Below are 111809 nucleotides of genomic sequence, written 5' to 3' on the forward strand. Positions count from 1 at the left end.
TTTCTGCTGTATTACTTTTTACTCGACTGGCAGCGGTGGTCGCGCGGCGTGCGCGCGCTGGTGCCGCGCCGTTTTCTCGACAGTTATGTGCGCATCAGCGGCAATATGGATAAGGTGCTGGGCGAGTTTCTGCGCGGGCAGTTGATGGTGATGCTGATTATGGGCCTGATTTACGGCACCGGCCTGATGCTGGTAGGGCTGGATTCGGGCTTTGCCATCGGTATGATTGCCGGCATTTTGGTGTTTGTGCCCTATTTGGGCGCGTTTACCGGCCTGCTGCTGGCTTCGGTTGCCGCACTGTTGCAGTTCGGCTCGTGGCAGGGGCTGCTGATTGTGTGGGCGGTGTTTGCCGCCGGCCAGTTTTTAGAGAGTTTCTTCATCACGCCGAAAATTGTCGGCGACCGTATCGGCCTTTCGCCTTTTTGGGTGATTTTCTCATTGATGGCGTTTGGGCAGCTGATGGGCTTTGTGGGTATGCTGGTCGGCCTGCCGCTGGCGGCGGTTACGCTGGTGCTGCTGCGCGAAGGGGCGGATATGTATTTCAAAAGCTGGTTTTACAACCATAAATAGCACGCTGCCGGGTGCCGCCGCAACCGATGTGGGGTTTCGCACATTTTACATTTTTGACACTGGGCATGCTGCAGACGGCGCAGGATAGGGCCAAAGCGGCAAGGTTTCAAGCCGGGCAGATTCACGGCGCAGCAAATCTGCCCGTTACCGCGCTTTTGCACGGAGAGAATGGTTTTGAAAACCGCCGGGCGGCAGCAAAAAATAGCGGGATACGGTTGGTGCCGCCTGCGGCCTGCCGTTTGGCGGAAAATGTGCCGGCGCAGGAAGATGCCCCAAAGGCCGTCTGAAACCCAAAGGAAAGGCCGTCTGAAATTTTCAGACGGCCTTATATATTGCCCCCAAGAAAAGGGGTGTATTTTTACATTATACCCCTTGACAAATCGGAACAACAGAATTTTTCAGGGGTCTGAAATGTCATCAGCCTACTACACCGTAACACCCGAACCCGAACTTTTCCCCAAATCCTACATCGTCCGCATTTTTAAAGACGACAATCCGAGCCGTACTGTCTGTTTTCCTATCTGCAATCCTCTGAACCGTGTCAAAACCGTCAATCAGGCTTGCGAATACGGGCGTTTGGCCGTGCGCCAAATCATGGATAGGGAGTCTGCCGAATGATTAGCCAAGACAAAGCAAAAAAAGCGCGTGAAGCCGTATTTGGTGGCGGCGGCTTTGCGACGCGCCAAAGGCGGCTTCATGCGCCGGTATGGCGCCCCCCTTATCTAACAGGGGGGGGAGCAGAAACGGCAGCGGCCGTAAGCGCGGAGCAGGAAGCGTTTGAAAAATACACCCACTTTCTGACCGATTCCAAAGGCCGTCTGCTGGAAATTCCGTTAAGACGCGGTAAGGCAGATTCTGCCTTTATCGACCAAATCAGTTTTTCAATCCACGAAGATACTTTGTCGCTGCTGGCCGGTTATCCGCTCGTTTCCGATGATGAATATATTGTCCGTGCATCAATGGCGTTAAACGATATTTTCGGCTTCGGCATTACCGAAAAAGCCAAACATACGGGTGGGCGTTTCTATGATTCCTGCTGGCTGATGGGAACCGATAACGCCCAATACGGGCGCGTCCACTTCGGCGGCCAAAACAACACCATGCTGATAGAGCTTACCGCCACCGGCTGCAATGCCGCTTCAGACGGCTGGGAATCCCGCCTTTACCGGTTCATCACCCAAGCCGTTCGCCCGAAGATTACCCGCATCGATATTGCCAAAGACTTTTTCAACGGCGAATACACGCCCGAACAGGCCAAAGCCGACCGGCTGGCGGGCAAGTTCACCAATCACCGCATGATGCCCGATGGCGAATCGGTCGGTACCGATTGGGAATCCAACAACGGCAAGGGCAAAACCTACTATGTCGGCTCGCGCGAATCGTCCAAATACGTTCGCGTGTATGAAAAAGGCAAACAGTTGGGCGACAAACAAAGCCCGTGGGTGCGTTTTGAAATCGAATTCAAAGCCAAAGATATTGTTATTCCCTTTGAAGTGCTGACCGTGCCGGGCGAATACTTCGGCGGGGCCTATCCCATTTGTTCACAGTTTCAAGAGAAAGCCCAACGGATTGAAACCGTTAAAAAGGTACTCGATCTGACTTTCGAACGCTGTATTGAAGTCGCCCGAAACCAAGTCGGGCGCGCTATCAATGCCGCCAAATCCATGTTTCCGAACAAACAGCCTGCCGAAATACTGGCTATGTTCGAACCCGAACACGATTTATTGCCCAAGCGTTTGAGTATGGAAAACTACGCGGCCAAATTCAATCACGCACCCGCCGTTCATGAAGATGAAGGCCGTCTGAAACCGGGTGAATCCGCCCAAATGCTGGTTGAAATGGCATTGGAACAGAAACGCAAAATGACCAAGCTGATTTCAGACAAGCACGAAGAAGATTATTTGGCTTGGGCGTATCACCAATATTCCGGCAAGTTTTAAAAGGCAGAACGCTGCCGCCTGAAAGTGCAGTGTATTTATGAAAGGAAAACCATCATGCAGATGCAGATTCAAGGTCAAATTATGGGTGTAAAGCGCTTCAACGGCCAAATAGACGGCAAAACCTTTGATTACTGCCGCGTTATCGTCTCCACCCCGCTTGATGCGAGTCAGGGCAACGCTTTAGGCAGCTCGGCATCGGAATACGACTACGGCGGCTCTATTAACTTTGAACAGTTCAAAGGCGCATCATTTCCCTTTGAAGCCGATTTAAACGTTGAGCTGGTAACCAACGGCAAAAGCCAAAAACTGAAAATCATCGGTTTTCGGCCAAGAACACAAAGCAAAGGTTAAACCATGACGATAACCCGCGTTTATGTAGTGCAGTCTCGGGAAACAGGGGATTTCCTATACCCGTCTGATACGGGTGATGTGGGTCATACGCCGTTTATCAACCAAGCGGGCTTTTTCTTCGACAGAAACGAAGCCGTGGAAACCGCATTAGAAGAGATAGGCGACAACTTTATCGTCTTTGGTTTTATGACTGAAATGTAAGGTGTGCTATGAGTATGCAAAAAATGCCGTTATCAATGAAGCTGAGTTTGGGCGGGCTGGTTTTCTGCCTTGCCGTCTTAATTTTTGCCGCTTGGTATCTCTACGGCTGATTCAATAACAAGTTTCAGGCTCAGCGGGCGGTCTGATTATCTTCACACAGCCCGCATACTCACTTAATTTTCAACCTAAAAGGAAAAAAACATGAAAGTTATCAACGTATCGAAAAAATATGGCAATCGCGCCTTAGCCGGTGCTGCTTTGATGACCGCTTCCGCTGCCGCTTTGGCCGATGGCACGGATATTTCGGGCATCGGTACCCAAGTGGCAACCGAAATTGCCAAATTTGCCGTTATGGTTTCGGCAATCGGCGCTGCCGTTTTGTCGGTAATCGTTTTGATGCAGGGCTTCCGTATGGCTTTTAGCATGGTTAAAACCGCCAAATAACGGCTGAAAGGCGGCAATTGTGGCTTATCGTGTCGGAAACCAATGTTTGGAAACGTCTGAGCTTGCCCATGACTACGTTTTGTCGCAATTGCCGCCTGCCGTTACGGCAGACGGCCAATTAATCAGGCCGGTCAAAACAGGCCAGTATTGGTATTTGGGGGATAACCAGATTCAGTTGAGCTTTCCGGTTTGCGATATATCTTCGCAAATACAGTTTGGTGCTATGACGGCTGCTCCGTTGTTGGGTTTGGTTGTACTGATATTTGTATTCAGGGTGTTGAAAAACCTGATTGAACAATTGGACGCAGACAGGGGAAATGGGGAAGATGGTTGATTTTTGGTTTCTGTACGGCTTCGGGGCGGTGTGTCTTGTGATGCTGGTATTTTTTTAGATATGAAAACGTGTTAAATTCCTGCTTTCGCAAAACTGTAACTATGGTTAGAAAGTGGGGTTTAAATGTTTATTAGTGAATTTCATATTACTCAATTTCAGCAAAGTTCGCATATTTATCGCAATTTGCCGATGGCGTTGATTATGTATAAGGAACTGGCTAGAAAAAATATGTTTGTTAAAGGTATAGATGTAGAAATGTTCAAAAATTTCTATCAACGTTTTGATAGCGATTTTTTGGAGATTTTGTTTCCTGATTCGTCTGTATTAATGATTAAATTTGATAAGTATGTTTGCCATGTCTATCATCCGCGTTCGATGTATTTTAAGGAGTTTTCTATTCCTTAATGTTCTTTTTTCCTCAAGTTTTGCCTTTGCTGCTGAGCCGGAGATACTTGTTCAGGATTCTGGGGGCAGGGTTCGGATTCCTGTTTCCGGTTTTAATCAAAATGGAATCCGTAATTGGCAATATGTTACTGGTAAAGGGGATTTATTTTATAAAGAATATTCTTCGGCTCATGATATGTCTTTGAAAGTTCGCCATGCTTCATCAGGTATGGTTGCTTCCTCTTCCGTTTCCGCCCGTATAGTTTCCACCGTTCCCCGCCAAACCGTCCTAAGAAACCTGCTGGGCAAAGCCATTGCAGGCGGCCGCCTTGCTGCCGGTGTAGGCAGCGGCCCGGTCGGCTGGGGAATCACCGCAGCAACGGTTGCCAAAACCGCCTATGACTTGGTTGCCCCGACTTTGGAAGCAAACGATTACAGATGGGATGCCGAAAAGTCAAACTTCATAACCGACAAAGAATATAAATATTGCCTGTTGGCACCGCCGCCGCCAACATCGAACGAATGGAAAGAAGTAGAGTGTGTCGGTTTGGGCAAGATTTCAAGACAGTTGGATTTAAAATCTTGGGAACATTTACGCCCGATCCGTGATGCAATCTGCCGTAAGCACTGGCAATCACTTTTACCTGAATACAAGCCCGAAGACGGTTACCGTTTGGTTCCTACCCCAATGGGTAGGGGCTGTACCGCCGTTTCCGATACCGATTACGGCAGAAGCGCGGGTAACTGGCGGTGGTATGAAAACACCACCCAAACGATCACCCAATCCGAATTTGACCGCATCATAGGCCCTTTGGCCGACAACAACCCCACCCCTTATGTCAATGCAACCGCCGATGAAAAAGGCAATGTTCCCGGCGTACAGACCAGCCCCGATGTAACCGTACCCAACGGCACCATCGTAACCATCGGCCCCTATACCGATTCAGACGGCCAACCCAAGCAGATCACGGTAACATTCAATACCGCCAACGGCCAAACAAACGTAACGGTAAGGATAACGCCGCGCGCCGATTTAACCCCGAAGAGCCCGACCGCCCCCTCGTCAAGCCCGGGCAGTTCGGGCAAGCCGGGCAACGCTCCAAGCTCCGGCAGTTCGCCCAACTCAGGCAATTCCAACAGCCCGGGCATCAGCCCGGGCGGCTCGCCGCAAACAGACGGCAACACCCGCACCGAAACCCTGCCCAAGAAAGATACCGATAAGAAAGACAATCCTAGTGGGGATAAAAAAGACAAGCCCGACCCAAAATCAGACGAAAAACAGGATGAAAAACAAGATGGCGGCTTATTGTGCAATGTATTTCCCGATATTTTGGCGTGCGACAAACAGCCCGAAGCGGAAGAACCTGATTTGCCGATACCCGAGGAAACGGTCAATCTTAATTTCACACCTGATAATACTTTTGCAGACAACGGTCAATGTCCCGAACCGGTAACTTTTGCAGCATTAGGCGGCACTTATTCAATCAGTTTGCAGCCTGCTTGTGATTTGGCCGCATTAATGCGTCCGTTCATTATTGCCATGGCTTGGTTGGTCGCTTCGTTCTTTGTGGTCCGTGTCGTAAGAGAAAACGCATAAGGGGATAAAAAATGAAATTCTTGGCCGCATTGGCACCGTATTTAATTAATCATGTTGTCAGGTATATTTTTACCGCTCTCGGCGTTTCAATCGTTACCTATGTCGGTTTTGATTTGCTCTTGGATAATCTTAAAAACCGCTTTATATCCGAAATGGGCGCGATTCCCGCCGGTGCAATCCAGTTGTTTTATATCGCCGGCGGCGGTGTGGTTTTGAATATTATGTTTGGCCTGCTCGCCTTTGTCGTAACGTTCAAAACACTATCCAAAATCGGTTTCGGCAGAAAGGCATCATAATGGCGGCGATTACATTAATAACGGGCAAACCCCGTATCGGCAAAACCGCTTTTGCCGTTGAGTTGCTGATGTTTGATGATTTCTACAAAGGCAGAAAAATATTCTCCAACATCAACGGCCTTGAGATTGAGCATCACAAACCGCCTGAAGGCCACAGTTGGGAAGATATGCACGTATGGTTGAAATGGAAAGAAAATATCGGCTCGGTCGTGATTTATGACGAAGTCCAGTATCTTTACCCTACGCGCTCCAACGGTTCCAAGATGCCTGAAAACGTTGCCTTTCTCAACGTTCACGGCCATTACGGCATAGATATGATCCTGATTACCCAATCGCCCAAAATCATCGATATCAACCTGCGTGAAGTGGTAAACAAACATATCCATATCGCCGCAAACAAAATGGGCGGCTTAACCCGCTTGGAATGGAACGAAGTTGCAACCAACCCGACGGCGCAAAGCCGCAATGCTTTATCGTCCAGCCATAAAATCAGGCAGGAAGTATTCAACTACTATAAATCTGCCGAAGTACACACTAGACATAAACACATTAAAAGCCGATGGTATTACGTCATTATTGCCATGTTGCTGATATTGCCCTGTATTCTGGGTTTGGTTGGTTTTATGGGTTATAAAATGTACAAAGGCTATCAGGAAAAGGCGGGCGGGGTGGTTGAGAATGTAACCGAAAAGGCCGCATCGGATGTCATAACGGGTAACTTAATTCCCCAAAACGCACTGCCTCAAGTCCAGCAGGGGCGCAGCTTATCGCCGGATATGTTTGTTCCGACGTTGGCCGAAAAGCCCGAAAGCAAGCCCCTGTATGACGGAGTACGTCAGGTTAAAACCTATGAACGCATCGCGGCCTGTATTTCAGGCGGAAAAAGCGGCTGTACCTGTTATTCGGATCAGGCCACACAGTTAAAAGAGGTAACCGCTGAGATGTGCAAAGATTATGTAAAAAACGGCCTGCCGTTCAATCCCTACAAAGACACCGCAACCGTCCCATACACGTCGTCTGAAACCGCGCAAGGAGTCAGCCCCGCACCGGGCGGGGAAGTGCTGGTAATGGGCGGAAAAAGCCCGCCAAACCTGATGTATGACGGCTATGTCGAAGCAGGGGAACAGTTCAGGCCGTAAAACCGCAAAAAGGCCGTCTGAAAACAATTCAGACGGCCTTTATTTGGCGGGTTATTGACTGAACAGCATAATCAACGCTAAGATAACTCTAACGTCAATTTTGACTGTTAAAAGCAACTTTCCCATTCTCAAGGTTATTTGCATTTTAAAATCTCCTGCTGGATTAAAAATCGGCAGGAAAGTAAAATCCCCTAGTTCGCGCTTGGGGATTTTTGCTATCCCCGCCTGCTTGGTTCAAATTGTCAATCATTCAAAATCAAATCATACCGTTTCCTTTCTGTTTCAGTTGTTTAAATCGCGTGGCCGTTTGCCGGGCTACAATAACCATTAACATCTTTCCCCTCTGCTTGCTTCTCTGCTCTGCCCCCGCGCCTCTGGGTGGTTTCGGTTCGGGCGGGGGGAAAATGTCTAGTGAAGCTGTTTTTTTTAAGCTCTCTGTGCGGAACGGCTGCGGTATGGGGGTGCGATTGCCCAAAAACTGCCCTGTGAATCCTGCAATGGGGAAGGTTTGTAAAGACGCAGTCTTTATGAATACCCCTTGCAGGATTCACAGGGCAGTTTTTAAATCGCGCAAAACCCCCATGCCGTAGCCGTGAAGCGTAACGGAGAGATTAAAAAACAGCGCAACGGGTCGTTTCGGTAACGTTTGGCAGATGGAACAAACCCGATTAAAATTTCCTTGCGGCACGGATTAGCTGCCCGCGCCGCAAAGCCCCCGACTTCGCAAGTACGGCCGATGTTTAAAACATGTACCAAAGATTGAAGCGGGGGCTTACCGCATGAGCAAGTTTGAACACTATCTAAGGCGCAAAGCCTGTATTCATAAGGTAAAACACCATGTACTTGGGAATAGACGTGAGCAAAGCAACTATAGACTGCTGTCTGATAACAGACGGCTTTTTTTATGAACACCGGTTCAGTAACAGTCCCGCCGGTTATGTCAAGCTGAAAGCATGGCTAAACGGCCATAACGCCAACCCAAGCCTGCATTGCTGCTGCGAAGCAACAGGAACCTACTATGAACCGCTGGCAGAATATCTTAACGGCCATTACAAAATGAGTGTGGAAAACCCAAGAAAAATAAAAGGCTTCGCAAACGCTGTATTGCAAAGAAGCAAAACCGACAAACAAGACGCAAAACTCATCGCCCGCTACTGCAAGGCTATGAATCCCGAAGCATGGCAACGGCCAACACAGGCACAAAAACAGCTTCAGGAACTGACCCGCTATATAGCCCGCGTCAAAAAACAGAGGGCAGCAGAACTGACCAAGTATCAAACCGCCCCCGATTACCTGAAACGGCACATAAAGGCAACGATAGACTACTTGAGCAGCCATTTGCAGATGCTTAAAAAAGACTTGCAGAGCTTCTACAAAGCAAATCCCGATTACAACAGAAACCGCCAGCGGCTGAAAACCATCACAGGCATAGGTGAAAACGCCGCCGCCGTGCTGTTGGCCACGATAACGGCCAAGATGAAAACAGCCCGCCAACTGGCCGCCTATCTTGGTCTCGACCCCAAGCAGAACCAATCAGGCACCAGCATAAACGGCAGGCCGCGCATTTCCAAAACAGGCAAAAGCCAGGCACGGGCGGCTTTATATATGCCCGCATTGGTTGCCTACCGCCTGAACGCCTTTCCCGCCTTTATAGGCCGTCTGAAAGCCAAGAAAAAACCGCCGAAACTTATCATTGTTGCAATTATGCGAAAGCTCTTGACTATCGCTTTCCACATTTTGAAAAACCAAACGGAATACGATAAATCTCGTTACGGATTAACAACATAAATTAACAATGACAAACAGAAAAATGCCCTGCAAAAGCAGGGCAGGGCTTGGCTGTTGCCGAAAGAATACACTAACGGCATTGACACTTGCACACACTATCTTTGGTTGTTTGAAGATTCTATCCGAGGCTAATCCACCGCTTTATGCTTGTGTTTGCTGTGCAGTTTCCACTTTACCGCATAGCCCAGCACCACGGGCGCGGCGGCAAGAATGGTTTTAAAAGTCCAGCCCGCATACCAGGGCTTGTTGATGATAATGGCCGAAGACTCTGCGCCCGGCACCAGAATATCGCGCACCGCCATCCAATCGAGATAAGGCCACCAACAGGCGGTCAGCATTCCCAGAAAAAACGGCCAAACCGCCCGGCTCAGGTTGCGCTGCCACAGTATGAAGCACAGGGCGGTACAAATCAGCGTCAGCGCAGAAATCAGCAACTTGGTTTGCGCGGGGGCACCGAGATAATCGGCGGCCAGATAGGCCAACACCACCCACAAGGCGGCCAGCACAGCCACAATCAACTCTTCAGGGCGTTTAAACATCGCAGCTCCTCGGTAGGTTTTGGAAACGGTTTGCCACACAAGGCTTCCAAATATACCGCAAAACCCCTGTTTTGGATACCGCGCCCGTTTTCAGACGGCCTTAGCCAAACCGCCTGCAGAGCGTTAAAATAAGTTTTTCCACACCACCGGCAATTTGTTATGGACACCAAAACCATCATCACCGGCTACAGCAGCGGCTTGGGCAAAGCGCTGGCCGAACACTATCTTCAGGCCGGTTGCAGCGTATTGGGTTTGGCGCGGCGGCAAGTGTGTTTAAGGCCGTCTGAAAAACTGGTGCGGCAGCCAATCGATTTAGGCGACACCGCCGCGCTTTGCGCCTGGTTGGCGGGCGGTGCTTTGGAGCAGTTTGTTGCAGACGCAGCCGAAATCGTCTTAATCAACAACGCTGCAGCGGTTGCACCCAATGCGGTGGCGGGGCGGCAGCAGGCGGCAGAAATCGCCGCCGCCGTGCCGCTCAACATTACCGCACCGATGCTGCTGGCCAACCATCTGATTGCCTGCAAGCCCGGGCAGGCAGTTTTAAAAATCACCCATATCGGCAGCGGGGCAGGGCGCAATGCCTATCCGGGCTGGAGCGTGTATGGCGCCGCCAAAGCCGCGCTCGACCACCACGCCCGCTGCATTGCGGCCGAACGGCACCCGCGCGTGTATATCGCATCGGTTGCCCCGGGCGTGGTCGATACCGATATGCAGCGCGAAATCCGCCGGGCGCATGAAGCGGATTTCCCGATGGTGCAGCGTTTTCTCAACCTGAAATCCGAAGGCGGCCTGAGCAGCCCGCAGGCAGCCGCCGCCGAAATTGCGTCAATCATTGCCGACAGGCATTTCGGCGCAGAAATTATCGATGATGTGCGCCGCCTGCGTTAGGCGCGGGATACCATGTTTTCAGACGGCCTCGGAGCCGTCTGAAAACCCAAACACAGAAAGCAACCCTTATGAGCAACGATTTCCAATCGGTTTTGAAAAAATTGGGCAAACAGGCCAAGCAGGCCGCCGAAATGCAGGCCGAGGCAGAGGCGGCGGCAAGCAGGCAGGCAGCGCAGCAAGTGGATTTCGCCAAAGAAATGGCTGGCGTTACCCCGCTGAAAAACAGCGGCTGCTACACGCCGCCGCGCGACAAATCACCCATCAGGCCGCGCCAAGCCCAAGCAGACGCTTTGGCGGCGGAAGATTATTTTTATGTGGGTGGCGGCGGTACCGGCGAGCCGCCTGCAACCTTCAGCAAAAACGGGCAGGGTAAAAACGATATCCGCCGGTTGCAGAGCGGCCATTGGCCGGTGGTGGCAGATGTTGATCTGCACGGCTATACGCAGGAGCAGGCGCAGCAGGTGTTGAACGAATTTATCGTGTTTACCCAAAAACGCGGTGTGTGCGGCGAAATCGTGCACGGCAGCGGCTTGGGATCTTCGGGTTATCGGCCCGTGTTGAAAAATCTGGTGCGCCGATGGCTGATGGCCCATCCCGATGTGCTGGCTTATGCCGAGCCGCGCCCGGGCAACGATGGTGCGGTGAGGATTCTGCTGAAACGCAACCGCCCATGGGAGCAGGAAAGTTAGGGAGGGAGATTGCGCACACCTCTGCCGCTCCGAGCCCGCAGCCTAGCTGCGGCATTGCCGCGCACGAAGAGAGCGTTTATACCAATTGTTGAATCGGCGGAACCGGTTTGGGCTTGGTTGATTCGGTTGGGTTTGCTGCCCGGTATTGGGAAGCTTTTAGGCCGTCTGAAATGCTGAACAGTACCTTTGAAAGTTAAACACTTCCTCCAACTTTATATTGGGGCTGTACTAGATAACTAGGGAAATTTAACTTCAGGTTAGAATAATCCCTATGAGAAAAAGTCGTTTAAGTCAGTACAAGCAAAACAAACTGATTGAACTATTTGTTGCAGGTGTTACCGCTCGCACAGCGGCGCAATTAGTTAGCGTCAATAAAAATACCGCTGCCTATTACTTCCACGGTTTGCGCTTACTTATCTATCACAACAGCCCGCATCTGGAAATGCTTGATGGTGAAGTAGAAGTTGATGAAAGTTATTTTGGCGGACAACGCAAAGGCAAACGTGGTCGCGGTGCGGCTGGCAAAGTGGCTGTATTCGGGCTTTTGAAGCGTAATGGTAAGGTTTACACCGTTGCCGTACCCAATACACAAACTGCGACTTTATTGCCAATTATCCGCGAGCAAGTGAAGCCTGATAGCATTGTTTATACCGATTGTTACAAAAGTTATGACGTTCTTGATGTGAGCGAATTTTCACATTTTCGGATCAATCACAGCACACATTTTGCTGAGCGACAAAATCACATTAACGGAATTGAGAACTTTTGGAACCAAGCAAAACGCCATTTACGCAAGTTTAACGGCATTCCCAAAGAGCATTTTGAACTGTATTTGAAAGAGTGTGAATGGCGTTTTAACAACAGTGAGATAAAATTTCAAATTTCTATTTTAAAACAATTAGTAAAGCAGGATTTGTTCTAGTTATCTAGGACAGCCCCTTTATATTTATAAAGGTGCTGTTTTCTAGTCCAAATACACGCCCAACTTCAAGTACCAAGCCGCACCCTATTATCACCAAGTGCACAGCCAACAGCGCACCAAATGGTACTTCAACGTCTCACGCACACACCTGCACCGTTGGATAGCCGCTTATCGGCTGATTGAAGAATTGGGGTACATGATGGCGCAGAACGACTGCCTAAAACACATGAAAACCCTCAACGAAAAGGAGGGTACGCTGCCAAAGCTACCAAACCGTTTAAACAAGGCAATTGTTGGGACAATGCGCCGATGGAGGGTTTCACACTGAAACATGAATGGATTAGTTTAAACTTAAAAAAGCCAGGTTCTGTAGTCGACAGAATCCGACTTGAAAAGGCTGTTTGAGAAAGATTCTTAACTTGTCTAAGTATTGGGGGACAGCTCACAGCTTTCAGGCGGACTAAATGAATTTTGTAAAAGTTTCGGCATATACCTGATATGGCTGAACCGATAAAATCCGGCAAAGGAAGTGGATACGCGCAAGGTCGGCAGGTGATGTTGTGATTTTAAGAGAATGGGATTCTGGGTAGCGGGGCTTTTTATGATTTCCATTACGGTGTTGCCGTACCTCGGTTCAAAGGTTAAAGATAGCGGTTTTGCCGGCCGCCAAGCGGCAGCAGAACCGGTTTGGTACCCTTTGTGGCTGCCTTGTGCCGGTTGGGGCCTGCTGTTTTGCAGTGAAAAAATAAGGCAGTGCTGAGATATATCGGTTGTTGGTTGAATATACCGAAACCCGGCAATGAAATGTTGAGGCAGCAAAAAACACCCCCAAACAAGGGTGCTTTTGGCTTTAACGGTGCTCGGGCTTTTGCAGCAGGCTGGTTTCAGCTTGGAAGCATTGCCGTTATGTCGTACAAGGGTAAGCCCGGGCATGATGGTGCAAGTGCTTCGGAGTTGATGGGTTTGGTTGGCTGAGGCTTCTCGGCCGTATCAGGCTTTTTTATTCATCAGTGCGGCTCTGATGTAGGCGGTGAACAGCGGGTGGCCTTTGCGCGGGGTGGAGGTGAATTCGGGGTGAAACTGGCAGGCGAAAAACCACGGGTGGCCGGGCAACTCGATGGTTTCTACCAGGCGCTCGCTGCCTGCGGATACGCCGCCGACCACCAAGCCGGCCTGCTCCAGCGCGGGCACGAAGTTGTTGTTTACTTCGTAACGGTGGCGGTGGCGTTCTTTGATTTCGGTGCTGCCGTAGATTTTGGCGGCAAGGCTGTCGGGGTTTAATTCGACTTCTTGCGCGCCCAAGCGCATGGTGCCGCCGAAATCGGCATTTTCATCGCGTTTTTCCATGCTGCCGTCTGAGGTTTGCCATTCATCGATAAGTGCCACAACGGGATAAGGGGTTTTCAGATCGAACTCGGTGGAGTTTGCCCCTTGCAGGCAGGCCATGCTGCGGGCGTATTCTATCAGCGCGATCTGCATACCCAGGCAGATGCCCAAATAAGGAATATTGTTTTCGCGCGCATATTTAACGGCGGCAATTTTTCCCTCCACGCCGCGCGCGCCGAAGCCGCCGGGCACGAGAACGGCATCCATGCCGTGCAGGCAGGCGGTGCCTTCTTTTTCGATAGCCTCGCTGTCCACATAGGTAATCTGCACATCGGTTTCGGTGTGGATGCCGGCGTGTTTCAGGGCTTCGGTCAGCGATTTGTAGGATTCGGTCAAATCCACATATTTGCCGACCATGGCGATTTTAGCAGTGTGTTTGGGATTTTTGATGGCGTAAACAATCTTCTTCCACTCGGTTAAGTCGGCCTGCTGCACATTGAGCTGCAATTGCTCGCAGATAATGTTGTCGATGCCTTGGCTGTGCAGCATTTCCGGGATTTCATAGATACTGTCGGCATCATAACTGCCGGCCACCGCGCGTTCTTCCACATTGCAGAACAGGGCGATTTTTCGCCTTTCTTCTTCGGGCAGGGTGCGGTCCATGCGGCAGATCAACACATCGGGCTGGATGCCGATTTCACGCAATTCTTTCACTGAGTGCTGGGTGGGTTTGGTTTTGATTTCGCCGGCGGCAGCGATATAGGGCACATAGCTCAGGTGCACATATAAAGTATTGCTGCGGCCGAGCTGGCTGCGCATCTGGCGGATGGCTTCCAGAAACGGCAGCGATTCGATATCGCCCACCGTGCCGCCGATTTCGACAATGGCCACATCGCAGCCCCCCGCGCCTTCGTGGATTTTGCGTTTGATTTCATCGGTGATATGGGGGATAACCTGCACGGTGCCGCCAAGATAGTCGCCCCGACGCTCTTTGGCGATGACCTGCTCGTAAACCTGCCCGGTGCTGAAGCTGTTGCGGCGCAGCATGGTGGCATTGATAAAGCGCTCATAATGGCCCAAATCCAAATCGGTTTCAGCTCCATCATCGGTTACAAACACTTCGCCGTGCTGAAACGGGCTCATGGTGCCGGGATCGACATTGATATAGGGGTCGAGTTTGAGCATGGTAACGCTCAAGCCGCGTGATTCGAGAATGGTGGCAATAGAAGCGGCGGCGATACCTTTACCCAATGAAGATACAACGCCGCCGGTTACGAAAATAAACTTGGTCATGATTTTTACCGCTCGTTTTGAATGCGTGATTTTACATTGAAAGGGAGGAGGGTTTCAATAAGGACAGGCCGTTTGAAAACTCCTGCGCAGCCCCAGCGTGCATTCCAAACCATGCAGAATTTCCGGCCGCAGCAGTCAATCCGCAAGCCGTCCAACATTTTGAAACCGGCAAGAGCGTTTTCAGACGGCCTTAACTGCCCGCGCACCCCGCATCAGTGCAGGAGCTTGAACACACCATAAAGTTTCCAACCACCCGCGCTTGATAAAACACAGGTCGTCTGAACACAGCAGCTTGGGCTGCCTGCCGGGGAAGTGTTCACCTGCCCAGGGACGTGTTCAAAAGAGCAGTTTAAAAGGGGGGGCAAAGGGGAGTGATTGAAAGAGAGTATTCGAAAGTGAGTGTTCAAACGGCCTTTCCGTCCGCCCGCGCTTAAAATAAAAAACCAAGGCCGTCTGAAAACCGTCTGCCAAACTTTCAGACGGCCTGATATTGCCCTCAGGAAAAGGGGGTATTTTGAGCCGCAGCCGTACTGACAGGAATATTGATAACCTGATATTGCCCCAAGAAAAAGGGGCATTTCGACATTCCTCCCCTCAACAAACCCGATTCATTATAAACCGTTACCCGCCTCACTCTTGCATGCCTCACCCTTGCCCTCCTCCAGCCAAACACTCGCCGCCGCATCAGTGCGGTAAGCTCCAGCCTGCTTTCCCAAATCCTGCACCGTCCGCGTATTCCGTGAGTCGAACCATGATTGCGTTTGCCTGCAAACCGTCAATTTTCCTATACGAAACCCTGTCCTGCCTAATAAAACCCTGTCCGGAGCCGACACATTCGGGCGTATGGCCGTTAAGAAACTGATTGACTGTCATGATGGCAAAAGCGGGGTTTTAATTATAATAATTTTATTAATTTATTGATTATTTAAGGATTCGTGAGATGAGAAATATTTATGTGCGTATTGGTAACTCCGACCGTCCGACTTTGTGCGAAGTTGCTACCTATGACAAAGGCAGGCTGGCGGTTCGGAAAACCGGAAAAGATGGAATTTATAGCGAACTTCCGACCAGAACGGCCAAAAGCCTGAAAGATGCTGTTAAGCAGGAGCAGCGTATTTATACGATGATGTTTCAGCTTAAAACACATAGGCCGTATAGGGGTTTTGAGATGGCGTGCAGAACGTACGGAACCAAACCCGACCCCGCCCGTTTCGGCGGCGGTTGGAATCTGCAGCTAATCGAAGCCGGAAAAATCATGCTCACAAAAAACGAACCTGCAAACCCATGCCCGCATGGTTTTGGGTTTGCCGGCCAAATCCATCACGATTTGGCTTTGCCGGCCTGCAAATTAGGCGGCCAATCTTGGATTGAAGCGGGGGGTGTGTCCATGAGTACCCGCTGCTGCCCCGAATGCCGCCAGTACCGCCAAACGTCCGCTTTTTCGGGCGTTTTGGGCTGCGTCTGTGATGTATGCGCCGTAGCGGCGCAAAGCGCGAAGCGCGGCGCGCTTTCTTGTCTTAATAGTAACAACTGCATCGGGAATCATGCTGCAGGCATGAAAGGCAGTAAAAACAAGCAATTGCCAAAATTTCATGAAAGGTTTGAAAGCGAAGCGGCAAAAGAGAGCGCAAAACTGAATGTGTTTTCGACTTCGCACAAAAAATCTGCAACCGCATTGGAGCTGAACGTACACCAAGGATAATTTGCCGGGGGTGGTGCGATTTCTTCTGTTGCCAAGGGTATCGGGCGCGGTCTCGGTACGTTGCCGTCTGAAAACGGCAGCGGTTTGAGTTTATCTGATTTGGGTGTGGAATTGAGAAAATCTGCCTCAGCCGCCGCCGCTTTCTACCTGCCGGAAAACCAAACGGAATACGATAAATCCCGTTACGGTTTCACAATGTCAATAAATAATGCTGAAAATAAACAATACCAAATACGAAAGCGCCCCGCAAAAGCAGGGCACGGCTTGGTTGCCGGTTGGATACGCAAACGGCGTTGATGATTCGATATACTGTCGGTGTGATACAGAAATCGGCAGGCCGTCTGAAAACGCAACCCGTATTATAATAACTGCTTTTATAAGCAAAAGCCGTCTATGACTATTCAGCCGCATCCGCTACCAATACAAACCGTTACCTTGGCCTTCACCGGTGCATCGGGCATGCCTTACGGCATCCGCCTGCTCGAATGCCTGCTGCAAAGCGGTAAAACCGTGTGGTTGCTGTATTCCCAGGCTGCACAGGTGGTGGCACAGCAGGAGTCAGGCCTTTCTCTGCCCTCATCGCCTTCGGTCTGCCAAGCATTTTTATGTGGAAAATACGGCGTTTCGGAGCAGCAATTGCGGGTGTTCGGCAAAGACGAGTGGTTTGCGCCGCCTGCTTCAGGCACCAATCCCGCCGATGCCATGATTATCTGCCCGGCCAGCATGGGTGTGGTGGCGGCGGTGGCACACGGCACTTCCGACCATTTAATCGAACGTGCTGCCGATGTGTGTTTGAAAGAGCGCCGCCCGCTGGTGGTGGTGCCGCGTGAAGCCCCTTTGTCGGCGCTGCATCTCGAAAACCTTTTAACGCTTGCACGTTTGGGGGCGGTGGTTGTGCCGCCTGCCCCGGGTTTTTACCACCATCCGCAATCGGTTGGTGATTTGGTGGATTTTGTGGTGGCGCGTATTCTCGACCAACTGCGTATTCCGCATACCCTGATACCGAAATGGGGAGAAAATAAAATATAGTTATTACAAAAAAATTATCAAAATTATTGCAGTATTTTCACAATGGGTATTGACAATTTCCAACGCTTTGTTTTAAATTGACCGCATGAACACTTCAAACATTCGCTCCTTTGCTTATTTTTATTGGTACCCCACAAACGTGCGGTACTTTTTTGCGCTTGTCTGAAACAGATAAATTTTAAGCAAATGCGAAACAGAGCCGCCAGATTTCTCAGGCGGCTTTTTTGTTGGTTTTAACAAACCCCGCCGCCTGTAAACAGATAAAAAATACTGAACAGGAGCAAAATATGAAAACCGCCGTCGCCTGCACCGCACACACACAATCTGCCGTTTTACACCGCCTCCATTTGGTTGTGGACGGCAACGGTCACCGCAACGATTTATGCGCAGCCCCATTGCCGGAAACCGAGGGTATCCAAGTGAGTGAGGCGCTGCTGCCGCAAATCCGCACCGTTGCCGCGCTGATTGCCGCCATGCGTTATGATTTTGACAGCCGCAGCCCTGCTGTGTTTACCGAAGAAGCCGATTGGTTTGCCGCCCGAATCCTTGTTTTGGGGGTGCGCCGTTTCCATCTCGATGTTACCCTCATGCCTATGCTCAAATCGGCCAACCGCCGTGCCGCTGCTTTTGCCGCGTGCCGCAAACTGCCGTTTGTTCCTGCCGAAATCCGCATGAGCCTGCATGCAGGCCGCCCCGCTAATCTGCTGATTGCGGAAACTGAGTGCAGCATGCACGACTGCGGCAATATCGTTGCCAACAGCTTGGCCTTGAAAAAACAGTTGCCTGTTTTTGAGATTTAACCATCAACACATGATTGAAATGTTGGGCAGGGCAGCATAGCCGGGCAGGCGCAATCGGTATCTTGTTTGCAGGGATGGCGGATTCACACATTCTCAGTAAAGCAGGCTGCAAACATTACAGCCTGTGCGGCAAGGCACGGTCACGCCGAAACCAAAATAAAGCGGATTCACTGATTCAATATAACGCCGCATTGCCGCAACGGCGCGATGTACAGCTTTTTCAGACGGCCTACTAACCATCAAGCGATCAAGAAGCAGTAATGATGGGCATATAGATCCAAACAAAATGCCAACAAGAATGGCAAATGTCGGTTTTAATGGCATCCGGCAAGGCTGATTTCAACGGCAATGTCCACGGCAGCGATTTGCTCCAGTTGCCCAGCCAAACCTGCCTATACTTGCGCCGGCCGCTACAGCCATTACTGCGTTATGCTTTCGGCAGATAAAGTTACCTTTTCATAAAGTTACTTTTTAAAGAGCCGGTTTATGCGGGAAGGCCGGCTACTTTTTCAGCCGGCATCGATAACGAATACATCACCGCCGCCATGCAAGATACCCTGCAACGCAGCCGGCACAACCCGGCGGTCAGTCCCTCCGACTGCATCACCGATGATTTCCGCCAACAATACAATCACCGCGCACTCCAATATCCACTGCGGCTGCCAGGCTTGCGGCCATCAAACAAACAAGCAATGCTGAGTGCTTCATATCGTCATTTTTTACTTACTATAATGAAATACCGATTCCGCTGAAAAACATTATAAAAATAAAAGGATAAAACATGAAAAAACTCCTGATGTTTCTCGCGTTATCCCCGCTGGCGGCACTCGCGCAGAATACGCCCGCGCACGTTCTGCAAAGCTGGCAGGCCGCTTACCAGGAACAACAATTCCAACAGCGGCAGCTCATGGGGCAAATACAGCACAATCTCACACATTGCGGTGATATCCACGGTTATGGCTGTTGGCAAAACACCTCGCACTCGTCCGGCGGACAGGCGAAAGCACAATAAACCGCCGCGCAGGGAATTGTTCCGCAACACTTGCACCCGCAATGGCATCCTGCCGGCAACTTCGGCTTTATTTACATCGGCTTGAATTCTAACGCTTTTGCCGACAGCGGCTCCTCACCCGGCACGGTCGGCTACGACAGCCTCTCCGATGCCGGTGCCGCCGCCAAAAATGCTCAACGCTTGTGCTTTGACAGCGGTGCGCACGCTCACGAGAGCTGCCGACCGCTCTTTGCCTACCGCAACATGTGCGGTGCGGTAGCGGCCGGTAAATTGCGCAACGGACGCGGCAAGCGATTTTATCCCTCGGCGGCCGTTGTGCATACCAAAGAACAAGCCGAGGCGGCAGCGCTTGCCAACTGCCGCGCCGACAGCGCGGTAAACCCGCGAAGCCGTGAAACCAGAGGAAGCGCGGGCGAAAGTTGCGCCAATGCCACCAAAACCCTGCGATAAGGATAAAACCATGAACCTGAAACTGCTCGTTTGTTTTGCGCTGCTGCCCGGCGGCTGTGTTGCCGCTCCCTATCATGGCAGCGGTGCATCCAATACCAGCTCCACACGCGCCGCTCGGCAGCAAAACGCCGTCTCGCCGCCCGCCGCACTCTCTGCAACCGTGATCGAGTGTATCTATCAGCAAGGATGCCGTTCGGTTACGCCCTAAAATGCTAAAAATACACGGTATAAAGCGCTTTTCAATGACATTTTTTGCCATAAAAAGTGCTTTTTAATTTTTATAATAGAAAACAGCATCTTGCAGATATGCGGGCTGCACCCCGCCGGAAGCGGGCATAGGCGTAAAGGCACAGAATAGCCGCGAGAGCCCTTCGCCACACCAACAGCCGCTGTTTCACCAGCGGTAGCCATGGAAAACGGCCGACTTGTGCCCGCGCCACTGGATTTGAAAACCGAACAGCAGCGCTGCAGTTTCGAATCCGCCGAACAATGCAAAGCTCGTGGTAATATGCCCGGCAGCAATGCCTGAGGAGAAGCATGGCTCATTACTTCTGCGTCTTAGTGCAAAAATAATGGTTTTATACACCCTCAAAGCAGCAACAGAGCGGATCTGTATTCCTCTGTTGTCTGCAGCCCGCCGGAAACAGATTTTTCCCCATAAGCCGATCCACTTTCAAAATAATGGCGGCATCGTCCGCACCACCATGCTGATACGAACTACGGCTTGTTTTGGCTCATTTTAAAGCGGGGTAGCGGTTCTACAGCGTATAGGTTCACACTTATCTTAACATGCCTCTTAATTGTATTATGTGGCCGTCTGAAATCTTAAAAGCTTTCAGAAGGCCTGTGCGGAAGACGGTCCTGGGGACAGGGGCTCAAACTGGATTTGAAGCCTTTCAACGTGTCAAACGATGGCGCCAATGCCGAAATGCCCGCACCGGTGGGGATGTTTAAAGCAACCATTGGGCAAACGGCCTGCCGCTTCGGCCGGGGAACCCAAAGCCCGTTACCGCTGAAATCCTGCATACAACCAAGCCCGCGGCCGTCTGAAAACCATCGCGGGCACGGGCGGAAACGCCGCCGTACTTTCGCCGGCCATAACGGCTGACATCGAGAACAGTCCGCCAACCGGCAGCCCATCTCGGGTTTGACTCCAAGCAAAATCTATCAGGCACCGCCATAAACGGCAGACTGCACATTACCGGGCTCGATCCCAAACAAAGTCCCTCCAAGTAAACGCCGCCGTACTTTCGCCGGCCATAACGGCCAAAACAAAGATGCCCTGCCAATCGGCAGCTATTCCAGATTTGACCTCAAACAAAGTCCGTCAGGCACCGCCATAAACGGCAGGCCGCGCATTTCCAACTCAGACAGGAGTCGGGCACGGGGGCACCGTATGCCGGCATCGGCTGCGTATGCGTACCGTTTGAACGCCTTTCCCGGCCGTCTGAAAGCCGGGAAAACCAAACGGAATACGACAAACCCCGTTACGGTTTCACAATATCAACAAATAATGCTGAAAATAAACAACCCCGAATACAAAAGTGCCCGCAAAAGCAGGGCACGGCTTGGTTGCCGGTTGGATACGCAAACGGCGTTGATGATTCAATATATTGTTTGCGTTATGGTTATTCGGTATCCACCCGTTTTTCGATGTCTTTTAATTTGGAAAATTCTTCCAGCAGGCGCGGGCCGTCGTCTAATGCAACGGCAAATGTCCACAAATACGTCATCACCGCATAGATGTGCCCCGCGCTTACGGTGCGGCTGCCCAACTGTATAACCGCTGTGCCGAACACGACCGCCATGGCCACGCCTATCCATAAAAAGCCCAGTGCTTCCCGGTTAGACAGGCGGATACGCAAGCGTGCCGTGTATCGGTAATGCCTTTGCAGCTGCTCGCGGCCGGCGTTTTCAATCAGGCAGACTTCTTTTTCCAGGCGGTTGTTTAGGCGGGCGTAGAGGCTGTCGTTGGTTTGGGCGTAGCGCGGCAGCATCAGGCCGAATACCAGCAATACAGCCGCTGCGGCCGCGCCTGCCCAAAATTCTAAAAACAGCAGCATTATGCCCGCGCCGATCAAAGAGAAGCCGGACATAATCAATGTGGGCAAATGGATTTCAAAAAAATCCACCAATTCGTGCGACAACATCACCCGTGCGCTGATGGCTGAGGTGTCTGCACCTTGCGCACGTTGGCGCATAATCACGGGCACGGTTAAATCGGCATACATTCTGGCAAACACGCGCGTATCCACGCTGCGCCGCAGTGCGCCCAAGCTCCACGCGGCCAACACGAATACGCTGTATAACAATGCTTTGAATATTTCTCCGCGCACCATTGCATCGATGGCGAATGCGGAAAACAAGGGGTAGGTCAGATAGAGGATGTTTTCCGCCGCCACCAGGCCGAATGTGAACAGCAGGCGTTTTTGATTGTGGCGGGCAAGGTATTTGAGCGCCTGCCAATTATCGGTTGCTTTGATTGCCATGATTCCATTCTGCCTGTTGGGTGAAAACGAGCTGCAAATGTTGAAGCTGCTTGATTAATTGGTTTAATTTTTCCAAGCCGAACAGTTCGGCGGTTTGTGTTTCCAGCGCGTGAAGCGCGGCAACCATCGGCAGGGTGCGGCTTGCGCCCGCTTCGCTTAAAAACAGCCGCTTGCTGCGTTTGTCGTGCGGGTCGGCTTCCGTGCGCAGCCAGCCTTTTTCTGCCAACTGCCTGCAGACGAATGACACGGTTTGTTTGGGCAAATGCCATTCTTCGCCGATTTCTTTGGGCGTGGCCGAGCCGTGCCGACCGATTTGGTATAACACGAAAAATTCATTGGCGCTCAAGCCGCGCTGTTTTGCCCATCGGACGTAAACATCCAATAATGTGGCGCAGGTTTCGGCAAGGGCATCGAAAGGGGAAGGGTTCATGATGGTGCGTTGATAATGTACAATATAGTACTATTATAGTCTGATATTGTACTTTTAGAAAGACTGTTGGCCTAACCCGACAAAGTCTTATCAAACTAAAACGGCGGAAACAGGTTTTTGATTTGAATGGATACCGATAACAGGGAAACAACAGGCCGTCTGAAAATTTTCAGACGGCCTGGTTGCCGCGGTTGCTGCCGTATGTTGCAGGCTGATCAGCGGCGGATTTCTACATAAGCGTTTTCGTGCAGTTCTTTGAGCAGGTTGGCGGTGGCCTGCTCGGCTTTTTGGCGGGCGATATATTGGCGTACGGCTTCACGCTGCCGTTCTTCGTGAGTGCCTGCTTCGCGCACATCGTTCAGTTTGATGATGTGCCAGCCGAACTGGCTGCGCACGGGGCGGCTGATTTGGCCGGGTTTCAGGCTGTGTACGGCATTTTCAAACTCGGGCACCATTTGGCCGTCTGAAAACCAGCCCAAATCACCGCCGCCGGCTGCACTGCCGTCTTGCGAATATTGGCGGGCCAGGGCGGCAAAATCGTTACCGCTGCGTGCCTGGTTGTAGATTTTCCGGATACCGCTTTCAGCGGCTTTGGCGGCGTTGGCGTTTTCGGCTTTCAGCAGAATGTGCTGGGCGCGGTATTGGCGCAGAGGCTCGCCTTGCGGCAGGGCGGCGCCTTGCTGCTTGGCGTGGGCAATCATGCTGTCTATTTCGGCATCGCTCACGCGGCTTTGCTGCATCACGGCCTGCTGGCGCACTTTTTGGGTGATGATGCTGTCGGCAACGCTGCGGCGCACGGCGGCTTTGCTCACGCCTCTTTGGGCGGCTTGGGCATAAAGACCCTCGATAGTGGTTCTGCGGGATTGGGCGATATCGCTTAAGGCAGCATCGATTTCGGCATTGCCGGCGGTGATGTTGCGGCGTTTTCCGGCCTGAACGATCAGTGATTGGTTGATCAGCTGCTGCAACACCTGGGTACGCAGTTCGGCTTCATTAACATTTTTGCCCAAGCGGCTGCGGGCTTCGGCCATGCCTTGGCGCACATCGCGCTGGGTGATGACTTCGCTGCCGGCTACGGCGGCAATGCCGTCTACCTGCTTGATTTCGGCGGCTGGTGCAGTTTGCAGGGCAAAGCCGAGAGCGGCGGCCAGCATCAGGGGTTTGAAATTCATGGTTTGACTACCTCGTTGGTTTTGCTGTAGCCGGGAACGGCCAAGCGCAGTTTTTCGAAGGGGTTGTTGCCGATATTGCTCAAGTCTTTCAACTGCAGGTTGAAAAATACGGCGTTTTTGGTGCTGTTCAGGCCGGTTACGTAGCGTTGGCCGACAACGCTGGCACTCCAGCAGCCGCAGCCGCTTTTATATTCGAGGCCGGCGAGCATTTCAATCGGTTTTCTGCCCTGCATCTCATAATTATAGCGGGCAACGGCGTAAAGGTTTCGGGTAAGCGGCCATTGGGCGGCCAAGTCTATCTGGCGGATTTTGTCGTATAAATATACGCCGTTGTCTTGCAGGTAGATTCTTTCGTTGCGGCCGTATTTATAACGCGCACTTAATACTTTGCCGGGGCCGGGATGATAGAGCAGGGCGGCCGAATAGCTTTGGGCACGGCTTTCGTTTTGGTTGTAGTGGATATCGGTGTCGATGCGGATGCTGTCGGTGATTTGGCCGTTGGCAAATGCCACCCAGTCGGAACGGTTGCGCGGGTAGCGGCCGATGTTGCCGTCGGGCTGGACGTTATCGTTTTTCAGGTAAAATTTTTGGCCGATGCCGGCGCGAAACAGTTCGGCACCGCTGCGGGGGGTGAGCAGGCGGGTTTGCACAGCGGTGGAAACGCTGTTGGCCGAATTGACGCGGTCGTTGCCCGAATAGAGGTTTTCACGGAAGAGTTGGTCGTAGCTGAAACTGTTTTCAGAGGTGTCGAAGTTGGGCAGGTCGTTTTGCGATTTGGTGGGGATGTAGTTGTAAAACAGGCGCGGTTCCAGCGTTTGCAGATAACTGCTTCCTAAAAACGCAGTTTTGCGCTCGAAAGTCATGCCGCTGTCGATGTTGAACACCGGCAGGGTAAGGCCGGCGGTGCGGGAAGGTTTGCCGCCGAATGCTTCCAAATCGTAATATGCCGAATGTACGCCGATTTTCGGGCGGATATAACCCCATGAGTTGTGGAAGTTCCATTTCACGCTGGGTTTGACCACCACGCGTTTGCCCGATTGTTTGCTGTTGTGGTCAAAGCGTGTGAATTGGCCGAATACGTCTATTTGGGCATTGCCGATGTTTTTGTTCCAAGCGCCCTGCAGGCGCGGCATGATGGCGTAGGGTTCGTCTTTATAGCCGTAGATATTGGCCAGCGTTTGGTATTTCTGCACGGTGAAGTGGCCATCGAACGCGCCATTCCATAAAGTGTCGTTATAGTTCAGCCAAACTTGGCGGTTGAGATTGACATTGGCGGCGATGTCGTCTTGGCCGTAGAAATCGCGGTAGTAATTGTTGTCGGAAACGCGGTTATAGTCGATTCCGCCGCTGAGCTTGGAAGTGAACTGCTGGTTGTGGTTCAACTTAAACTGGTAGCGGTTGCTGTGTTCGCTTTTGCGGTCATCGGGCATCCAGGTGCCTTCGATTTGGCCGGCGTATTTCGGCTGCAGATAGCGGAACTGGCCGCCGAGGCGCGCGCCGCGGCTGCCGATAACGCCGGGGGTGATGGTGGCATCGTAATTGGGTGCGAGGTTCAGGTAATAGGGCAGATCCAGCTCCAGGCCGTCTGAACCGAGGCCGACAGTGGGAACCAACAGGCCGCTTTTGCGGTTGCCGTTGAGCGGAAAATCCGCCCACGGCGTGTAGAGAACGGGCACACCGCCGAACACCAGCGAAGCGCCTTTGGCCACGCCGATGCCGGTGTTTTGGTCGGCCTCGATGCTTTTGGCTTTGATATACCAGCCCGCGTCTCCGGGCGAGCAGGTATTGAATCGGGTGTTGGTCAGTTTGTAGCGGCCGTTGCCCTGCATTTCGGCGGTTTCGCTCACGCTTTGGAGGCGGCGGCCGTTTTGCTCGCTTTCCAAACGGGTGTTGTGCGCGGTGCCGGTGCCTTCGGCCAGATTGTATTGCACGCCTTCGCCGGTAACGGTGGTGCCGTTTTGGTAGAGCACGAAAGTTTCACCGGCGGTAACGGTTGCGGCTGCTTGGTCGTAATCCACCCATTGCGCGTTCAATATCTGGCCGTTGCGCTCGATTATCACACCGCCTTCGGCGCGCACTTTAACGTTGGTTTGACCCTCCACCGAATCGGCAGTTATGCGGGTGTAGTCGGCGGGCAGCGGTTGACCGCCGCTGCGTTCGATTTCCGGTATGGCATATGCCGCTGCCGCGTTTTTCAGTTTTTCGGGCGTACATGTCAGGCAGGTATCGCCCAGCGGCAGGCCGTCTGAAGCCTGAGCCGATGCCGCTGCGCCGAAACCCATGCCCAGGGCGAGCGCCACCGGTTTTAATGAAAATAAACGAACCAAAGTCTCACCTTAAATCGGTTTTGCCAGTTAGAATAGCGGCTATTCTAACCTGAAAAATCAAAAAAACCATCATGCAACGACAAACCGAACTGAAAAACTGGCTGGAAAAGGTTTATCCGAACCGGGCTTTTGAATTGAGTTTTGCCGCCGCCGATGCAGATTTCCGGCGTTATTTCCGCGCTGCTTTTTCAGACGGCGGCACGGTTGTCTGCATGGATGCGCCGCCCGATAAAATGAGTGTGGCGCCTTATCTGAAAGTGCAGAAATTATTCGATATGATAAATGTGCCGCAGGTTTTGCATGTGGATGAAACGCTTGGTTTTATGGTGTTAAACGATTTGGGCAACACCACTTTTTTGGCCGCCATGCAGCAGGCGGATAATGAGCCGGCCGATAAAGCACTGCTGCTTGAAGCCATTGACGAGCTGGTGGTTTTGCAGAAAAACAGCCGCCCCGGCCAACTGCCCGAATACAGCCGCGAAGTGATGCTGCGCGAAATCAACCTGTTTCCCGAATGGTTTGTGGCCAAAGAGCTGGGCAAAACCCTGAATTTCAAGCAGAGCGGATGGTGGAACCAAACCGTTGAAACGCTGCTGCCGCCCCTGTTGGCACAGCCGCAGGTGTATGTGCACCGCGACTATATCGTCCGCAACCTGATGCTGGCCGAAGGCCGCCCGGGCGTGCTCGATTTTCAAGACGCGCTTTACGGCCCGGTTTCCTATGATTTGGTGTCACTCTTGCGCGATGCCTTTATCGAATGGGAAGAAGAGTTTGTGTTGGATTTGGTTATCCGCTATTGGGAAAAAGCACGTGCCGCCAGCCTGCCCGTGCCGGAGCAGTTTGACGAATTTTACCGTTGGTTTGAGTGGATGGGCGTGCAGCGCCATCTGAAAGTGGCGGGCATTTTTGCGCGCCTCTATTACCGCGACGGCAAAGGCAAATACCGCCCCGAAATCCCGCGCTTTTTAAATTATCTGCGCCGCACCTCGCGCCGCTATCACGATTTGGCGCCGCTGTATGCGCTGCTGGTGGATTTGGTGGGCGATGAAGAGTTGGAAACGGGCTTTACTTTCTAGCGCCCTGCCTGCTCCGAAACTGTTTTTCAGACGGCCGGGGCATTCGGAACGGCCGTCTGAAAGGCTGGATGGACAACAAACACAGCATTGCTAAAACTGACTGCAAACCCACACCGGATTACAACAGCGCAGCGTAAAAAACACCCTGCCGCTTGCAACCGCTGCCTTTTGCCCCTATTCTGCACCCACCGGCGCGTACGCCGCGCCATTATCAAAGGAAAAACTTCCATGAACCAAACCAAATTCTTTGCCCTGTCGGCCGTTGCCGCGCTCGCTTTGAGTGCCAACGTTTATGCAGCCAAAGAAATCAAAGTGGCTTCCAACAACACATCCTACACTCAAGACAATGTGCAGAAACTCGCTGCCACTGCCGTAAGCATGGGGGTGAAAGAGCCGGTCAGCCTGAGTTTGGCGGGCGGCAGCCTCACCGTTTCCGGCAGCAGTGCCACCCGGTGCGTATTTAAAGTGGGCGATGGCGACACGCCGAAAATCCAGGGCGTAAACTGCAAATAACGGTTTTCGGGTTTCATTGCGCCCATTTGCAGAACCGGGCCGCAGCGTATTCCAACGCTGCGGCCTGCCGTTTTCAGACGGCCTCAATCTTGATAAGATGCCTGCATTTGCAAACCGTTATATCAAGAGAAGTGTGATGTGGCGTTATATTTTCCAACGCTTGCTGCTGCTGGTGCCCACGTTGTTGGGCATTTTGGCGGTAACGTTTGCCGTTATCCAGTTTGTGCCGGGCGGGCCGGTGGAGCAGATGGTAGAGCAGCTCACCCAAACCGGTGCGGGCGGTGAAACGGCGGCGGCAGCGGGCGGCATGTTTAAAAACGGCAACCGCCTGAGCGCGGAAGACATGGCCGCGCTCAATGCTTTATACGGTTTCGACAAGCCGCCGCTTACACGCTTTGCCGAAATGGTCGGCCGCTTTGTGCGTTTTGATTTGGGCGAGAGTTTTTTCCACCATCAAACCGTGTTCGAGCTGGTGAAAGAAAAGATGCCGGTGTCGATGAGCTTGGGTTTGTGGACGTTTTTTCTCACTTATTTGATTTGTATTCCGCTGGGTATTGCCAAAGCCGTGCACGATGGTTCGCGGTTTGACGCGGTATCGGGCGCGGTGGTGTTAATCGGCTATACCGTGCCGCCGTTTGTTTTGGGTTTGGTGCTGCTGGTGCTGTTTGGCGGCGGCAGCTTTTTTGCCTGGTTTCCGCAGGGCGGTTTGGTGGGCGACGACTGGGAAACGCTCGGCACGGCAGCCAAAATCAAAGATTACCTCTGGCACATGGCCTTGCCGGTAACGGCTTCGGTGGCCGGCAATCTGGCGGTGATGACGGTGCTTACCAAAAACGTGTTTCTCGAAGAAATCCGCCGCCAATATGTTTACACCGCCCGCGCCAAAGGCCTGCCCGAGCGGCAGATTTTGTGGAAACACGTGTTGCGCAATGCCATGATTCCGCTGGTTACGGGCTTTCCCGCCGCTTTTATCGGCGCGTTTTTTACCGGCAGCCTGCTGATCGAAACCCTGTTTTCGCTTGACGGCTTGGGGCTGCTTTCTTATGAAGCGGTGATGAAGCGCGATTATCCGGTGGTGATGGGCACGCTGTATGTGTTCACCCTGATGGGGCTGCTGGCCAAACTGCTGTCGGATATTTCATATTCCTGGGTGGATCCGCGCATTCATTTTGGTGGGCAGAAATAATTAACGGAGAATCAAATGGCTGTTTGGGCCGGCAGCATCTCTTCGATATGTTCGGCATACCTTGTGTGCTGAAACATCGAAACATAAAACCTGCCGGCAAATGAAAAAGAGGCCGTCTGAATGAAGGATGTTTCAGACGGCCTTTTAAGGAGATTTAAGGAGATGGAAATGAAAAAACTTCGGAAGCCTCAACCGGCTTCAGGCCGTTTTATTGTCGGCGCACAAACTCCGCATGAAGCGATACCGGAATCTGCTCGACAATAGAGCTCAAGCCCATCACTTCAACCAATTTTGCCACACCATCCGCCATATCCATACTTTTGGTGTCTAACACAACGGGGCTTAAGGTGTACACCATCATTTTATCGGCACTGACGCGTTGGGCGGACAAATCGGCTTCCAAGTTGATTTGTTTGCCGTGGATATTCAACACTAAAGGCTGTTTGAAATGAACGCTTTCGCCTACAGACAAATTATTGACGGCCTCTGCATCTACTTTTGCGCTGATTTCTGCTTTGGCAAACCGGGCGGTTTCAAAAACCCAGTCTTTTAAGCGTTGGTCGCGGATTTCAATGCCCGTTTTCACGCTGCCCAAATCAACATCCATTTTAAAATCCCCTTCTTTGCCCAGCGTGGCCTGAGCGCCGCCAAAGCCCGACTGCTCGGTGATGCTGTTGAGCTGTTTGTTGATTTTGCTGCTCAAGAAGCTGATATCGACACTGGAGGAATGCCATGCTGACGGCTCCTGAACCGAAGAAACAGCCGATTCGGCGGCGGCCTGCCCGGCCTGCATGCTATTTGATTGGGAAGGGGAGCAGGCAGCGAGGGTGAGTAAAAACGTTGATAAAATAAGTGTTTTTTTAAACATAAACATACCTTTCTTATATTTGGACTAAAATATCAAACTCAAAAATAAAGCCATCATCAAAAATATTCTTCAGAGCAGCTGCTCCCGCCGACCGGTATTTCAGATGGTCGGCAGGCATACGGAGCTGTTTTAGATTCCGAAAGAATTTTTTTCAATCACGAAACAATAGATGGAGATATGTAAAATTTCTTACAGATTTTGGAAAAAAATTGATAAAGATAAAACAGAGATGTCAAAAAAATTTTTAATATCAGACTGTTAATAAAAAAATGAACGGCATATCAATGAACGGCATATCAAAGAAAGGCCAACCGCGCAATGTTCCCGACACCCCGTTTCGGGCTGTTGGGAATGCCGGTAACAGGGCGTTTTATATTCAACCAAGCCGTCTGAACCGAAATAAAATAAGTTTTAGCTCTGCAGAAACTGGTTTCCTTTCGGAAACGGCGTTTTCATAACAACCAAACCTGCGGTCTTCGGCGTGTCTGCAGAGGCGGTATATTGTATGATTGTGCGTGGTAGTGTTTGAAAGATTCAGACGGCCTTTGGGTAAAAGATATGCAGAAAATATTTTCATCGCAGGCATGGCGGGCATTCAGGCGGCACAAGCGCGGCCGGCGTGCGCTGCTGCTGCTCTCGGTGCTGTTTGCGGCGGCGCTGCTGGCGCCGGTGTGGAGCAACGATAAGCCCTTATGGGTGAAATACAGCGGCCGCTATTATTTTCCGCTGGCCAACACCTATAACGAAACCGAGTTTGGCGGCGATTTCGACACGCCGGCCGATTATTCTGACCCGCTGGTGCGCCGCAATATCACCACCGGCGGCAATTATGCCGTGTATCCGCCCAATCCCTATGATGCCGATACCTTAAACGGAGCCGACACGCAGCCCGACCCGGCCCGGCCGTCTGAACATCATTGGCTCGGCACAGACGACCGCGGCCGCGATGTGCTGGCCAGGTTGGTATACGGCTTTCGCGATTCGCTGCTGTTTGCGCTCGCGCTAACCTTCATCACCACCGTTATCGGCGTGGCGGCAGGTGCGGTGCAGGGCTATTTCGGCGGACGGGTCGATTTGCTGATGCAGCGTTTTCTTGAAATTTGGGGCGGCCTGCCCGAGCTTTACCTGCTGATTATTTTGTCGTCTTTTTTCAACCCCGGCCTGTTGGTGTTGTTGGTGATTCTGTCGCTGTTCGGCTGGATGGGGCTTTCGGATTATGTGCGCGCTGAGTTTCTGAAAAACCGTCAGGCCGATTATGTGGCGGCGGCTAAAAGTATGGGCGTTTCAGACGGCCGAATCATGTGGCGGCACATCCTGCCCAACAGCCTCACGCCCGTGTTGGCATTTCTGCCGTTTCGTATTTCCGGCGCGGTGTTGGCGCTCACCGGTTTGGATTTTTTAGGCTTGGGGGTGCCGGATTCCCAGGCCAGCCTGGGCGAATTGCTTGCGCAGGGCAAAGACAACTTGGATGCGTGGTGGATAGGGTTGTCTGCCGTGGGCGCGCTCACGGTGATGCTGCTGCTGTTGGTGATGATAGGCGAAGGGCTGCGTCACGCGTTTGATGTGCGGGCGGAAAGCTGAGGCCGTCTGAAAGGCGGCGGGGCTTTTGCCGTTTAAAACGCTGTGCGCGCGCAAGCCCGCCGGGGCTGACGTTGCCGAAAAACGCGGCAAATCGATTCGGCTTGAGGCAGAATATACTGCAAACGGCACGGCTGCGTTTCAGACGGCCTCAGCGGCTCGGGGTTGATTGTTTAGGCGATCAAAAACTGATGTTGCCGACTGCCTGATTCTGTTTTTTCTGCATGGGGCAGCGCAGCGGCAGCCCCGCCCGAAACGCCCGTAACCTTCCGGCAGCCTTATTGCGAACGGCTCCGCTGCCGTTGCAGCGTGCAGCCCGGTGCCGGAACCAATCCAGCGTATAACGGCACAAACAGTATGTGCAGCAAAACACCGGCTTGCCCGGCTTTTCGAAAAAGGCATATATTTCACGGCTATTTCCAAATAATGCCCGGTTATTTCCGTTTTCACGGCGGTTGTCGGAAAATAGGCCGAAACAGGCTCAGGAGCAAAACCATGTCGCGCAAACACAGCAAACAAACCGCTTTAAACCGTTTTTTAAACACGGTTGAATGGCTCGGCAACATTCTGCCGCACCCGGTTATTTTGTTTATCGCCTTTATTGCGGCACTGCTGGTGTTTTCGGCAGCGGGTGCCTACTTCGATGTGAGTGCGGCCGACCCGCGCCCGGAAGGAGCGGCAGGGCGTTCGGCAGACGGCATCATCAGGGTGGTCAGCCTGCTCAATGGCGAAGGGCTGGCTAAAATCATTTCCAATCTGGTATCCAATTTCACCGGTTTTGCTCCGCTGGGCACGGCACTGGTGGCGCTGCTGGGCGTGGGCATTGCCGAAAAATCAGGCCTGATTGCGGCGGCAATGCGCACGATTGTGCTTAAAGCACCGCTGCATCTGGTTACGCTGGCGGTGGTGTTTGCCGGCGTGATGTCGAACATCGCCAGCGAGTTGGGCTATGTGGTGATTATTCCTTTGGCAGGCATGGTTTTTTATTCGCTCGGACGGCACCCGCTGGCCGGCATCACGGCCGCTTTTGCCGGCGTGTCGGGCGGCTACAGCGCCAACCTGCTGATCGGCACCGTTGATCCGATTCTGTCGGGCATCACCCAGCAGGCCGCGCAGCTGATTGCGCCGGATTATGTGGTGGGCGCTTATGCCAACTGGTATTTTATGGCGGCCAGCGCGGTATTGATTTCATTGCTGGGTTTTTGGGTTACCGATAAATTCATCGAGCCCAGGCTTGGCGTTTACGATCCTGCCGAAACAGGCGCAAACAGCGAAAGCATAAATATCGAGCAGCTTTCGGAGGCCGAGAAAAAAGGCTTGCGCGCGGCATTGGCGGCAGTGTTGCTGCTTGCCGCGCTGACTGCGTTGGCCGTGGTGCCGGAAAACGCGCCGCTGCGCAATCCGCAAACCGGCGGGTTGGATAATTCTCCCTTTCTGCAGGGCATTGTGGCTTTGATTTTCGTGTTTTTTGCTGTGGCGGGATTGGTATACGGCCGTGTGGCCGGCACGATGTCGGGCAGCGCCGAAGTAGTGGGCGGTATGGTCGATTCTATGCGTTCGATGGCGCTTTATCTGGTGCTGATGTTTTTTGTGTCGCAGTTTGTGGCCTATTTCAACTGGAGCAACCTCGGGCCGATTATGGCGGTGAAAGGGTCGGAATTTCTGAAAGAAACCGGCTTCACCGGCGGCATATTGCTGATCTGCTTTATCGTGATCTGCTGCCTGATTAACCTGATGATTGCTTCTGCTTCTGCGCAGTGGGCGGTTACGGCACCGATTTTTGTGCCGATGCTGATGCTGGCAGGTTACGCGCCCGAAACCATTCAGGCGGCCTACCGCATCGGCGATTCGGTAACCAACATCATCACGCCGATGATGCCGTTTTTCGGGTTGGTGCTGGCTGTGGCCATACGTTATAAAAAAGACACGGGCGTGGGCACGTTGGTTTCGCTGATGCTGCCTTATACTGTGGTGTTCATTACCGGCTGGAGCCTGTTGTTTTATGTATGGGTGTTCATACTCGGCTGGCCGCTCGGGCCGGGTTCGGCGCTGTTTTACCAGCCTTAAAAATACCGGGCCGATCGGATTTCGGGCTGTAAACGGTTTGTTTGAAGCCCGAACTGCTTATCATGCCGGTGCGGATTAAACATTTGAAACATAACGATCGATAAGGAATACAAATCATGCCGCAAACATTGTTGGAAGGCGTGAAATTCGATGCAGACGGTTTGGTGTGCGCCATTGCGCAAGACGTGCAGACCCTGCGCGTGCTGATGGTGGCGTGGATGAACGCCGAAGCCCTGCAAAAAACAGCCGAAACCGGCTATGCCCATTATTACAGCCGTTCGCGCCGAAAACAGTGGATGAAAGGCGAAGAATCGGGGCATACGCAAAAAGTTCACGAGTTGAGGTTGGACTGCGATGGTGATGCGGTGGTGATGTTAATCGGGCAGGCAGGCGGCATCGCCTGCCACTCCGGCCGCGAAAGCTGTTTTTACCGCGTGTGGCGCGGCGGCGCGTGGCAAACGGTGGATGCAGTGCTGAAAAGCGAAACGGAAATTTACGGGCAGACCAAAGATTAAGGCACCCCTTTCTTATTTTTCACTATTTTAAAGTATCAGAAATGAAACGGTATGTCTGCCTGTTTTGCCTGCTGTCGGCAGCAGGCTTGTATGCGGGGCAGGCAGGGGCTGAAGCGGTAATGCAGACGGCTGTGCAGCAGCCTGCCTGCAAGCAGGCGAGAGCAAATCCTTCTCCCAGTATCCCGGCGCAGCCCTTGAAAAAGGCCTTCAAGGCAGGGCGGTATGATTGGTAACGGTTTGCCGGAAATGAAATAATGAAGTGGAAGTTGCAGAATCGGGCGGACAACGCGGGTTGGACGAGGCAGCCGGAAAGACAGCATGGGCGGGAACATTCCCAACCTAGGGCAAGAATAGGCAATACAGACTGCCGGTTCAGTTCAGCATCAATGATAAGCAACCGCCAAGTACAGCAACAGTCGGGCGTGATAACAGAAAGTGATGAAAGATTAGATTATGACTTCAGATATTTTGGCGGAAATCCAAAACGTGATTGACTCCCGCAAGGGGCAGAACCCCGACACCTCTTATGTTGCCGGGCTTTTGCACAAAGGAGAAGACAAAATCCTGAAAAAAGTGATTGAAGAGGCCGGCGAAGTGCTGATGGCCTCGAAAGATGGCGGCGGCGGGCATTTGGTGTATGAAGTGGCCGATTTATGGTTTCACACGCAAGTGCTCCTGGCGCACCACGGGCTGCGGGTGGAAGATGTGATAAAAGAGCTTGCGCGCCGGCAAGGGCTGTCGGGGCTGGCGGAAAAAGCGGCACGGCAGGAAAACTGAAACGGCAGGGCGGCGGCGGTTGAAATTCAAATGAAACAAGGCCGCCGGCCACAAACAGTAAAAATCATACAAAACCGATGCTGCCGCCGCTTCGGCAGCATACAGAATCATTTTTCCAGGCCTTCGCAACATTCAAAAAATATCATAAGAAGTTTATATCCCGTTTGCCGATTCCAAAATACTGCCAACGCTGCCCTGCAACGCCGCCGATGTGTTCCGCCGCTTCCACGACCGAGAAGCCTGGCAGTTTGCGGGCGGTTGGAAGTTCTATAGATTTTATATTTTTCCTTATGGGAAAGCCGTCTGTTTCAAGCGGCCGTTTATCTGCCGCCGGCTTCGCAAGCCCCCCGCACAGTCGGGAATCCGAACGTGTGGCATCTCATTGTTTGTTTAACCGATACTCCAATATTATTTTTATCCGAATCCCCGTCCGCGCGGAAATGACGGTATTCAAGCCTTTCAGACGGCCTGAAAATATTTTTGCAAAGGCCGCGCTTTTTGAATCCGGCCGGGGCGGTGCCGCACCGGTTTGAATTTAAGCCGCCATAAAAATAGCCCCGTGTGTCGAACTGTATTACAATTCTTGTTCTTGTGAGGCAGGCCGTTTGAAAGCCTGTTTTCAGACGGCTTCCAAGCCTTTGTAAAAATCATTCGGAGTATCCCGATGACAGACTGTATTTTCTGCAAAATCGCCACCAAAGAAATCCCCGCAACGGTGGTGTATGAAGACGGCGAAATGCTGTGCTTCAAAGACATCAACCCCGCCGCCCCCGTGCATTTGCTGCTGGTTCCGAAAGAGCATTTCGATTCGCTGGCACACGCCCAGCCCGAGCATGAGCCGCTGCTGGGTAAAATGATGATGAAAGTGCCGAAAATTGCCGAAGCAGCAGGTTTGGCCGGCGGCTTCAAAACCCAAATCAACACAGGCAAAGGCGGCGGGCAGGAAGTGTTCCACCTGCATATCCATATTTTGGGGCGGCCTGTGTAAAGCGTTACCGCAAACCGGCCTTCGGATACGGCATTGCGGCGCCTGTGTCGGGAAAGCGTTAATCCGCCATAGGCCGTCTGAAACCGTTTGGGCCGTCTGAAACATTATCAAACTATTGCGATTGAAGGATTAAAAAATGGGCAGCTTTTCTATTTGGCACTGGGTGATTGTACTGGTGATTGTGGTTTTGGTGTTCGGCACCAAAAAACTGCGCAATGTCGGCAAAGATTTGGGCGGCGCGGTGCATGATTTCAAACAGGGTCTGAACGAAGGCAACGAAGCCGGCCAAGCCAAAAAAGACGATGTAATCGAACATCAAAAAGACGACAAATCGGCCTAAACCATGTTTGATTTCGGCTTTAGCGAGCTTTTACTGATCGGCGCGGTGGCGTTGGTGGTGCTCGGCCCCGAGCGGCTGCCGAAGGCTGCGCGCATGGCAGGCAGCCTGTTTGGCCGTGTGCAGCGCATGGTGGGCAGCGTGAAGCAGGAATTGAGCGCGCAGGTGGAAATGGAAGAGCTGCGCAAAGCCAAGCAGGAATTCGAAACGGCCGCAGAAAGCTTCCGCACCGAAATCGGCAGCGTAGGTGAAAGCGCGCAAAACAGCCTGAATGCGATTTCGAGCGGCCTCAAACCGTGGGAGCGCGTGCCCGAGCAGCACACGCCTGCCGATTTCGGTGTGGACGAATACGGCCGGCCGGCCGGTGCGGATTCAACTGAAACGGAGCAAGATGCAGCTTGGAAAGCTTATCTGAGGCCGTCTGAAAAAAAACCGCCCACCGGCGGCTTTCAGACGGCCTCTCTACATAAGCAGGCGATGCGGCGCAAACGCGATATGCGCCCACGCCACCGCCCCAAACCGCAGTTGCGTGTACGCAAAAAGTGAGCGAACGGTGTCTGAAATCGAACAACCTACCCAGCCGCTGATCGAGCATCTGATCGAGCTGCGCCGCCGCATGATGTGGATTGCCGCAATCATGCTGCTGTGCTTTTTCGGCCTGATGCCGTTTGCGCAGAAACTCTATACCTTTGTGGCACAACCGCTGATGGCCACGCTGCCGGCGAATACCAGTATGATTGCCACCGATGTGGTTGCACCGTTTTTCGTGCCGGTGAAAGTAACGCTGATGGCAGCGTTTCTGCTGACGCTGCCGCACACGCTTTATCAGGTGTGGGCGTTTGTGGCGCCTGCGCTTTACCGAAACGAAAAGCGGCTGGTGCTGCCGTTGGTGTTGTCCAGCGTGGTATTGTTTTTCGGCGGCATGGCGTTTGCCTATTTTCTGGTGTTTCCGGTGGTGTTCAAGTTTCTGGCGGGCGTAACGCCGCTGGGCGTGAGCATGGCCACCGATATCGACAAATATCTTTCTTTTGTGTTGGGAATGTTTGTGGCATTCGGCGCCACATTTGAAGTGCCGGTTGTGGTGGTTTTGCTCAACCGTATGGGAATCGTGCCGGTTGCGCAATTGCAGGCCGCGCGCCCGTATGTGATTGTCGGAGCGTTTGTGGTAGCCGCCGTGATTACGCCGCCTGATGTGATTTCACAAGTACTGCTGGCGGTGCCGCTGATTCTGCTTTATGAAGCAGGCCTGTGGCTCTGCCGTTTTATAAAGCCTGTGCCGTTGGGGTGGAAGAAGGAAAATAATGTAGGTTAATATATTTTATTCAGAGGCTTCAGCGCCCTTAAATTTTCATTTCAATTGAAATATTCATTAGAGATTAGATCTAGTTTAAGAATAAAACACTTGGCATTTCTCAGCCAAGTGTTTTTCTTTGCTGGTCCGGCACATCTGAATCTCACTCAAACCCCATCCTAACCCTGCGTATCTTCCAATGGTTGGTATTGTGCGAATCCGTTTGTTTGGGGAAGTATTGGTAGATAAATCCGCCGGCATCTTCATTGACCCTTCTCTCTACAAAAATGGCCGGGGCGGTAAAATAGGCTTCTGCCTCCAATGCAGTGGCGGTTTGGGTGCACGGTAAAACTCTTTGTCGTTATGAATGAAAAGGCCGTCTGAAAATGTTCAGACGGCCTGACTGCGTTGAATCCTGTGCGGTATTTTGATTTTCGAGCCTTCCCGTGCCTGACACGCGCATCTTTGTCTTGTAATACAGCGGATATTTTGAAGAATACTTCAAGGCCGTTTGAAAGTTTGGCAGACGGCTTGTTTGTTTTTTCATTATTTCAATATCTTTATATTTCAATATATTTAATATTTCAATATATTTATGCGCCATATCTGGGTTTGATTTGAGTATGACGGCATCGCTCAAGTTGAAGTTTTATCGGGTTTGGGCGGATAAAGTTCAAATCGATGCGGCCTCGGTTTGCCTTGGGCTGCCTGTGTTGTCTGCGGCGGCTGTTTTGTTTGAATCTGCTATGCACGGTTATAGGTTTCAGGTTTTTTGGGCTTCGCTGCGCAGTTGGCGGCGTAGGATTTTGCCTACATTGGATTTGGGCAGTTCATCGCGGAATTCGATGTCTTTGGGCACTTTATAGGCGGTCAGTTCGGTGCGGCAGAAGGCAATCAGCTCTTCAGCGGTGAGGGAGGGGTCTTTTTTCACCACAAACAGTTTCAGTGCTTCGCCGGTTTTTTCGCTGGATACGCCGATGCAGGCCGTTTCGAGTACTTTGTTGTGGTGTGCCACCACTTCTTCGATTTCGTTGGGGTAAACGTTGAAGCCGGAAACTACAATCAAATCTTTTTTGCGGTCAACCAGTTTGAACCAGCCTTTTTCGTCCATTACGGCGATGTCGCCGGTTTCGAGAAAGCCGCGCTCGTCAATGGTTTTGGCGGTTTCTTCGGGGCGGTTCCAATAGCCTTTCATCACTTGCGGGCCGCGTATCCATATTTCGCCGGGCTGCCCGATCGGCACTTCTTTACCATCGGCATCGCGCAGTTCGACTTCGGTAGAAGGCACGGGAAGGCCGATGCCGCCGCTGTAGGCGGAAATGTTCAGTGGGTTGCAGCACACGCCGGGGCTGGCTTCGGTGAGGCCGTAGGCTTCGACAATGGGGGTGCCGGTGATGTTTTTCCATTTTTCGGCCACGGCTTTCTGGGTGGCCATGCCGCCGCCGAGCGTGAGCTTGAGGGCGGAAAAATCGATTTCGGCGAACTCGGGGCGGTTTACCAGGGCGTTAAACAGGGTGTTTACGCCGATAAATACGCTGATTTTTTCTTTTTTCATGTCGCCGATAAAGGATTTCATGTCGCGCGGGTTGGTAATCAGCATGATTTTGGCGGCGGCTTGGGTGAAAATCATCAGATTTACAGTGAGGGCGAAAATATGGTAGAGCGGCAGCGCGGCAATCACCACTTCTTCGCCGGGGGTGAGTTTGTTTTTAATCCATTCGGCGGCCTGCTGCATATTGGCGCAGATGTTGCCGTGGGTGAGGACGGCGCCTTTGGCCACGCCGGTGGTGCCGCCGGTGTATTGCAGGAAGGCGGTGTCGTTGCGGGCGATTTCAACGGGGGTGAAGGGTTGCGATGCGCCTTGTTTCAAGGCCGTCTGAAAAGCAATGGTGTTGGCGATGCGGTGTTCGGGCACCATTTTTTTGATTTTGTGCAGCACGAAGTTAATCAGGTTTCCTTTGAAGAAACCAAACATATCGCCAACGGTGGCAACGATAACGTTTTTGATTCGGGTGCGCGGCAGCACCAGCTCGAGCGTGTTGGCGAAGTTTTCCAGCACGATGATGGTGGTGGCACCGCTGTCGTTGAGCTGGTGTTCGAGCTCGCGCGGGGTGTAGAGCGGGTTGGTGTTTACTACCGTGAGGCCGGCCTGAAGGGCGCCGAAAAGGGCAACGGGGTATTGCAGCAGGTTGGGCATCATAATCGCTACCCGTTCGCCGCGCGGCAGTTTGAGGGTGTTTTGCAGAAATGAGGCGAAGTGGTCGACAAGTTTGGCGGTTTCGGCATAAGTGATGGTTTTGCCGAGGTTTTGGAAGGCGGAGCGGCGGCCGTGTTTCTGCACGGTTTCCTGAAAAACCTGCACAATCGATTGGTAGCGCAGGGGGTCGATTTCGGCATTGATGCCGGCTTCGTAGCTTTGGAGCCAGATTTTTTCCATGACGTGTTTCCTATTATTATCGTGAATCCGCACGTTTCCGTTACGGCATTGCCTGCCGGTTTGCGGTTTGCCGCCTTATCGCGGAAACGAAACGGGTTTCGCTTTCTATCGGCCGTCTGAAAATGTTTCAGACGGCTTGGGTTGTGTGGCGGCACGGTTGGTTCCGCGCCGTGCCGGTATGGTTTGCGGTTTGCCGCTTTGCAACAGTAATGAAGTGGGTTTCATTGCTATCGTGCCGTCTGAAAGGGCGGAGCGGTTTCTGTGTTCAGACGGCCGGTTATCCGGTGATGATAACGGGTTTGTCGGTAGCGGTGATGATGCCGCCGCCCAAGCAGATGTCGCCATCGTACAACACGGCAGACTGGCCGGGGGTGGCTGCCCACTGGGGTTCGTCAAACCATAATTCGGCGGTTCCGCTGCCGATATAGCGCAATTCGCATGGGGCATCGGCCATACGGTAGCGGATTTTGCAGGTGTAGCGGCCTTCAGACGGCCTTTCGGGCAGGGTCCAGCTCAGGTCGCTGATGGTCAGGCTGCTGCTGTATAAGAGCGGGTGGTCGCGGCCTTGCACGACAATCAGTGTGTTGCTTGTTAAATCTTTGCCGGCTGCAAACCACGGTTCGCCCGCGCCGCCTATGCCCAGGCCTTTGCGCTGGCCGATGGTGTAAAACATCAGGCCCATGTGCCTGCCCACTTTTTTGCCCTCGGGGGTAACCATGTCGCCGTTGTCGGTGGGCAGGTATTGCTGCAAAAATTCGCGGAACGGCCGCTCACCGATAAAGCAGATGCCGGTACTGTCTTTTTTGGCGGCTGTGGGCAGCCCGGCTTCGGCGGCCAGCCGGCGCACTTGGGTTTTTTCCAAACCGCCGAGCGGGAAAATGGCGCGCTCGAGCTGGTGCGGTTGCAGGCGGTAGAGAAAATAGCTTTGGTCTTTGCCGGCATCCCGCCCTTTGAGCAGGCGGTGTATGCCGTTGCGTACTTCTTTGCGGGCGTAGTGACCGGTGGCAACGGCATCGGCACCTTGATTGACGGCATAGTCAAGAAAGCATTTGAATTTGATTTCGGCGTTGCACAATACATCGGGGTTGGGGGTGCGGCCGGCGGAATATTCTTTTAGAAAATAGGTAAATACGTTGTTTTTGTATTGGGCGGCAAAATTGATGATGTCGATGTCGATATTGAGAATGTCGGCAACGGCAACGGCATCGAGCGAATCCTGCTTGATGCTGCAATATTCATCGTTGTCATCGTCTTCCCAGTTTTGCATAAACACGCCGCGCACATGATGCCCCTGCTGTTTGAGCAGGGCGGCGGTTACGGAGGAATCAACGCCGCCGGACAGGCCGACCGTGATGTTTGCGGGGAGGTTGGTGTGCATGGCGCGGAATATTGGGTGGTGCAGGGGTTGCAAAAATGTTGATTTTAGCATTTTTAAGGAAAGGGCGGAAAGGATAAGGCCGTCTGAAAACCTGTTCAGACGGCCTGCGGCGGCGGGATTATTGCGGGCGCACTTCTTTGCCGTTGATTTTGATGCGCGTTAATTGCAGGTCGTAGGTTTTGCCGTCGTCGGTGTAGCTGATTTGGGCGGGAACGTTGCCCAGTTCGGGGGCGAAGGCATAGTTGATGATGCTGTCGCCGCGCTTGAGGCGGTATTTGTTGATGGCGGTGGTGCCGTTGCCGATTTTATATCTGCCGCTGCCGGCATGGTTGAGGCCGCCGACAGGGTAGATTTTTTTGCCGTTGGTAATGGTGAGGCCGGCGGGCAGTTTGCCGTTGCCGGCGGCAAGCTGCCAGGCAAGGGTGAACAGATCCATGACGGGGCCTGAAACGGCTTCGGTTTTTTGTTCGCCCGCTTTGCCGTAGCTGACTTTGCCGCCGCCGAATTTGGCTTCGGCATAGGTTTTTCCGCCGCGCACGTCTTTATAGTAAGACGGAATCAGGCGCGCGCCCGAAATGGTGCCGCCCGATTCGAAGCGTATGCTGTAGAGCGGCACTTTGATGTTTGACACCACTTTGTAGCGGTTGCCGCTGCGGGTGAAGGTCATGGTGGTGGGGATGCCGTAGCTGCCCGAATACTGCAATTCGGCCGACTGCGGCAGCGGGGCGGCCTGTGTGTGGGCGGCCAATGCGAGGGCCAATACGGTTATGCCGGATTTTTTCATAAGGTTTCCTTTCTCGGGCGGCTGTATTCAGGCCAGCAGGCGGGCATCGAGTTGCGCTCCGGTGTTGCGGATAACGCGGCTGCCCGATATTTTCAGACGGCCGCCAACAAAATCGGCCACGGCCTGCGGGAGAATCAGGTGCTCGGCTTCCAACACCCGCGCGGCAAGTGTGTCGGCGGTGTCGTGGTCGGACACCGGCACCGCGCCCTGTGCGATGATGGGGCCGCAATCCAGCTCGGGGGTAACGAAATGCACGGTGCAGCCTGCGATGCGGCAGCCTGCGTCGATGGCGCGCCGGTGGGTGTGCAGGCCGGTGAAGGCGGGCAGCAGCGAGGGGTGGATGTTGATCAGGCGGCCTTCGTAATGCCGGCAGAACTCGGGCGTGAGTATGCGCATAAAACCTGCCAACACCACCAAATCGGGTTGGTAGGCATCGATTTTCCGCATCATGGCTTCATCAAACGCCAGGCGGCTGTCGAAATTTTTATGGCTTAGGCTGTCGGTTGCGATATTGCGCTGCGCCGCCCATGCCAAACCGGCGGCGGTTTCGTTGTTGCTCAACACGGCGGCGATGCGGGCGTTGGGAATCTGCGCTTTTACAACGGCCTGCATATTGCTGCCCCTGCCGGAAATCAGGATAACGATGTTTTTCATGTTTCAGACGGCCTTTTATTGAAATGGGTCGGATAAAGATGGTGCCGCTGCGGCACACGGGCAAGCGGTTTAACGGCGTTTAAAACGGGATTATTGTAGCAAATGTGGGCAAAGGGGGCGATACCGTTGCGGCCGCGCCGGTTTCGGAAACCGCATGATGAAAGGGCTTGGGTGTTTTGCGACAATTTCAGACGGCCGAGGCGGGTTTTGCCAAGTTTTAAGCCGTCTGAAACGGCAGGCCGGCCTTGACGCTGTTTTTGCCAATCGTGAACAACGGGAAATGCAGCGGGTTGGGTGCGGCGCAGAACGGCGGAGTTGCTTTCAGCCCGTATATCGGGAACTTGGTTCAAATTTGCCATGAGAAGTGTCGGTACATTTACCGGCAATAACGATGGCCGGATATTTCAGACGGCCTGAATGAATTTTGCAAGGGCATCAGGTTTTTCTGCCATGTTCCGCTGTTTTTCCGGCATCTTGCGGCATGTTATGCCGCGCTGTATCCCATGCTTTAATTGCAATGCTAATCCGCCCATCTGCAAAGATAAACCCAACAGTAAACACACCCTATAGCAGATATTCAGCCAACCGGAATGCTGTTTCATCCTGCCTGCCCCAGGACGTTGCGCTGTTGCTGCGCCGCCGTATTGCCTGCGCGTTGCCCGCATCTCGGGCGCGGCATGGTGTAAAGGTTTGAGCGGCAGATAAGGGTAAAGGCTTGGCCGCATCAACCCTTGCTTTGTGCCTCCAGTTTTGCCAGCCGCGCTTCGAAGCGGGCGGTGTCGTCGCGCAGGGCGTCGATTTCACGCGCCCACGCCGACAGAGCGTGCCTGTCTGCCACGGGGGCTTCCGGCTCTTTGGCGAAGTCGCTGAGTTGCTCGAGTATGCTCAGGCCGATCTGTTTGACTGTGCGGGCGGCTTTTTCGGTGCGCACGGCGATACTGCCCGCCGCCGCATCACCGAGCAGGCGGCTTAAATCATCGTTGGCATGGTAGCGCAGGCCGCCGATAAGCGGCAGCAGGGCGGTGCCCAAGCCGGTGTCGCCGCTGATCGACACGTCGCCCACACCGGGCGTTTGCCCTTGCAGCACTTTTTCCACCGCACCGGGGAGAAAGCGGATTTCGGTGTCGGCCGCATCCGGGGTGTATTCCAAAAAGCCCTCTGCGTTAAACGTGCCGCGAATCTGCATTCCGGCGGCGTGCAGGCTGAGGGTTTGGCCCGCAAAGCCGCCCAAGAGGGCTTGGGTTTCGCGGTTTTGCCGGATTAAGTGGTTGATCACGGGAAGTAGGGCGCTCATGCGGAATGTTCTTTCTGACAGGGTAACAGGCCGTCTGAAAACGGTCGTGGTTTTACAGCGGGTTGGGTTAAAAGGATGGGGCAGCGGTTGCGGGCGGCGCCGTTATGGCGGGCATATCGCGATGGGTGCTGCTCCCGTTTGTGCCGGCGTGGCGGGAGGCGGGCGTGGCCTGCCTGATAATCCATGCCGGATATGGTGCAGCCGGCGTGTGTATTTTTTCAGACGGACTTGGGCCGCAGCAACAGGCAGTATATAGCCGATATGCGTTTTCCGATACCGGGCAGGCAGGTTTCGGGCGGTGGAACGGGTTGAATGCAGGCACGGGGCGGTTTTCTGTTTCCCCGCGCTCCGATGCCGTGCAGGAACCAAACGGGCGGTGTTTGGGCCGTCCGACTGAGAAAACGTCTTTCATCACGCCAACCGTGCGGCAGCAATCTGCACAACATCAGATTCGCTGCAATCCGGTTGCGGATATGTCAAATTTTCAATCTGTATCATTTGTTTAACCCATGCGGCATGGATTGGCAAATTGTTCACAGCCTGCGCGGGCTTTGCTAAAATTGCGCCGCCCGGTAATCGAATCCTGCCGCTCAGGCCGTCTGAAAAGTAAACAGCCACCTGCTGTTCAGACGGCCTCGGCCGTTTTTTCTGCACACAATCAAGCAAGGTTTTTTATGAAACACAAAATTTCCCGCCGCAGATTTATCGGCGGCTCCGCTGCCGTTACTTCCACCCTGATGCTCGGCAGCTGTGAAAGAATCTACCGCATTCTTTCTCCCGAATCTGCGTCAATAACAAACCGCGTGGTGAATGCCGCCTATTATCCGCCCGCCCTGACCGGCCTGCGCGGCGATTCTGAAGGCGTTCAGGCCGCTGCCCACAGCATTGCGCTGCAGGGCAAAACCTACACCCTGCCGGGCAAAGCTGAGGAATACTACGATTTGGTGGTGGTGGGGGGCGGCATCAGCGGGCTGGCCGCCGCCTATCTTTATCAGAAACAGCGCCCCGAAGCCAAAATTCTGATTATCGACAACCACGATGATTTCGGCGGCCATGCCCAACGCAACGAATTTACCGTTGGCGGCCGCCTCTTGATTTCTTATGCGGGCAGCGAATCCATCGATTCGCCCAAATCGGAATATTCCGAAGAATCGCTGGCATTGCTCAAAGATTTGGGCATCGACTACACCAAATTCGAAACCTATTTCCACCAAGATCTCTATCAGAAAAAGCGCGGGCTGAAAGAGGGGGTGTTTTTCAACCAAGCCTCTTTCGGCCGCGATGCGGTAGTGGTCGGGCTGCCGCAGGCAGGTGAAGAAAGTGCGGCAGAAATTATTGCCCGATTTCCGCTTGATGAAACCGACAAAGCCGCACTCGCCAAGCTCTACACCAACCCTGCCGACTATTTCAAAGGCCGCAGCAAACGCAAAAGGGCAGAGGCCGCCGCTGAAACCAGCTATTACGATTTTCTGAAAAATGATGTCAAACTGCCCGAAAACGCATTGAAATATCTGAAAAACCTCAGCTCCGAATATTGGGGGCACGCTATCAATGCCGTTTCGGTGCAGGAAGCCCTGGAGGCCGGCTATCCCGGGGTACAGAATCTGGGGCTCGAAGCCGAAGAGGGCGAAGAAGAGCCCTATATTTATCATTTTCCCGACGGTAACGCTTCCATCGCCCGCATATTGGTGCGCAAACTGATTCCCGGCATTGCCCCCGGCAACACGATGGAAGATATTGTGTTGGCCAAATTCGACTACAGCCGGCTCGATGTGCCTGCAAACAACATCAGAATCCGGCTCAACAGCACCGTGCTGCGGCTGGAAAACAATAGTGAAGGCGTGGCCGCAGCCTATATGCCCAAAGGCGGTGTTCTCAAACAGATACAGGCCGCCCGGGCCGTTTTTGCCGGCCACAGCGCACTGGCCGCCCGCATTATCCCGCAAATGCCCGAAGCCCAAAAAACAGCCGCCAAAACCAATGTGAAAGTGCCGATGATCTACGGCAAAGTGGCGGTAAAAAATTCATACGCATTCCAAAAGCTCGGCGTATATTCGCTCTATGCGCCCGATGCGCCCTATTGCCTGGTGAGTCTGGACGACCCCGTCAGCATGGGCGGCTATAGTGCCCCGCAAACCGCAAACGAACCGGTCGTTATCCATATGGTGCAGATTGCCACCGGCTTTAACGGCAAAAACGCAAGGGAAATGTATCGCCACGGCCGCCGCCGCTTGGCCGGAAAAAATTATGAAGCACTCGAAAAAGAAATGCTCGACCAATTGCGCAGCATTTATACCGCCGCAGGCGAGAATCTCGATGAAGTGCTGGCCGGCGTTACCCTCAACCGCTGGGCGCACGGCTACAGCTATGAGCAGGCAGAGCTTTACGATTCAGACCGGGCGGCCGAAAAAGCCACCGAAACCATGCAGCAAAAAATCGGCAACATCTTCATCGGCGGCTCCGATTCTGCCTGGATGCCGTATGTGCACGGCGCCATCGACCAGGCCTACCGTGCCGTTAAGGAAGCCTTGGAGGCCTGAGTGCCGCTGCGCGGCCGTGAAGGCAGGCTGAATACCGATTGTGCATGCTTCTACGGTGCGCAGCATCGGCCGGCATGATAATATTATGCTTTCAAACAGGCCGTCTGAAAGCCTTAGCGCACCCCGGGTTTTCAGACGGCCTCCCCAGCCCAGTCAGGATATATTATGGACGAATTAATCAAAGAAGCCGCCCTTCATTTTCACGAATACCCCAATCCGGGCAAAATCCAAGTTGCCCCCACCAAGCCGCTGGCCACCCAATATGATTTGTCGCTTGCCTACTCTCCGGGCGTGGCCGCGCCCTGTATGGAAATCTACAACGACCCGCTCGCTTCCTACAAATACACCGCCCGGGGCAATCTCGTGGCCGTGATTTCCAACGGCACTGCCGTTTTGGGCTTGGGCAACATCGGCGCGCTGGCCGGCAAGCCCGTGATGGAAGGCAAGGGCGTATTGTTTAAAAAATTCGCCGGTATCGATGTGTTCGACATCGAAGTAAACGAAACCGACCCGGACAAACTGGTTGACATCATCGCTTCGCTGGAGCCGACTTTCGGCGGCATCAATCTTGAAGACATCAAAGCCCCCGAGTGTTTCTATGTTGAGAAAAAACTGCGCGAACGCTGCAATATCCCCGTGTTTCACGATGACCAGCACGGCACCGCCATCATCACTGCCGCTGCCGTATTGAACGCCCTGCGCGTTACGGGCAAAAAAATCGAAGAAGTTTCCTTAGTGTGTTCCGGCGCGGGGGCGGCCGCGATTGCCTGCCTGGATTTACTGGTGGCACTCGGTATGAAACGTGAAAACATCACCGTGTGCGATTCGAAAGGCGTGATTTTTGCCACCCGCGAAGACCGCAGCCGCATGGATGAAAGCAAAATCCGTTATGCCGTTCAAGACAACGGCCAGCGCGTGCTTGCCGATGCGGTGCAGGGTAAAGACATTTTTCTCGGCCTCTCCGGCCCCAATGTTTTGAGTGCCGATATGCTCAAAACCATGAACGAAAACCCCATCGTGTTTGCGCTGGCCAACCCCACCCCCGAGATTTGGCCGCCTGAAGCCAGAGAAGCCCGCCCCGATGTGATTATCGGCACCGGCCGTTCCGACTTCCCCAACCAAGTCAACAACGTATTGTGTTTTCCTTTCATTTTCCGTGGCGCGCTTGATGTGGGCGCTACCGCCATCAATGAAGAAATGAAGCTCGCCTGCGTGCACGCCATTGCCGATTTGGCCATGGCCGAATCCAGCGCTGAAGTGGCCGGTGCCTACGGCGATGCCGATCTGACCTTCGGCCCGGAATACCTGATACCCAAACCTTTCGACCCGCGCCTGATTGCCAAAATCGCTCCGGCCGTGGCACAGGCCGCAATGGATTCCGGTGTGGCTACCCGCCCGATTTCCGATATGGAAGCCTATATCGAGAAACTCACCCAGTTTGTATATAAAACCAGCCTGTTTATGCGCCCGGTGTTTAACCAGGCGCGCAAACAAATCAAGCGCATTGTGCTTACCGAAGGCGAAGACGAGCGCATTCTGCACGCAGCCCAGCAGGTTGTATCGCAGAAACTGGCGTTTCCGATTTTGGTGGGGCACCGTCAAACCATTGAAGAGCGCATCCAGTCGCAAGGCTTGACGATTCAGCCGGGCAAAGATTTCGAGCTTGTAGATATCATTGAAAACCCGTATTTCGAAGAAAGCTGGAAAGAATACTACCAACTGCGCAAACGCCGGGGTGTTACCGAAGAAATGGCACGCCGCCGTATGCGCGCCAACAGCACCCTTATCGGCGCATTGATGGTCCGTCTCGGCCACGCAGACGGGATGCTTTGCGGCACCATGGGCCGTTTTTACGACCACTTCGGTATTTTTGAAGAAGTGATCGGCTACAACAACCCCGAAAAGCACGCTTGTGCCATGAACGCGCTGATTTCCAACAAAGGCAACTTCTTCATCACCGACACCTACATCAACGAAGACCCCGATGCAGAGCAACTGGCCAAAGGCACTTTGATGTGCGCCAACGAAATGAAACGCTTCGGCATCAAGCCCAAAGTCGCACTGGTTTCCAATTCCAATTACGGTTCCCGCCACGATAAAGATGCCGTTAAAATGCAGCGTGCACTTGAGCTGGTCCGCCAAGCCGATCCCGAATTGGAAATAGACGGTGAAATGCAGGCCGATGTGGCAATGGATGAAGAAATGCGCAAGAGCATCTTCCCGGAAACCACACTCACCGGCTCGGCCAACCTGCTGGTGATGCCTAACGTGGAAGCGGCCAACATCAGCTACAACCTGCTGCGCGTGAGTGCCACCAACGGCATCACAGTCGGCCCGATTCTGATGGGCATGAACAAACCGGTAAATATCGTTACACCGATTTCCACCGTGCGCCGTATCGTCAATATGATTGCGCTGACCGCCGTGGATGCCCAACGCCAATAAAACCGCCGCAATTGAATCAAAGGCCGTCTGAAAAATTTTCAGACGGCCTCTTTTAAATATAGCGGCCCCACTTTATTTTCGGCGCAAAGCAGCAGACAGTATAGAACCGATTCTGCTGCCGCTTTGGTGACTTGCAAAACCGTTCTCTTTGAGCTAAGGCGCTAAAGTGGATTTGCTATAGTTGTTTTTATTTAGGGGGCTGTTCTAGATAACCGGGGTTATTAACAAACATTTAAAACAACCCTTATGAAGAAAGCCGTTTAATTCGGCATAAGCAACACAAGCCGGTTGAATTGTTTGTTGTCGGCCTAACCGCTAGAGCAGCAACAGAATTAACAGGTTTCATAGAGATACTGCTTACTGCTTTCACCGTTTACGTTTGTTGATTTATCAAAACATCCCATATTTGGGAATGTTTGATGATGAAATCGAAGCAGACGAAAGCATTTTGATGGCAGTAGAAAAAGCAAACGGGATTAGTGGGAGAGGGAAAACCCAATCTCTAGACTGTTAAAGTGAAACGGTAGGGCTTATACTGCAGCCGTTCGGATACCGAAACGCTTACCTTACAGCCGATTATCCGAAAGCAGGGTGGGCATGGCAGTGTTGCTATATGTTGGAAAGATTGGATGGTTTAGCACTTTTTATGCTAAACAGTTTTATTTTTTACTGAAATGTAAGTATTCTCAAGAATGACATGGCTTTGTTATGTTTTTCGACATTCTTGGTACTCCTCAAAAATCCCAAAATGGGTCTTCAAGCGAAAAACGAAAAGTATAAAAAAACGCTGGGATTTTCTACAATATGCGGATTATTAAAAAAGTTATGGTGTATTGAATGTTAACGGATTTAATCATGGAGCTTAGAAAGCAATATCACCAAATATTAAAAATATTGATAAACTTTTGGTTCGGATCTGACCAATTCAGACACAGCCAAGCCGGTAGAAATCAATATTAGAAGCATCAACAGCCTGTACTTGGAATTGCATCAGCACTTGGTTCATGAACATTGCCGGCAGACATTTTTGGGCGGTGTCATAGAGTTTTTCGGTGCCAAGCGCGGATATGGCTTTGCAAAATATTTTAAGAGTGCACCGTGGCGATAATGAGTTTGCCCGCAATACACAGTATATCAACAGAACCGAATCTTTTCGGGGCTATGTCGAGCATTGCTTGGCGCGATTTAATTTACCGAAGCATAGGTTTTACCTGTATTTGGAAGAAACAGGATTCTGTTTCAAGTATAAGGCATGATGATTTGTATAAGTGCTGTTGAAGATTCTGGGGAAAAATCTTTTAAAATGAATTTTGATGCCTAAACCTCTCGCTTGATATATCTTTAGGAGCTATCCTAAATAACCAAGAAAATTCGAATTCAGTTTAGAATAATCCCCATGAGAAAAAGCCGTTTAAGCCACTACAGACCAAACAAACCCGTCAGTCAAGCTGTTTGCAGCAGGCGTTACAGCACGAGCAGTTGCCGAGCCGGTTGGTGTAAACAAAAACACTGCCGCCTATTATTTTCATCTCTGCGATTACTTAGCTTCCACAACAGCCCGCATTTAGAAAGGGGCTGTCCTAGATAACTAGAATAAATCCTGCTTTACTAATTGTTTTAAAATAGAAATTTGAAATTTTATCTCACTGTTGTTAAAACGCCATTCACACTCTTTCAAATACAGTTCAAAATGCTCTTTGGGAATGCCGTTAAACTTGCGTAAATGGCGTTTTGCTTGGTTCCAAAAGTTCTCAATTCCGTTAATGTGATTTTGTCGCTCAGCAAAATGTGTGCTGTGATTGATCCGAAAATGTGAAAATTCGCTCACATCAAGAACGTCATAACTTTTGTAACAATCGGTATAAACAATGCTGTCAGGCTTCACTTGCTCGCGGATAATTGGCAATAAAGTCGCAGTTTGTGTATTGGGTACGGCAACGGTGTAAACCTTACCATTACGCTTCAAAAGCCCGAATACAGCCACTTTGCCGGCCGCACCGCGACCACGTTTGCCTTTGCGTTGTCCGCCAAAATAGCTTTCATCAACTTCTACTTCACCATCAAGCATTTCCAGATGCGGGCTGTTGTGATAGATAAGTAAGCGCAAACGGTGGAAGTAATAGGCAGCGGTATTTTTATTGACGCTAACTAATTGCGCCGCTGTGCGGGCGGTAACACCTGCAACAAATAGTTCAATCAGTTTGTTTTGCTTGTACTGACTTAAACGACTTTTTCTCATAGGGATTATTCTAACCTGAAGTTAAATTTCCCTAGTTATCTAGTACAGCCCCTTTAGAAATGTTTGAGGGCGGAGTAGAAATTGATGAAAGTTATTTTGGCGGACAACGCAAAGGCAGACGCGGTGCGGCTGGCAAAGCCGCCGTATTCGGTTTTTTGAAGCACAACGGCAAAGTTTATACGGTTACCGTGCCCAATACACAAACCGCCGCTGCTTTACTGCCGGTCATCCGCGGACAAATAAAGCCGGACAGCATTGTCTATACCGATTACTGCAAAATGATGTACTTGATGCGGGCAGATTCAGCTGCTTTCGCATCAACCACAGTATACGGTTTGCAGAACGGCAAAACCACATCAACGGCATTGGGAATTTTTGGAATCAAGCCAAGCGTGTGCTATGCAAATACAACGGAATCGACTGAAAGTCTTTTCCCCTATTCTTGAAAGAATGCGGGTTTCGTTTTAACTTTGGCACACCAAGTGAGCAGTTGAAAATCTTGCGGGATTGGTGTGGTATTTAGGGCTAATCTACTTCAGCCCCTTTCTTTAATAAATATATCAAGATACACTGGCAAAGCCTGCGTTCATTGCTACACATTCAATCACTCTCCAACCGAAAAAAGGCCGTTTGAATAACCATGCCGACTATTTTGATTGTGCGTCCTGAGGCGCAAGCTGCTGCAGATATTGCCGTTTGCGAAGCGGCAGGCTGGCGGGCACTGCCTTTCAGCCCGATAAGTCTCGAGCCGGACATGTCTGCCCTGCTTGGTCTCAACAAACAATTCCAAGCTGCGCAAGCCGTGTTTTGGGTCAGCCCCGGCGCCATCGGAACTGCCGCTCCGTATATCGACTTTTCAGACGGCGGCATCACACAGATTACTGTCGGGCAGGCCAGCCGTAATGCTTTGGAGAAATTCTGTTCCCACTCTGTTATCAGCCCCGAAAGCGGCAATGACAGCGAAGCCGTGCTGGCACTGCCGGAGTGGAACAGCTTGCCTTCCGGAGCCGGAGTGCTGATTATCCGAGGGCACGGCGGACGCGGCTTCTTGGCAGACGTGCTTCGCCGGCGCGGCTTTGCTGTGAGTGTGGCAGAAGTATATTTCAGACGGCCCAAGCTGCTGGATTGGACGGTTTTCGAAGCTGAAAAACCACAGGCCGCCTATATCACTTCTGCTGAAATGGTGCGCGGGCTGTTTGCCCAGGCGCCGGATAGAATCACCCAAGTTTTAAGAACCTTGTTATACTTCACCCATCATCCGCGCATCGCCGATGCGCTGCGCAATGCCGGGGCGCACCGCATTGAGTTGGTCGAACGGTTAAACCCGCACTCACTCGGGGCCGTTGCCCTCTAACCGCCGGCAGGCTTGAAACCATGCGTCTCACGGAGCAATGAATGAACGGACACAATGGAAACGCTACCGAAAACCATCTGCCCGAAAATAAACCGGAGCAGTCGAAACAACTGCTGGTGGTTTCTTCAAACGGCATTGTCAGGCCGTCTGAAAACACTGCCAACGGAGAGCCCGGCGAAAACAGCGGCCTTGATAAAAAGAACAAAGTACCGCAGCATTCTGATAATGCTAAAGGCTTTGGCGCCGCCGCACCCAATAACCCCGAACCCGCAGGAAACCTTCTTATGTCTGAATCGAAAAACCCCCAGCCTCTTGTTACCCCTGTGGTAATCAAACAATCTTCGGGCAGGGCCGTGGCCGTTGTGGCATTGGCTTTGTCGGTGTTGGCGTTGGGCGCGGGGGGCTTTCTGTTTGTGCAGGGTCAGAATATCCTGAAAACTCAAGAAATTGATTTTAATCAAAAAATAGATAAGGCCGCATTGGGAGAGTCCCACAATGCCTCAATGCTGCAAGATGCTTTGCGCAAACAGAATGAAAGCCAGGCTGTGTTGGAGCAGATTATCGGCAATCAAAAACACAACGCCGATAAAATCGCCGCTGCTGAGCGCGCTTACCGCGAACTGCTCAAAGGCCGTGCCGACTGGCTGGTTGATGAAACCGAAACCATGCTCAGTCTGGCTTCCCAGCAGCTGCTGCTCACCGGTAATGTGCCGGCTGCAGTTGCTGTACTCGAAAATATCGAAAGCCGCCTGAGCCGTTTCGACCATCCCGAACTGTTGCCTGTCAAACAAGCGGTTGCCGGTGATTTGACTGCGTTGAAAAACCGCCCCTATCTTGATGTTTCTGCCGCTTCTCTGCGCCTTAACCGCTTGGAGGCCGCCATTGCCGGCCTGCCGCTCATTATCGATGGTACACTGAAACCCGGCCAGGCTGCGCCGCAGGCCGCCGCAGTGTCTGCAGCCAACCTTTCGTGGTGGGAAAACGCTTGGCAAAAATCGCTTTCAGCCTTGAAAGATATGGTAGAAGTGCGCCGTTTAAACAATAACGATGCTATGCTGATGGCACCCGACCAAGCTTATTTTGTACGCGAAAATTTGCGCCTGCGCCTGCTTGATGCACGTACAGCCCTGCTGCAACATAACGGCGAAGTGTATCTCAACGATTTAAACAGCGCCGAGGCTTCCGTGAAACAGTATTTCGACATCTCTTCGCCCGCCACTCAGTCGTGGCTGCGCGAGTTGGCCGACTTGACGGCGCTGGACTTGCGCGCCGTGGCTGATGACGCGCTGAAAACCAGCTTGAATGCCGTGCGCAATTATCAGGAAACCGTGCGCCCCAGCCGCCCCGCAGAGCTGTCTGAAGCCGTATCCGCACCTACTGCCGCACCGGCCTCATCGCCTGCTGTGCCGGCACAAGCATCCGAGCCCGCGCCCGTTGTCCCTGCCTCTCCGTCAAGCCTTTCTCCCAAACCCGAAGAAGCGGCAAAACCCGTAAAACCCGCTACCGTGCCTGAGGGGGGTAACCCTGCCGCCGGTCAGACTCAATTGAAAGGGGAGCGTGCATGAGAGGGCTGATTTGGATTATCGTATTGTTTGCCGTGGCAGTGGGTTTGGCGATTGCTTCCGGCTCTTATAACGGTAACGTATACATCGTGGTGGAGCAAACCCTGCTGCGCGTCAATCTTCATGCTTTCATTCTCGGCCTGGTTGCGCTGGTGGTGATACTGTATCTTCTGCTGTGCCTGATTGCGGCGATTCTCAATATGCCGGGCCGTATGCAGCGTTTCGGTGCAGCGCGCAAAGGCCGTCAGGCCGCCCATGCGCTCAACAATGCCGGTTTGGCTTATTTTGAAGGCAAATTTCAAAAAGCCGAGCAGGAAGCCGCCAAAGTGCTGGCCAACAAAGAGGCGGGCAGCAACCGCACGCTGGCATTGATGCTGGGGGCGCACGCTGCCGACCAGATGGACGACAAAGCCCTGCGCGACCGTTATCTGAAAGATATCGAACCGCTGCCCGCCAAGCAACAGCTCTCGCGCCATTTGCTGCTGGCTGAGTCTGCGCTCGGCCGCCGCGATTATGCCGCTGCCGAAAACCACCTTGCTGCCGCCGCGCAAATCAACCCCAGCCTCACCCGCCTGGTGCGCCTGCAATTGCGCTATGCTTTCGACAAAGGCAACGCGCTTGATGTGTTGGATAAAGCAGAAAAACTGGCGAAAGCCGGTGCCATCAGTGATTACGAAGCTGAACAATACCAAAACTGGGCCTACCGCCGCCTGCTGGCGCTTGTTTCCGATGCCGGCAGCCTGAAAGCCTGCTTAAAGCGCATTCCCGAAAATCTCAAAGCGGGCGATTTGTGTGTTGCAGTTGCCGAAAAATACCAGCGTTTGGGCATGTATGCCCAAGTCGTGAAATGGGTGAACGAGTATTATCCGAAAACGCAGCAAACCGAGCTGCTGGAGCCGTTGGTTGAAAGCGTGCGTTTTTTGGGCGACAAAGAACAGCGCCGCGCCATCGATACCGCAGATAGCTGGTTGCAGGCCAACCCCGATAACGCCCGTCTGCTGGTGTATCTCGGCCTGCTTGCCTACGACAAACAACTGTGGGGCAAAGCACAGGGCTATCTCGAAGCCGCCATTGCCCTCAAGCCCGAACTGCCCGCACGTTTGGCCTTGGCCAAGGTGTTTGATGCCGTGGGAGAGCCCGAAAAAGCCGAATCCCAACGCAAACTCGCCTTGGAAAGCGTGATGGGCGGAGAGGGCGAAAACGTTTCCCTTCCCAAACACAAATAACCGCCCGGCGGCACAACCCCTTACCTGTAACCTGCCGGAAGAGAAAACCACTTTCCGATGCCGGCCGGCAAGCCTCAAACAGTGTATAAAATAGACCAATGCCGTTGCAGCTTCACGGAATCATTCTCTCGAAGCCGAAGCAACCGCAGCGAAAATGAAAATTGCAGGCCGTCTGAAACCTTTTCAGACGGCCTGATACCACAAACCGAAAGCCCGATATGACCCACTTGAAAAACGACACCTTCCTGCGCGCCCTGCTCAAACAACCCGTTGAATACACCCCCGTGTGGATGATGCGCCAAGCCGGCCGCTACCTGCCCGAATACAAAGCCACCCGCACGCGTGCAGGCAGCTTTTTGGATTTGTGCAAAAACACCGATTTGGCCACCGAAGTAACCATTCAGCCGCTGGATCGTTTCGACTTGGACGCAGCCATTTTGTTTTCCGACATTCTCACCATACCCGATGCAATGGGTTTGGGGCTGTATTTCGCCGAAGGTGAGGGCCCCAAATTCGAGCGGCCGCTGCAACACGAAGCCGATATTGCCAAACTCACCGCGCCCGATATGGGCAGGCTGCAATATGTGTTTGATGCCGTTGCCTCCATCCGTCGCGCCTTAAACGGTCGTGTGCCCCTAATCGGCTTTTCCGGCAGCCCGTTCACGCTGGCCTGCTATATGGTGGAGGGCGGCAGCAGCAAAGAATTCCGCACCATCAAAACCATGATGTACTCGCGCCCTGGGCTGCTGCACAAAATTCTCGACACCAACGCACAGGCCGTTACCGCCTATCTCAACGCCCAAATCGATGCCGGCGCACAAGCCGTACAGATTTTCGACACATGGGGCGGCATATTGAGCGATGGCGCTTTCGAGCAGTTCAGCCTGCGCTATATGAAACAGATTTCAGACGGCATCAAACGCGAAAACGAAGGCCGCCGCGTGCCGCTGATTATATTCACCAAAGGCGGCGGCTTGTGGCTGGAAAAAATGGCCGCTGTCGGAGCCGATGCTCTGGGTTTGGACTGGACGTGCAACATCGGCGAAGCACGTAGGCGCGTGGGTGGCCAAGTTGCCCTGCAAGGCAACTTCGATCCCTTCGCCCTCTTTGGCACGCCGGAAAGCATACGCACTGAAGTTGCACGCATTCTGGCCGCCTACGGTCACGGCAGCGGCCATGTATTCAACCTCGGTCACGGCATCAACCAGCATGCAAACCCCGAACACGCCAAGATACTGGTGGATGCCGTACACGAACTGTCCCGCCCGTATCATATCTAGCTGGTTGTGCCAAAATTATTACAATGCTGATCCACTTTGCCGTGCGAGTGTACCTTTGAGCATGTTGTCTTATATTTATTTTTGTAAATTGATTATAGATAATCTCGCTTTATTTTTGCTACACGGTAGCAAACAGCAGATAGTACAGATAAATACTGAACTGGTTCTATTGTTGCTCCAGTAGTTTATAAAATTATTATCTTTGAGCTAAGGCTCAGCAATGTCGTAACAAAAATTACACAACGTTGGATTTCTCCACATCCTAAAGGTCGTAGGTTACAACTGTTCATACTGATAAAAAGCATCGACTAAAAAGCACCGACAGCCGTTTCAAACGGGGAAAATACGGTATAAAACGGGGCTGGCTGAAATAGAAAAGATTATCGGAGAAACTAAAAAACAAGTAAAGCAACGCACTGCAACAAAGCCCGTTCTGGAAAAATGGTGTATTTTGATGTCAAGAGCCTGCTCCTGTTGCAAAACCCCAAAAGCTGCAGATCTGAAGGATTGCCAGTTGCCATTAATGACTTTTTCGAGCAGCAGGTGTGACCGAGTTTCTTTTGAGTGATGCTATAGATTGTTGCCCGTGTACCATTGGATGTACATATTCCGATAACGATATGCAGATTGTGGGGAGTCTGCGTGTAAAACAATACCAATCCGCAAACTGATGCTGAGACAGAACGTGTTATCATTATTCTAATGAAAATGTGGTATGGCACATTTTATTTCAAGAATTAGCAAAGCTGGCAAGGAGTGGTATCTATTTGTGGGTTTTGATAACATGGAGAAGCCGCATGATGGTTTGAATGGCGATACGTTTTTTTTGAGGTTTTGAAAGCTTGTTTTCTCAATCTGTGTAAACAACGCTGGGGTTGGATTTTCTTAAATTTTAAGCCGTCTGAAAATCAACAAGTTTGGATTTTCAGACGGCTTGATTGAAACACTGAATGATGTTGAATGTCCAATGATGTGGAAAATGAAGGTAATGGATGTACAACAATCTGCTGCCGGCAATGGCCGCCTGTATAAGCTGGCTGTTTCCAGTCTGGCTGCGTTGATTTTTATCAGTCTTGCCTGGGAGTTGTGGCTGGCGCCGCTGCGCCCGGGCGGTTCGTGGCTGGCGCTGAAGGCACTGCCTTTGTGTTTACCGCTGACCGGAATTCTCAAGGGCAGGGTTTATACTTTCCAATACAGCAGCCTGCTGGTTTTACCGTATTTCGCCGAAGCGGTGGTGCGCCTGTTTGATGCTTCGGCGGTCAGCCGTGCCTGTTCGGCGGCGGCTCTGTTGTGTTCGGCAGCGTTTTTCGCCGCCTGTTTGGCTTATGTAAAACAACGGCGTAAGGCGGTTGGGAATGTTTAGGAAAAATTTGTTTTCAGACGGCTGCGATTCGGTGTGGAGTATGCGTTTGTGGCCGTTGTGGTTTTGCTTTGTCTGGATTTGTGCGGTGCCGTTTTTGTCGCTTTACCGCATGGGGCCGCTGCCGGGTTTTTATCTTGAAGCCGGCTCGCTGGCCGGTGCGGCAGTGTTGTTGCTGCTGACGGCGTTGTTTGGCCGTTTGAATGTGGGCATACCGGCGGCAGGTGTGTATTTTCTGGTGTTGGCGGCGTTTTGGTGGGTGCAGGCGCGGGCAATGAATTTACTTTATCCGGGCATGAACGACATGGTAACGGCATCATTTGTGGTGTTGGCACTGGCGGCCTGGGCGTGCAGGGGCTGGGTGGCCGGTTTCGGTCAGGACAGGGTAGTGTCGGTGTTGGCATGGGCGCTGCTCGGCGGTGCGCTGGTGCAGGCTGCTGTGGTGGTGCTGCAGTTTACCGGCTGGGCTGCGGCGGATATGTTTCACGGTATCGTAGCCTACCGGGGTGTGCGCGAAATCAGCGGCCAGCTCGGGCAGCGCAACCATTTGGGGCATTATCTGATGTGGGGGGCGTTGGCTGCATCGTATTTATGGGCGCAGCGGCGTATGCCCGGCTGGCTGGGTTTGTCGGCGGTGTTGGTGCTGACATCTGCTTTGGGTTTGGTGAATTCGCGCACCATCTTCACTTATATTATCGGTGTCGGGCTGCTGCTGCCGTTTTGGCGGGTATGGGCGGGGTGTGGGGCCAACCGTATGGTGCTGGTGATGCTGTTTACGCTGGTGATGACGGTGGCGGTGCAGTTTGCTGTCAGCCCGTTGTTGGATTTGTTTTCGGGCGTGCAATACGATACGGCGCTGGAGCGCATTGAGGGCAGCAGCTTCGGTGGGTCAGCCCGCGAGGTGGAATGGGGCAAGGCTTGGAAAGTATTTTGGTCGGCACCTCTGTGGGGGCACGGTTGGGGCAGTTATGCATTGCAGGGCTTTTTGGTTCAGGCCGAAACCGGGCAGTTCACGCCTAACCATTTGAATGTGTTGTTTACCCACTCACACAATCTGTTTTTTCAGCTGCTGGCTGAAATGGGGCTGGCTGGAACGCTGGCCGTAGTGTTGGGGTTTGTTGCGGTTGTGTGGCGTATGTTCAGACGGCCTGCCGATGCCGCCTCGCTGCTGCTGTTGGCGATGATGACCGTGTCGCTGTGCCACAGTATGCTGGAATACCCGCTTTGGTATCTTTATTTTCTCACGCCGTTTGCGTTGATGATGAGTTTGTTGCCCGCGCGCGAGAGCATTGTTTCAGACGGCTTGAAGTCAGTTGGGATACACCATATCGGCGGAGCATTGCTGGCGGTGTTTTTATTGGCCGGCATTATCCGCTTGGGCTTTGTTTATGCCGATCTGACGGCTTTCGACCACCACCCTAAAGATGAAACTGTGGAGCAGGAGAAAGAGAAAATCAGCGGCCTGAACCGGATTGCCGCAACCGAACCCATGTTGCGTTATTATGCCCAGCTGTCGCTGACCCGCCGCGCGAATCCGGCCGACCGAGTGTTGCAGCCGTGGGCAGAGCAGGCTGCATCTGAAGCGTTGTTGTTCCGCCCGTATTCCAACGCCTACCAAGCAGGATTATATAACTACCGTTTGGGCAAAGAGAAAGAAGCGCGCGAATGGCTGCGCAAGGTTTATCTTTACTACCCGTTTATGATGCCGCACTATGCTCAAAAAATACGCAGCAACGGCCTGCTGATGCCGTTGGAGGCGCAGATAAAAGCGGCATGTGAAGAGTTTAATAAGAAATATCCCAAAGAAAAACAATGTGATATTTGAAAATGGATTGCTCTGTAAATAGGCCGTCTGAAATGTAAAGGCCGTTGGCGGCATTGCAAAAAAGCGCAAAAGCATAGAAGCATACGCTATCAACAAAGACGATTTGCATGTTAAGATTCGCCGCATATCCAACGGTCGTCCAAGCAGGCGGCTGTCACAGTAACCATAGGAAGGACAAGCCATGAGTCGCGTATTATTGGTAGATGATGATGTTTCGTTAACCGAGCTGTTAACTGAATACCTAACGGCCGAAGGTTTGAGTGTACACAGTGTACCCGATGGCGAAGTCGGCGTGAAAGAAATTTTATCCGGCCAATACGATGTTGTCGTGTTGGATTCGATGATGCCGAAAATGAACGGTTTGGACGTATTGAAAAACGTGCGCAACCAAAGCACCGTTCCCGTGATTATGTTGACCGCCAAAGGCGACGATATCGACCGCATCATCGGTTTGGAAATGGGGGCCGATGATTATGTGCCCAAGCCCTGCACTCCACGCGAACTGCTGGCGCGTATTAATGCGGTTTTGCGCCGTTCAAAACAATCGGTCGAGCAAACCAGCAGCCCCAACAGCATTTCGGTGAGCGAAGTCGTGCTGTATCCGGCCAAGCGGCAGGCTGCCATTAAAGACACTCCGTTGGAGCTGACCAGCACTGAATTCAACCTGCTTGAAGTATTGATGCGCCATGCAGGCCAAGTAGTGAGCAAAGAAACCCTGTCGGTTGAAGCGCTCGACCGCAAGCTGGCCAAATTCGACCGGAGTATTGATGTGCATATTTCCAGCATCCGCCATAAATTGGGCGATGCCTCACTGATTCAAACCGTTCGCGGCTTGGGTTATTTGTTTGTAAAAAACTGATGAAAAGATAAACAGCTCAATGAAACTGTTTCAACGTATATTCGCCACGTTTTGCGCAGTGATTATCTGTGCCATATTCGTGGCGAGTTTTTCATACTGGCTGATTCAGAATACCATAGCCGAAAACCAACTCCAAAAACAAAGTATCATTGAAACCAGCATGATGAGGAGCATCGTTTCTGCATTCAAAATGCGTGGAGAGCAGGGCGTGCTCGACATTTTGGGGGAGTGGGAAGAAAACCCTATGGCACATAAAGTGTTTGTGGTTACCGGTGATGAAGAAAAAGATATCCTGAGCCGCAAAGTAGGGGAAAAAATGATTAAAGATGCGCGCCAATTCGCCATCGACAACCCCGATTCGGATTTGGTGCGCATCGAATTTGACCGCTGGGGTGAAGAATATCTGTTTTTTATCGGTAACTGGGATAACCGGCAAATCAAACATCTGCCCAGCCCGCTGTTTATCCCCGGGCTGCATCTGAAACCGATCTGGCACGAATTTATTATTCTTTTATTCATTATTTTGGTGGGGCTGCTGCTGGCTTACATTTTAACCAACGGCATTATCAAGCCCGTCCGCGTATTGAGCTCGGGTATGAGCCGCTTGGCAGCGGGTGATTTGGAAACGCGTGTTTCCCAGCAGATGGACGACCGTAGCGATGAGTTTTCCCAGCTTGCCGAGCAGTTCGACAAAATGGCGGTAAAACTGCAAAAATTAGTAGCCAAAGAGCGGCATCTTCTCCACCACGTTTCCCATGAAATGCGTTCGCCGTTAGCCCGTATGCAGGCAATTGTCGGCCTGATTCAGTCGCAGCCGCAAAAACAGGAGCAGTATCTCAAGCGCCTGGAGAGCGAGCTGGCCCGTATGGACACCATGGTGGGCGAACTGTTGACGCTTTCGCGCCTAGAAACATCGAATATGGTTTTAGAAAAAGACAATCTGGCACTGGTGCCGTTTTTCACGCAACTGGTGGAAGACAGCCAGGCCGTGGCAGAACAAAACAGCCAAAACGTGGTGCTCGAAGTTGGAAAAGTGCCGGGAAACGCACAACTGTATGCCAACGAAGGTTTTCTCTACCGCGCATTTGACAACACCATCCGCAACGCCATGGCCTATAGCCCCGAAGGCAGCACAATTAAGGTATTTTTGTCCCAAGATGCCAAAAACTGGCTAATCGACATCACTGACAACGGCCCGGGTGTAGATGAAGCGCAACTGCCGCACATTTTCACCGCATTTTACCGTGCCGACAGCAGCGCACATAAACCGGGAACTGGTTTGGGGCTGGCGATTGCCCAACATATCGTCCACCAGCACAGCGGCAAGATCATGGCGGAAAACATGCGCCCCAATGGTTTGAGAGTGCGGTTTATTTTACCCAAACACGGTAAGTAAACGCATATTTAAGGCCGTCTGAAAGATTTTTCAGGCGGCCTTAAAGTTTTTAGGCACAAGGCAGTAAGCTGCTTTGTATTGGTAGAAATGCAACCGGGTATAATATCGAAATACGGTCAAATGTGCTGCCGTATAGGGGTGAAATTAAAAATTACCGAGTGGACATTTGGCCGGTTTGGTAGCACATCATGGTTTGAGGATACGCCACCGTTGTTTTGCAGGCTCGGGGGCTGGCAGGTATATTGGTGGTTGTGTGTCTGTTTCAAAATGTCGAAATGGCAGATACCTGCCGGTGCGGGCTTGGGTATGCTGTTTCAGATATAGTGAATACACAGCATGGCTGTAACTGTCCGCTTTGACCGCAGGGTGCGGTTACGGTAGCCGAAATAGGCGAAACTGCTGGATATTACAAGTCGCAGATATTGCATTTTTTTGCGGCAGACCGATAACTGTTGGCGGTAAACGATGATAACAATACCACACAGGCCAATCTGTATTCTTGAGCGGCGCATGAGTGCTGATACCTTGCTTACCGGTGCTGATCGGCTGTTAAGAATGGGCATCGACTGAGCGGTATTTCCGCTTCGGGCGGAGGGGAGGCTAAATATACCGAAAACTGCTCCGGCTGTGCGGGTTCAAGCAATTGCCGGCAGTCGCCAAATGTTTTGAGGCTGGCTGTCTGAAAACACATGGACAGACGGCGGCAAAGCAAGTTATCTGCAAGCAGTTGAAAATAAAATATTGTTGTGAAAAATAATGTTCAGACGGCCTTGATTCCCTGATTTCATTTTCCAAGGGGTAAACATGAAGCATAATTTATTGATTTTGAAATCGTTCAACCCGAGCCGGCTCGTGGCTGCTTTAGGCGGTGAACACAGCCGTATCTAGCAGTTTTTGGGTAAACTGCAACAAAAAGCCTGCCGCTGGAGTTGTGCGAAGTCTTGTGCTGTTTCGGTAAAAACGTTCACTTCATACGGGTGGCGAAAACGGGTAAAAACGCCTTAGACCTTTATCTTGCTTATTATTTGGGCAAAATCACCGGGCAAGACAAAGATGCGCTGATAGGTATTTTATTGCGGGACGGTGGGTTTGATGTGTTGGTCGAGCATTTAAGAGCCGGAAATTTCTGTCGGGGTTTGTGAGACTGGGCAGTTTGGCAGAAGCGGCCAAACCGGAAGAAATATTGTTCTTCCCGCCTTCTTCACCAAACAATGCGGTAACCGGCTCTGCCGTTGAGGTGGAAACCCTGCTGCATCAAGACATTCGGTTTGTCGGTGCGTGCCAAAAGAAAGTTGCGCAGGCATTGATAAAAACAGAGATTTTTCGTCCCCGCGGTCGAGATAATCTGATTTCGGCAATCCATAAATTTATTTTATGTGAAAAACCCAAAAGTTCGGATTGGGCAGAAAAGCATAAAATAGCCAGGTTGTGGCTAAATTATAGGCAGAAGGATTCATTAAACCTGAAAACAACGGCCTGTTAAGCCATCATTTTGCCAATCATAAGGCATTATTGGAAATGTTAACCTGGCAGGTTAAAGCGTCTAAAGCAAAAACCGCAACGCCCTGAGAAATGTGATCAGAACAAAAGCTGCGGGCTGTTACTATGATTTGGCAGATAACGACATCGACACCTTGATTGTTTATTTGCAGAAAAAGCAGATATTGAAGCAGATGGGCGGTAAAATCGAATATGCACCGTTTGCCATGCCGGTTGGAAAGTCCGAATAGCCCATTATCGCCAATAATCCGGAAAAAGCGGAGTTCATACAGACGGCCAATCAGTTTTTGGCCAAATGTGCCAAAAACAAACCCGCCGGCAAATGATAAGGAAAAGATTGTGTTTCAACACACAAAGTTTCAAACCCCAAAGGAATTTTGATGAAGAGAACATTATTTGTACTGTTAAGCAGCAGTATCGCACTATCCAACATTTATGCTGCCGATAAGGAGGATGCCATCAACAGACACACCATCAACAAACAAGCCGATCAAACCCTTTATCCCGCCAAACCCGAATTTTTCCGCGGCAAAGTAACACCGCGTTTATTGTTTGACGGTAACGAATACATCACCGGCGCGGCATTGGTGCGCTTTGAAAAAGGCGCGCGCATTGCGTGGCACAATCACCCCGCAGGGCAAAACCTGATTGTTACCGGCGGCACGATTTACACCGGCACGGCGCGGGCTTTCACCAACACGGCGAACACATTGCCATAACCGGTACTAAAAACGGTAAAAACGTCAATTGGAAAGAACATTTATCCGATGAGGCATACCGCAAGCTGATTGAAAAAGCCGGGAAATAATCCGCCAGCGCGTTTTATTTCCAACTTATCACTTAAAGGGGTTGGCTAATTTTTTTAAGCCCGTGTTAAAACTGTAAGAGCAGCAAATTGAAACGCTGGTTCAGGCGTTGGCGGCACAGAAAAAATTAACCATCGGCGATACTGGAAAAAACCATTTATTCATAAAATATCCGGCAATAATTACCCGACAAGGCCGTCTGAATGCGCAAACTGCACCAAATCATCGAACAACATTGGCAACACCCCAATCCGGTTTTGAGCGTGTTGCTGCGGCCTTTGTCGCGCCTGTTTCAGACGGCCTCGGCCATACGCAGAGATCTCTATCGGGCAGGCCGTCTGAAAAGCGAAAAACTGCCCGTGCCGGTGGTGGTGGTGGGCAATATCCATGCCGGCGGAGCGGGTAAAACGCCGGTGGTGTCGGCGTTGGTAAAAGGTTTGCAGGCGCGCGGTATCAAGGCGGGCATTGTCAGCCGGGGCTACGGGCGGGCGGGCAGCGGCATTTATGTGTTGCAGCCCGACAGCACGGCAGCAGAAGCGGGCGATGAACCTTTGCTGCTCCACCGCCAAACCGGTGTGCCCGTTGCAGTAGGCAGCTGCCGCGCCGAAGCGGGCAGAGCGCTGCTGGCGGCACACCCCGATATCAAACTGATTATCACCGATGACGGCCTGCAACATTATGCCTTGCAGCGCGATTTGGAAATTGTGGTGTTTCCCGCTGCCGATGCAGGCAGGAATAATTTGGATTTATTGCCCAACGGCGGCCTGCGCGAACCTTTGAGCCGTCTGAAAACGGCAGATGCGGTGGTGTTGGGCGGCAGCACCGGTGCGGAAAATGCGGCACACCTGCATGAAAACATCTTTCACAGCCGTTTGCAGACGGGCAGAATCCACCGCCTAAACTGCCAGGGCGAATATCTGGACACAAGCCGTCTGAAATACCTGCGCGTGGCGGCGGTGGCAGGAATTGCCAAGCCCGAGCGCTTTTTTAATACTTTGCGCGGCTCGGGCATCGCATTGGCCGAAACGCGCGCACTGCCCGACCACGCTGTTTTGTCTGCCGCCGATCTGCCGCAGGCCGATGTGGTGCTGATTACCGAAAAAGATGCGGTCAAACTTTCAGACGGCCGATGGCAAAACGTGTGGGTGCTGCCTGTTTGTGCGATAATCGATCCCGATTTGGCGGCTTTTGTTGCAGGCCGTCTGAAGATTTAAACCGGAAAAGGATGATGAATATGAAAATCCGATGGATATGTGCGGCAGTATTGTGCGCGGCTGCAAGTTTGGCTCAAGCCGCGCCCGCCGGCAAGGCTTCGGTGGAAAAACTGTTTGAGGTGCAGAATTTCGACAAAATGATGGGCGATGCCGCCAAGGCCGCCGCAACAGCAGTATCGGCACAGCAGTCTATGCCCGGCGTGCCTGCCGGCAAACGCCAAAAAGTGCAAAACATTATCAACCGCTATATGGGCGACTATATGCGCGAAGTAAACGACCCAAGCACCCGTGCCGAAATCCGCCGCGTGGCCGTGGAGGGCGTGCAGAAAGTTTACACACAGGAAGAAGTGGATGCGATGATTGCGTTTTACGGCTCCCCTACAGGCCGCTCGATTATGGCCAAAATGCCGCAATATATGGAAGCCACGATGAGCCCGATGATAAGTGTGATGCAGTCGAAGATACAGGCGTTCCAGCAAAAAAACGGCGGGAAAATACAGCGCGAAATCAATCAGGCCGTCTGCGGCAAAAACATCTGCAACTAACAGCAAAGCCAACCCCGATATGGAAAAGAAATTTCTAGATATTCTCGTATGCCCCGTATGCAAAGGCAGCTTGGAATACAAACAAGACCGGCAGGAATTATGGTGCCGCCGCAGCAAACTTGCCTATCCGATTAAAGACGGCATTCCCTTTATGCTCGAAAACGAAGCCCGTGAGCTGACCGAAGAAGAGCTGCACGCATGAGCGCATTTACCGTGTTGATTCCCGCCAGGCTGTCCTCATCGCGCCTGCCTAGAAAAGCATTGGCCGATATTCACGGCAAACCGATGGTGGTGCGTGTGGCAGAGCAGGCCGCCAAAAGCGCGGCAGAGCGCGTGATTGTAGCTACCGACCATACCGACATCGAAGCCGCTTGCTGTGCGCACGGCATTGCCTGCGTAATGACCGCCGCCGCCCACCAAAGCGGTACCACCCGTCTGGCCGAAGCCGCCGCCAAGCTCGGCCTGCCGTCGGATAGCCTAGTGGTAAACGTGCAGGGCGATGAGCCGTTGATTAACCCGAGATTAATCGACCGCACCGCTGCACTGTTGCTGGAAAACCAAGTGCCGATGGCCACCGCCGCACATCCCATTCGCGATTTGGCCGAATTTCTCAACCCCAACTGCGTGAAAGTAGTGTTGAACGCGGCGGGCAACGCCTTATATTTCAGCCGTGCACCGATTCCCTATCCGCGCGATGCGATGGGGTCCTTCCCCCAAGTCCTGCCTGAAGAGTTTGCATCTTTGCGCCATATCGGCATTTATGCCTACCGCGCCGGCTTTTTACAGCAATACGCCGGCTTGGCTGTATCTCCGCACGAAACCGATGAATCGCTGGAGCAATTGCGCGTGTTGTGGCACGGCTATCCGATTGCAGTGGAAATCACCGAAACCGCGCCTGCCGCAGGGGTGGACACCGCAGAAGACTTGTCGCGCGTGCGGACCGAGTTTCTGCAAGCCGTATAATACCCGCGTCTGCGTTGCGGGCGGTTTTCAGACGGTTTGAGTCTTTGTAAAACCACTTTCAAGCGGTATGAAATGCTTAGGTCTTTTTATTCACGAGATGGAAATTCAGATAAAAATATTGAAGTATTGATTAAATAAAGGGGGCTTAGGAAGCAAAATTAGCCCAAGGGTCGATTTCTCAGTATTTTAAGCAAGACTAATACAGATCATCATGCCTGTGATTGAAGCGAAATTAGGTTTCCTTTAAATGTAAATAAAAAGTCTGTTTCGGTACACCGTTAAATTTAACCAAGCGGTTTTTGGCATAACCCCAAAACAATTCGATGCCGTTAATGTGTTGCGCACCCCGGGCGAACTCGTCTACACCATGATGTACCCTGAAGTGCTTTTCACAGCCCATATCAACCAAGCCGTGATAGCCGCTTCGGTATAGACTTTGTCGTCCCGTTTTAAGATGCCGAAAACAATGGTTTTGCCTCCCTCTCCCCCGCCCGCCCTCGGATGCGTTTGGAGCCGAAGTAGGATTCGTCCAGTTCGACCACACCGGCAGAGGGAGTTTGCCGTTCACATTCAGCAGCCATACGGCAACGCAGTTTGAGAAACAGATATTGGCACTTTGGGTACTGATGCCGGTGAGTCTGGCGGTATCGGAAGCGGTCAAATCAAGTGTGAAAAGGCGCAGGATTTGACGGAATTTTGATTCGGTAATTTTACTGAACTTTTGGTATTTGTTTTTAATAGGTATATCAGAAGCTTAACATCATTTTTGCTGATTTTTCTTTCTAAGCCCTAAATAAATACTGAATAATGCCGAACGTTTGAATTCTCCCAGGTGCAGGAATGGCAGTACATAAATTTATTTTAATATTTTATTAAATTATGAAAATATTTCGGGCTGTGCATCAGACCGCACGGAGCTGATTTTGTTGCTATGCTTTGCTTGCAAAATTGTTCTTTTCAAAATTGCTCTCTTTGAGCTCAAGCGCAGGCAATGTCCTAACGGCAATGAAAGTGAGCTTACCATATCAACACAACCGGTCGAGGCCGTCTGAACCGCCAATCATATGAATATTCTCGAAATCGAAAATCTCAATGCTTGTTTCCCCGGCCACCAAGTGCTGCACAACATCAACCTCAGCGTGATGCGCGGCAGAAAGCTGGCAGTCGTGGGGGAAAGCGGCAGCGGCAAAACCGTGTTGGCGCAGGGCATCATGAGGTTGAATCCTGCTGTGTCGTTTGCAGGCCGTCTGAAATTCAACGGCGAAAACCTGCTTGAAAAAACGCCGTGCCAATTGCAGAAGTTGCGCGGCAAAGAAATCGGCATGGTATTTCAAGAGCCTATGACGGCGCTCAACCCGGTGATGCGCGTGGGAAAACAGATTGCCGAAGTGTTGTCGCTACATTTGGGGCTGGACACCAAACAGTCATGGGCACGGGCGGTAGAGCTGCTGGCCGAAACGGGCATACACAGCCCCGAAGAAAAAGCCTCTGCCTACCCGTTTCAGCTTTCGGGCGGGCAGCGGCAGCGGGCGATGATTGCCATGGCGGTGGCGGCAGAGCCGGAACTCTTGATTGCCGATGAGCCGACCACTGCGCTCGATGTCGCGGTGCAGGCGCAGATTCTCGATTTGCTCTCGCGCCTGCAGGCTGCACACAACATGACTTTGATCTATATCAGCCACGATTTGAACCTGGTGCGCCGCTTCGCCGATGATGTGGCGGTGATGCGCCAAGGGCGGATTGTCGAGCAGGGAGTGGCGGCAGAAGTGTTTGCCGACCCGCAACACGAATACACCCAAATGCTGCTCAACGCCGGCACGGTGAGGCAGCCTGCAGCCGTGGCGGCAGATGCCCCTACGGTGTTAGAAGCCGAAAGCATCAGCGTGGCCGTTCAGGAGCGGGCGGGCTGGTTTAAAAAGCGCAGTAAAACCCTGCTGGCACCCGTATTGTTTGACTTGAAGGCAGGCGAAACACTGGGCGTTATCGGCGAGAGTGGCAGCGGTAAAACCACGCTGGCCAAAGCCGTAATGCGCCTGATGGAGTGTTCCGGCCGTCTGAAAATCAACGGAGAAGTGTGGAACCAACAATCGCGAAAAGCCGTGCAGATGGTGTTTCAAGACCCGTTTGGCGCGTTCAACCCGCGCATGAACGTATTGGAAATCGTTTCAGAAGCCTTGGGCGTACATTTCCCCGGCATGAAAACAGCCGAAAAACGCCGCCGTGTCGAAGAAGTATTGCATCAGGTGGGGCTGCCCGAAGATATTCTCGAACGCTATCCGCACGCCTTTTCAGGCGGCCAACGGCAACGGCTGGCGATTGCCCGTGCCATCATCATGCGCCCTCAGGTGTTGGTGCTGGATGAACCGACCAGCGCGCTGGATGTGCAGTGGCAGCAGCAGATTATTGAATTGCTTGGCAATTTACAGCGGCAGCACGGGCTGAGCCTGATAATTATCAGCCATGATTTAGCGGTTATCCGCGCCCTTTCGCACCGCGTGATGGTGCTCAAAGACGGACAGGTAGTGGAGCAGGGCGTGTTGGAAAAAGTGTTTGCCAAACCCGATTCCGACTATACACAAAAGCTATTGGCACACGCCGACTCTTGAAATTTTGCCGCACAGACCCTATGCTACACCACGTTAATTAACCGAATGAATCCTCATTCCACGTCAAAAGGAATACACTTATGAGCAGCAACTTAATCGTACACGCTACCGATGCGAGCTTCGATCAAGAAGTATTAAAATCCGAAGTGCCCGTATTGCTGGACTTTTGGGCACCGTGGTGCGGCCCCTGCAAAATGATTGCACCGATTCTCGATGAAGTGGCCGCCGAATTCGAAGGCCGCTTGAAAGTGGTGAAAATCAATATTGATGAAAACGAACAGACCCCGTCACAATTCGGCGTACGCGGCATTCCCACGCTGATGGTGTTTAAAAACGGCCAAAACATTGCCACCAAAGTAGGTGCACTGGCCAAAGGCCAACTGGTTGCATTTGTGAACGCTTCGATTTAACACAGTTTCAACGTTGTCACCCGTTGGACTGCATTAGGCCGTCTGAAAATATTTCAGACGGCCTTTTACTAACTATTTGATTTTTAATAAATGTGGTGTCTGCACATACAGCCACATACAGACTGATTCCGCCACCTTCAGGCACAAATTAGACACACTCAAAAACGAAAACTTAAGCCTGCCTTTTCCTATTAGGCATGTTTAATTTTTCGTTTTTTCTTTTTAAGACCAGGAGGTTGATTTGAAGCAATCCGTTTTTAGTGTTTTGGCGGTGATGGCGGCATCGGTATCTGCCGTCTGTTTTGCCGCGCCTTATCCTCAATACCGGCATTTGGTAGAAAAACACGCGGCGGCGCAGGGTTTGGATGCAAACCTTGTGTGGGCGGTGATGGCACGGGAGAGCGGCGGCAGACGGTATGCCGTTTCGCACAAAGACGCGCGCGGGCTGATGCAGGTTATCCCTCCGACTGCCGCGCGGATGGGGGTAAATCCTAAATACTTATATGAGCCTGAGCAGAATATTATTGCCGGCACACGCTATCTGCGCTATCTGACCAAGTATTTTAACGGCAATCTTGATTTGATTTTGGCCGGCTATAACGCGGGCGAAGGGGCGGTGGACAAATACGGCGGGATTCCGCCCTACCGGGAAACCCGCAATTATGTGCGCCTGGTGCGTAACCGTTACGCGCAGTTGAGCGGCAACCCTGCTCATGCGGCGGGAAGCCGTGGGGCGTTGGTTGAAGCGGCTTACCGGCCGCATAAAACCGCTGCTAAGGCCGCTCGTGCGGCTTTTGTTCGGGCGGCAGCCGGTTCGCCGCCGCCGAAACAATATGCGGCGTGGGACGTGTTTCAAGAGTTTTAATTTTACCCTCGGGTAACTGTGTTCCGGCTTAGGCCGGTTTTTTTGTATCTGCCGCCGTTGTGCGGCTTTTTTTTATGTTTAAAGGAAATCCAATGATCCAGTCCAACCAAATATCCGTTTCGGCAAAGTGCAGCCATAGAATCCCCTATCTGCTGCCGGTTTTAATGCTCGGCCTGCTGTTTGCGGCCGATGCCCAAGCTGCTGCGGGCGGTTTGAGTAAACTGACTGCCGAAGGGAAGGAGTGGGACAAGGCAATTTATGCCTTTATCGGTGTCTGCGCCACCATTTTCCTGCTTTTCAAAGGCGTTCAGATTTGGGTGAACAAAGGCAGCTGGGGCGACTTCGGCGAAGCCTGTTTGAAGGTGGTGGTGGTCGCGGCCATTCCGACTTTGGCTGCGTATTTATGGTCTTTATACGGCTCGTAAAAAAGAGGATACGGGTATGCACATAGATGATGAATTGCCGGCATACCGGGGCCTTGAGCGTTCGGCAACGGTGGCCGGTATGCCGATGGTTCCGGTGGTAACGGTAACTGCCGTTCCACTCTTGGTGGCGATGATTCTGCTGCCTTTTATAAAAGTGAAAGCATTTTTGGTTCTGCTTTTTTCTTTGCCCTGTTTGGCTTTTATTTACACGCAGACGCAGCAGGACGATCAGGCACTGCGCATCATAGGCCTGTCGGTATTGGGGGTGCTGCGCCGCCGCAATTACCGGCTGTTCGGCAAAACCAATACGGTTTTGGGCAGCAAATACGGAAGACGCAACGATGATTACCAACGATTTTTTGAACAGAATACTGAAAAAACAGCGGGGGCAGGAAGACAGTCTGCCCCGTTATAAGCAGCATGTCGGCGACAAAGTCGTTTTGCTGGAAAACAACCGTGTGGCTTTTGCCGTCCGCCTCGAGGGAACGCCTTTTGAAGGGGTTGATGATTCAAGCGTTGTGGTCCGGTATCTGAATCTGAACAAAACGCTGGCATCGCTGGGCAAAGACAAAAGCAGCCGTTTGGGTTTGTGGCTCACCTATTGCCGCAAAAAAGTAGATTTCGAGCGCGAATACGGTTTCCACACGTCTTTTACGCGCGGCTTTGCGCACAAATATATGGAGAAACTGCGTCGCACCGACTATTTTGAAAACATCTACTACATTACCTGTGTCCTCAAATATGAGGACATCGATGATGCGCTGGAAGAGGCGGAAGAGTTACTTGAGAAGCTGACCGAACACCTTCAGGATTACGACCCCTATGTGTTAAAGGTTTACCGCAACGAATCGGGCGTGCTGTTTTCTCAGTTTTACGAATTTATCGGTATGCTTGCCAACGGCACTGACGGACAAATCCCGCTGGGTACGGCCAACGCCTACCGCACCATTCCCACCGCCGATCTGCACTTTGGCGCGGAGCTTTTGGAAATGCGCTGCCCGGATCGGACCCGTTATGCCACTTTGTATGATCTGAAAGAGTTCGGGCAGACGAAGGCCAAGATTATGGTCAATGCCCTGAAGCTGCCGTGCGAATTTGTCTTTACCCAAAGTTTTACCTATATCCGCCCGGCCAAAATGATGAAGCAGATTGACGACCAGCTCAACAAACTGGAATCGGTCGGCGATATGGCGCAAAGCCAGCATGAGGAAATGCTGGAAGCCAAAGGCCACCTGGCGGCGGGCGATTTGATGTTCGGCGAATACCACGGTGCGTTGGTGGTATTCGGGGAAACGCCGAAAAAAGCCTATTCAAACGGCCAAACTGTAGCCGCCCGCTTCTTAAGCTCGGGCGGTTTCCGTTTTATCCGCGCATCGCTCTCGGCCGAATTTACCTTCTTCAGCCAGTTTCCCGGCGCAACCGTCAAACCGAGGCCGTTTCCGAAGGCGACAACCAATATTGCCGCCTCTTTTCCGATGTTCAATTACGAGCACGGCAAAAGCCGGGGCAACCCTTTGGGGGACGGATCGGCGGTGATGCCGCTGAAAACCGAGGGCAATACGCTTTATGATTTCAACTTCCACTATACCGCCCCCAACGAAACCGTAACCCAAGGCGAGTATCCGGCCGGCCACACGCTGCTGATGGGCAAAACCGGCACGGGCAAAACCACCGCACTGGCTGCCATGCTGGCTTTTGCCGAACGCTTCAAACCCTATATTTTCGCGATGGATAAGGATAAAGGGCTGGAAATTTTTATCCGCGCCATCGGCGGAACCTATTTCCCCATCGATGCCGGTGTTCCGAGCGGCCTGAATCCGTTCCAATGGCCCGATTCGCCCAAGTTGCGCGACTTCCTCTACGACTTGGTCGGCTCCTGCGTGCGCCGGCAGAACCAAGACAACACGGTCGAGGAACAAAAGCAGATTCAGATGGCCGTGGATACCGTGATGAATTTGGATTTCCAACACCGCCGTATGGGGGCTTTGCTGCATTCCGTTCCCCCGTCTGCCGAAGACAACAGCCTGTTTACCCGGCTGGAGGCGTGGTGCGGAAACGGGCGTTTCGCATGGTGCCTGGACAATCCCCAAAACCGTTTCAACCCCGATGAGTTTTACCGGGTAGGTTTCGATCTCACCGATATTCTGAAAGCCGGTTACCGCCCCACCGAACCGATACTGGCCTGTATGTTCTACATGAAAAACATCATGCTGGAGCGGGTGGCCGAAAGCCGGGGCGTATTGGCAACCGTGCTGGACGAGTTTTGGCTGATGGCCAAATACCCGACCACGCAGGATTTCATTATCGACGGTTTGAAAACCGACCGTAAATTGGGCGGGTTCCTGATACTGTCCAGCCAATCGCCCAAAGATGCCATTAATTCGCCGGTTTTCGACACGGTGGTCGAGCAGACGGTAACGAAAGTGCTGCTGCCCAACCCTGCTGCCGAGTATGAAGGCAATTACCGGCGGCTCGGGCTGACGGAGAAAGAGTTTGCCGAAATGCGCAGTCTGGGCGAGAAAAGCCGGCAGTTTTTGGTGAAACAGAATCTCGGCAGTTCCATTGCCACACTCAACCTCCACAAAATGGATGACGAGATCGCGGTGTTGTCGGGAAATGCGGCCAACGTCCGCATCATGCACAAAGCAATGGAGCGTTGCGGCAGCGGGCATCCCGATGAATGGCTGCCGGTGTTTCATGAAATGAGAAAGGAGGCAAAAGCCGAACAGGAGAAACAGCAGAAACAGCCGCAGGCTGTATAAACAGAGCAGAGGCCGTCTGAAGTTTCAGACGGCCTTGTGTTTTTTATCCGCCGCATGATGCGGCTTTTTTCCTTGTAACAGAAGGAGCTGACTTTATGAAGATACAAAAACCCAAAAGAACGGCTATCGCCGTTTTGTTGTCTGCGGGGCTGTCCGTAACCGGCCTTTCCCCTGCTGTTGCCGGCGGCATTCCTGTATTTGACAGTGCCGGCGTGGCCCAAGCCGTTCAGCAGGTTATCCACTTGAAACAGCAGATTGAGAATCAGGTTGCCCAGCTCAAGGAGCTTCAAAGCCAGGTCAAGGCTTTGACGGGCAGCCGTAATTTGGGTGAGTTGGCCAAAAATATTGCCCTTGACCATGTTCCTGAAGAGTGGAAAGCAGTTTATGGCGATATTAAAAATTTAGACACCAAAGCCATCACAGGCAAGGACCGCTATAAGCATACCAACGCGGCTGATGCTTTGGTTAAAAGTTATAAACAGGCAGCTAAAACAGTCGCCGATACAGTAAAACGGTTTAAAACGATTGAACAGTTGTCCCGACAAATCAATCTGACACAAGATGCCAAAGCTGCCGCCGATTTACAGAACCGTATTTCAATCGAACAGTCTAAAATTACAACGAATCAAGTGATGCTGGATATGGCTATGAAACTAGCAGAGCAGCAGGAGAAAATCCAAATGGTTCAACAGCAAAATATTATTGCCTGTCAGATTCAGGCAAAGTCAAAGGCAGAGCGTAAAGAATGCGGCTCTATTTGACGGCCTTGTTTTAATTTGCAAACCAAAGGAGCCGCTGTCCAAATCAGCGGCTTCAGCGTATAAAGTGAAATGTTATGGCTGAGAAATCAACGTTTTTTGTCGATATGACACAATTTGTTACAGACAGTATGGGAACCAATCTGTTTGAATCTGCCGGCAACCTTATCTCCAATATCGCTCCGGTTTTTTCAACCATGTTCGGTATCTACCTTCTGATGGTCGCGTTTTCATATTGGCATGGAGGCGGTATTGACGAGATGTTTGTTGATTTTGCCAAGCGTATGGTTGCTTGTTGTTTCTTGGTGGCTTTGGCTTTCAATGCCTCTTATTACAGTGAACTTGCCAACCTGATTTATGTCTTACCCGATGAGCTGGCTAAAGCATTCGGCAGCGGGGAATACTCCGGCGGCGCATTGGATAAGGTTGTAGATGATGTAAACACGGTAACGGACAGGTTGGAAGTTCAGCAGGGTAATACGGGTCTGAATTTTGGTTTGAGTGTGAGGTATCTTGTGGTTATCTGGGAAATCCGAATCGCAATGGGTCTATTATTGGCAGTTCTTTTTGCTTTTTATATTTTAGCGAAAGTATCGCTGGCATTGGTACTGATGATGGGGCCGCTGTTTATTGCATTCGGTTTGTTTCCCGCTACCCGCCAATATGCTATGAACTGGATAGGCCAATGTATGAATTATGTATTTAATGTTGTGCTGCTTTCTTTGGTTGGAACAATGATGTTGGCCTTTATTGGAAGGTTTGTCGATATCATGGGCGTAAATGATCTTGGCAGCGGAATAGCATTCGGCAGTATTTTATTTTTTACATTAATTGTTTTTGTTCTGCTATGCTGGCAGACACCGTCTTTGGCATCGGCACTGACCGGTGGTGCCACGCTTCAAGGTTCGGTCCGTACCATTTACAATATGGCACGCAAGGGGTTGTCTAAAGCAGGGTATGGGGCAACGAAAGCCAAAGACAAGGTCAAGGATACATGGAACAAACACCGAAGCGGGGGCAACATCAAAAAATCTTAACATCCACGGAGGATTGAAAATGGATCATAACGATGTCCGCAAGGGTATATTACAGGCCAAGCTGATAGAAGATACCAGCGGCCTGCTTTGGGCTGAAATGCTGTTTGCGCCGCTGTTGCTGGCCGTTACTGCAGAGAGGCTTGACATATTTCCCGACCCTACGGGAGGGTTGTTGGTGTTTTTAGGTGTTGGCTTTTTTTCGTTTGTATTTTTTCTGTGGTGTTCTTGGCATAGCAGACCCCGCTTTTGGATGGCGGTTTTCTTCAGCTGCATATGGGCGTATGCTTTTTGGTGGCTGTTCGGGCTGATTTCTGACGATAAGCCGTTTTCGGAATACCCCAGCCTGTCCCATTTTCTTGTTTATTACGGACTTCGTTCCATTCCTTCCGTTATTATTTTTATTATCACCATGATTGCCCATTTTAGCGATTTTCAATGGATGGATGATGTTTCCAGCTAACTGAAAGGAATTTACTATGTTATTAAAATTCAATGCAACATTATTATCGGTCGGTATTTTTCTACTTTCCGGCTGTGCAGAATTGAACAGCGGCTTGGCACAGGTAAACAGTGCGCTGGGCAGTATTAACGGCAGCTTGTCGGGCAACAGCGCTCTCTCAATGGGAGGTAAATCCATTCCTGACAAGCAGACGGCGGTCTATATTTTGAAAAATATGAAAATATCCGAGACATCCGCTTTTAATAGCGAAGGTACCGGTTATGGTAAAGGCCGCCGCTTGACAGGCGAGGCGTATAATAAAACAGGCAAACTGATAAGATTGACTGTTTCCATTCCAATCTATGACAAGGGCGGTTTCCGCGAAGGAGCCTTATGGGGAGAAATTACCCTTTCTCCGAAAGAAAAAAAGCGGTTTGAGTTTGAAACCCATACGGCCATACCTGAAGGCGGAAAACTGGACTTGAATAAATTTGAAGTCAGCCGGGAAACATTCTGATTTTTTAAACATACTGAAACGCTTCCTACCGGAAGCGTTTTTCTTTTGGAGACTCCATCATGCAGAAACTGTTTTTGGTTTTGCTGGCCGCAGGTTTGGCGGCGGCCTGCTCGCACAGCCCCAAGAAGCCGCACGGAACGGCTTTTCCGATTAACCCCGCTTATCAGGAAAGAAATTAAAATGGGTTGGTTCAGCAGAAAAGGCAAAAACGGCCAGGCCCGTTTGAAAGAACAGAGGCCTAAAACACCTTATAAGGAAAGTATCGGATTTATTCAGGCGGCCAAAGCGTTTGAAAAATCGGAAAACGACAATATCCGCAAGCGTGAAAAACTGGCATGGTTTGTTGCCGGTGCCGCCGGGCTGACGGCCGTGGCTTCGGCTTTCGCCGTGACCGCCATGCAGCCGCTGGTGCGCGTGGAACCCTATATTATGCTGGTGGACATGAATACAGGCAAAACCAACGTCATCACCACATTAGAGCACAAAACCCTCTCCAACAACAAAGAGCTGAACAAGCACTTTTTGGGCCGTTACGTCATCAACCGCGAAGGTTATGACTGGTACACCGTCCAAACCACTTACGATACCGTAATGGCGATGAGCGGGACGCAGGAGCAGGCACGGTTCACCAAACCGTTCCACGACGGGGTCGGTCCCGATAGCGTGCTGGCCGACAAATACCGTGTGAAAGTCGATATCAAATCCGTTTCATTTGTCGGCGATACCGCCCAGGTCCGCTTTACCAAAACAACATTGCCGGTCGTGCCCGCATCGGGCGAAGCACCGGCTGCCCAACACCTGATTGCCACCATTGCCTATCACTATGACAATCCGCCGCTCAAAGAAGAAGAGCGGGAATACAACCCGACCGGATTTGTTGTCGATTCGTATCAGGTGGAAGTGGAGAATGCGCCATGATCAACAAAACCCTTTTACTGTCCGGCATTGCAGCCGGTTTTTTTTCGCTCTCCGTCCAGGCAGCGGCCGTTCCGAAGGGAACAGCCTATGACCGCCGTATCCAATATACGGATTACAACCCGGACAACGTGGTCGTGATCCGCGCCCAAGCCGGCAGGGCCGTGTTGGTCCAGTTGGCGCCAGACGAGCGTTTGAGCGGCGGCAGCCAGGGTTTGGCTGCCGGCAATACCGGTGCATGGCATTTGAATGTATCCGGCAACAATATTTTTTTCAAACCCAAAGCCGCATCGCCCCAAACCAATCTGCTGATTACCACCAATAAGCGGACTTATGCTTTCGATTTGCAGATGGCAGGTAAAAACCGCCCGCCCACCTATATTTTGCGGTTCCGCTATCCGGAAGACATCCGCAAGCGGCAAGATGCGGCGCAGCGCAAACGCCGCGAAGCACAGGCCTTGAATGATCTGTATCCCGACAGCAGCCGCGGTTTCCGAAATTCCGACTATTGGGGTTTCGGCGCGAAGTCGCTGCGGCCGTCTGAAATGTGGGACGACGGCCGTTTTACTTATCTCAGGTTTAACGACGGCCGCGAAATGCCCACGGTCTTTAAAGTGTCTGACGATGGAACCGAATCCACCGTAAACAGCCATGTGGATAAGGACACTCTGGTAGTCCACGCCACCTCTGCTTTGTTTTACCTGCGCCTGGGCAAAAAGGTGCTGGGTGTCGAAAACCGCAGCTATGACGGCAAGGGCAGATTCAACTATCGGGGAACCACCGTTCCCGGCGCAATCCGTATGAAAAAGGAGGGCAAATAATGAACTTGGATCCGAACAGTATCAATACCGGGCCCGACAATGAAGCCAATACCATCGAGCCGTCCCATCTCCCTCAAAATGAGAGCCGTCATGAAACACCGGATGACGGAGACTTCCGTGTACGGAATCTGAGCGAGCAGGTTAAAACGCCGGAAGCGGAACGCGGTATCCCCCGTGATTTGAGCGTCCGTAAAATTTCCACCATGAAAAAGGTGGCGGTTTTGGTGTTGGGGCTGTTTGCCGTCGGGTTTATTTCTGCGGGTGTGATGCGCTACGGTGCGGGTTGGTTTGCAAAAGAACCCAAACCCGAGCAGCCGCAGGCGGTTTCCGCAAACACAAACCGCCACAACTTCGCCAAAAGCCAGCAAGAACGGCTGGCTTCGGAGATTGAGATTGTCGAAAAAGCGGTATCCGAACCCGAAACCGCGCCCGCACCACCGCCGGAGATTGTCCCGCAGTCTCCCGAACCGGTGCCGGCCGCAAGCGAACCGCCGCCGGACTTGCGTTTGAACAGTCCGTTGATGTTTGACGGAAACGGAGGCCGTGCCGCCGAAGATGCCGTTGCCGGCGCGGTGGATGCCGTTGGCGCAGACGGTTCTTCTGCCCTGCCCGGAGATTTGTCTGAAACGGATGGCGCGGCCGGTAACGGCAGAGAACAGGGTTTGTCCGCCCGGTTGGGCGGCTCGATGTTCACGCCGGCCGTTGCCCGACAACGCGGCAGTTTGGATTTTCTGCTCGGGCGCAGCACCGGTATCCCGTGCGGCCTGCTGACCCGTATCGTAACCACCCACCCGGGCATCACCAAATGCCAAGTATTGGATGACGTCTATTCGGCCAACGGCAAAGTATTGCTGGTTGAAAAAGGATCGGTCATCCACGGAGAACAGCAATCCGCCCTGATGCAGGGGCAGACTAGAGTTTTTGCCGCGTGGACCACCCTGGAAACGCCCAACGGCATCACCGTCGTCATCGACAGTTTGGGTGCCGATCCACTGGGCGCTCCGGCCATCTGGCACGGGTAAACAACCACTTTTGGAAGCGCATCGGCGGGGCGGTCATGATCAGCATGATAGACGATGCCGTCAATGCCTACGGCCGCCGCCGCAATGGTTCTTCCAACGTGTCTTTTGATTCGACCACCGAATCGGCACAGGATATCGCTACAGAAGTGTTGAAAAACACCATCAATATCCCGCCGACCGGCTATGTGAACCAAGGAGAGCGCATCATGGTGTACGTTGCCCGCGATGTCGATTTCAGCCGTGTTTACGAGGTGGTAGGTACCGACTGAACCCACCGCCGCGCCAACCGGCGTGGCGGTTTTCTTTGAAAAAAGCGATGAGTGATTTGAATAAGGACGTAACCGTCCGCAATCTTTTGGATAAATCGGGCATCACCGAAAAACTGAACCGGCCGGGTGTAACCGAGGTTTTGATTAACCGCAGCGGGGAAATGTTTACCGAAGACAGCAGCGGTTTTACCCGTTATGAAAGCAGTGTGCTTACTTTGGGCAATCTGATGCAGTTGGGCAATGCGCTGTGCGTATTCAACGGCAAGGCGTTAAATACGAAACACCCCATTCACTCTGTAACACTTCCTGACGGCGAGCGCGGCCACATTATGATGCCGCCTTCATGTGAAGACGGCACGATGGTGTTTGCCTTCCGCAAACCGTCCGACAGCCGTTTCAGCCTGAGCGACTATATCGATACCGGCCGTCTGAAAGACTTTAACGATGTCTCCGCCCACGGCGTGCCTGAACATCGTGCGGCTGCGGAAATTGAAACAGACAGCCGTTATGTTCGAGATGTCTGCGACAAGATGAGGTTGCCCTACGATGTGAAGTTGGCCGACTGGCAGTATAAGATGTTGGAACATAAAGCCAACGGGGATTTGGTCGAATTTTTCAAAATTGCGATTACCCGTAAGTTAAATATCTGCATGGTTGGTGGTACGGGCTCGGGCAAAACCACGTTCACCAAAGCCCTTGCCGACTTAATCCCTGCCAACGAGCGTTTGATTACCATTGAAGATACCCACGAATTAAGTCTTCCCAATCATCCTAACCATGCCCATCTTTTCTATAAAGAACACATTTCGGCCAAAATGATTGTGGCTGCCTGTATGCGTTTGAAACCCGACCGCATTTTTCTGACCGAGCTTCGCGGGGACGAAGCGTGGGATTATCTTTCGGCACTCAACACCGGCCACCCGGGCGGCTTAACTTCCGTCCATGCCAACGATGCCCGCTCCGTCCATTACCGTATCGCGCAGCTGGCGATGGAATCCCCGGCCGGCCAAAATATGGATCATTCTTACATCTTGAATACGGTTCGGGCAACCATTGATGTGGTCTGCTATTTTGAAAAAACGCGCATGACCGAGCTTTATTACGACCCCGTGGAAAAGTTTTATGCCGTGAGCGGCCGTCTGTAACGGCCGTTTTTCTTTTGATGATTTGTAAGAAAGATTTGACGATGACTCCGACTGTTTCCGAAAAAACCAGTTATTTTGTCCGTGCATCGGTTTACCCTGCGGGAAAACATTCTGTGGAAACCGATAACAGGATCCGGGTGGTAAGTCTGATACTGGAATCTCCCCCACTGCGGGTATGGCAGGACTTGGAAATATCCATTCTGCCCGAGCTTGAAAAAACCTATAGCCGGGAAATCGAGATAATCGATATTGAGGCGATCTCGCCTGTCTGCTGGCCAAATATGTTTGCTCAGAAGCAGGAAAAACATACTGCTGCTCTTAAAACGGCCATATCCAATCAGCCCGGCAGCGGTAAAACGGCTTTCAACAGTGGTAAAACGGCAATGAAACAAGCTGCCCGTCTTAAAGTTAATAAGCTGCCGCCTGAAACCGAACAATTCTTTGACGGGTTTCTGCTTTTCCATTTGATTCCCAAAGCAGAGTACGAAACGGAAGAAAAGCTGGCCTTGATTGAATATTACCTCAGCATCAGTGATGAACTGTCTTCGTTATCCGGCAGCGGCCGCAACCGAGCCCTGCGGGAAAAAATGTATGCCCAAGCAGAGCAACTGATTGCGGCACGATAGTGAAGTCCGTTTAGGCGGCTTTCGCGGTTTACTCAGGTTTTTCAGTTCCCGCGTATCCGCCATGTTCACGGCAGCCGTCTGAAAAATCATGTTCAGACGGCCTTTGATTTGAAAGGATGAAAAATGCCCTACATCAACAAAATCGAAATCATGGGCAATCTGGGCAAAGACCCCGAATTGCGCCATATGCCCGACGGCACGCCGGTTGCCAAAATCAACGTGGCCGTTTCCGAAAAGTGGACGGACAAATCCACCGGCGAAATAAAAGAGCACACCGAATGGTTTGCGGTGCTGCTCTACAACCGCCATGCCGAAACCGTGTGCCGCCATATGAAAAAAGGCGATACCGTGTTGGTGTACGGCAGGCTGCGCACCCGCCTCTACACCGACAAAGCCGGTGCGGCGCGGTCGGTTACCGAGGTTGTCTGCAACGAAATGCAGATAATCCGCACCGCCGGCCATGCCCGGCAGGGCGTAACGGAAGAAAACACGGCCGGTGGCATTTACAGCATGATGTAAGGCCGTCTGAAGCACCGCTCACAGTGTGGCTCAATTTCAGACCACAACTGCGGCTCAGTTTCGGAATGGAACCGACAAAACAGGCATATAAAACCACACCGGAAACCGGGGAGTGGGCATCTGAAAATGCACCCCCCCGGTTTGTTTGCAAGTGGTGCACTTTTAGATGCTCATCGTGGTGCACTTTTAGATGCTCATAATGGTGTGTTTCAATCAAGGCCGTCTGAACGGGTCGGCAGACTCAAACCCGTCTGCCCGCCTTTGTGCGGGCATTTTTTCGGAGCGTGAAATGGATAAACGCAAAATCGGTATTGGGATTGCGATAACCGGCATCGTTACTGTTTTGTCCGTTGCGGGCGGCCTGTATGCCGCCGCCGTACTCTATACGCAGTGGCTGGGGCTTAAAACCGCTCCTTCGGTATGGCTGCTGGTCAAATATTGGCAGCATCTCGACCAACTGCCGGAAAACATGATTTTTCCGCTCAAAGCGGCGACCGCTGCCGCAGGTTTGGTTCCGTTGTTGGCATTGGTGATTATGCCGGCGGCGGTGTCTGCCAAGCCCAAACGCGAGCTGCACGGCTCGGCGCGGTTTGCCGGCCGTGGGGAAATCAAAAAAGCCGGTTTGTTGGAAAAACAACCGTTGCTGTTTTGGCAAAAGCCCAAGCCCGATAAGTATCCCGATTTGATCATGGGAAAGTTCAAGGGGGAATATCTGCGTTGGCCGTCTGACAGCCCCGTCTATTTGGCCGCACGTCCGCGCAGCGGTAAGGGTGTCGGCTTTGTGATTCCCAACTGCCTGCATTACAACGGCAGCATGGTTGTCAATGACGTTAAAAAAGAGAATTTCTTCATTACGGCGGGGTTTCGGGCGGCTCACGGCCACAAAGTTTATTTTTTCAACCCGAGCGGCACCATGCCGTATCACGACCGCGATCCGTCTGCACCGTTGATCAGTCATCGTTGGAATCCGCTGACTTATGTACGCCGCAATCCGATTTATACCTACAAGGATGCGCTGGCGGCAGCAGCGGTGTTTTATCCGTTACCGACCGAAGACCGGGGCAGCGCGAAGTTTTTCCAGCAGGAAGCGCAAAAGCTGTTCGCCGGATTGTTGCTGTATTTGATCGAGACTGAGAAGGAGCGGGATTTAAGCCGGTTGGAAAACAAAACCACGATGACCAACCTGTTCCGCCTCACCGCTCCTGCAAACGGTCAAACCCTGCAAGAGTGGATACGGGCGGAGTTTGAACGGCGGGCAGCGCAGCCGGATACCATACAGCTGAGCCGCAACTGCCAAACCCTGCTGATGGGATTTGCCAACGGCAATGCCAAAACCGGCGGCGATATTTTGTCCACTATGGCCGCGCCGCTGGCGATTTTTCTTGATCCTGCGGTTGAAGCGGCCACCGGCGGCGATGATTTTTACCTGGATGATGTGCGCCGCGAACGGATCACAATTTATTTGGGGGTTTCGCCGGAAGAGTTGAAAGTGTACGGTACATTACTCAATCTGTTTTTCAGCCAGCTTGTCGATGTGAATGTCCGGCAGGGACTGCCCCAAGACAATAAGGAATTGAAATACCAATGCCTGCTGATGTTGGACGAGTTCACGGCGCTCGGCCGCGTTCGCGCCATTGAAGAAGGTATTGCATATTTGGCCGGTTACGGCATCCGTCCCGTTCCTGTTTTTCAGTCTCCTTCGCAAGTAGAGAACGTCTATGGCAAAGCTGCAAGCCAAACGTTCTTTTCCACATTCGCCGCCCGTATCGTTTTTGCTCCCCGGGAGCAGCAAGACGCAGAAGAGTTAAGCAAGCTGATAGGCTATTACACCTATAAGGCCAAATCTTCGTCGCGCTCCCGCGGCAAAAACAGCAGCAGCAGCGGCAGCAACATCAGTGATCAAAAACGCGCGGTGATGAATCCTGATGAACTGAAAACGATGCCGAACACCCACTGCATCATCACCATGGAAGGCGTGAACGCCGTTTTTGCCGACAGAATCGTTTATCACGAGGATCCGGTTTTTAGCGGACGGGCTAACTGGCCCGTGCCGGATGTACCCGTTTTAGAAGTTGCCGTTACCCGGAAACAACCGCCGAAAGTAATCACACCGGATTATGTTTCGCCCGAAGAGATGGCCTCTTTCCGCTGGCAGGAAGCCGCCAATGCCGGCGAGCTCGCCCATGCGCTGCTCGCTGCGCTGGTGCCGCCGGGCAGCCCGCCGGAGTTTGTTGCCCGACTGGTGCCGGCAGTGGCGCAAAACTGGGGCGAAGGCAGCCTGCCCGTTATCGCGAAGATATTGAAAGAAACGGCCGGTATCGATGCGGCAGCGGCAGATAAAGAAGAAAAAGCCGCTTAACTGAGGAAACCCTTTCAGACGGCCTGGCCGTCTGAAACCTTATGGAGATTGGAAATGGTGTTTGATCTTGAGTCCATCCGCAAAACCACCCTTCTGCTGCCCGACGAAGTCGAAAAAGAAATCCGCCGCAGCATACGGCACAATCCGGCATATTGGGCAGAAACGCTGTTTTTACCGGTCGTGCGCCTGCTTGGCCTTGCCGCGCGGCTCACCGTTTGGGCATTCGTGTCCGGCCTGTTTGCCGCTTGGTATATCGGCCTGCCGGATGGGGAAACGGTTTTTGATCTTTGGCGGCATTTCGGGGTTGAGGCGGTGTGGATCTGTCTGTTTTTGCTGCCCCTGTTTTGTTTGGTCGGCGGCAAACCCTTGTTCACATTTGGCGTTTATGCCAAATATTTTTCCCGGGAAATGGAAAAGCGCTATGGCGCAATGATTAACGAAATTTTTACCCCGGAAGAGTTGTTTGCAGAAAAAATCAAGCGAACCGGCAGCCTTCCCAAAACCAAACTGGACAATGACGAGCTTATGCTCCGCATTTGGCTCGACAATGCCTTACCGCCCTACAGCCCGCCCGGGCATATCCGCAAAGTTTTGAAAGCGTTTAAACGGCACACCGATGAGGAAGGCTTTGAATCCGTCAAATATCTGTTGAAACGGCGCGGCATCAAGGCGGAAGACTATCTGGCCGACTGAAGCTTTTATCCCTCCTTTTGCGCATGTTTATCAGGCCGTGTGAAAACACCTTTACCGTTTTCAGACGGCCTGAATCTTGAGCTGTACGGATATTTTCCGTACAATTCAAACTTATTCCCCTATTCAGGAGCATTCAAGATGGTTGCCGCAACCGCCCGTTTTGAGGCAAGGGTAAACCAAGATACCCACGCCCTGTTAAAACGCGCCGCCGAACTGGAAGGCCGCAGTTTGAGCGATTTCGTTATCCGTGCCGCCCAAGAGGCTGCGCGCAAAACCATTGCCGAAGCGGAGATACTGAATCTGTCGCTGGCCGACCAGACGGCCTTTGCTCAAGCCTTAATCGACCCGCCGCCGCACAACGCCGCCCTGCAGCGGGCCTTATCCCGGCACCGTGAAATGCAAAACCATGGCTGACTACCGCATTGTGCCGCTGAATCCGGCAACGGCGCGTCAAACCTTTTGCAGTCTCTCGGAGCCGTTGAACCGTTATTTTCATACACAGGTATCGCAAGACATCAAACGGCGTATCGCCGCCTGCTTTACCGCTGTTACTTCAGACGGCTCGACAGCGGGATATTACACGCTGGCTTCCGCCTCCGTGGCTTTAGACAAACTGCCGCCGCACACCGCCAAAAAACTGCCGCGTTACCCGTCCGTGCCCGCCGTGCTGCTGGGCAGGCTTGCCGTGGACAAAAACCACGGCGGCCGCGGTTTGGGCGGTATGCTGCTGGCCGATGCACTATTGCGTTGCGCCCGTGCCGAAATTGCCGCCTTTGCCTTAATCGTTGAAGCCAAAGACGAAACTGCCGCCGCGTTTTACCGGCATTTCGGCTTTACGGCATTTGCCGACTGCCCAGATAAGCTGTTTTATCCTTTGAGCCGTTTCAAACCCTGAGCCATATTTTTCACAGGCCGTCTGAAAATGTTTTCAGACGGCCTCTTCTTTTGGAGTAAACCATGAGCGACTACAACGAAATCCGCAACGCTTTAAGCCATATCGATGCCCATGACCGCGACACCTGGATACAGGTCGGTGCCGCCCTGAAAGACGAAATGGGCGATGACGGCTTCAATCTTTGGGACAACTGGTCTCAAAGTGCCGACAACTACAATGCCCGCGATGCCAAAACCGCTTGGAAGTCGTTCAAGCCCGGCCGCGTCCATATCTCCACATTGTTTTACCATGCGCGCCGAAACGGTTATACCCCGTCCCAACCCTACACGCCGCCGACACCCGAACAGCAGGCGGTGCGGGCTGCCGAACTGGCTGCGCGGCGGCAGGCCGAAGAGCAGGCACAGGCCGAAGCACAGGCTAAAGCGAAAGAAACGGCACGGAGGATTTGGAACCGCTCCGCCCCCGCCCGCGCAGACCACCCCTACCTGGCGGCCAAAGGCATCACCTCGGCGGCGGCTGTTGCCGGATTGCGGCAGAACCGTTACCGCGGCGACGATAATCTGGTGGTGCCGCTGTATTACGGCGGCGAAATCGTCAACGTGCAGTCCATCAACCAAAGCGGGCATAAGCGTTTCCTCTCCGGCGGGCAGGTTAAAGGCGGTTACGCCGTGGTAGGCAATGCCGGGCAGCTTTCAGACGGCCTGGTGATTGCGGAGGGCTACGCTACTGCCGCCAGTATCCATCAGGCAACGGGCAAGCCCGTGATTGTGGCGTTTAACGCCGGCAATATGGTGGCGGTGTCGGAGCGGCTGGCGCAAAACCTGCCTGCCGGTGTGCCGGTGGTGCTGGCGGCGGACAACGACGCATCGCAAACCGGCATTCACAAGGCGCGGCAGGCGGCGGCATGGTTCGGCGGCCATGCCGTGGCGGTGCAGCCCGAATTCACGATGACGCAGATTCAGGCTTATCAGAACACCAACGGGCCGAACCTGCCCAGCGACTTCAACGACCTGCACCAACTGGCCGGCACCGAAGCCGTGCGCGGACCCATCGAAGCGGCTTTCAGACGGCCGCAGCCGGCTCCCGAAGCGGGGCAGGAAGTGAACGGACCACGGCTGCAATCTGCCGTCAGGCCGTCTGAAGGCCGCCCCGAAGCAGCGCAGGCAATCCGCGAACCGCGGCCGGCAGCGGCTGCCGCTCCCGAAACCGAACCGCCGCGCCCCGCTGCTGCGCCCACTATGAGCGATGAAGAATGGGCGGCGGTTGTTGCCGAAGAAGCCCGTCTGTCAGGCTATCCCGCCCCGCCGCCTGCCGAAACGCCAAGCCAAGCCGCCCCAACCGGGGCGGCTTCTTTACAGGAACACGATATGGACAGTAAAGCCCAAACCCAAACCGAACCCCGAACCGCAGCGGCGGCCGCTGAAGCCGCCGCTGCCCCCGAAGCCGCCGACAGGCCGTCTGAAAACAACACCATCGAATACGCCGCGCTGCGCCGCACACGGGAACCCGAACCGCATCAGAGCATTGACCCCGGCCACGTTTTCGGCCACGGGCGTGAACACAGCCCCGCAGCCGGCAGCGGCAAGGACCAAGCCGATAAGGAAACTCCGGCCGCAGCACGGCCGAGTACAAATTCTGAACCCGCCGCCGCGCCGGAAGCCGGGCAGCCCGATTTGGCCGCAGCCGGCCGCAAAAAGCCCGTTACCGACCTGAACTACCGCATCCCGCCCGAAAGCATCAAGAGCCGTTATGTGGTGGCCGACGGCAAATACCTTTCCGCCGCCAACCATACCACCGTGCTGTTTACCGACAGCGGCAAAAAAATCAGCACCGCCAAAACCGATGCGCAGACCGTCAACGATATGCTCGAAGTGGCCAAAGAAAAAGGCTGGGACAGCATCAAAATCAGCGGCAGCAAAGAGTTTAAATCCATGATGTATGTGGCCGCCGAAAGCCGGGGCATCCGCACCAGCGGCTACCGGCCGACACCGGAAGATTTGGCCTTGCTGGAGCGGCTGCGGCAGGAGCGGTCGTTAAACGCCATCGAGCCGCAACCCGGGCGCGCCCCTGCCGTTGCCGAAGCCGAAAAAGTGCCGCCCGCACCTTATCCCGGCGACAAACGGCCAAGGCCGTCTGAAACCCGACAGGGGGCAGCGGCCAAAACCGCAGCGGCCGCAGAAGCAGGCGAGCGGATAGTCAATGCGGGCAATGCCCCGTATCAGCACAACCCAAAAAACCAGCCCAGCCCGTATATCGTGTTGGAAAAAGACGGCAGGGAGCGCACCGTTTGGGGCGTGGACCTGCCCGACGCGATGGCGCGCAGCGGTGCCGAAATCGGCGACCGCATCCGCCTGCATTCGCTGGGCAAACAGCCGGTGGAAATCGAAGTTGCCGTGCGCGATGAAGCGGGCAACGTTACCGGCATGGAGAAAAAAGAGGTTGGGCGTAACCTGTTCAGAATGGAAATCGTGCAGGACCTCCGGCAGCGGCAGGAACAAGAAATACCGCCCGATCGCGAGCCGGAAAAGGTGTTCGCCAAACCCGATGTGGAGATGCTGTCGAAAGCCGACAAAATGCTTGCCCAAAACGAATTGCCCTCCGATGCCGCCATCAACGCCTCCCATACCGCCGACACGCAGCCCGGCGTGCCGTTGCCGGCAATCGGGCAATCCGAGATCCGCTCCGAAGCGGCGGTGGCGGCAGGCCGTATGAAAACGGCGGCACTGGAAACCGGTTTTATTGCCGCCAAAGGCGTGTATATGGACAAAGCCGCCAAGCTCTCGAAAGCCAACAGGCAGCACCTGCAATGGCACGAGCGCAATGTTTTGGACACCATCCGCGGCCTGAAAGGCGATGCCCGCACGTTGGCCCTGACCAACTATTACGAGCACACCGCCAAGCAGATGAGCGGAAGCAGGCTGAAACTGCCCAAGCCGGTCAAACAGCCCGCCCACCGGCAAACGCCGGCCAACCCAACAACCGAACGCAACCAACGGCAGGAGCGGCAGCAAGGCAGAGAAATGGAAATGGAACGTTAACGAAAAGGAGAATGTATGTCGGAAAATCATCTATTGCTTGAATTGCAGCAAAAGGAGCCGCTTGAGAATTTCTTCATGCCGGAAGAAGCTGAAGTGTTTTTTAGTTTAAGCCCCGAGCAGCAGCAACGCTATTTGGATGCCTGCACTTCAGAAGCAAGCATACAGGCTTATTTGAACAATCCCGACGAGCCGCAGGCTGCAAAACAACTGCTTTCAGACGGCCTGCGGTAAAACCGGTGGAAATATGCCCCGTACTTTAACAGTGCGGGGTATTTTGTTTGGAGGAAGAAATGAGCAAAGAGCAACAGAATACCCAAAATGCACAGGAGCAATACGCCGAAGCCATTGCCGCGGAACTTATCGCGCATTTGAAAAGCGGAACGGCCCCGTGGCAGAAGCCGTGGGAGCCGACCATGAGCGGCCTGCCGTATAACCATCTCACCGGCAACACCTATTCGGGCAGCAACACGCTGAAATTGATGATGCAGCCGTATGACGATCCGCGCTGGCTGACTTACAAACAGGCGCAGTCGGTCGGCGCACAAGTCCGCAAAGGCGAAAAAGGCGTACCGCTGATACGGTTGGTCACCCATGTTGAGCAAACGGTTAAGGACGAAAACGGCAAGCCGGTCTTGGACGACAAGGGCGAGCCGCAGAAAGAGTTTGTCAAACTCGACTTTCCCTATATCCGAACATTCAGCGTTTTCAATGCGGAGCAAATAGACGGTCTGCCGGAATGGCACCCCCTACACTCGCCGCAGCATGAATGGGAAAACCATCAGCGTGCCGAAGCTCTTCTTTCCGCATCAGGCGCGGAAATCAGACACCGTCACGGGGATTCCGCCTATTACCGGCCGTCTGAAGATCACATTGTGTTGCCGCATAAAGAGCAGTTTCCGAATGCCGGTCTGTATTACGCCACCGCTTTGCACGAACTCGGGCATTGGACAGGGCATGAAAGCCGGTTAAACCGTGAGCTTTCCGGCGGTTTCGGCACATTGTCCTATGCCCGGGAAGAGTTGCGGGCCGAAATCGCCTCCATGATGTTGACGCGGCAGCTTGGATTGCCGCATGACCCGGGCCGCCATGCCGCCTACATCGGCAGCTGGATACAGATTTTGACCGACGAACCCACCGAAATTCTTAAAGCCGCCCGCGATGCCGACAAAATTCAAAGTTATGTGGTGGGGTTTGAAAAAGAGATCGGTCACGAACCGAAGAAGGCTCCGACCGCACCTTCGGAGAAAACGCCCGAAAACACCGCCGCCCCTGCAACGCCGTCTGAACACGTCTCCGCAGCCGGGCGTGTCGAAACGTCCGAGCCGCATTACTCCGAAAAAATCATCGGCCGGCTGGCAGAATCCCACGGTTGGCACAAAGAAGACGGCAAAACCGCCTCAAAAACCATCGAAGGTGCGGGCGGCGGAATGCTTAATCCCGAAGCCGTGCGCGATGCCCGCCGCGCCATTATCAATGCCCTTGAAGACAAGTATCAGGCTGCCCGCGATGCCTATGTGAAGCAGACCGTTTTGCTGCCGCCCGCCCAAAAATCCCGCCGCAACCTGCTCGAATCCCAAATGGAAGCCTTGATTAAAGGGCTCCCCGAGCAGACGCAGATGCAGGCGCGCATTAATTTTTATACCAGCCGGGTTGGAGAAAGATTACGGCAGGTTCAGAAGCCCGATCCGCCCGGACAAAGCGAAATTGCTTTCGAACGGTGAAACACGCCGCTGCGGTTTGCCTTTGAAAGAAAAGTAAGGCATGATTAAAAACAACCTTACCCGGAGAATTGATATGGGCACCACCCTGAAACTGACCGCCAAGGGTCAGATTACTTTGAAAAAAGAACTTTTGCAGCACCTCGGAGTCGGCATAGGCGAACTGCTGGAAGTGGAGAAACTGCCCGACGGCGGCCTGAAAATCCGTGCAGGGGAAACGGAAAACAGACACGGCATCATGAATATGGCCGGCTGTCTGCAAGGTAAAAGCAGTGTGCGTTTGAGTATAGAAGAAATCAACGAAGCCATTGCCGAATCTTATGCACAGGCCGGAATGCGGGGATTGGGGCGCGAATGAACATTACCGCAGACACCAACATCCTTGTACGCCTGCTGGTAAACGACGATCCGGCCCAACCGGCTGCCGTCAAACCGATACTGAGCCGTGCCGGGCGGATTTGCATACCGACCAGCGTGTTTTGCGAATTGGTGTGGGTTTTGTCGCACAGCTACCGTTTCAGCCGAAAGGACATCTCTTGGGCTGTGCGCGGACTGCTGCAAACGGACAACCTTGTCTGTCATACCGGGGAAATCCTTGCCGGTCTCGCATTATTGGAAGCGGGTGGGGACTTTGCCGACGGTGTGAACAAATACGCCGGCCGGCATCTTGGCGCGGACACCTTCGTTACCTTTGACCGCAAAGCCGCTTTGCTGCTGCGCAACCGGGGCAGAAAAGTTACCGTTCCCTGAGTAGCACCCTTCCGCCCCGGATCCGAACGAATCCGAGGCATTTTTTAAACCCCGTCATAAAGGCCGTCTGAAATATTTTTTCAGACGGCCTTTTTACGTTTGGAGATGCCATGCCCGAAGCGGAATATGGAGAAAGCCCCGGTTTTTATATCACCGAAAAGCGTTTGGGCGGCCGGGCGGCCTACGGTGCGGCCAAAGCCAAAGGCAGAACGGCACTGGATTACCGCCAATGGGTGCAGGTGCGCACGCCTGAGTTTAAAGCGTGGTTCGGCGATTGGGAGCATGCCCGAGTTCCCGACCGGCTGCTCGATGCCAACGGCGAACCGAAAATCTTTTATCCCGAACCGGTTGCCGACACTTACGGTGTTACCCGCGACATTTCCCGTACCGAAAAACAACGGCGGCGTGTTCGGGAGACGGTAACGGAATACGTCAAATACGGTGCCGACGGCCAAATATCGGCAATATCGACACAACCCCGGGAAGGCTGCATCCCCGAACGGCGCACCCGCACCTGCACCGTTTACGAAGACGTTGCCAAAACGGAGACGGTGCATGAAATCCTGCGCTTCAGCCGGGTTGGTGACGGTGCTTTCCATATTCATGTTCAAGGCAGCAACCGCTTTGTCGGCGGCCTTCTGTTAATGCCGGAAAAAAGCGGACAGCAAGGTTTTTCGGGCAACCGCCCGCCAGCCAAAGCCGACGGCAGCCGCTACTTCGTGCCATACCGTGCCGAAATAGCAGCAGCCTACCGGGGCAAAGGCGTAGGCTCGGCACTTTACCGTTTTGCCGAACAGTGCATCGGCGAAGAAATCTATCCGGCCCGTTCGCAAACGGATGCCGCCAAAGGCCTTTGGCACAAACGCAACCGCCAAGGCGGTTTCGGGGGATATTTTATGAATGCAGAAGGGCAGATAAAGTCTGCCGTCAACAACAGCGGTTTGTTCGACCGCAACAATCCCGATACCGGCGATCCTTTGCCTCGGGAAATCATGGAAAAAGCCCGCCGCCTTTACCGGGGACGGATGGCGGCAGAACCGCCCGGCTTGGAAAAACACCGTCTTCAAATACAGGAGCAGGCTATGGAGAAAAGCCACTTAAACCACAGCCCTCCCATTATGCAGCAACCACAAAGGCCGTCTGAAATTTCAGACGGCCTTTCTGTTTTGGAAAACACCATGGAAAAAGAACCGGTACGCGAAGCGGATATTGCGCACGGCGGCCTGAAAGCGGCCAAGCACCATTACCAAATGCACATGGCCGGCGCCGGTACGGCGGAAAAACTGCGCTGCGCTTTGCTGGAGCACGCGATGGAAAAAACCCTATCCGGCCTGCCGCCGGATATGCAGGTATTGGCGCGCACCCATTTTTACCGGTCAATGGTGCGGAATTCCGCGGAACGGCAGTATGCCGCCGCCGTGCCGCAGCCCGATACCGGCTTGGAACGGTAAAGAGTTTTTTGAATATTCAAACGGCCTGATTGGTATTCGGGCAAAAGTAAAAGGAACATGGATATGCCTGAAATCAGTGTCTACGGGTTAAGCCGTGAAGAAATAGATAACCTCACTTCACTAGCCAGGCAGCGATATGGCAAAGCGAGTGTCTCATGGATGGCAAAACGGCTTTTACAAGAACAGTTGGCAAAAGAAGAACCTGAAGCGGTCAAACTGCCGCCGCCCAAGCGCGGCAGGCGGATAACCCTGCGCCTGCCCGACAAAGAACGCGCATGGCTCGAAACTGCCGCCGTGCTGTACCGCAGCAGCATCAACGATGTGGCGCGCGACATTATCCGGTCGCATATCTGCCGCCACCCGATGCCGTCTGCCCATGAGGCCGATGTGTTGGCGCAGTCCAACTACCAACTGGTCATGATAGGCCGCAACCTCAACCAAATCGCCCGCCGTCTGAATGCGGGCGAAAACGTTTCTTTGAGTGGCCGGCAGATTACCGAACTGAAAAAGTTCATTGATGCCCATGTCGGCAAAGTCAACCATGTGCTGCAAACCAACCGCCGCCGCAGGCGGGAATAACCCATTAAGGAGCGTAGATAGATGCACCGTAAAATAGATGACTGGTTTTTGGGCTATAAAACCCGTGCCGTTAAAGCCAAAAAAGATGGCGGGCTGTATTTCGGCAACGGCCGCCGCAGCAGTGCCAAGCCTTTGAAGCCCGGCAGCGGTTTGGCCAACCTGCGCGCTGCCGCGCTCAAACACCCGGAGGTGATGGTCAAAATCCCCAAACGGCTGAGCAGTAACTCAAAAGGAATGCGCGGCGTGCGCAACCACCTGGACTATGTGTCGCGCAACGGCGAAGTGCCGTTGGAAACGCAGTCCGGCGAAAAACTGCACGGCAAACGTGCGGTTAGGGGTTTTGCCGATGATTGGCGCAAACTGGGCATTCCCGAAGAGAGCAAGCATAAAGAGGCGCTGAATATCGTGCTGTCGATGCCCGAAGGCACGCCGCCGGAGGCGGTGTTGAACGCCGCCCGCAGCTTCGCGGCCGAGCAGTTCGCCGGGCATCATTATGTGTTCGGCCTGCACCACGACAGCCGCGATCCCGATGAACCGAAACACCCCCACGTCCACCTGTGCGTACTGATGCGCGACGGGTTCGGGCAGCGGCTCAACCCGCGCAAAGCCGACCTGTTCGAGTGGCGCGTGCGCTTTGCCGAAAAGCTGCGCGAAGAAGGGGTGTTGTGCGCGGCCACCAAGCGCATACACCGGGGCAAAACGCAAAAGCCCGAAAACAGCCTGCTGCGTGCCATGCGCCGGCGCGGCGTGCTCTCCAATGCGGCAAGACAGCAGGCTGCTGAATTGATGGAAGCGTTGAAAAACAGCGACCGCCCCAAGCATCCTTTCTTGAAGGAAACCCTACGCACACGCGGCATCGTGCTCGAACAATACGGGCAAATCGCCAAAGAGCTGTACAAGATGGGACATAAAACCGAAGCCCGTATCATCGGCAAACTGGCAAAAGACGTGGCCGGGCAGGACTTCACGACCAAAGCACAGAACCAATACGACAATATCCGCGCCCGCCGCCCCGCCATCGGGCCACTGCAACAGCAGCCGGCAGCGGAGAAAGCCAAACAGGATAAGGATATTCAGCGTTGAGCTATTTGTACAGGTTGGATAAAATAGCTAAAATAGCGAACTACCGTACCGATAAAGGAAAGCGTAATGCGTACCATGACAGCCAGTAATGCCCAAAACAACTTCGGAGATCTGCTGGATACCGTCCGCCGCGAGCCGGTGCTGCTGACTAAAAACAAACGGCCTGTAGGCGTGTTTGTTTCTTTAGAAGACTTGCAGGGGACTTATTTGGCCGAGATGCTGATAGAGAAAGAAGGAGGATACGATGAATGGGTGCAGGCCAAGGTCGGGAAATCTTTGGCGCGTTTTCAAAAGGACGGCACCCGGGGAAAAGCCGCTGCCGATGCCCATACCGATGCCTTGGACAATATCCGCAATAAACTGCAAAACCGTTGAGCCGTCCGATGTATGCAATTGTTTATGAAGCTGAAGCACAAGCGGATTTGCTCGCCATTCTTTCCTACTATGCCGATGAAGGCGGTATGGCATTGGTGGAAAACATCGGCAGCCGCATAGAAACGGCATTGGCCGGATTGGCTTATCTGCCTTACCGCAGCATTGAAAGCAGTTTGGTTCACGGAGCAAGGGAATTTATCCTAAACAATCTGCCGTATAAAGCGTTTTTAGTGATAGATGAAACCGAAAAAACCGTTTATGTGTTGAATATCGTACATACCGCCCGACAGTTTCCCTAACCTTATCGGTTTTGCTTTATTCCCACCGCCGATAAAACACCTTGCTTGCGCAAGGTGTTTTTTATGGATACCCTAAAGATGAAAATGAGACGACACGACCGTCAATCCGCCCTATACACCGGCGACTGCCGGCAGATTCTGCCCGCGCTGGCCGCCCAAGGCATAAAGGTGCAAACCTGTATCACCTCGCCGCCGTATTACGGCCTGCGCGATTACGGCTGTGCGGGGCAAATCGGCTTGGAGCCGACCGTGGCAGAATATATCGATAACTTGGTGCAAGTATTCCGCCTGGTGCGCGATGTGCCGGCCGATGACGGCACCTTGTGGCTCAACCTCGGCGACAGCTATGCGGGCAGCGGCAAAAGCAGCAACACCGGCGGCAGCCCGTTTAGCGGGTATCAAGATTCATTTCAGACAAGCACCCAACTGACAGGCCGTCTGAAAGCACACGGCTTCAACGAAGTTAAAACCGCTCCTCTTTCAGACGGCCTCAAAGTCAAAGACCTGATCGGCATTCCGTGGCGCGTTGCCCTGGCTTTGCAGGCAGACGGTTGGTATCTGCGCCAAGACATCATTTGGCACAAAACCAACCCCATGCCCGAATCCGTTACCGACCGCTGCGCCCGCGCTCATGAATACCTGTTCCTGCTTTCCAAAAACAGCCGTTATTGCTTCGACCATGAGGCCATCCGCGAACCTTCAGACAGCTACGAACGCCCCGGTGCAGACCGGCAGCATGATTTTTGCCGCGCAAAGGGAAAATACACCGCAACCCCCAATCCCGGTCAACGTGCAACCCAACACCGCAGCAACCGCGAGCATACGCCCGCACGGCCGTTACGCAACAAACGCAGCGTATGGCCGGTTGCTACCGTTGCCGCCCGCCACGACCATTTGGCCGCCTTCCCGCCGAAGCTGGTCGAGCCGTGCATTTTGGCCGGCTCCCGCCCGGGCGATGTGGTGCTCGATCCGTTTTCGGGCAGCGGCACAGTGGCGGAAACGGCCAACCGCCTGGGGCGGCGCTGGATAGGCATTGAGTTAAACCCCGCTTTCGCCGATTTGCACGGACAACGGACGGCGCAGCAGGCAATCGGTTTTTAATATGGGAGATTTTTTATGGCAAACAGCCATATCGAATGGACGGAACGTACTTGGAACCCCGTAACCGGCTGCACCAAACTATCGCCCGGCTGCAAAAACTGCTACGCCGAAACGATGGCAAAACGGCTTCAGGCGATGGGGGCAGCGGGTTATGAAAACGGTTTTGCCCTTACACTCATGGAAGGCCGTCTGAAAGAACCCGCCGACAGAAAAAAGCCGGCGGTTTATTTTGTGAACTCGATGTCCGACACCTTTCACGAAGACGTCCCCTTTGCTTACATCGACCGCATTTTTGAAACCATCAGGCAAACCCCGCAGCACACCTATCAGATTCTGACCAAACGGGCGGAGCGGATGGCCGAATACTTCCGCACCCGTTCCGTGCCGGAAAACGTATGGCTCGGTGTGTCGGTAGAAGACCGCCGCTACGGGCTGCCGCGAATAGATGTGTTGCGGCCTATCCCCGCCACCGTCCGTTTCATCTCCGCCGAACCGCTATTGGAAGATTTGGGGCCTCTAAACCTTACAAACATCGAGTGGGTTATCGTCGGCGGGGAATCCGGCTCCGAAGCAAGGCAGATGTTTCCTGCTTGGCGGATAACATCCAACGGCAATGCGGGGCCGCCGGAGCCGCGTTCTTCTTCAAACAATGGGGCAGTTGGGGAGCGGACGGCATCAAACGCAGCAAACGTGCCAACGGCTGCCTGCTCAACGGCAGTGTCCGGCAGGAATTTCCCATGCCTTTACGCAGGAAGTCAAAATGACCAAACAATACACACTAGACTTGAGATACAAACAAATCGGCGACCTGTTCGCCGGCGGCGGCGGCGCAAGCTGCGCCATCGAACAGGCCACCGGCCTGTATGTGGACTTTGCCGTCAACCATGACGGACAGGCCGTCTCCATGCACGCCGCCAACCATCCGCAGACGATACACTACCAAACCGATGTGTACGAGGTTGACCCGTATTTGGCCTGTCGCGGCCGCCCGGTCGGTCTGCTGCACCTCAGCCCCGACTGCACGCACCTCAGCCCCGACTGCACGCACCTCAGCCCCGACTGCACGCACCTCAGCCCCGACTGCACGCACCACAGCCAGGCCGCAGGCGGCCAGCCGCGTGACAATGCAACCCGTTCTTTGAGTTGGGTAGGCAAGCATTGGGCGGCGCAGGTGCGGCCGGACATCATCACGCTCGAAAACGTCGAGCAGATTACCCGTTGGGGCCGGTTGGTGGCCAAACGCGACAAGGCTACCGGACGCGTGATTAAGTTGGATAAAACCGTGGCGGCTCCCGGCGAGCGGGTACCGGTGCAGCAACAATACCTGGTGCCCGACCCCAAACACGCGGGGGAGCGGTGGCGGAAGTTTATCCGCGAGCTGGAAAAGCTCGGCTACACCGTAGAGTGGCGGACGCTGGTAGCCGCCGACTACGGCGCACCCACCACCCGCAAACGGCTGTTTATGGTGGCCCGCTGCGACGGACAGCCGATTGTATGGCCGGAACCGACCCACTATAAGAACCCGAAAAAGGGGCAGCAGAAATGGCGTTCCGCCGCCGAATGTATTGATTGGTCGGTGTCGGGCAAATCCATCTTCGGGCGCGAAAAACCGCCGGCCGAAGCCACTATGCGCCGGATTGCCGGGGGCATCAGAAAGTTTGTCCTGGATAACCCCGAACCTTTTATCGTCAAATTCCGTAGCGGCAGCGCGGGAAGTGCCATTGACCAACCGCTACCCGCCATTACCGGCGGCGGCCATCCCAAACGCCCTGCCGGCGGCGCGCACGCTTTAGATGTGGCGGAACCGATACTTGCCCCTATCGTAACCACCCGCAGCCACGGAGATGACAGCAAACGGTGGGGACATGGCAGTAAATCGGTGCATGAACCGTTCGGAACCATTTGCGCCCAAGTCAACGGCGACCATAGTTACGTTTCTGCCGTGCTGGTTAACGCTGCTCACGGGGAGGGAAGCGGCCGCACCAAACGGCGCGGTATCGGCAGCCGCGACATCACCGATGCCCTCGGCACCGTAACCGCCTCCGGTTGCGGCGGCCACGCGGTCGCAGCGGCCTATCTGATGCAGGCCAACGGCGGCTTTAATACCGTTCCCGGTAAAGAAGCCTCCGAGCCGATGACCACCATTACCAACAGCGGCAGCCGGCAGCAGTTGGTATCGGCCTGCCTGATACGGCAATCCGATGCCCGCACCGGCACCGGCAGCAACGTTGCCGCATCGATGGCCGATGGCGGTCAAACACCGCCGGCCGTCTGTAAACCGGATAACGCCGAAGCGCGCGCCCTCAAAGTGGCCGCACTAGTACGGCAACGGCGATGCCCGCGATCTGACTGCGCCGCCGGGCACGCTGACCACCCAAGACCGTTTGGCTTTGGTTACCGTATATATCAACCGGCAACCGTACTACATCGTGGACATCACGCTGCGTATGCTGCTGCCCAAAGAATTGTACAAAGCCCAAGGCTTCCCCGAGGATTACATCTTCGACCGTGACCATACCGGCAAACCACTGACCAAAACCGCCCAAGTGCGGATGTGCGGCAACTCCGTATCGCCGCCGCCGATGGCCGCGCTGATACGCGCGAATTACCGCCCCGAAGCAGTATTTGCCGGACAACAGGCAGCCTGAGCACCCGTTGCAGAAAACCGCCCCGCCGCAGCACAAATTCATGTGCTGCGGCGGGGCTTTTTTTTGTTTCAGGCCGTCTGAAATACTTTGGACAGACTGCTTTTGCTATCGTTTTTAAAAAATGATAGCATTGTGCGAACACCTCCAAAGGAGTATCTCCATGCCGTCTATTACTGTAAGAAACCTGTCTGAAGAAACCCATCGTGCCCTCAAAGCACGCGCGGCGGCCGCCGGGCGCAGCACCGAAGCGGAAATCCGGCTGATTTTGGATCAGACGGCAAATCCGCCGCAACGCGTCCGTCTCGGTTCGCTTTTGTCCGGTATCGGCCGCGAAGTCGGCGGGGTGGATTTCGATATTGAAAGAAAACCCGAACCGGAGACCAAACTCTGATGATTCTGCTCGATACCAATGTGATTTCCGAACCGCTGCGGCCGCAGCCGCAGGCATCCGTAACCGCATGGTTGGACCGGCAGCCCGTTGAAGCGTTGTACTTGTCGGCCATCACCGTAGCAGAACTGCGTTTCGGCATTGCCATCCTGCCGGACGGCAGGAAAAAGCAATTGCTGTCCGAGCGGCTGGAGCAGGCCGTTCTCCCTTTGTTTGGGGAACGTATTTTAGATTTCGGCATTGAAGCCGCTGCCGCATATGCCCAAGTCCGCGCAAAAGCACGGGCCGCCGGTTATGCTGTTGCCGCCGCCGACGGCTATATCGCCGCCATTGCCCGGGCACATGATTTTGCAGTTGCAACACGCGACATCTCGCCGTTTGCCGCTGCCGGGCTTTCAGTCATCAATCCCTTTCAAGAATGAAATACAGGCCGTCTGAAAGACGATTTTCAGACGGCCTGTATTTCAACTGTGGCATATAATCAGCACCGGTAAAACTTCTCAAACAAAGAAGTAACGGTAATAACAACAATCCTCCCGCAGGAGGGGGCAAGTCGGGCTTGGACTTGCCGGTGGCGGAGATGGCCGAAGGTATCGGAGCGGCCGGCATGGTCAAGTCCGGCTTGGGGGTGTGGGGCCGTTTTGGGCGAACCTGTGAGCCGGAAACGGGGCTGCTGCGGGGTGGTTTTATGCTTTCAAAAAAGTTTTTCATGCCGTCCGAAATGGTTTCGGACGGCATGAATGCGGTCAGCGGGCAATGACTGTGGCTATCTTCCATCGGCTGCCGATATATTTTTTCTTAAAATCATCAGCTAAAGTTTGAATTTCTTTACCATATTTATCTATTTTGTAAATATATTTACCATCAAAGCACAGTGAAAACTGTTCCTCTTTCGCAACATTCAGCAAAATCACGTCCAAACTCCCCACATTTTGCCAGCTCAAAAGGTTGGTCATTGCTTCTGTATCCAACTCTGCCACGTCTGGAATTTCCTCTTTCAGACACTCGGAAAACAGTTGCTCATACGCTTCGCGCGGCAGTAAGGCGAATGTTTCCGTGATGGTGCCCACATCGTAATCGTCAAAGGTATCTTTCAGCAAATCGTAGGTAAAATCCGAACTGCCCTTTAAGGCCGAAGCAAAAATTTCTATGCAGTCGTCTGCCGTCAAGCCCTCGTTTAAACCGTCCGAACTCCGCCATAACGTCATAAAAACTTCCCGTATCTCTTTCGGCTCGAGTTTTTCTGTCAGGGAAACTATCCGCTCTGCCCTATCGTGTGCATGATTCATTTCACACCCCGCTTTCTTCATCATTTTGAATGCCCTTTGCTGCAATTTCCCGCTCAAACCATGCGGCGGGGTCGGCGTAAAATTCGGGCGGGAATATCAAAGCCACATTAAAATCAATGTTGGTATCCTGCCAAAACCAATGCGCCTCAACATCCGTACAGCCGTACCAATAAATTTCCAAACAGCACCCCAACAGCGCATGAACAAACGAGCCGCTTTGACTGCGTATAACGGCATCCATATAAACCTTGAGTGAGCGGCGGTCTTCGGCGGTTATGCCGTGCAAAAGCGTATGCAGACGGATATAGCGGTCAACATCAAAGATAACGGTCATATCGCGGTAATATTCGCCCAAACAGTCCAAATCTTCATCGGTGCAGTTGATGTTGTCCAATTCATCGTCCATTTCAGCTACCATCAGGCGGCGGCCGTTGCGGCCGTAAATAAAGCGGCATTGCATATTTTTCCTTTCATTGGTTTTTTCAGACGGCCTTCAGGCCGTCTGAAACCGTCAAAACAAAACAAGCTGTTGTTCAAGCGTGATGGGTTCGGCCGGCACGGCCGCCGCTGTTTCTCCGCCGCGTTCGGATGCGATTTTTTCCGCCATCGCCCGGCCGAAGCCGCCCGAAATCCAATCTGAAGTACACCACGCCGACCAAAACTCGCGGGTTAAGCTGTTGCCGTGTACGATTTTTGCGGGTATGCGGTACAGTTGGCATTGAATGAAACACATCTGCACGCATAAAATATCGATGTCCGCGCCTACCGCTGCCATGTGCCGCGCGGGGGTGTAACCCGCCTCCCGCACCTGCCCGGCAAATGCAATCAGGTTGGCGCCGCTGCCTCAGGCCGGTTCCAAAACGCTGACAAACGGTTCGGTTTTCAGTTTTTCATCCAAGTCCTGATTCACAATGGCGGCCATTAGCCTGCTGACACAATACGGGGTGAAATACTGCCCGCTGCTGTCGTTGCCCAACCCCAAATCCATATACAGACGGCCTGACACGTCATCAAATGCCCCCTGCTGCTGCGCCTTATTAACGGCAAGCATCAACATGCCCAGCATTTCGGGAAAGCGGCAAAAATCCGCTGCGGGGTATTTTTTGCGTATTTCGTGATAGCGGTTTTCCCTTTGCTCCCACTCCGCATCAAATGCGTATCGGTTGATTAAGGCAACGGCGGCCAACTCGATAAAATCTCTGAGTACGTCTGCTACACGGAAAGCCGCACCGAAAGATTGGAACCCCTTGATTAATTCATGGTGGATATTTTCCATTCCGTCTTTCCTTTATCGTTGTTCAGACGGCCTCAAGGCCGTCTGAATCAGGGTTACAAATCCCTACCACCAACTGTCGTAAAAGACGGCCAAACCGTTAGCCAAAGCCGCGCGGGCGGCGGCAATGAATTTCTCGGTTTCCGTGATATCTTCGGGGTAAATCTCCTTCCCGCCGAAGAAACAGCCCGGCGTATATTCCAATTCGTTGTTTGCCAAAGCCCGCTCCAACCGTTCCAAGTCGTCAAGCTCCAGCCTGACGGTGCGGCAGTTAAACACCTCAACCCCGCCTTTTTCCCGATACAGCTTTTCCATCCACCCGTGCAGGTGGTTGAACTTGCGCCAATAGGCAATATCGGCAAGCTGCGCTTGTTCGCGCTCTTCTTCGGTGGCCGGCATCACATCGGTTTGCCGCTCGCCCGCAAACTCTGCGCGCATGGTATAGCCGTACATGTCCAATCCCATAGTCATTCCTTTCATGCGAAATAATTAACAACACACAACCATCGGGGGCGGTAGCCGCCGTGTTGTGATGTCGTTAAAAATTTCAAAGCGCCCAAAGTCCAGACTGGCTTTGTGCGGCTTTCATCTTTGTCCGGTGCGCCCTCTGCGGCGTGGTGGAAAAGGTGGAAGACGTGCAAAGACACTCGTCTTGGTCTGGACTTTGGGCGCTTTGAAATTTAGACATCACGAAACAACGCGGCGGCTACCGCCCCCGATGGTTGTTGACGGGACAGCCGCTTGGCGGCGTTTCCGCCTGTTGGGCGGAATTTCGGCGGGGTCGCTTTGTCGGCTCCCGCCTATCCTGCGTCTAGCTTTAAAATAGGTTTTTTAGTGGAGATTTGACGTTTTTTTCAGGGGTGGGTACGCGTGGACTTGGATATTGACGTTAATTTGGTAGAATATTTTAGAACAATATAGAATTTATGTAGAATTTAGTATTATAATTGTAGAATTTATATGAAATTAATTAGAATTTAAATAGATTAATTTTAGAATTTACTAGAATGAAATAGAATAATGAGTTAATATTTGTAGGATGATTTAGAATCAATTAGAACGGAGTAGAATGCAATGAAACTATCTGCAAAAGATTTTATGAGCCGGCAACAACAGGCTGCAAAAAATTCCAAGCTGGAACCCTTGAAAAATGATATTCTGCTGCTTCATTCCAGTGGTTATACTTTGGCTCAAATTCTGAATTTTTTAAGTCTCAACAATGTGCGGATCAGTAAAACAGCCCTGCATCACTTCATCAAAACCCGCTACACAGTTCCCGCCAAAAGTGAACCTGCTGCTGAGTGCAGGCAGCAAAAAAAACCGCCCACGCCGCCAGCGTCGGATAACAAATTACCGGTCGGCGACGAAACGAAAACTTCTGAATACCTGCAAAGCGGAAAGGACAAAAACGGTAGCCAACGTAAATTCGATTGGCAAAATCCGCCTTCACGCGAGGAACTTTTCGGTTCTCCTGAAAAACAGCATTCGGAAGAAACCTAAAATCGTCATAAAAAAGCCGTCTGAAACCTTTTCAGACGGCCTCCAATCACCATTTTTCAATCAAGCTCCAAAATAGCCTCAATGCGGGATAAAACATCCTGCAATACATAATCAGGCACTTTCTCTTTGAGCGCTGCTTTGCGCTCTCTCCAATCCAGCGATTTCAGCTGGTGGCAATGAATATTGCCCTGAGTGTGCGTCCCCGCCCCAAGCAATGTAGAAAGCATACCGCGTGCCGCCGATGCCTGCCCTTGGGATATGGGGCAGGCAAAAACCAGCCCTACAGCTTTATTGAATGCTTTCGGGGTCAGCACCAAAGCAAAATGACCGCCTTTCATTTCTTTTCCCGATGCGGGATCAAATCGAAGATGGATAATATCGCCCTTGTCCGGTATATACATTATTTCGCCACCTCCCTGCCGACATCGGACATTTCATCCCAGCCTGCGACACGGGGCGCGCCTTCGGGCATTTCTGCCAGCAGGTCGGACAGTTTGTATTTGGGGCGTTTGGCCGCTTTAATCATAATCGTTTGCCCCTGAATTTCGGTTTGTAATTCATCGCCGATTTCCAACCCGAGCCGGCTGATAATCTCTTTCGGAAAGCGCACTGCCGCGCTGTTTCCCCATTTCTGCAATTTCATCACGATTTACCTCCTGAAAAAAAGTATCTACATTGTAGATACAATATTGATTACTGTCAAAATATCCGCCGTCAAACCCCACTTATCCACAAAAAACGTGCATATCTCCCTGCTCAAAACACCCAAACGCCTATCTGCCCATAAAAAACCAAACTGCACAAAAAAGCATCAGGCCGTACGGCCTTAAGGTATTTGCAGATGGTCTCTGCGGTGCTCTCTGCGTCTAGCTTTAAAATAGGTTTTTTAGTGGAGATTTGACGTTTTTTTCAGGGGTGGGTACGCGTGGACTTGGATATTGACGTTAATTTGGTAGAATATTTTAGAACAATATAGAATTTATGTAGAATTTAGTATTATAATTGTAGAATTTATATGAAATTAATTAGAATTTAAATAGATTAATTTTAGAATTTACTAGAATGAAATAGAATAATGAGTTAATATTTGTAGGATGATTTAGAATCAATTAGAACGGAGTAGAATGCAATGAAACTATCTGCAAAAGATTTTATGAGCCGGCAACAACAGGCTGCAAAAAATTCCAAGCTGGAACCCTTGAAAAATGATATTCTGCTGCTTCATTCCAGTGGTTATACTTTGGCTCAAATTCTGAATTTTTTAAGTCTCAACAATGTGCGGATCAGTAAAACAGCCCTGCATCACTTCATCAAAACCCGCTACACAGTTCCCGCCAAAAGCGAACCTGCTGCTGAGTGCAGGCAGCAAAAAAAACCGCCCACGCCGCCAGCATCGGATAACAAATTACCGGTCGGCGGCGAAACGAAAACTTCTGAATACCTGCAAAGCGGAAAGGACAAAAACGGTAGCCAACGTAAATTCGATTGGCAAAATCCGCCTTCACGCGAGGAACTTTTCGGTTCTCCTGAAAAACAGCATTCGGAAGAAACCTAAAATCGTCATAAAAAAGCCGTCTGAAACTTTTCAGACGGTCACACCGGTAAAACCAATTCACGAATACCGCTCTTCCAGTTGATGACGCAGAGCCACGATAAAAACCGTATCCGCTTCAATGCGGTACAACACCAAATAACCCCTGCTGCCGAACGGTATCGGCCATTCACGGTACACATCATCGAAATACCGCCCCTGTGCGGGGAATACGGCCAACTCATTCAATGCCGATTTGATTGCGCCGACGGCTTTTGCCGCCGCTGCAGGATTCTTTGCTGCGAGAAACCGATACAGCCGGTTCAGGTCATCAACCGCTTTCCCGGTCAGTATCACCTGCATTCCAACGGCTTCGCTTTCTTGCCGCTGATGATCTGATCCATCCAGTCATTCGCTTTTTCAAGCGCCATGCCCGCTCCCGTTTCCTGATAATGCCGCCATGACTCGTCTGCGGCCGCTCTCAATGCCGCTTTGCTTTCTTCCCGGTCAAGAAACTGATTCACCGCCTCTTTCATCAACCAATGAATCGAACGGTCCTGTTGTTCAGCCACGATCCTCAACCGTTCTTTGGTTTCCGGTGTCAGTTTCACTGCTACCGGTGCAGACTGGGTTTTCATAAGCAAAGCTCCTTAAGTTATAAAAAGTAATACCATTATATACCCGTCAAGCCCCGCTTATCCACAAAAAACGTGCATATCTCTCTGCTCAAAACACCCAAACGCCTATCTGCCCATAAAAAATCAAATTGCCCAAAAAAGCATCAGGCCGCACGGCCTTAAGGTATTTGCAGATGGCCTCTGCGGTGCTCTCTGTATAGAAAACGGCTTCGGCGGACAAAGCACTTCGGCGTTTTGTGCGCTGTACTTTGTCCGTCATGTACAAAGACATGATTTGGCAAGGTTTTTCAAACATCCCAAACAGGCCGTCTGAAAACGGAAAAACGGGGTTTCAGACGGCTTCAAACGCCCAAAACGGCTATCGGGGCATCAAAACAGCGGCCGTTTCGGTATCTCAACGGTGAAAACCGCCGAAACCGGGGCGGCGGCCTTATGGCGCGGTGGGTTTTTTCGGGGCTGATGCCGGCATTTTTGAGAACGGCCTGCCGCAGTTTTTCGATCGCCGCCTTGTCGGGCTTGTCGGGCGGCGGCTTGGCCGGTTTTTCGCGCTCGGCAGCCAATGCTGCCAGTTCGCGCAACACTTTCTGCTGTTGGGCTTTGAGATCGGCTTCAGACGGCCTGCCGTTGGGTTTGCGGTCGGGCGGGAAAAAAAACCAGCCAGCCTTTGAGAATACTCGCCTCCATAATCGGGCGCAGATCGAGATTTTGGTTGTGAAATTTGGCCAGTTGTTTTACGGCGGCTTTTTTCGCGCCGTTTCCTGCTTTTTTGCCGGCTTGCGCGCGCATATCCAAATAGGCGTGCCACAAATCGAGCGGGATAAATTTCGGCAGGCGGAAATTGTCGCGGTCGTGGTGATGACGGCTGTCGGCGGCAGGAACGGGTATGCCCCTTAATTCACAGAGCTTGGCCAACAGCACTTCGCGGTTCAGATACCAGTGCATCTTGCCGTGCACGCCGCCGCGCCGGTATTGCACCAAGCCCAGGTTCAGCAGAATGCGGCGCACTTTTTCGTAACCGCGCCGTTTTAAGCCTAGCTCTTGCTTCAGATGGGCGGCGGTTTTATAAATCCAGCCGCATTTTTTGGGTTCTTTGTCGGCCACGTCCGACCACCAAAACAGATTGCCCAGAAATGCCGCCGCCTGAAAATCGTGCCCGCAAAGGGGCATAAATTCGTCATAGATTTGGACGAATTTGTCGGAAAGGTGCGGGCGCAGGTCGGCGATGAGCATTTGTATTACTTGTACTCTTTTACTTTTTGAACCCGTACTGTCTGATATAAGCGTGGGTTCATTTTCAATTTACCGCCAGTAAGTATTTGGATTCGATAAGCTTGCTTTTCCGGAACCATTTCCTGCCATTGTGTTACAGCCGATGGACTGATACCTAGAGCCCTTGCAACCGCTATTTTTGTTCCGTAAAAGGCAATAACATTTCTTGTTCGCATATATGGGTATTTCTTTGTTTAAGTTTGCTTAAATTATAGGTGTAAAGAATACTTAAATCAATATGAGTTAAGATAACTTAAATTAGAGAAATTTAAGATGGAATGAATTGTGGAAGCGAAAACTATCGGAGAGCGAATCCGAAAAATGCGAAAAGAGAGGAATTTGACTCAGCAAGATTTGGCAAGAAAGCTGAAAGATGTATCACACGTTGCCATTTCACAATGGGAGTCAAATACAACCAAACCAAATGCAGAGAATCTGTATGAGCTGTCAACTTTATTTGGTTGTGATTTTGGGTGGTTGCTAAAAGGTGAAGATGGGGGATCTACGAATGTCAAAATAATTCCAAATGTTTTTGCTGTACAAATTCCCATCTTGCGCTATGAAGATATCCGAGAGTTTGATGTGGCTCATCCTCTTATATCAATAACAGGAGAGTACATCATGACTGATATTCAAAGTTCGACATCCACCTTTGCTCTTAAACTCAAAGATGATTCAATGAGACCTGCATTTTCAGACGGAGATGTTATTATCATCGATCCTTTAGAAAATCCCGATCCGGGGGAGTTTGTACTGGCGCAAGTTGGAAACGATATTCTGTTTAGAAAGTACAGGATTGACAATCTTGATAAATTCAGCCTTCGACCACTTGATTCAGATTATCCGGTAATTTCATCAAGTGAAGCCAAAATTAAAATTATCGGTACTTTAGTTGAACATAGAATCTACAGAAGGAAGCGCTAACAGATAAGGCCGTCTGAAATTTCAGACGGCCTTTTGACAATTGCAGATTATGAATCTAATTTAATTTACTCATCTGGCCATTTTTGCCATTGGGGTAGTACAGCAACAACGGTCAGGTGTTTTTCTGATACCGTGTAAACGATGCGGTAGCGCAACGGATAAAGCTCGCGGGTGTTTTCAATCATACCCGGCTTGCCCATGTACGGTTGCGAAGCGGCCAAATCCAACAGCCGCTCAATCTCCTGAAAAGCTTTTTGTGCGGAATACATACCTGCAAAATCTTTTCGGGCATCCAATAACTTGTCCAACTGCCCAGATGCCTGCCCTGACCAAATGATTTTCACTCAGACGCCTCCTCGGCAGCCCATCGGGCAAATTTGTCTTCTATTTTTTTACAAACTTCCGAATGCTCAAACACCCGTCCGGCAGCAATATCGGTCAACCCTTTCTCGACTTCGGCGCGGACATAAGCCTCATATCGCTGACGCTCGATAAAATCGCGCATAAATTCCCGCACCAACTGGGAGGCATTGCGATCAGATAAGCGGGCAGCTTCCATAAATGCTTCTTTTTCTGCGTCTGGTACATTCATTATAAATTGAGCCATTTCAATCTCCTTTCATTTTTTGGATATATATTCAATATATATCAAATGGTTTTCTGAATCAACTAAAAATATTTATATTATTGAATATCAATATGTCAAGTTTAAATTTTAATTAAACTTAACATAATACTTGAGTTAAAATTTAAGTTATCTTAAAATCCAAGCCGTGGGTAGCCATTAGCAAAGCAATTACCCTGAAGATATATCAAAGTTCTTTAACAACTCGAATCGTAGCAACCGGCCTTCGGAACCCTGTCGTTCCCGATTTTAAAAAGCATATGCAGGCTTCGCCCGGAAACAACACGGCACACGCAGAAAAGGCTTCAAGCCTTTGGGTAAACCGCACAAACGGTTACGGACGGCATTCAACACGCCACCAAAAGAAAAACCGCTCATCCGGGGAGCGCAGCAGCGTCCGGTAACAGGCGGTTGTCGAACGTATAAACAATCGGGGCGTATCCCGATGCAGGAGCGATAATCTGCGGACAAGCTCCAAACTGCAGTTTGATTTTTTTGAGGCGGCCTCTTTGCAGGCAGATTCAGGGCTGAGTGCCCTTTGGTGTGCCGGTGATGCACACTCTTTATAAGACGGTCCCGCACACCGTCTTACGGTCTGTACCCGGACCCAGGCCCGTTTGCACAAGCGGGTTTCCGTGTAGGTACCGTTGTTTTACACGGATTGCGCCGTGAATGTAACAACGGTTGTTTTTATGACGGGCCAAGCCAACCGGATAAAGCCGTAAGCCCGTTGATTTTTATAAATATGCTATGATTGGGCGGTATGGAACTGCTGATTAATAAGGAGTGAAAGATGACGACTTCTTACGACACCGATTTTGCCGCATGGGCCGCCGAACAGGCAGGGCTGCTGCGCGCCGGTTTGGTGGACAAAATCGACTTTAGAAACTTGGCCGAGGAAATCGAAGATATGGGCAAAAGCGAGCAGCGGGCTTTGGAAAGCCGTTTGCAGGTTTTAATCTGCCATCTGCTGAAATGGAAGTTCCAGCCGGAGCGGCGGGGCAACTCCTGGAAAGCGACTATTAAAGAACAAAGATCAAGGGTGAGCGATCTTTTTGACGAATCCCCCAGCTTAAGGGGAAAAATCAATCAAGATGCTTTTTTTGCGAAAGTTTGGAAGTATGGCGTTACCTCTGCCGTAAAAGAAACCGATTTGGAAGAGTCTGTTTTCCCCGAATCGCCCGTTTGGAGTATTGTCGATGTTCTCAACAACGATTTTCTGCCCGACTGATTTCAGACGGCCGCAACACCAATCCCGCCCGCTTCAAACAAGCGGGCTTTTTTATATGCAAAACGGAGGATAAAACTATGAATACCCAACCTAAACAAATCTGTGAAATGGTGCCGGATAAAAACGAAACCGCAAAGTGCGGGACAAAGCGGCCGAAACCGCAGAACATTTCACCAACAGAGCCGATTTTTATGTGCGCTCGGGAAGCGGGATTTTCAATCTGAATCACAATGATTTTTCAGACGTGTTCACAGCGCAGAAGGTTGTGGAACGATATCTGCAAACGTTCCAATGGTATTTGGACGATTCGCCGCTGATTGGAGAGCTTGGAATCGATATTGGAAAAGAAGCCGCCGGTTTTAAAGAGCGGTTTGCCGCTTTTTTTGAAGAACAACCACGGGGTTAAGGCCGTCTGAAAACGCCGTTTCCGAAAAGAAACCGGTTTCTGCAGAGCTAAAAAACCGTTCCAGACGGCCTTTGTTTACCCCAACAATTTTTTAACCGTTGATTGTCTGATAGTCAGAAAGGACAGCCGTCATGCTCAATGCCCACCCGCAAACCCGCGCCGGTATCCGCATCGGCACAGACGACCCGGTGATGGCGGTGCTGTTGATGCAGCAGCGGATGTTCAACGAAGCCTTCTCCGAACACGCCGCCCGTCAAACCGAAATAAGCGGGGCTTTTTACGAGCGCATAAGCACGCACGAGCAAAACATCACGGACGCGGCGGCGAAGCTGGAAAAATACCGCGAGCAGTTGCCGGCCGAATTGGCGCAACACGCCGGCAGCCGAGCCCAAGAGGCGGAGCCGCGTATTGATGCAGCGGTATCCGCCCGTATTGCCAAAGATACCGCCGAGGCCAACGAGGCCTTTTTAGGCCGTCTGAAAAAGCTGCCGGCAATTGCATTTGCGGCGGTTTTGGTATTGATGATGCTGTTCGTTTTATTGGTAACTTGAGGGTTCTCCAATGGAATTCTTTCTTAGACGTTTTGTGGTTGGTTTTATCCTCAATCCTGTTCGGTTATTTTGTTATGGAAAATCTTTCTAATAATGAATGCTGACCTTGGTACTTGTCTTTGGCGGCTGCATTACTTTGCCGGCACTTAAAGAGTGATTAGGAGGATAGTAATGGATGAATTAAGAAAAAATTTTTAGGGGCTGTCCTAGATAACTAGAACAAATCCTGCTTTACTAATTGTTTTAAAATAGAAATTTGAAATTTTATCTCACTGTTGTTAAAACGCCATTCACACTCTTTCAAATACAGTTCAAAATGCTCTTTGGGAATGCCGTTAAACTTGCGTAAATGGCGTTTTGCTTGGTTCCAAAAGTTCTCAATTCCGTTAATGTGATTTTGTCGCTCAGCAAAATGTGTGCTGTGATTGATCCGAAAATGTGAAAATTCGCTCACATCAAGAACGTCATAACTTTTGTAACAATCGGTATAAACAATGCTGTCAGGCTTCACCTGCTCGCGGATAATTGGCAATAAAGTCGCAGTTTGTGTATTGGGTACGGCAACGGTGTAAACCTTACCATTACGCTTCAAAAGCCCGAATACAGCCACTTTGCCAGCCGCACCGCGACCACGTTTGCCTTTGCGTTGTCCGCCAAAATAGCTTTCATCAACTTCTACTTCACCATCAAGCATTTCCAGATGCGGGCTGTTGTGATAGATAAGTAAGCGCAAACGGTGGAAGTAATAGGCAGCGGTATTTTTATTGACGCTAACTAATTGCGCCGCTGTGCGAGCGGTAACACCTGCAACAAATAGTTCAATCAGTTTGTTTTGCTTGTACTGACTTAAACGACTTTTTCTCATAGGGATTATTCTAACCTGAAGTTAAATTTCCCTAGTTATCTAGTACAGCCCCAATTTTTATTTCTTTTGCCGGGGTATTTTACATTTGGTCGGAAGTTTGCCGTCATGGGGCAAATCTTTTCTTACCCGCGCCCGGTATATTGTTTCTTTAATGAGCAGGCTGGTTTTGGCTTTTGTGCTGCCGGTGTTTTTTCTCAAATCGTTAAAAAAAGAAATGGAAATGAT

The 111809-nt window shown here is 52.3% G+C and carries 124 protein-coding genes and 6 pseudogenes (2 of these 130 running past the window's edge); 97 read left to right on the top strand and 33 right to left on the bottom strand.

Going from position 1 to position 111809, the window contains the following annotated elements:
- From H7A79_RS02240 to H7A79_RS02290, 11 genes are all read left to right on the top strand, one after another.
- Window positions 1-570: the 3' portion of an AI-2E family transporter gene (locus H7A79_RS02240; protein ID WP_135034310.1), read on the top strand. 501 nt of this gene lie to the left of the window's left edge; the window shows 570 of its 1071 coding nt (coding positions 502-1071); its start codon lies off the left edge, out of view; its stop codon occupies window positions 568-570.
- Window positions 571-981: 411 nt separating this feature from the next.
- Window positions 982-1188 (top strand): hypothetical protein, encoded by a 207-nt coding sequence (locus H7A79_RS02245; protein WP_187000808.1) that lies wholly within the window; start codon window positions 982-984, stop codon window positions 1186-1188.
- Window positions 1185-2510 carry a replication initiation factor domain-containing protein gene (locus H7A79_RS02250; RefSeq protein ID WP_187000621.1) on the top strand — a complete coding sequence of 442 codons (1326 nt, stop codon included), beginning with the start codon at window positions 1185-1187 and terminating at the stop codon, window positions 2508-2510. The genes H7A79_RS02245 and H7A79_RS02250 overlap by 4 nt, the downstream gene beginning before the upstream one ends.
- Window positions 2511-2564: 54 nt before the next feature.
- A complete protein-coding gene (locus H7A79_RS02255) occupies window positions 2565-2861 on the top strand; it encodes a hypothetical protein (RefSeq protein ID WP_187000622.1) in 297 nt (98 codons plus the stop codon).
- A gap of 3 nt (window positions 2862-2864) precedes the next feature.
- Window positions 2865-3062, top strand: coding sequence for a hypothetical protein (locus H7A79_RS02260; protein WP_434968539.1), 198 nt, complete (start codon window positions 2865-2867; stop codon window positions 3060-3062).
- Between the two features lie 201 nt (window positions 3063-3263).
- Complete coding sequence (locus tag H7A79_RS02265) at window positions 3264-3506, top strand: hypothetical protein (protein WP_187001759.1); 243 nt, start codon at window positions 3264-3266, stop codon at window positions 3504-3506.
- Between the two features lie 19 nt (window positions 3507-3525).
- Window positions 3526-3840, top strand: coding sequence for a hypothetical protein (locus tag H7A79_RS02270; protein ID WP_187000924.1), 315 nt, complete (start codon window positions 3526-3528; stop codon window positions 3838-3840).
- 580 nt (window positions 3841-4420) lie between these two features.
- Window positions 4421-5821 carry an IgG-binding virulence factor TspB family protein gene (locus H7A79_RS02275; RefSeq protein ID WP_187000925.1) on the top strand — a complete coding sequence of 467 codons (1401 nt, stop codon included), beginning with the start codon at window positions 4421-4423 and terminating at the stop codon, window positions 5819-5821.
- 11 nt (window positions 5822-5832) lie between these two features.
- Window positions 5833-6117, top strand: coding sequence for a DUF2523 family protein (locus tag H7A79_RS02280; protein ID WP_187000926.1), 285 nt, complete (start codon window positions 5833-5835; stop codon window positions 6115-6117).
- Window positions 6117-7256 carry a zonular occludens toxin domain-containing protein gene (locus tag H7A79_RS02285; protein WP_187000927.1) on the top strand — a complete coding sequence of 380 codons (1140 nt, stop codon included), beginning with the start codon at window positions 6117-6119 and terminating at the stop codon, window positions 7254-7256. The genes H7A79_RS02280 and H7A79_RS02285 overlap by 1 nt, the downstream gene beginning before the upstream one ends.
- An 837-nt stretch (window positions 7257-8093) precedes the next feature.
- Window positions 8094-9044 (top strand): IS110 family RNA-guided transposase, encoded by a 951-nt coding sequence (locus H7A79_RS02290; RefSeq protein WP_187000928.1) that lies wholly within the window; start codon window positions 8094-8096, stop codon window positions 9042-9044.
- 128 nt (window positions 9045-9172) lie between these two features.
- Here the strand turns inward: H7A79_RS02290 and H7A79_RS02295 are convergent, their stop codons facing one another.
- Window positions 9173-9583 carry a hypothetical protein gene (locus tag H7A79_RS02295; RefSeq protein ID WP_135034309.1) on the bottom strand — a complete coding sequence of 137 codons (411 nt, stop codon included), beginning with the start codon at window positions 9581-9583 and terminating at the stop codon, window positions 9173-9175.
- Window positions 9584-9742: 159 nt separating this feature from the next.
- Between H7A79_RS02295 and H7A79_RS02300 the strand changes: the two genes are divergently transcribed.
- The 3 genes from H7A79_RS02300 to H7A79_RS02310 all read left to right on the top strand — a co-directional run bounded on the left by H7A79_RS02300 (window position 9743) and on the right by H7A79_RS02310 (window position 12082).
- A complete protein-coding gene (locus H7A79_RS02300; protein ID WP_187000929.1) occupies window positions 9743-10471 on the top strand; it encodes an SDR family NAD(P)-dependent oxidoreductase in 729 nt (242 codons plus the stop codon).
- 68 nt (window positions 10472-10539) lie between these two features.
- On the top strand, window positions 10540-11160 hold the full coding sequence (locus H7A79_RS02305) for a Smr/MutS family protein (RefSeq protein WP_187000930.1): 621 nt from the start codon (window positions 10540-10542) through the stop codon (window positions 11158-11160).
- Between the two features lie 271 nt (window positions 11161-11431).
- Entirely contained in the window at window positions 11432-12082 is a 651-nt protein-coding gene (locus H7A79_RS02310; RefSeq protein ID WP_187000931.1) for an IS1595 family transposase, read from the top strand.
- Window positions 12083-13072: 990 nt separating this feature from the next.
- Here the strand turns inward: H7A79_RS02310 and pyrG are convergent.
- The gene (pyrG, locus tag H7A79_RS02315) at window positions 13073-14701 is read right to left on the bottom strand and encodes a CTP synthase (RefSeq protein WP_187000932.1); all 1629 of its coding nucleotides are present in this window, start codon (window positions 14699-14701) and stop codon (window positions 13073-13075) included.
- A 940-nt stretch (window positions 14702-15641) separates the two neighbouring features.
- Between pyrG and H7A79_RS02320 the strand changes: the two genes are divergently transcribed.
- The 6 genes from H7A79_RS02320 (at window position 15642) to H7A79_RS02345 (ending at window position 19902) form a co-directional block, all read left to right on the top strand.
- The gene (locus tag H7A79_RS02320) at window positions 15642-16403 is read left to right on the top strand and encodes a hypothetical protein (RefSeq protein ID WP_187000933.1); all 762 of its coding nucleotides are present in this window, start codon (window positions 15642-15644) and stop codon (window positions 16401-16403) included.
- Between the two features lie 393 nt (window positions 16404-16796).
- Window positions 16797-17432: a flavin prenyltransferase UbiX gene (locus H7A79_RS02325; protein ID WP_135035198.1), complete on the top strand. Its 636-nt coding sequence runs from the start codon at window positions 16797-16799 to the stop codon at window positions 17430-17432.
- Window positions 17433-17719: 287 nt separating this feature from the next.
- Window positions 17720-18232, top strand: a complete 513-nt coding sequence (locus H7A79_RS02330) for a hypothetical protein (RefSeq protein ID WP_135035201.1) — start codon at window positions 17720-17722, stop codon at window positions 18230-18232.
- A gap of 781 nt (window positions 18233-19013) precedes the next feature.
- Window positions 19014-19244 (top strand): hypothetical protein, encoded by a 231-nt coding sequence (locus tag H7A79_RS02335; protein WP_187000934.1) that lies wholly within the window; start codon window positions 19014-19016, stop codon window positions 19242-19244.
- Window positions 19245-19274: 30 nt separating this feature from the next.
- Window positions 19275-19694, top strand: coding sequence for a DUF4189 domain-containing protein (locus H7A79_RS02340; protein ID WP_187000935.1), 420 nt, complete (start codon window positions 19275-19277; stop codon window positions 19692-19694).
- 10 nt (window positions 19695-19704) lie between these two features.
- Window positions 19705-19902: a hypothetical protein gene (locus tag H7A79_RS02345; RefSeq protein ID WP_187000936.1), complete on the top strand. Its 198-nt coding sequence runs from the start codon at window positions 19705-19707 to the stop codon at window positions 19900-19902.
- On the opposite strand, the gene H7A79_RS02350 is transcribed toward H7A79_RS02345, so the two are convergent.
- From H7A79_RS02350 to H7A79_RS02370, 5 genes are all read right to left on the bottom strand, one after another.
- Window positions 19899-20240: a hypothetical protein gene (locus tag H7A79_RS02350; protein ID WP_135035210.1), complete on the bottom strand. Its 342-nt coding sequence runs from the start codon at window positions 20238-20240 to the stop codon at window positions 19899-19901. The two genes, H7A79_RS02345 and H7A79_RS02350, sit on opposite strands and share 4 nt — an antisense overlap.
- A gap of 1082 nt (window positions 20241-21322) precedes the next feature.
- Window positions 21323-22183 carry an ABC transporter six-transmembrane domain-containing protein gene (locus H7A79_RS02355; RefSeq protein ID WP_187000937.1) on the bottom strand — a complete coding sequence of 287 codons (861 nt, stop codon included), beginning with the start codon at window positions 22181-22183 and terminating at the stop codon, window positions 21323-21325.
- Window positions 22161-22613 (bottom strand): MarR family winged helix-turn-helix transcriptional regulator, encoded by a 453-nt coding sequence (locus tag H7A79_RS02360; RefSeq protein WP_135035216.1) that lies wholly within the window; start codon window positions 22611-22613, stop codon window positions 22161-22163. The genes H7A79_RS02355 and H7A79_RS02360 overlap by 23 nt, the downstream gene beginning before the upstream one ends.
- A gap of 215 nt (window positions 22614-22828) precedes the next feature.
- Complete coding sequence (locus H7A79_RS02365) at window positions 22829-23785, bottom strand: peptidylprolyl isomerase (RefSeq protein ID WP_187000938.1); 957 nt, start codon at window positions 23783-23785, stop codon at window positions 22829-22831.
- Complete coding sequence (locus tag H7A79_RS02370) at window positions 23782-26112, bottom strand: LPS-assembly protein LptD (RefSeq protein WP_187000939.1); 2331 nt, start codon at window positions 26110-26112, stop codon at window positions 23782-23784. The genes H7A79_RS02365 and H7A79_RS02370 overlap by 4 nt, the downstream gene beginning before the upstream one ends.
- Window positions 26113-26183: 71 nt before the next feature.
- On the opposite strand from H7A79_RS02370, the gene amgK reads away from it, so the two are divergent.
- From amgK to H7A79_RS02385, 3 genes are all read left to right on the top strand, one after another.
- Window positions 26184-27188, top strand: a complete 1005-nt coding sequence (gene amgK, locus H7A79_RS02375) for an N-acetylmuramate/N-acetylglucosamine kinase AmgK (protein WP_187000940.1) — start codon at window positions 26184-26186, stop codon at window positions 27186-27188.
- Between the two features lie 228 nt (window positions 27189-27416).
- Window positions 27417-27701 carry a hypothetical protein gene (locus H7A79_RS02380; RefSeq protein WP_187000941.1) on the top strand — a complete coding sequence of 95 codons (285 nt, stop codon included), beginning with the start codon at window positions 27417-27419 and terminating at the stop codon, window positions 27699-27701.
- Window positions 27702-27837: 136 nt separating this feature from the next.
- The gene (locus H7A79_RS02385) at window positions 27838-28887 is read left to right on the top strand and encodes an ABC transporter permease subunit (RefSeq protein WP_187001596.1); all 1050 of its coding nucleotides are present in this window, start codon (window positions 27838-27840) and stop codon (window positions 28885-28887) included.
- A gap of 208 nt (window positions 28888-29095) precedes the next feature.
- Here the strand turns inward: H7A79_RS02385 and H7A79_RS02390 are convergent, their stop codons facing one another.
- Window positions 29096-29755 (bottom strand): YceI family protein, encoded by a 660-nt coding sequence (locus H7A79_RS02390; protein ID WP_187000942.1) that lies wholly within the window; start codon window positions 29753-29755, stop codon window positions 29096-29098.
- Between the two features lie 558 nt (window positions 29756-30313).
- Here H7A79_RS02390 and H7A79_RS02395 point away from each other — a divergent pair.
- From H7A79_RS02395 to tatC, 9 genes are all read left to right on the top strand, one after another.
- Window positions 30314-31336 (top strand): ABC transporter permease, encoded by a 1023-nt coding sequence (locus H7A79_RS02395; protein ID WP_135035235.1) that lies wholly within the window; start codon window positions 30314-30316, stop codon window positions 31334-31336.
- A 492-nt stretch (window positions 31337-31828) separates the two neighbouring features.
- Entirely contained in the window at window positions 31829-33400 is a 1572-nt protein-coding gene (locus H7A79_RS02400; RefSeq protein ID WP_187000943.1) for an AbgT family transporter, read from the top strand.
- 116 nt (window positions 33401-33516) lie between these two features.
- Window positions 33517-33915, top strand: coding sequence for a phosphoribosyl-AMP cyclohydrolase (hisI, locus tag H7A79_RS02405; protein ID WP_187000944.1), 399 nt, complete (start codon window positions 33517-33519; stop codon window positions 33913-33915).
- Window positions 33916-34368: 453 nt separating this feature from the next.
- The gene (locus H7A79_RS02410; RefSeq protein WP_135035244.1) at window positions 34369-34692 is read left to right on the top strand and encodes a phosphoribosyl-ATP diphosphatase; all 324 of its coding nucleotides are present in this window, start codon (window positions 34369-34371) and stop codon (window positions 34690-34692) included.
- A gap of 77 nt (window positions 34693-34769) precedes the next feature.
- On the top strand, window positions 34770-35225 hold the full coding sequence (locus H7A79_RS02415) for a hypothetical protein (protein WP_187000945.1): 456 nt from the start codon (window positions 34770-34772) through the stop codon (window positions 35223-35225).
- A 131-nt stretch (window positions 35226-35356) separates the two neighbouring features.
- Window positions 35357-35680: a histidine triad nucleotide-binding protein gene (locus tag H7A79_RS02420; protein ID WP_135035247.1), complete on the top strand. Its 324-nt coding sequence runs from the start codon at window positions 35357-35359 to the stop codon at window positions 35678-35680.
- A 136-nt stretch (window positions 35681-35816) separates the two neighbouring features.
- Window positions 35817-36020, top strand: coding sequence for a Sec-independent protein translocase subunit TatA (gene tatA / locus H7A79_RS02425; protein WP_135035250.1), 204 nt, complete (start codon window positions 35817-35819; stop codon window positions 36018-36020).
- 3 nt (window positions 36021-36023) lie between these two features.
- A complete protein-coding gene (tatB, locus tag H7A79_RS02430) occupies window positions 36024-36563 on the top strand; it encodes a Sec-independent protein translocase protein TatB (protein ID WP_187000946.1) in 540 nt (179 codons plus the stop codon).
- Between the two features lie 7 nt (window positions 36564-36570).
- Entirely contained in the window at window positions 36571-37329 is a 759-nt protein-coding gene (gene tatC, locus H7A79_RS02435) for a twin-arginine translocase subunit TatC (RefSeq protein ID WP_135035256.1), read from the top strand.
- 340 nt (window positions 37330-37669) lie between these two features.
- On the opposite strand, the gene H7A79_RS02440 is transcribed toward tatC, so the two are convergent.
- From H7A79_RS02440 to H7A79_RS02475, 8 genes are all read right to left on the bottom strand, one after another.
- The gene (locus H7A79_RS02440; RefSeq protein ID WP_135035259.1) at window positions 37670-37948 is read right to left on the bottom strand and encodes a hypothetical protein; all 279 of its coding nucleotides are present in this window, start codon (window positions 37946-37948) and stop codon (window positions 37670-37672) included.
- Window positions 37949-38071: 123 nt separating this feature from the next.
- On the bottom strand, window positions 38072-39745 hold the full coding sequence (locus H7A79_RS02445; protein ID WP_187000947.1) for an AMP-binding protein: 1674 nt from the start codon (window positions 39743-39745) through the stop codon (window positions 38072-38074).
- A 277-nt stretch (window positions 39746-40022) separates the two neighbouring features.
- Window positions 40023-41123, bottom strand: a complete 1101-nt coding sequence (mnmA, locus tag H7A79_RS02450) for a tRNA 2-thiouridine(34) synthase MnmA (RefSeq protein ID WP_187000948.1) — start codon at window positions 41121-41123, stop codon at window positions 40023-40025.
- 118 nt (window positions 41124-41241) lie between these two features.
- Complete coding sequence (locus H7A79_RS02455) at window positions 41242-41907, bottom strand: DUF3108 domain-containing protein (protein ID WP_187000949.1); 666 nt, start codon at window positions 41905-41907, stop codon at window positions 41242-41244.
- 27 nt (window positions 41908-41934) lie between these two features.
- A complete protein-coding gene (purN, locus tag H7A79_RS02460; RefSeq protein ID WP_187000950.1) occupies window positions 41935-42561 on the bottom strand; it encodes a phosphoribosylglycinamide formyltransferase in 627 nt (208 codons plus the stop codon).
- Window positions 42558-42920 (bottom strand): hypothetical protein, encoded by a 363-nt coding sequence (locus H7A79_RS02465; RefSeq protein WP_187000951.1) that lies wholly within the window; start codon window positions 42918-42920, stop codon window positions 42558-42560. Before H7A79_RS02465 ends, purN begins: the two co-directional genes overlap by 4 nt.
- A gap of 45 nt (window positions 42921-42965) precedes the next feature.
- Window positions 42966-43163, bottom strand: coding sequence for a hypothetical protein (locus tag H7A79_RS02470; RefSeq protein ID WP_214646399.1), 198 nt, complete (start codon window positions 43161-43163; stop codon window positions 42966-42968).
- A gap of 122 nt (window positions 43164-43285) precedes the next feature.
- Window positions 43286-43855: a ubiquinone biosynthesis accessory factor UbiJ gene (locus tag H7A79_RS02475; protein ID WP_187000952.1), complete on the bottom strand. Its 570-nt coding sequence runs from the start codon at window positions 43853-43855 to the stop codon at window positions 43286-43288.
- A gap of 674 nt (window positions 43856-44529) precedes the next feature.
- Between H7A79_RS02475 and H7A79_RS02480 the strand changes: the two genes are divergently transcribed.
- The 4 genes and pseudogenes from H7A79_RS02480 to H7A79_RS02495 all read left to right on the top strand — a co-directional run.
- On the top strand, window positions 44530-46395 hold the full coding sequence (locus H7A79_RS02480; protein WP_187000953.1) for an NAD(P)-binding protein: 1866 nt from the start codon (window positions 44530-44532) through the stop codon (window positions 46393-46395).
- A gap of 165 nt (window positions 46396-46560) precedes the next feature.
- Window positions 46561-48840, top strand: a complete 2280-nt coding sequence (locus H7A79_RS02485) for an NADP-dependent malic enzyme (protein WP_187000954.1) — start codon at window positions 46561-46563, stop codon at window positions 48838-48840.
- A 263-nt stretch (window positions 48841-49103) separates the two neighbouring features.
- A pseudogene (locus tag H7A79_RS15165) lies at window positions 49104-49314 on the top strand (IS1595 family transposase); the annotation flags it as partial.
- 922 nt (window positions 49315-50236) lie between these two features.
- Window positions 50237-50410, top strand: a pseudogene (locus H7A79_RS02495) (IS1595 family transposase); the annotation flags it as partial.
- A gap of 18 nt (window positions 50411-50428) precedes the next feature.
- On the opposite strand, the gene H7A79_RS02500 reads toward H7A79_RS02495, so the two are convergent.
- The gene (locus H7A79_RS02500) at window positions 50429-51079 is read right to left on the bottom strand and encodes an IS1595 family transposase (protein WP_186999880.1); all 651 of its coding nucleotides are present in this window, start codon (window positions 51077-51079) and stop codon (window positions 50429-50431) included.
- A gap of 56 nt (window positions 51080-51135) precedes the next feature.
- Here H7A79_RS02500 and H7A79_RS02505 point away from each other — a divergent pair.
- The 17 genes and pseudogenes from H7A79_RS02505 to kdsB form a co-directional block, all read left to right on the top strand.
- Window positions 51136-51602 (top strand): annotated as a pseudogene (locus H7A79_RS02505) (IS1595 family transposase); the annotation flags it as partial.
- A 117-nt stretch (window positions 51603-51719) separates the two neighbouring features.
- Entirely contained in the window at window positions 51720-52433 is a 714-nt protein-coding gene (locus tag H7A79_RS02510; protein ID WP_187000955.1) for a uroporphyrinogen-III synthase, read from the top strand.
- Window positions 52434-52474: 41 nt separating this feature from the next.
- The gene (locus H7A79_RS02515) at window positions 52475-53998 is read left to right on the top strand and encodes a uroporphyrinogen-III C-methyltransferase (protein ID WP_377057768.1); all 1524 of its coding nucleotides are present in this window, start codon (window positions 52475-52477) and stop codon (window positions 53996-53998) included.
- Window positions 53995-55221, top strand: a complete 1227-nt coding sequence (locus H7A79_RS02520) for a heme biosynthesis HemY N-terminal domain-containing protein (RefSeq protein WP_187000956.1) — start codon at window positions 53995-53997, stop codon at window positions 55219-55221. The genes H7A79_RS02515 and H7A79_RS02520 overlap by 4 nt, the downstream gene beginning before the upstream one ends.
- Before the next feature lie 218 nt (window positions 55222-55439).
- Window positions 55440-56501 carry a uroporphyrinogen decarboxylase gene (gene hemE / locus H7A79_RS02525; RefSeq protein ID WP_187000957.1) on the top strand — a complete coding sequence of 354 codons (1062 nt, stop codon included), beginning with the start codon at window positions 55440-55442 and terminating at the stop codon, window positions 56499-56501.
- 988 nt (window positions 56502-57489) lie between these two features.
- Window positions 57490-57864, top strand: a complete 375-nt coding sequence (locus H7A79_RS02530; protein ID WP_187000958.1) for a DUF2069 domain-containing protein — start codon at window positions 57490-57492, stop codon at window positions 57862-57864.
- A complete protein-coding gene (locus H7A79_RS02535) occupies window positions 57857-59686 on the top strand; it encodes a PglL family O-oligosaccharyltransferase (protein WP_187000959.1) in 1830 nt (609 codons plus the stop codon). The genes H7A79_RS02530 and H7A79_RS02535 overlap by 8 nt, the downstream gene beginning before the upstream one ends.
- A 181-nt stretch (window positions 59687-59867) precedes the next feature.
- The gene (locus tag H7A79_RS02540; RefSeq protein ID WP_135036691.1) at window positions 59868-60545 is read left to right on the top strand and encodes a response regulator transcription factor; all 678 of its coding nucleotides are present in this window, start codon (window positions 59868-59870) and stop codon (window positions 60543-60545) included.
- 19 nt (window positions 60546-60564) lie between these two features.
- Window positions 60565-61941, top strand: a complete 1377-nt coding sequence (locus H7A79_RS02545; RefSeq protein ID WP_135036688.1) for a HAMP domain-containing sensor histidine kinase — start codon at window positions 60565-60567, stop codon at window positions 61939-61941.
- Between the two features lie 941 nt (window positions 61942-62882).
- On the top strand, window positions 62883-63083 hold the full coding sequence (locus H7A79_RS02550; RefSeq protein WP_245231738.1) for a PIN domain-containing protein: 201 nt from the start codon (window positions 62883-62885) through the stop codon (window positions 63081-63083).
- An 11-nt stretch (window positions 63084-63094) separates the two neighbouring features.
- Window positions 63095-63424 carry a hypothetical protein gene (locus H7A79_RS02555; protein ID WP_187000960.1) on the top strand — a complete coding sequence of 110 codons (330 nt, stop codon included), beginning with the start codon at window positions 63095-63097 and terminating at the stop codon, window positions 63422-63424.
- 91 nt (window positions 63425-63515) lie between these two features.
- Window positions 63516-63671, top strand: a complete 156-nt coding sequence (locus tag H7A79_RS02560; protein ID WP_187000961.1) for a hypothetical protein — start codon at window positions 63516-63518, stop codon at window positions 63669-63671.
- 150 nt (window positions 63672-63821) lie between these two features.
- Window positions 63822-64160 carry a cupin domain-containing protein gene (locus tag H7A79_RS02565; RefSeq protein WP_214646400.1) on the top strand — a complete coding sequence of 113 codons (339 nt, stop codon included), beginning with the start codon at window positions 63822-63824 and terminating at the stop codon, window positions 64158-64160.
- 290 nt (window positions 64161-64450) lie between these two features.
- Window positions 64451-65461: a tetraacyldisaccharide 4'-kinase gene (gene lpxK, locus H7A79_RS02570; protein ID WP_187000962.1), complete on the top strand. Its 1011-nt coding sequence runs from the start codon at window positions 64451-64453 to the stop codon at window positions 65459-65461.
- A 20-nt stretch (window positions 65462-65481) separates the two neighbouring features.
- A complete protein-coding gene (locus H7A79_RS02575; protein ID WP_187000963.1) occupies window positions 65482-66006 on the top strand; it encodes a DUF2059 domain-containing protein in 525 nt (174 codons plus the stop codon).
- A gap of 19 nt (window positions 66007-66025) precedes the next feature.
- A complete protein-coding gene (locus H7A79_RS02580; protein WP_187000964.1) occupies window positions 66026-66208 on the top strand; it encodes a Trm112 family protein in 183 nt (60 codons plus the stop codon).
- A complete protein-coding gene (gene kdsB, locus H7A79_RS02585) occupies window positions 66205-66969 on the top strand; it encodes a 3-deoxy-manno-octulosonate cytidylyltransferase (RefSeq protein ID WP_135036673.1) in 765 nt (254 codons plus the stop codon). The genes H7A79_RS02580 and kdsB overlap by 4 nt, the downstream gene beginning before the upstream one ends.
- Window positions 66970-67127: 158 nt before the next feature.
- Here the strand turns inward: kdsB and H7A79_RS02590 are convergent.
- A pseudogene (locus tag H7A79_RS02590) lies at window positions 67128-67714 on the bottom strand (IS1595 family transposase).
- Window positions 67715-68033: 319 nt separating this feature from the next.
- Between H7A79_RS02590 and H7A79_RS02595 the strand changes: the two are divergent.
- From H7A79_RS02595 to H7A79_RS02775, 37 genes and pseudogenes are all read left to right on the top strand, one after another.
- Window positions 68034-69575, top strand: coding sequence for an ABC transporter ATP-binding protein (locus tag H7A79_RS02595; RefSeq protein WP_187000965.1), 1542 nt, complete (start codon window positions 68034-68036; stop codon window positions 69573-69575).
- A gap of 80 nt (window positions 69576-69655) precedes the next feature.
- Window positions 69656-69985 (top strand): thioredoxin TrxA, encoded by a 330-nt coding sequence (gene trxA, locus H7A79_RS02600; protein WP_135037129.1) that lies wholly within the window; start codon window positions 69656-69658, stop codon window positions 69983-69985.
- Window positions 69986-70226: 241 nt separating this feature from the next.
- A complete protein-coding gene (locus H7A79_RS02605) occupies window positions 70227-70850 on the top strand; it encodes a lytic transglycosylase domain-containing protein (RefSeq protein WP_246408036.1) in 624 nt (207 codons plus the stop codon).
- Window positions 70851-70942: 92 nt separating this feature from the next.
- On the top strand, window positions 70943-71275 hold the full coding sequence (locus H7A79_RS02610; RefSeq protein WP_187000966.1) for a hypothetical protein: 333 nt from the start codon (window positions 70943-70945) through the stop codon (window positions 71273-71275).
- A gap of 16 nt (window positions 71276-71291) precedes the next feature.
- Window positions 71292-71690, top strand: a complete 399-nt coding sequence (locus H7A79_RS02615; protein WP_187000967.1) for a VirB3 family type IV secretion system protein — start codon at window positions 71292-71294, stop codon at window positions 71688-71690.
- On the top strand, window positions 71617-74037 hold the full coding sequence (locus H7A79_RS02620) for a VirB4 family type IV secretion/conjugal transfer ATPase (RefSeq protein ID WP_187000968.1): 2421 nt from the start codon (window positions 71617-71619) through the stop codon (window positions 74035-74037). The genes H7A79_RS02615 and H7A79_RS02620 overlap by 74 nt, the downstream gene beginning before the upstream one ends.
- 95 nt (window positions 74038-74132) lie before the next feature.
- Window positions 74133-74798, top strand: a complete 666-nt coding sequence (locus tag H7A79_RS02625; RefSeq protein WP_187000969.1) for a type IV secretion system protein — start codon at window positions 74133-74135, stop codon at window positions 74796-74798.
- A gap of 74 nt (window positions 74799-74872) precedes the next feature.
- Entirely contained in the window at window positions 74873-75832 is a 960-nt protein-coding gene (locus H7A79_RS02630) for a TrbL/VirB6 family protein (protein ID WP_187000970.1), read from the top strand.
- Window positions 75833-75851: 19 nt separating this feature from the next.
- Entirely contained in the window at window positions 75852-76292 is a 441-nt protein-coding gene (locus H7A79_RS02635; protein ID WP_187000971.1) for a hypothetical protein, read from the top strand.
- Between the two features lie 16 nt (window positions 76293-76308).
- Entirely contained in the window at window positions 76309-76788 is a 480-nt protein-coding gene (locus tag H7A79_RS02640; RefSeq protein WP_187000972.1) for a hypothetical protein, read from the top strand.
- Window positions 76789-76968: 180 nt separating this feature from the next.
- Complete coding sequence (locus tag H7A79_RS02645; protein ID WP_187000973.1) at window positions 76969-77706, top strand: VirB8 family type IV secretion system protein; 738 nt, start codon at window positions 76969-76971, stop codon at window positions 77704-77706.
- Complete coding sequence (locus H7A79_RS02650; RefSeq protein WP_187000974.1) at window positions 77703-78524, top strand: TrbG/VirB9 family P-type conjugative transfer protein; 822 nt, start codon at window positions 77703-77705, stop codon at window positions 78522-78524. The genes H7A79_RS02645 and H7A79_RS02650 overlap by 4 nt, the downstream gene beginning before the upstream one ends.
- 686 nt (window positions 78525-79210) lie before the next feature.
- Window positions 79211-79815, top strand: a pseudogene (gene virB10, locus H7A79_RS02655) (type IV secretion system protein VirB10).
- A 47-nt stretch (window positions 79816-79862) separates the two neighbouring features.
- Window positions 79863-80960 carry an ATPase, T2SS/T4P/T4SS family gene (locus H7A79_RS02660; protein WP_187001599.1) on the top strand — a complete coding sequence of 366 codons (1098 nt, stop codon included), beginning with the start codon at window positions 79863-79865 and terminating at the stop codon, window positions 80958-80960.
- A gap of 41 nt (window positions 80961-81001) precedes the next feature.
- Window positions 81002-81586: a hypothetical protein gene (locus H7A79_RS02665; RefSeq protein ID WP_187000977.1), complete on the top strand. Its 585-nt coding sequence runs from the start codon at window positions 81002-81004 to the stop codon at window positions 81584-81586.
- Between the two features lie 123 nt (window positions 81587-81709).
- Entirely contained in the window at window positions 81710-82105 is a 396-nt protein-coding gene (locus tag H7A79_RS02670; protein WP_187000828.1) for a single-stranded DNA-binding protein, read from the top strand.
- Between the two features lie 289 nt (window positions 82106-82394).
- Complete coding sequence (locus H7A79_RS02675; RefSeq protein ID WP_187000978.1) at window positions 82395-84464, top strand: type IV secretory system conjugative DNA transfer family protein; 2070 nt, start codon at window positions 82395-82397, stop codon at window positions 84462-84464.
- Window positions 84465-84518: 54 nt separating this feature from the next.
- On the top strand, window positions 84519-85157 hold the full coding sequence (locus H7A79_RS02680) for a hypothetical protein (protein WP_187000979.1): 639 nt from the start codon (window positions 84519-84521) through the stop codon (window positions 85155-85157).
- A 138-nt stretch (window positions 85158-85295) separates the two neighbouring features.
- Entirely contained in the window at window positions 85296-85571 is a 276-nt protein-coding gene (locus H7A79_RS02685; protein ID WP_187000980.1) for a type II toxin-antitoxin system TacA family antitoxin, read from the top strand.
- A complete protein-coding gene (locus H7A79_RS02690) occupies window positions 85564-86052 on the top strand; it encodes a GNAT family N-acetyltransferase (RefSeq protein ID WP_187000981.1) in 489 nt (162 codons plus the stop codon). The genes H7A79_RS02685 and H7A79_RS02690 overlap by 8 nt, the downstream gene beginning before the upstream one ends.
- A 62-nt stretch (window positions 86053-86114) precedes the next feature.
- On the top strand, window positions 86115-89090 hold the full coding sequence (locus H7A79_RS02695) for an LPD7 domain-containing protein (RefSeq protein ID WP_187000982.1): 2976 nt from the start codon (window positions 86115-86117) through the stop codon (window positions 89088-89090).
- Window positions 89091-89105: 15 nt separating this feature from the next.
- Complete coding sequence (locus H7A79_RS02700) at window positions 89106-89321, top strand: hypothetical protein (RefSeq protein WP_187000983.1); 216 nt, start codon at window positions 89106-89108, stop codon at window positions 89319-89321.
- A 59-nt stretch (window positions 89322-89380) separates the two neighbouring features.
- On the top strand, window positions 89381-90811 hold the full coding sequence (locus H7A79_RS02705; RefSeq protein ID WP_187000984.1) for an ArdC family protein: 1431 nt from the start codon (window positions 89381-89383) through the stop codon (window positions 90809-90811).
- 40 nt (window positions 90812-90851) lie between these two features.
- Entirely contained in the window at window positions 90852-91166 is a 315-nt protein-coding gene (locus H7A79_RS02710) for an AbrB/MazE/SpoVT family DNA-binding domain-containing protein (protein WP_246408038.1), read from the top strand.
- On the top strand, window positions 91163-91558 hold the full coding sequence (locus H7A79_RS02715; protein ID WP_187000985.1) for a type II toxin-antitoxin system VapC family toxin: 396 nt from the start codon (window positions 91163-91165) through the stop codon (window positions 91556-91558). The genes H7A79_RS02710 and H7A79_RS02715 overlap by 4 nt, the downstream gene beginning before the upstream one ends.
- A 110-nt stretch (window positions 91559-91668) precedes the next feature.
- A complete protein-coding gene (locus tag H7A79_RS02720) occupies window positions 91669-93009 on the top strand; it encodes a hypothetical protein (protein ID WP_187000986.1) in 1341 nt (446 codons plus the stop codon).
- Between the two features lie 63 nt (window positions 93010-93072).
- Window positions 93073-93588: a plasmid mobilization relaxosome protein MobC gene (mobC, locus tag H7A79_RS02725; protein WP_187000987.1), complete on the top strand. Its 516-nt coding sequence runs from the start codon at window positions 93073-93075 to the stop codon at window positions 93586-93588.
- Window positions 93589-93609: 21 nt separating this feature from the next.
- Window positions 93610-94671: a relaxase/mobilization nuclease domain-containing protein gene (locus H7A79_RS02730; RefSeq protein WP_187000988.1), complete on the top strand. Its 1062-nt coding sequence runs from the start codon at window positions 93610-93612 to the stop codon at window positions 94669-94671.
- Between the two features lie 66 nt (window positions 94672-94737).
- Window positions 94738-95046 carry a type II toxin-antitoxin system Phd/YefM family antitoxin gene (locus H7A79_RS02735; protein ID WP_187000989.1) on the top strand — a complete coding sequence of 103 codons (309 nt, stop codon included), beginning with the start codon at window positions 94738-94740 and terminating at the stop codon, window positions 95044-95046.
- An 8-nt stretch (window positions 95047-95054) separates the two neighbouring features.
- Window positions 95055-95345 (top strand): type II toxin-antitoxin system RelE/ParE family toxin, encoded by a 291-nt coding sequence (locus H7A79_RS02740; protein ID WP_187000990.1) that lies wholly within the window; start codon window positions 95055-95057, stop codon window positions 95343-95345.
- Window positions 95346-95429: 84 nt separating this feature from the next.
- Window positions 95430-96446 carry a DNA-methyltransferase gene (locus H7A79_RS02745; protein WP_187000991.1) on the top strand — a complete coding sequence of 339 codons (1017 nt, stop codon included), beginning with the start codon at window positions 95430-95432 and terminating at the stop codon, window positions 96444-96446.
- 15 nt (window positions 96447-96461) lie between these two features.
- Window positions 96462-97210 (top strand): annotated as a pseudogene (locus H7A79_RS02750) (phage Gp37/Gp68 family protein).
- Window positions 97207-98958 carry a DNA cytosine methyltransferase gene (locus H7A79_RS02755; protein ID WP_246408040.1) on the top strand — a complete coding sequence of 584 codons (1752 nt, stop codon included), beginning with the start codon at window positions 97207-97209 and terminating at the stop codon, window positions 98956-98958. The pseudogene H7A79_RS02750 and the gene H7A79_RS02755 overlap by 4 nt, the downstream one beginning before the upstream one ends.
- Window positions 98912-99094 (top strand): DNA methyltransferase, encoded by a 183-nt coding sequence (locus H7A79_RS02760; RefSeq protein WP_246408042.1) that lies wholly within the window; start codon window positions 98912-98914, stop codon window positions 99092-99094. Before H7A79_RS02755 ends, H7A79_RS02760 begins: the two co-directional genes overlap by 47 nt.
- Window positions 99095-99254: 160 nt before the next feature.
- Window positions 99255-99485: a FitA-like ribbon-helix-helix domain-containing protein gene (locus tag H7A79_RS02765; protein WP_187000992.1), complete on the top strand. Its 231-nt coding sequence runs from the start codon at window positions 99255-99257 to the stop codon at window positions 99483-99485.
- The gene (locus H7A79_RS02770; RefSeq protein ID WP_187000993.1) at window positions 99485-99904 is read left to right on the top strand and encodes a type II toxin-antitoxin system VapC family toxin; all 420 of its coding nucleotides are present in this window, start codon (window positions 99485-99487) and stop codon (window positions 99902-99904) included. The genes H7A79_RS02765 and H7A79_RS02770 overlap by 1 nt, the downstream gene beginning before the upstream one ends.
- A 158-nt stretch (window positions 99905-100062) precedes the next feature.
- Window positions 100063-100242 (top strand): hypothetical protein, encoded by a 180-nt coding sequence (locus tag H7A79_RS02775; protein WP_187000239.1) that lies wholly within the window; start codon window positions 100063-100065, stop codon window positions 100240-100242.
- On the opposite strand, the gene H7A79_RS02780 is transcribed toward H7A79_RS02775, so the two are convergent.
- From H7A79_RS02780 to H7A79_RS02800, 5 genes are all read right to left on the bottom strand, one after another.
- Complete coding sequence (locus H7A79_RS02780; protein ID WP_187000240.1) at window positions 100229-100795, bottom strand: hypothetical protein; 567 nt, start codon at window positions 100793-100795, stop codon at window positions 100229-100231. The genes H7A79_RS02775 and H7A79_RS02780 overlap by 14 nt on opposite strands.
- The gene (locus H7A79_RS02785) at window positions 100773-101231 is read right to left on the bottom strand and encodes a hypothetical protein (RefSeq protein ID WP_187000241.1); all 459 of its coding nucleotides are present in this window, start codon (window positions 101229-101231) and stop codon (window positions 100773-100775) included. Before H7A79_RS02785 ends, H7A79_RS02780 begins: the two co-directional genes overlap by 23 nt.
- Window positions 101232-101282: 51 nt before the next feature.
- Window positions 101283-101579 carry a hypothetical protein gene (locus tag H7A79_RS02790; RefSeq protein ID WP_246407885.1) on the bottom strand — a complete coding sequence of 99 codons (297 nt, stop codon included), beginning with the start codon at window positions 101577-101579 and terminating at the stop codon, window positions 101283-101285.
- 36 nt (window positions 101580-101615) lie between these two features.
- Window positions 101616-102047: a hypothetical protein gene (locus tag H7A79_RS02795; RefSeq protein ID WP_246407888.1), complete on the bottom strand. Its 432-nt coding sequence runs from the start codon at window positions 102045-102047 to the stop codon at window positions 101616-101618.
- A gap of 63 nt (window positions 102048-102110) precedes the next feature.
- Window positions 102111-102509, bottom strand: coding sequence for a phosphoglycerate kinase (locus H7A79_RS02800; RefSeq protein ID WP_187000242.1), 399 nt, complete (start codon window positions 102507-102509; stop codon window positions 102111-102113).
- Window positions 102510-103118: 609 nt separating this feature from the next.
- On the opposite strand from H7A79_RS02800, the gene H7A79_RS02805 reads away from it, so the two are divergent.
- Window positions 103119-103544: a hypothetical protein gene (locus H7A79_RS02805; protein ID WP_187000994.1), complete on the top strand. Its 426-nt coding sequence runs from the start codon at window positions 103119-103121 to the stop codon at window positions 103542-103544.
- A 56-nt stretch (window positions 103545-103600) separates the two neighbouring features.
- Here H7A79_RS02805 and H7A79_RS02810 read toward each other — a convergent pair whose 3' ends face one another.
- Together H7A79_RS02810 and H7A79_RS02815 are read right to left on the bottom strand one after the other, a co-directional pair.
- The gene (locus H7A79_RS02810) at window positions 103601-103945 is read right to left on the bottom strand and encodes a type II toxin-antitoxin system PemK/MazF family toxin (RefSeq protein ID WP_187000995.1); all 345 of its coding nucleotides are present in this window, start codon (window positions 103943-103945) and stop codon (window positions 103601-103603) included.
- Entirely contained in the window at window positions 103945-104187 is a 243-nt protein-coding gene (locus tag H7A79_RS02815; RefSeq protein ID WP_187001601.1) for an AbrB/MazE/SpoVT family DNA-binding domain-containing protein, read from the bottom strand. The genes H7A79_RS02810 and H7A79_RS02815 overlap by 1 nt, the downstream gene beginning before the upstream one ends.
- A gap of 486 nt (window positions 104188-104673) precedes the next feature.
- Here H7A79_RS02815 and H7A79_RS02820 point away from each other — a divergent pair, with 486 nt between their 5' ends.
- Entirely contained in the window at window positions 104674-105099 is a 426-nt protein-coding gene (locus H7A79_RS02820) for a hypothetical protein (RefSeq protein ID WP_187000996.1), read from the top strand.
- Between the two features lie 57 nt (window positions 105100-105156).
- On the opposite strand, the gene H7A79_RS02825 is transcribed toward H7A79_RS02820, so the two are convergent.
- The 5 genes from H7A79_RS02825 to H7A79_RS02845 form a co-directional block, all read right to left on the bottom strand.
- Window positions 105157-105438, bottom strand: coding sequence for a type II toxin-antitoxin system RelE/ParE family toxin (locus H7A79_RS02825; RefSeq protein ID WP_187000997.1), 282 nt, complete (start codon window positions 105436-105438; stop codon window positions 105157-105159).
- Window positions 105429-105713 carry a CopG family ribbon-helix-helix protein gene (locus H7A79_RS02830; RefSeq protein WP_187000998.1) on the bottom strand — a complete coding sequence of 95 codons (285 nt, stop codon included), beginning with the start codon at window positions 105711-105713 and terminating at the stop codon, window positions 105429-105431. The genes H7A79_RS02825 and H7A79_RS02830 overlap by 10 nt, the downstream gene beginning before the upstream one ends.
- A gap of 341 nt (window positions 105714-106054) precedes the next feature.
- Window positions 106055-106291, bottom strand: coding sequence for a hypothetical protein (locus tag H7A79_RS02835; protein WP_246407890.1), 237 nt, complete (start codon window positions 106289-106291; stop codon window positions 106055-106057).
- A 31-nt stretch (window positions 106292-106322) separates the two neighbouring features.
- The gene (locus tag H7A79_RS02840) at window positions 106323-106943 is read right to left on the bottom strand and encodes a phage replication initiator YdaU family protein (RefSeq protein ID WP_246407893.1); all 621 of its coding nucleotides are present in this window, start codon (window positions 106941-106943) and stop codon (window positions 106323-106325) included.
- A 5-nt stretch (window positions 106944-106948) separates the two neighbouring features.
- Complete coding sequence (locus H7A79_RS02845) at window positions 106949-107158, bottom strand: Cro/CI family transcriptional regulator (RefSeq protein ID WP_187000245.1); 210 nt, start codon at window positions 107156-107158, stop codon at window positions 106949-106951.
- Between the two features lie 109 nt (window positions 107159-107267).
- On the opposite strand from H7A79_RS02845, the gene H7A79_RS02850 reads away from it, so the two are divergent.
- Window positions 107268-107906 (top strand): LexA family protein, encoded by a 639-nt coding sequence (locus H7A79_RS02850; protein WP_135037386.1) that lies wholly within the window; start codon window positions 107268-107270, stop codon window positions 107904-107906.
- A 65-nt stretch (window positions 107907-107971) separates the two neighbouring features.
- Here the strand turns inward: H7A79_RS02850 and H7A79_RS02855 are convergent, their stop codons facing one another.
- Window positions 107972-108214, bottom strand: a complete 243-nt coding sequence (locus H7A79_RS02855) for a type II toxin-antitoxin system RelE/ParE family toxin (RefSeq protein WP_187000246.1) — start codon at window positions 108212-108214, stop codon at window positions 107972-107974.
- A gap of 32 nt (window positions 108215-108246) precedes the next feature.
- Window positions 108247-108513 (bottom strand): hypothetical protein, encoded by a 267-nt coding sequence (locus H7A79_RS02860; RefSeq protein ID WP_135037392.1) that lies wholly within the window; start codon window positions 108511-108513, stop codon window positions 108247-108249.
- 811 nt (window positions 108514-109324) lie between these two features.
- Here H7A79_RS02860 and H7A79_RS02865 point away from each other — a divergent pair.
- The 3 genes from H7A79_RS02865 (at window position 109325) to H7A79_RS02875 (ending at window position 110719) form a co-directional block, all read left to right on the top strand.
- Window positions 109325-109762 carry a DUF29 domain-containing protein gene (locus H7A79_RS02865; protein ID WP_187000247.1) on the top strand — a complete coding sequence of 146 codons (438 nt, stop codon included), beginning with the start codon at window positions 109325-109327 and terminating at the stop codon, window positions 109760-109762.
- Between the two features lie 136 nt (window positions 109763-109898).
- Entirely contained in the window at window positions 109899-110168 is a 270-nt protein-coding gene (locus tag H7A79_RS02870; RefSeq protein WP_187000248.1) for a hypothetical protein, read from the top strand.
- Between the two features lie 131 nt (window positions 110169-110299).
- A complete protein-coding gene (locus tag H7A79_RS02875) occupies window positions 110300-110719 on the top strand; it encodes a hypothetical protein (protein WP_187000249.1) in 420 nt (139 codons plus the stop codon).
- A 214-nt stretch (window positions 110720-110933) separates the two neighbouring features.
- Here the strand turns inward: H7A79_RS02875 and H7A79_RS02880 are convergent, their stop codons facing one another.
- Window positions 110934-111584, bottom strand: coding sequence for an IS1595 family transposase (locus H7A79_RS02880; protein ID WP_186999880.1), 651 nt, complete (start codon window positions 111582-111584; stop codon window positions 110934-110936).
- A gap of 166 nt (window positions 111585-111750) precedes the next feature.
- Here H7A79_RS02880 and H7A79_RS02885 point away from each other — a divergent pair, with 166 nt between their 5' ends.
- On the top strand, window positions 111751-111809 hold the 5' portion of the coding sequence (locus tag H7A79_RS02885; protein WP_246407831.1) for a hypothetical protein. It continues 484 nt past the right edge of the window; the window shows 59 of its 543 coding nt (coding positions 1-59); the start codon lies at window positions 111751-111753; the stop codon falls past the right edge of the window.

Source organism: Neisseria musculi (genome assembly GCF_014297595.2).
Classification (GTDB): Bacteria; Pseudomonadota; Gammaproteobacteria; order Burkholderiales; family Neisseriaceae; genus Neisseria; species Neisseria musculi.

Bases quoted from the DNA above. Each gene is read 5' to 3' on its own strand.
- H7A79_RS02245 (WP_187000808.1), top strand. From the start codon at position 982: ATGTCATCAGCCTACTACACCGTAACACCCGAACCCGAACTTTTCCCC.
- H7A79_RS02250 (WP_187000621.1), top strand. From the start codon at position 1,185: ATGATTAGCCAAGACAAAGCAAAAAAAGCGCGTGAAGCCGTATTTGGT.
- H7A79_RS02255 (WP_187000622.1), top strand. From the start codon at position 2,565: ATGCAGATGCAGATTCAAGGTCAAATTATGGGTGTAAAGCGCTTCAAC.
- H7A79_RS02260 (WP_434968539.1), top strand. From the start codon at position 2,865: ATGACGATAACCCGCGTTTATGTAGTGCAGTCTCGGGAAACAGGGGAT.
- H7A79_RS02265 (WP_187001759.1), top strand. From the start codon at position 3,264: ATGAAAGTTATCAACGTATCGAAAAAATATGGCAATCGCGCCTTAGCC.
- H7A79_RS02275 (WP_187000925.1), top strand. From the start codon at position 4,421: ATGTCTTTGAAAGTTCGCCATGCTTCATCAGGTATGGTTGCTTCCTCT.
- H7A79_RS02280 (WP_187000926.1), top strand. From the start codon at position 5,833: ATGAAATTCTTGGCCGCATTGGCACCGTATTTAATTAATCATGTTGTC.
- H7A79_RS02285 (WP_187000927.1), top strand. From the start codon at position 6,117: ATGGCGGCGATTACATTAATAACGGGCAAACCCCGTATCGGCAAAACC.
- H7A79_RS02290 (WP_187000928.1), top strand. From the start codon at position 8,094: ATGTACTTGGGAATAGACGTGAGCAAAGCAACTATAGACTGCTGTCTG.
- H7A79_RS02295 (WP_135034309.1), bottom strand. From the start codon at position 9,583: ATGTTTAAACGCCCTGAAGAGTTGATTGTGGCTGTGCTGGCCGCCTTG.
- H7A79_RS02300 (WP_187000929.1), top strand. From the start codon at position 9,743: ATGGACACCAAAACCATCATCACCGGCTACAGCAGCGGCTTGGGCAAA.
- H7A79_RS02305 (WP_187000930.1), top strand. From the start codon at position 10,540: ATGAGCAACGATTTCCAATCGGTTTTGAAAAAATTGGGCAAACAGGCC.
- H7A79_RS02310 (WP_187000931.1), top strand. From the start codon at position 11,432: ATGAGAAAAAGTCGTTTAAGTCAGTACAAGCAAAACAAACTGATTGAA.
- pyrG (WP_187000932.1), bottom strand. From the start codon at position 14,701: ATGACCAAGTTTATTTTCGTAACCGGCGGCGTTGTATCTTCATTGGGT.
- H7A79_RS02320 (WP_187000933.1), top strand. From the start codon at position 15,642: ATGAGAAATATTTATGTGCGTATTGGTAACTCCGACCGTCCGACTTTG.
- H7A79_RS02325 (WP_135035198.1), top strand. From the start codon at position 16,797: ATGACTATTCAGCCGCATCCGCTACCAATACAAACCGTTACCTTGGCC.
- H7A79_RS02330 (WP_135035201.1), top strand. From the start codon at position 17,720: ATGAAAACCGCCGTCGCCTGCACCGCACACACACAATCTGCCGTTTTA.
- H7A79_RS02335 (WP_187000934.1), top strand. From the start codon at position 19,014: ATGAAAAAACTCCTGATGTTTCTCGCGTTATCCCCGCTGGCGGCACTC.
- H7A79_RS02345 (WP_187000936.1), top strand. From the start codon at position 19,705: ATGAACCTGAAACTGCTCGTTTGTTTTGCGCTGCTGCCCGGCGGCTGT.
- H7A79_RS02350 (WP_135035210.1), bottom strand. From the start codon at position 20,240: ATGAGCCATGCTTCTCCTCAGGCATTGCTGCCGGGCATATTACCACGA.
- H7A79_RS02355 (WP_187000937.1), bottom strand. From the start codon at position 22,183: ATGGCAATCAAAGCAACCGATAATTGGCAGGCGCTCAAATACCTTGCC.
- H7A79_RS02360 (WP_135035216.1), bottom strand. From the start codon at position 22,613: ATGAACCCTTCCCCTTTCGATGCCCTTGCCGAAACCTGCGCCACATTA.
- H7A79_RS02365 (WP_187000938.1), bottom strand. From the start codon at position 23,785: ATGAATTTCAAACCCCTGATGCTGGCCGCCGCTCTCGGCTTTGCCCTG.
- amgK (WP_187000940.1), top strand. From the start codon at position 26,184: ATGCAACGACAAACCGAACTGAAAAACTGGCTGGAAAAGGTTTATCCG.
- H7A79_RS02380 (WP_187000941.1), top strand. From the start codon at position 27,417: ATGAACCAAACCAAATTCTTTGCCCTGTCGGCCGTTGCCGCGCTCGCT.
- H7A79_RS02385 (WP_187001596.1), top strand. From the start codon at position 27,838: ATGTGGCGTTATATTTTCCAACGCTTGCTGCTGCTGGTGCCCACGTTG.
- H7A79_RS02390 (WP_187000942.1), bottom strand. From the start codon at position 29,755: ATGTTTAAAAAAACACTTATTTTATCAACGTTTTTACTCACCCTCGCT.
- H7A79_RS02395 (WP_135035235.1), top strand. From the start codon at position 30,314: ATGCAGAAAATATTTTCATCGCAGGCATGGCGGGCATTCAGGCGGCAC.
- H7A79_RS02400 (WP_187000943.1), top strand. From the start codon at position 31,829: ATGTCGCGCAAACACAGCAAACAAACCGCTTTAAACCGTTTTTTAAAC.
- hisI (WP_187000944.1), top strand. From the start codon at position 33,517: ATGCCGCAAACATTGTTGGAAGGCGTGAAATTCGATGCAGACGGTTTG.
- H7A79_RS02410 (WP_135035244.1), top strand. From the start codon at position 34,369: ATGACTTCAGATATTTTGGCGGAAATCCAAAACGTGATTGACTCCCGC.
- H7A79_RS02415 (WP_187000945.1), top strand. From the start codon at position 34,770: ATGCTGCCGCCGCTTCGGCAGCATACAGAATCATTTTTCCAGGCCTTC.
- H7A79_RS02420 (WP_135035247.1), top strand. From the start codon at position 35,357: ATGACAGACTGTATTTTCTGCAAAATCGCCACCAAAGAAATCCCCGCA.
- tatA (WP_135035250.1), top strand. From the start codon at position 35,817: ATGGGCAGCTTTTCTATTTGGCACTGGGTGATTGTACTGGTGATTGTG.
- tatB (WP_187000946.1), top strand. From the start codon at position 36,024: ATGTTTGATTTCGGCTTTAGCGAGCTTTTACTGATCGGCGCGGTGGCG.
- H7A79_RS02445 (WP_187000947.1), bottom strand. From the start codon at position 39,745: ATGGAAAAAATCTGGCTCCAAAGCTACGAAGCCGGCATCAATGCCGAA.
- mnmA (WP_187000948.1), bottom strand. From the start codon at position 41,123: ATGCACACCAACCTCCCCGCAAACATCACGGTCGGCCTGTCCGGCGGC.
- H7A79_RS02455 (WP_187000949.1), bottom strand. From the start codon at position 41,907: ATGAAAAAATCCGGCATAACCGTATTGGCCCTCGCATTGGCCGCCCAC.
- purN (WP_187000950.1), bottom strand. From the start codon at position 42,561: ATGAAAAACATCGTTATCCTGATTTCCGGCAGGGGCAGCAATATGCAG.
- H7A79_RS02465 (WP_187000951.1), bottom strand. From the start codon at position 42,920: ATGGCAAATTTGAACCAAGTTCCCGATATACGGGCTGAAAGCAACTCC.
- H7A79_RS02470 (WP_214646399.1), bottom strand. From the start codon at position 43,163: ATGAAACAGCATTCCGGTTGGCTGAATATCTGCTATAGGGTGTGTTTA.
- H7A79_RS02475 (WP_187000952.1), bottom strand. From the start codon at position 43,855: ATGAGCGCCCTACTTCCCGTGATCAACCACTTAATCCGGCAAAACCGC.
- H7A79_RS02480 (WP_187000953.1), top strand. From the start codon at position 44,530: ATGAAACACAAAATTTCCCGCCGCAGATTTATCGGCGGCTCCGCTGCC.
- H7A79_RS02485 (WP_187000954.1), top strand. From the start codon at position 46,561: ATGGACGAATTAATCAAAGAAGCCGCCCTTCATTTTCACGAATACCCC.
- H7A79_RS02500 (WP_186999880.1), bottom strand. From the start codon at position 51,079: ATGAGAAAAAGTCGTTTAAGTCAGTACAAGCAAAACAAACTGATTGAA.
- H7A79_RS02510 (WP_187000955.1), top strand. From the start codon at position 51,720: ATGCCGACTATTTTGATTGTGCGTCCTGAGGCGCAAGCTGCTGCAGAT.
- H7A79_RS02515 (WP_377057768.1), top strand. From the start codon at position 52,475: ATGAACGGACACAATGGAAACGCTACCGAAAACCATCTGCCCGAAAAT.
- H7A79_RS02520 (WP_187000956.1), top strand. From the start codon at position 53,995: ATGAGAGGGCTGATTTGGATTATCGTATTGTTTGCCGTGGCAGTGGGT.
- hemE (WP_187000957.1), top strand. From the start codon at position 55,440: ATGACCCACTTGAAAAACGACACCTTCCTGCGCGCCCTGCTCAAACAA.
- H7A79_RS02530 (WP_187000958.1), top strand. From the start codon at position 57,490: ATGGATGTACAACAATCTGCTGCCGGCAATGGCCGCCTGTATAAGCTG.
- H7A79_RS02535 (WP_187000959.1), top strand. From the start codon at position 57,857: ATGTTTAGGAAAAATTTGTTTTCAGACGGCTGCGATTCGGTGTGGAGT.
- H7A79_RS02540 (WP_135036691.1), top strand. From the start codon at position 59,868: ATGAGTCGCGTATTATTGGTAGATGATGATGTTTCGTTAACCGAGCTG.
- H7A79_RS02545 (WP_135036688.1), top strand. From the start codon at position 60,565: ATGAAACTGTTTCAACGTATATTCGCCACGTTTTGCGCAGTGATTATC.
- H7A79_RS02565 (WP_214646400.1), top strand. From the start codon at position 63,822: ATGAAGAGAACATTATTTGTACTGTTAAGCAGCAGTATCGCACTATCC.
- lpxK (WP_187000962.1), top strand. From the start codon at position 64,451: ATGCGCAAACTGCACCAAATCATCGAACAACATTGGCAACACCCCAAT.
- H7A79_RS02575 (WP_187000963.1), top strand. From the start codon at position 65,482: ATGAAAATCCGATGGATATGTGCGGCAGTATTGTGCGCGGCTGCAAGT.
- H7A79_RS02580 (WP_187000964.1), top strand. From the start codon at position 66,026: ATGGAAAAGAAATTTCTAGATATTCTCGTATGCCCCGTATGCAAAGGC.
- kdsB (WP_135036673.1), top strand. From the start codon at position 66,205: ATGAGCGCATTTACCGTGTTGATTCCCGCCAGGCTGTCCTCATCGCGC.
- H7A79_RS02595 (WP_187000965.1), top strand. From the start codon at position 68,034: ATGAATATTCTCGAAATCGAAAATCTCAATGCTTGTTTCCCCGGCCAC.
- trxA (WP_135037129.1), top strand. From the start codon at position 69,656: ATGAGCAGCAACTTAATCGTACACGCTACCGATGCGAGCTTCGATCAA.
- H7A79_RS02610 (WP_187000966.1), top strand. From the start codon at position 70,943: ATGATCCAGTCCAACCAAATATCCGTTTCGGCAAAGTGCAGCCATAGA.
- H7A79_RS02615 (WP_187000967.1), top strand. From the start codon at position 71,292: ATGCACATAGATGATGAATTGCCGGCATACCGGGGCCTTGAGCGTTCG.
- H7A79_RS02620 (WP_187000968.1), top strand. From the start codon at position 71,617: ATGATTACCAACGATTTTTTGAACAGAATACTGAAAAAACAGCGGGGG.
- H7A79_RS02625 (WP_187000969.1), top strand. From the start codon at position 74,133: ATGAAGATACAAAAACCCAAAAGAACGGCTATCGCCGTTTTGTTGTCT.
- H7A79_RS02630 (WP_187000970.1), top strand. From the start codon at position 74,873: ATGGCTGAGAAATCAACGTTTTTTGTCGATATGACACAATTTGTTACA.
- H7A79_RS02635 (WP_187000971.1), top strand. From the start codon at position 75,852: ATGGATCATAACGATGTCCGCAAGGGTATATTACAGGCCAAGCTGATA.
- H7A79_RS02640 (WP_187000972.1), top strand. From the start codon at position 76,309: ATGTTATTAAAATTCAATGCAACATTATTATCGGTCGGTATTTTTCTA.
- H7A79_RS02645 (WP_187000973.1), top strand. From the start codon at position 76,969: ATGGGTTGGTTCAGCAGAAAAGGCAAAAACGGCCAGGCCCGTTTGAAA.
- H7A79_RS02650 (WP_187000974.1), top strand. From the start codon at position 77,703: ATGATCAACAAAACCCTTTTACTGTCCGGCATTGCAGCCGGTTTTTTT.
- H7A79_RS02660 (WP_187001599.1), top strand. From the start codon at position 79,863: ATGAGTGATTTGAATAAGGACGTAACCGTCCGCAATCTTTTGGATAAA.
- H7A79_RS02665 (WP_187000977.1), top strand. From the start codon at position 81,002: ATGACTCCGACTGTTTCCGAAAAAACCAGTTATTTTGTCCGTGCATCG.
- H7A79_RS02670 (WP_187000828.1), top strand. From the start codon at position 81,710: ATGCCCTACATCAACAAAATCGAAATCATGGGCAATCTGGGCAAAGAC.
- H7A79_RS02675 (WP_187000978.1), top strand. From the start codon at position 82,395: ATGGATAAACGCAAAATCGGTATTGGGATTGCGATAACCGGCATCGTT.
- H7A79_RS02680 (WP_187000979.1), top strand. From the start codon at position 84,519: ATGGTGTTTGATCTTGAGTCCATCCGCAAAACCACCCTTCTGCTGCCC.
- H7A79_RS02685 (WP_187000980.1), top strand. From the start codon at position 85,296: ATGGTTGCCGCAACCGCCCGTTTTGAGGCAAGGGTAAACCAAGATACC.
- H7A79_RS02690 (WP_187000981.1), top strand. From the start codon at position 85,564: ATGGCTGACTACCGCATTGTGCCGCTGAATCCGGCAACGGCGCGTCAA.
- H7A79_RS02695 (WP_187000982.1), top strand. From the start codon at position 86,115: ATGAGCGACTACAACGAAATCCGCAACGCTTTAAGCCATATCGATGCC.
- H7A79_RS02700 (WP_187000983.1), top strand. From the start codon at position 89,106: ATGTCGGAAAATCATCTATTGCTTGAATTGCAGCAAAAGGAGCCGCTT.
- H7A79_RS02705 (WP_187000984.1), top strand. From the start codon at position 89,381: ATGAGCAAAGAGCAACAGAATACCCAAAATGCACAGGAGCAATACGCC.
- H7A79_RS02710 (WP_246408038.1), top strand. From the start codon at position 90,852: ATGATTAAAAACAACCTTACCCGGAGAATTGATATGGGCACCACCCTG.
- H7A79_RS02715 (WP_187000985.1), top strand. From the start codon at position 91,163: ATGAACATTACCGCAGACACCAACATCCTTGTACGCCTGCTGGTAAAC.
- H7A79_RS02720 (WP_187000986.1), top strand. From the start codon at position 91,669: ATGCCCGAAGCGGAATATGGAGAAAGCCCCGGTTTTTATATCACCGAA.
- mobC (WP_187000987.1), top strand. From the start codon at position 93,073: ATGCCTGAAATCAGTGTCTACGGGTTAAGCCGTGAAGAAATAGATAAC.
- H7A79_RS02730 (WP_187000988.1), top strand. From the start codon at position 93,610: ATGCACCGTAAAATAGATGACTGGTTTTTGGGCTATAAAACCCGTGCC.
- H7A79_RS02735 (WP_187000989.1), top strand. From the start codon at position 94,738: ATGCGTACCATGACAGCCAGTAATGCCCAAAACAACTTCGGAGATCTG.
- H7A79_RS02740 (WP_187000990.1), top strand. From the start codon at position 95,055: ATGTATGCAATTGTTTATGAAGCTGAAGCACAAGCGGATTTGCTCGCC.
- H7A79_RS02745 (WP_187000991.1), top strand. From the start codon at position 95,430: ATGAGACGACACGACCGTCAATCCGCCCTATACACCGGCGACTGCCGG.
- H7A79_RS02755 (WP_246408040.1), top strand. From the start codon at position 97,207: ATGACCAAACAATACACACTAGACTTGAGATACAAACAAATCGGCGAC.
- H7A79_RS02765 (WP_187000992.1), top strand. From the start codon at position 99,255: ATGCCGTCTATTACTGTAAGAAACCTGTCTGAAGAAACCCATCGTGCC.
- H7A79_RS02770 (WP_187000993.1), top strand. From the start codon at position 99,485: ATGATTCTGCTCGATACCAATGTGATTTCCGAACCGCTGCGGCCGCAG.
- H7A79_RS02775 (WP_187000239.1), top strand. From the start codon at position 100,063: ATGGCCGAAGGTATCGGAGCGGCCGGCATGGTCAAGTCCGGCTTGGGG.
- H7A79_RS02780 (WP_187000240.1), bottom strand. From the start codon at position 100,795: ATGATGAAGAAAGCGGGGTGTGAAATGAATCATGCACACGATAGGGCA.
- H7A79_RS02785 (WP_187000241.1), bottom strand. From the start codon at position 101,231: ATGCAATGCCGCTTTATTTACGGCCGCAACGGCCGCCGCCTGATGGTA.
- H7A79_RS02795 (WP_246407888.1), bottom strand. From the start codon at position 102,047: ATGGAAAATATCCACCATGAATTAATCAAGGGGTTCCAATCTTTCGGT.
- H7A79_RS02800 (WP_187000242.1), bottom strand. From the start codon at position 102,509: ATGGGATTGGACATGTACGGCTATACCATGCGCGCAGAGTTTGCGGGC.
- H7A79_RS02805 (WP_187000994.1), top strand. From the start codon at position 103,119: ATGAAACTATCTGCAAAAGATTTTATGAGCCGGCAACAACAGGCTGCA.
- H7A79_RS02810 (WP_187000995.1), bottom strand. From the start codon at position 103,945: ATGTATATACCGGACAAGGGCGATATTATCCATCTTCGATTTGATCCC.
- H7A79_RS02815 (WP_187001601.1), bottom strand. From the start codon at position 104,187: ATGAAATTGCAGAAATGGGGAAACAGCGCGGCAGTGCGCTTTCCGAAA.
- H7A79_RS02820 (WP_187000996.1), top strand. From the start codon at position 104,674: ATGAAACTATCTGCAAAAGATTTTATGAGCCGGCAACAACAGGCTGCA.
- H7A79_RS02825 (WP_187000997.1), bottom strand. From the start codon at position 105,438: ATGCAGGTGATACTGACCGGGAAAGCGGTTGATGACCTGAACCGGCTG.
- H7A79_RS02830 (WP_187000998.1), bottom strand. From the start codon at position 105,713: ATGAAAACCCAGTCTGCACCGGTAGCAGTGAAACTGACACCGGAAACC.
- H7A79_RS02840 (WP_246407893.1), bottom strand. From the start codon at position 106,943: ATGCTCATCGCCGACCTGCGCCCGCACCTTTCCGACAAATTCGTCCAA.
- H7A79_RS02845 (WP_187000245.1), bottom strand. From the start codon at position 107,158: ATGCGAACAAGAAATGTTATTGCCTTTTACGGAACAAAAATAGCGGTT.
- H7A79_RS02860 (WP_135037392.1), bottom strand. From the start codon at position 108,513: ATGGCTCAATTTATAATGAATGTACCAGACGCAGAAAAAGAAGCATTT.
- H7A79_RS02865 (WP_187000247.1), top strand. From the start codon at position 109,325: ATGACGACTTCTTACGACACCGATTTTGCCGCATGGGCCGCCGAACAG.
- H7A79_RS02875 (WP_187000249.1), top strand. From the start codon at position 110,300: ATGCTCAATGCCCACCCGCAAACCCGCGCCGGTATCCGCATCGGCACA.
- H7A79_RS02880 (WP_186999880.1), bottom strand. From the start codon at position 111,584: ATGAGAAAAAGTCGTTTAAGTCAGTACAAGCAAAACAAACTGATTGAA.